The 95,491-nt window shown below is 35.8% G+C and carries 89 protein-coding genes, 1 tRNA gene and 3 other annotated features; of the genes, 18 read left to right on the plus strand and 72 right to left on the minus strand.

Annotation, left to right across the window (positions count from 1 at the left end; translation table 11 throughout):
* Positions 1–112 precede the first annotated feature (112 nt).
* Positions 113–544, minus strand: a complete 432-nt coding sequence (locus ACZ2M0_RS07580; RefSeq protein WP_490059034.1) for a hypothetical protein — start codon at positions 542–544, stop codon at positions 113–115.
* Positions 545–1,093: 549 nt separating this feature from the next.
* Here ACZ2M0_RS07580 and ACZ2M0_RS07585 point away from each other — a divergent pair.
* From ACZ2M0_RS07585 to ACZ2M0_RS07595, 3 genes are all read left to right on the plus strand, one after another.
* Positions 1,094–2,131: a PTS sugar transporter subunit IIC gene (locus ACZ2M0_RS07585; protein ID WP_490059035.1), complete on the plus strand. Its 1,038-nt coding sequence runs from the start codon at positions 1,094–1,096 to the stop codon at positions 2,129–2,131.
* Between the two features lie 66 nt (positions 2,132–2,197).
* Positions 2,198–2,575: an arsenate reductase family protein gene (locus ACZ2M0_RS07590; RefSeq protein ID WP_198178914.1), complete on the plus strand. Its 378-nt coding sequence runs from the start codon at positions 2,198–2,200 to the stop codon at positions 2,573–2,575.
* A 105-nt stretch (positions 2,576–2,680) separates the two neighbouring features.
* Positions 2,681–5,080 carry a Xaa-Pro dipeptidyl-peptidase gene (locus tag ACZ2M0_RS07595; protein WP_490059036.1) on the plus strand — a complete coding sequence of 800 codons (2,400 nt, stop codon included), beginning with the start codon at positions 2,681–2,683 and terminating at the stop codon, positions 5,078–5,080.
* A gap of 89 nt (positions 5,081–5,169) precedes the next feature.
* On the opposite strand, the gene carB is transcribed toward ACZ2M0_RS07595, so the two are convergent.
* From carB to ACZ2M0_RS07625, 6 genes are all read right to left on the minus strand, one after another.
* Positions 5,170–8,352, minus strand: coding sequence for a carbamoyl-phosphate synthase large subunit (gene carB / locus ACZ2M0_RS07600; RefSeq protein WP_490059037.1), 3,183 nt, complete (start codon positions 8,350–8,352; stop codon positions 5,170–5,172).
* A complete protein-coding gene (locus ACZ2M0_RS07605) occupies positions 8,345–9,430 on the minus strand; it encodes a carbamoyl phosphate synthase small subunit (protein WP_490059038.1) in 1,086 nt (361 codons plus the stop codon). Before ACZ2M0_RS07605 ends, carB begins: the two co-directional genes overlap by 8 nt.
* Entirely contained in the window at positions 9,427–10,704 is a 1,278-nt protein-coding gene (gene pyrC / locus ACZ2M0_RS07610) for a dihydroorotase (RefSeq protein ID WP_490059039.1), read from the minus strand. The genes ACZ2M0_RS07605 and pyrC overlap by 4 nt, the downstream gene beginning before the upstream one ends.
* Positions 10,704–11,660, minus strand: coding sequence for an aspartate carbamoyltransferase catalytic subunit (locus ACZ2M0_RS07615; protein WP_490059040.1), 957 nt, complete (start codon positions 11,658–11,660; stop codon positions 10,704–10,706). The genes pyrC and ACZ2M0_RS07615 overlap by 1 nt, the downstream gene beginning before the upstream one ends.
* Positions 11,661–11,804: 144 nt before the next feature.
* Positions 11,805–12,347: a bifunctional pyr operon transcriptional regulator/uracil phosphoribosyltransferase PyrR gene (gene pyrR, locus ACZ2M0_RS07620; protein ID WP_265892468.1), complete on the minus strand. Its 543-nt coding sequence runs from the start codon at positions 12,345–12,347 to the stop codon at positions 11,805–11,807.
* A gap of 195 nt (positions 12,348–12,542) precedes the next feature.
* Entirely contained in the window at positions 12,543–13,466 is a 924-nt protein-coding gene (locus ACZ2M0_RS07625; protein ID WP_490059041.1) for a dihydroorotate dehydrogenase, read from the minus strand.
* A 243-nt stretch (positions 13,467–13,709) separates the two neighbouring features.
* Between ACZ2M0_RS07625 and pyrF the strand changes: the two genes are divergently transcribed.
* Both pyrF and pyrE read left to right on the plus strand, forming a co-directional pair.
* On the plus strand, positions 13,710–14,417 hold the full coding sequence (gene pyrF / locus ACZ2M0_RS07630; protein WP_490059042.1) for an orotidine-5'-phosphate decarboxylase: 708 nt from the start codon (positions 13,710–13,712) through the stop codon (positions 14,415–14,417).
* Between the two features lies 1 nt (position 14,418).
* On the plus strand, positions 14,419–15,054 hold the full coding sequence (gene pyrE, locus ACZ2M0_RS07635) for an orotate phosphoribosyltransferase (protein ID WP_490059043.1): 636 nt from the start codon (positions 14,419–14,421) through the stop codon (positions 15,052–15,054).
* Between the two features lie 91 nt (positions 15,055–15,145).
* Here the strand turns inward: pyrE and ACZ2M0_RS07640 are convergent, their stop codons facing one another.
* The 10 genes from ACZ2M0_RS07640 to ACZ2M0_RS07685 form a co-directional block, all read right to left on the minus strand.
* A complete protein-coding gene (locus tag ACZ2M0_RS07640) occupies positions 15,146–16,330 on the minus strand; it encodes an MFS transporter (protein WP_490059044.1) in 1,185 nt (394 codons plus the stop codon).
* Between the two features lie 1,391 nt (positions 16,331–17,721).
* Entirely contained in the window at positions 17,722–19,059 is a 1,338-nt protein-coding gene (glnA, locus tag ACZ2M0_RS07645) for a type I glutamate--ammonia ligase (RefSeq protein WP_490059045.1), read from the minus strand.
* Between the two features lie 171 nt (positions 19,060–19,230).
* Complete coding sequence (locus ACZ2M0_RS07650) at positions 19,231–20,481, minus strand: methionine gamma-lyase family protein (RefSeq protein ID WP_490059046.1); 1,251 nt, start codon at positions 20,479–20,481, stop codon at positions 19,231–19,233.
* Positions 20,474–21,394, minus strand: a complete 921-nt coding sequence (gene miaA, locus ACZ2M0_RS07655; protein ID WP_490059047.1) for a tRNA (adenosine(37)-N6)-dimethylallyltransferase MiaA — start codon at positions 21,392–21,394, stop codon at positions 20,474–20,476. Before miaA ends, ACZ2M0_RS07650 begins: the two co-directional genes overlap by 8 nt.
* Before the next feature lie 67 nt (positions 21,395–21,461).
* Complete coding sequence (locus ACZ2M0_RS07660; protein ID WP_187154968.1) at positions 21,462–21,866, minus strand: rhodanese-like domain-containing protein; 405 nt, start codon at positions 21,864–21,866, stop codon at positions 21,462–21,464.
* 54 nt (positions 21,867–21,920) lie between these two features.
* A complete protein-coding gene (locus tag ACZ2M0_RS07665; RefSeq protein WP_187154969.1) occupies positions 21,921–22,139 on the minus strand; it encodes a YqgQ family protein in 219 nt (72 codons plus the stop codon).
* Positions 22,139–22,819 (minus strand): rhomboid family intramembrane serine protease, encoded by a 681-nt coding sequence (locus ACZ2M0_RS07670; protein WP_187154970.1) that lies wholly within the window; start codon positions 22,817–22,819, stop codon positions 22,139–22,141. Before ACZ2M0_RS07670 ends, ACZ2M0_RS07665 begins: the two co-directional genes overlap by 1 nt.
* Positions 22,820–22,830: 11 nt before the next feature.
* The gene (locus ACZ2M0_RS07675) at positions 22,831–23,409 is read right to left on the minus strand and encodes a 5-formyltetrahydrofolate cyclo-ligase (RefSeq protein ID WP_490059048.1); all 579 of its coding nucleotides are present in this window, start codon (positions 23,407–23,409) and stop codon (positions 22,831–22,833) included.
* A 53-nt stretch (positions 23,410–23,462) separates the two neighbouring features.
* Positions 23,463–23,612, minus strand: a complete 150-nt coding sequence (rpmG, locus tag ACZ2M0_RS07680; RefSeq protein WP_081945351.1) for a 50S ribosomal protein L33 — start codon at positions 23,610–23,612, stop codon at positions 23,463–23,465.
* A gap of 82 nt (positions 23,613–23,694) precedes the next feature.
* A complete protein-coding gene (locus ACZ2M0_RS07685; protein WP_373868637.1) occupies positions 23,695–25,722 on the minus strand; it encodes a peptidoglycan D,D-transpeptidase FtsI family protein in 2,028 nt (675 codons plus the stop codon).
* 283 nt (positions 25,723–26,005) lie between these two features.
* On the opposite strand from ACZ2M0_RS07685, the gene ACZ2M0_RS07690 reads away from it, so the two are divergent.
* The gene (locus ACZ2M0_RS07690) at positions 26,006–26,920 is read left to right on the plus strand and encodes an N-acetylglucosamine kinase (RefSeq protein ID WP_490059049.1); all 915 of its coding nucleotides are present in this window, start codon (positions 26,006–26,008) and stop codon (positions 26,918–26,920) included.
* A gap of 108 nt (positions 26,921–27,028) precedes the next feature.
* Here the strand turns inward: ACZ2M0_RS07690 and greA are convergent, their stop codons facing one another.
* The 5 genes from greA to ACZ2M0_RS07715 all read right to left on the minus strand — a co-directional run bounded on the left by greA (position 27,029) and on the right by ACZ2M0_RS07715 (position 32,540).
* Complete coding sequence (greA, locus tag ACZ2M0_RS07695; RefSeq protein WP_490059050.1) at positions 27,029–27,505, minus strand: transcription elongation factor GreA; 477 nt, start codon at positions 27,503–27,505, stop codon at positions 27,029–27,031.
* A gap of 75 nt (positions 27,506–27,580) precedes the next feature.
* Positions 27,581–29,998 (minus strand): phenylalanine--tRNA ligase subunit beta, encoded by a 2,418-nt coding sequence (pheT, locus tag ACZ2M0_RS07700; protein ID WP_490059051.1) that lies wholly within the window; start codon positions 29,996–29,998, stop codon positions 27,581–27,583.
* Positions 29,998–31,047 (minus strand): phenylalanine--tRNA ligase subunit alpha, encoded by a 1,050-nt coding sequence (gene pheS, locus ACZ2M0_RS07705; protein WP_046332311.1) that lies wholly within the window; start codon positions 31,045–31,047, stop codon positions 29,998–30,000. The genes pheT and pheS overlap by 1 nt, the downstream gene beginning before the upstream one ends.
* A gap of 40 nt (positions 31,048–31,087) precedes the next feature.
* Positions 31,088–31,290: a binding site (T-box leader), on the minus strand.
* Between the two features lie 48 nt (positions 31,291–31,338).
* Complete coding sequence (locus ACZ2M0_RS07710) at positions 31,339–31,689, minus strand: winged helix-turn-helix transcriptional regulator (RefSeq protein WP_046332312.1); 351 nt, start codon at positions 31,687–31,689, stop codon at positions 31,339–31,341.
* 80 nt (positions 31,690–31,769) lie between these two features.
* The gene (locus ACZ2M0_RS07715) at positions 31,770–32,540 is read right to left on the minus strand and encodes a TrmH family RNA methyltransferase (protein ID WP_490059052.1); all 771 of its coding nucleotides are present in this window, start codon (positions 32,538–32,540) and stop codon (positions 31,770–31,772) included.
* A gap of 93 nt (positions 32,541–32,633) precedes the next feature.
* Here ACZ2M0_RS07715 and ACZ2M0_RS07720 point away from each other — a divergent pair, with 93 nt between their 5' ends.
* Together ACZ2M0_RS07720 and yidC are read left to right on the plus strand one after the other, a co-directional pair.
* On the plus strand, positions 32,634–32,966 hold the full coding sequence (locus ACZ2M0_RS07720; protein WP_490059053.1) for an acylphosphatase: 333 nt from the start codon (positions 32,634–32,636) through the stop codon (positions 32,964–32,966).
* A 33-nt stretch (positions 32,967–32,999) separates the two neighbouring features.
* Positions 33,000–33,965: a membrane protein insertase YidC gene (gene yidC / locus ACZ2M0_RS07725; RefSeq protein ID WP_046332315.1), complete on the plus strand. Its 966-nt coding sequence runs from the start codon at positions 33,000–33,002 to the stop codon at positions 33,963–33,965.
* A 92-nt stretch (positions 33,966–34,057) separates the two neighbouring features.
* Here the strand turns inward: yidC and ACZ2M0_RS07730 are convergent, their stop codons facing one another.
* The 32 genes from ACZ2M0_RS07730 to ACZ2M0_RS07885 form a co-directional block, all read right to left on the minus strand.
* On the minus strand, positions 34,058–35,641 hold the full coding sequence (locus ACZ2M0_RS07730) for a HAMP domain-containing sensor histidine kinase (protein WP_490059054.1): 1,584 nt from the start codon (positions 35,639–35,641) through the stop codon (positions 34,058–34,060).
* On the minus strand, positions 35,619–36,332 hold the full coding sequence (locus ACZ2M0_RS07735; protein WP_045928304.1) for a response regulator transcription factor: 714 nt from the start codon (positions 36,330–36,332) through the stop codon (positions 35,619–35,621). Before ACZ2M0_RS07735 ends, ACZ2M0_RS07730 begins: the two co-directional genes overlap by 23 nt.
* A 152-nt stretch (positions 36,333–36,484) precedes the next feature.
* A complete protein-coding gene (locus ACZ2M0_RS07740; protein ID WP_462984901.1) occupies positions 36,485–37,039 on the minus strand; it encodes a DUF177 domain-containing protein in 555 nt (184 codons plus the stop codon).
* Positions 37,040–38,194, minus strand: coding sequence for a nucleotidyltransferase (locus ACZ2M0_RS07745; RefSeq protein WP_419513404.1), 1,155 nt, complete (start codon positions 38,192–38,194; stop codon positions 37,040–37,042).
* Positions 38,195–38,200: 6 nt separating this feature from the next.
* Entirely contained in the window at positions 38,201–38,548 is a 348-nt protein-coding gene (rsfS, locus tag ACZ2M0_RS07750) for a ribosome silencing factor (protein WP_490059055.1), read from the minus strand.
* A gap of 9 nt (positions 38,549–38,557) precedes the next feature.
* Positions 38,558–39,154, minus strand: a complete 597-nt coding sequence (gene yqeK, locus ACZ2M0_RS07755) for a bis(5'-nucleosyl)-tetraphosphatase (symmetrical) YqeK (RefSeq protein ID WP_490059056.1) — start codon at positions 39,152–39,154, stop codon at positions 38,558–38,560.
* Positions 39,147–39,788 (minus strand): nicotinate-nucleotide adenylyltransferase, encoded by a 642-nt coding sequence (locus tag ACZ2M0_RS07760; protein WP_045928309.1) that lies wholly within the window; start codon positions 39,786–39,788, stop codon positions 39,147–39,149. Before ACZ2M0_RS07760 ends, yqeK begins: the two co-directional genes overlap by 8 nt.
* 8 nt (positions 39,789–39,796) lie before the next feature.
* Complete coding sequence (gene yqeH, locus ACZ2M0_RS07765; protein ID WP_490059057.1) at positions 39,797–40,912, minus strand: ribosome biogenesis GTPase YqeH; 1,116 nt, start codon at positions 40,910–40,912, stop codon at positions 39,797–39,799.
* Positions 40,905–41,429, minus strand: a complete 525-nt coding sequence (locus ACZ2M0_RS07770; RefSeq protein WP_490059058.1) for a YqeG family HAD IIIA-type phosphatase — start codon at positions 41,427–41,429, stop codon at positions 40,905–40,907. Before ACZ2M0_RS07770 ends, yqeH begins: the two co-directional genes overlap by 8 nt.
* Positions 41,430–41,535: 106 nt before the next feature.
* The gene (rplT, locus tag ACZ2M0_RS07775) at positions 41,536–41,892 is read right to left on the minus strand and encodes a 50S ribosomal protein L20 (protein ID WP_187154985.1); all 357 of its coding nucleotides are present in this window, start codon (positions 41,890–41,892) and stop codon (positions 41,536–41,538) included.
* A 36-nt stretch (positions 41,893–41,928) separates the two neighbouring features.
* Complete coding sequence (gene rpmI / locus ACZ2M0_RS07780; protein ID WP_034980158.1) at positions 41,929–42,129, minus strand: 50S ribosomal protein L35; 201 nt, start codon at positions 42,127–42,129, stop codon at positions 41,929–41,931.
* Positions 42,130–42,150: 21 nt separating this feature from the next.
* A complete protein-coding gene (infC, locus tag ACZ2M0_RS07785) occupies positions 42,151–42,663 on the minus strand; it encodes a translation initiation factor IF-3 (protein WP_034980154.1) in 513 nt (170 codons plus the stop codon).
* Between the two features lie 37 nt (positions 42,664–42,700).
* Positions 42,701–42,812 (minus strand) — a sequence feature (ribosomal protein L20 leader region).
* Between the two features lie 51 nt (positions 42,813–42,863).
* Positions 42,864–43,529 (minus strand): amino acid ABC transporter permease, encoded by a 666-nt coding sequence (locus tag ACZ2M0_RS07790; protein ID WP_490059059.1) that lies wholly within the window; start codon positions 43,527–43,529, stop codon positions 42,864–42,866.
* Positions 43,530–43,542: 13 nt separating this feature from the next.
* A complete protein-coding gene (locus tag ACZ2M0_RS07795) occupies positions 43,543–44,181 on the minus strand; it encodes an amino acid ABC transporter permease (protein WP_187154987.1) in 639 nt (212 codons plus the stop codon).
* Positions 44,178–44,996 (minus strand): transporter substrate-binding domain-containing protein, encoded by an 819-nt coding sequence (locus ACZ2M0_RS07800; protein ID WP_490059060.1) that lies wholly within the window; start codon positions 44,994–44,996, stop codon positions 44,178–44,180. Before ACZ2M0_RS07800 ends, ACZ2M0_RS07795 begins: the two co-directional genes overlap by 4 nt.
* A gap of 14 nt (positions 44,997–45,010) precedes the next feature.
* Positions 45,011–45,748, minus strand: a complete 738-nt coding sequence (locus tag ACZ2M0_RS07805) for an amino acid ABC transporter ATP-binding protein (RefSeq protein WP_490059061.1) — start codon at positions 45,746–45,748, stop codon at positions 45,011–45,013.
* 204 nt (positions 45,749–45,952) lie between these two features.
* Positions 45,953–47,887, minus strand: coding sequence for a threonine--tRNA ligase (gene thrS / locus ACZ2M0_RS07810; protein WP_490059062.1), 1,935 nt, complete (start codon positions 47,885–47,887; stop codon positions 45,953–45,955).
* Positions 47,888–48,206: 319 nt separating this feature from the next.
* Positions 48,207–49,106 carry a primosomal protein DnaI gene (gene dnaI / locus ACZ2M0_RS07815; RefSeq protein ID WP_490059063.1) on the minus strand — a complete coding sequence of 300 codons (900 nt, stop codon included), beginning with the start codon at positions 49,104–49,106 and terminating at the stop codon, positions 48,207–48,209.
* Positions 49,107–49,115: 9 nt separating this feature from the next.
* Positions 49,116–50,477: a DnaD domain protein gene (locus ACZ2M0_RS07820; protein ID WP_490059064.1), complete on the minus strand. Its 1,362-nt coding sequence runs from the start codon at positions 50,475–50,477 to the stop codon at positions 49,116–49,118.
* Between the two features lie 2 nt (positions 50,478–50,479).
* Positions 50,480–50,947, minus strand: a complete 468-nt coding sequence (gene nrdR / locus ACZ2M0_RS07825; RefSeq protein WP_187154992.1) for a transcriptional regulator NrdR — start codon at positions 50,945–50,947, stop codon at positions 50,480–50,482.
* Entirely contained in the window at positions 50,934–51,551 is a 618-nt protein-coding gene (gene coaE, locus ACZ2M0_RS07830; RefSeq protein ID WP_490059065.1) for a dephospho-CoA kinase, read from the minus strand. Before coaE ends, nrdR begins: the two co-directional genes overlap by 14 nt.
* Positions 51,548–52,378, minus strand: coding sequence for a DNA-formamidopyrimidine glycosylase (gene mutM, locus ACZ2M0_RS07835; protein WP_490059066.1), 831 nt, complete (start codon positions 52,376–52,378; stop codon positions 51,548–51,550). The genes coaE and mutM overlap by 4 nt, the downstream gene beginning before the upstream one ends.
* Before the next feature lie 12 nt (positions 52,379–52,390).
* Complete coding sequence (gene polA, locus ACZ2M0_RS07840; RefSeq protein WP_490059067.1) at positions 52,391–55,069, minus strand: DNA polymerase I; 2,679 nt, start codon at positions 55,067–55,069, stop codon at positions 52,391–52,393.
* 254 nt (positions 55,070–55,323) lie between these two features.
* The gene (locus ACZ2M0_RS07845) at positions 55,324–56,061 is read right to left on the minus strand and encodes a DeoR/GlpR family DNA-binding transcription regulator (protein WP_490059068.1); all 738 of its coding nucleotides are present in this window, start codon (positions 56,059–56,061) and stop codon (positions 55,324–55,326) included.
* A 66-nt stretch (positions 56,062–56,127) separates the two neighbouring features.
* Positions 56,128–57,501: a PTS transporter subunit EIIC gene (locus tag ACZ2M0_RS07850; protein ID WP_490059069.1), complete on the minus strand. Its 1,374-nt coding sequence runs from the start codon at positions 57,499–57,501 to the stop codon at positions 56,128–56,130.
* A gap of 39 nt (positions 57,502–57,540) precedes the next feature.
* Positions 57,541–58,470, minus strand: a complete 930-nt coding sequence (locus ACZ2M0_RS07855) for a sugar phosphate isomerase/epimerase family protein (RefSeq protein ID WP_046332955.1) — start codon at positions 58,468–58,470, stop codon at positions 57,541–57,543.
* 187 nt (positions 58,471–58,657) lie between these two features.
* A complete protein-coding gene (gene murC, locus ACZ2M0_RS07860) occupies positions 58,658–59,968 on the minus strand; it encodes a UDP-N-acetylmuramate--L-alanine ligase (protein WP_490059070.1) in 1,311 nt (436 codons plus the stop codon).
* A gap of 174 nt (positions 59,969–60,142) precedes the next feature.
* Complete coding sequence (gene ytpR, locus ACZ2M0_RS07865; protein WP_490059071.1) at positions 60,143–60,790, minus strand: YtpR family tRNA-binding protein; 648 nt, start codon at positions 60,788–60,790, stop codon at positions 60,143–60,145.
* A 21-nt stretch (positions 60,791–60,811) separates the two neighbouring features.
* Complete coding sequence (locus tag ACZ2M0_RS07870; RefSeq protein ID WP_490059072.1) at positions 60,812–61,132, minus strand: thioredoxin family protein; 321 nt, start codon at positions 61,130–61,132, stop codon at positions 60,812–60,814.
* A gap of 35 nt (positions 61,133–61,167) precedes the next feature.
* A complete protein-coding gene (gene trmB / locus ACZ2M0_RS07875) occupies positions 61,168–61,827 on the minus strand; it encodes a tRNA (guanosine(46)-N7)-methyltransferase TrmB (protein WP_490059073.1) in 660 nt (219 codons plus the stop codon).
* A gap of 8 nt (positions 61,828–61,835) precedes the next feature.
* Positions 61,836–63,032 (minus strand): ABC transporter permease, encoded by a 1,197-nt coding sequence (locus tag ACZ2M0_RS07880; protein ID WP_490059074.1) that lies wholly within the window; start codon positions 63,030–63,032, stop codon positions 61,836–61,838.
* Complete coding sequence (locus tag ACZ2M0_RS07885) at positions 63,025–63,765, minus strand: ABC transporter ATP-binding protein (protein WP_490059075.1); 741 nt, start codon at positions 63,763–63,765, stop codon at positions 63,025–63,027. The genes ACZ2M0_RS07880 and ACZ2M0_RS07885 overlap by 8 nt, the downstream gene beginning before the upstream one ends.
* A 90-nt stretch (positions 63,766–63,855) precedes the next feature.
* Between ACZ2M0_RS07885 and ACZ2M0_RS07890 the strand changes: the two genes are divergently transcribed.
* The 3 genes from ACZ2M0_RS07890 to ACZ2M0_RS07900 all read left to right on the plus strand — a co-directional run bounded on the left by ACZ2M0_RS07890 (position 63,856) and on the right by ACZ2M0_RS07900 (position 65,652).
* Entirely contained in the window at positions 63,856–64,287 is a 432-nt protein-coding gene (locus ACZ2M0_RS07890) for an HIT family protein (protein WP_046332337.1), read from the plus strand.
* A 6-nt stretch (positions 64,288–64,293) separates the two neighbouring features.
* Entirely contained in the window at positions 64,294–64,638 is a 345-nt protein-coding gene (locus ACZ2M0_RS07895) for a hypothetical protein (protein WP_490059076.1), read from the plus strand.
* A 114-nt stretch (positions 64,639–64,752) separates the two neighbouring features.
* On the plus strand, positions 64,753–65,652 hold the full coding sequence (locus ACZ2M0_RS07900; protein ID WP_490059077.1) for a peptidylprolyl isomerase PrsA: 900 nt from the start codon (positions 64,753–64,755) through the stop codon (positions 65,650–65,652).
* Positions 65,653–65,690: 38 nt separating this feature from the next.
* Here the strand turns inward: ACZ2M0_RS07900 and ACZ2M0_RS07905 are convergent, their stop codons facing one another.
* Genes ACZ2M0_RS07905 through ACZ2M0_RS07925 form a run of 5 tightly spaced genes read right to left on the minus strand, consistent with a single transcriptional unit; the run spans position 65,691 to position 72,785 of the window.
* Entirely contained in the window at positions 65,691–66,668 is a 978-nt protein-coding gene (locus ACZ2M0_RS07905; RefSeq protein ID WP_490059078.1) for a 3'-5' exoribonuclease YhaM family protein, read from the minus strand.
* Positions 66,661–69,159, minus strand: coding sequence for an ATP-binding protein (locus ACZ2M0_RS07910; protein WP_490059079.1), 2,499 nt, complete (start codon positions 69,157–69,159; stop codon positions 66,661–66,663). Before ACZ2M0_RS07910 ends, ACZ2M0_RS07905 begins: the two co-directional genes overlap by 8 nt.
* Complete coding sequence (locus tag ACZ2M0_RS07915; RefSeq protein WP_490059080.1) at positions 69,146–70,357, minus strand: metallophosphoesterase family protein; 1,212 nt, start codon at positions 70,355–70,357, stop codon at positions 69,146–69,148. Before ACZ2M0_RS07915 ends, ACZ2M0_RS07910 begins: the two co-directional genes overlap by 14 nt.
* A gap of 2 nt (positions 70,358–70,359) precedes the next feature.
* Positions 70,360–70,713, minus strand: coding sequence for a YlbF family regulator (locus ACZ2M0_RS07920; protein WP_490059081.1), 354 nt, complete (start codon positions 70,711–70,713; stop codon positions 70,360–70,362).
* A gap of 14 nt (positions 70,714–70,727) precedes the next feature.
* Positions 70,728–72,785: a PBP1A family penicillin-binding protein gene (locus ACZ2M0_RS07925; RefSeq protein ID WP_490059082.1), complete on the minus strand. Its 2,058-nt coding sequence runs from the start codon at positions 72,783–72,785 to the stop codon at positions 70,728–70,730.
* Positions 72,786–72,869: 84 nt separating this feature from the next.
* On the opposite strand from ACZ2M0_RS07925, the gene ACZ2M0_RS07930 reads away from it, so the two are divergent.
* Positions 72,870–73,739: an RluA family pseudouridine synthase gene (locus tag ACZ2M0_RS07930; protein WP_490059083.1), complete on the plus strand. Its 870-nt coding sequence runs from the start codon at positions 72,870–72,872 to the stop codon at positions 73,737–73,739.
* A gap of 181 nt (positions 73,740–73,920) precedes the next feature.
* Here the strand turns inward: ACZ2M0_RS07930 and ACZ2M0_RS07935 are convergent, their stop codons facing one another.
* Entirely contained in the window at positions 73,921–74,835 is a 915-nt protein-coding gene (locus ACZ2M0_RS07935) for a proline-specific peptidase family protein (RefSeq protein ID WP_198212181.1), read from the minus strand.
* Between the two features lie 19 nt (positions 74,836–74,854).
* Positions 74,855–76,621, minus strand: a complete 1,767-nt coding sequence (locus ACZ2M0_RS07940) for an oligopeptide ABC transporter substrate-binding protein (RefSeq protein ID WP_490059084.1) — start codon at positions 76,619–76,621, stop codon at positions 74,855–74,857.
* 182 nt (positions 76,622–76,803) lie between these two features.
* Between ACZ2M0_RS07940 and ACZ2M0_RS07945 the strand changes: the two genes are divergently transcribed.
* A complete protein-coding gene (locus ACZ2M0_RS07945) occupies positions 76,804–78,171 on the plus strand; it encodes a serine hydrolase domain-containing protein (protein WP_490059085.1) in 1,368 nt (455 codons plus the stop codon).
* Between the two features lie 76 nt (positions 78,172–78,247).
* Here ACZ2M0_RS07945 and ACZ2M0_RS07950 read toward each other — a convergent pair whose 3' ends face one another.
* Positions 78,248–78,979 (minus strand): alpha/beta hydrolase family protein, encoded by a 732-nt coding sequence (locus ACZ2M0_RS07950; protein ID WP_490059086.1) that lies wholly within the window; start codon positions 78,977–78,979, stop codon positions 78,248–78,250.
* A gap of 264 nt (positions 78,980–79,243) precedes the next feature.
* On the minus strand, positions 79,244–80,107 hold the full coding sequence (locus tag ACZ2M0_RS07955) for an aldo/keto reductase (RefSeq protein WP_490059087.1): 864 nt from the start codon (positions 80,105–80,107) through the stop codon (positions 79,244–79,246).
* A 121-nt stretch (positions 80,108–80,228) separates the two neighbouring features.
* On the opposite strand from ACZ2M0_RS07955, the gene ACZ2M0_RS07960 reads away from it, so the two are divergent.
* On the plus strand, positions 80,229–80,798 hold the full coding sequence (locus ACZ2M0_RS07960; RefSeq protein ID WP_490059088.1) for a histidine phosphatase family protein: 570 nt from the start codon (positions 80,229–80,231) through the stop codon (positions 80,796–80,798).
* Positions 80,799–80,852: 54 nt separating this feature from the next.
* On the opposite strand, the gene fba is transcribed toward ACZ2M0_RS07960, so the two are convergent.
* From fba to ACZ2M0_RS07985, 5 genes are all read right to left on the minus strand, one after another.
* A complete protein-coding gene (gene fba, locus ACZ2M0_RS07965) occupies positions 80,853–81,767 on the minus strand; it encodes a class II fructose-1,6-bisphosphate aldolase (RefSeq protein ID WP_490059089.1) in 915 nt (304 codons plus the stop codon).
* A 97-nt stretch (positions 81,768–81,864) separates the two neighbouring features.
* A complete protein-coding gene (gene argS / locus ACZ2M0_RS07970; protein ID WP_490059090.1) occupies positions 81,865–83,550 on the minus strand; it encodes an arginine--tRNA ligase in 1,686 nt (561 codons plus the stop codon).
* Positions 83,551–83,805: 255 nt separating this feature from the next.
* Entirely contained in the window at positions 83,806–84,453 is a 648-nt protein-coding gene (locus ACZ2M0_RS07975) for a L,D-transpeptidase (protein WP_490059091.1), read from the minus strand.
* Positions 84,454–84,494: 41 nt separating this feature from the next.
* On the minus strand, positions 84,495–85,337 hold the full coding sequence (locus tag ACZ2M0_RS07980; RefSeq protein WP_490059092.1) for an NAD(P)H-hydrate dehydratase: 843 nt from the start codon (positions 85,335–85,337) through the stop codon (positions 84,495–84,497).
* A 1-nt stretch (position 85,338) separates the two neighbouring features.
* Positions 85,339–86,619, minus strand: coding sequence for a serine hydrolase (locus ACZ2M0_RS07985; RefSeq protein ID WP_490059093.1), 1,281 nt, complete (start codon positions 86,617–86,619; stop codon positions 85,339–85,341).
* Positions 86,620–86,720: 101 nt separating this feature from the next.
* On the opposite strand from ACZ2M0_RS07985, the gene ACZ2M0_RS07990 reads away from it, so the two are divergent.
* From ACZ2M0_RS07990 to ACZ2M0_RS08000, 3 genes are all read left to right on the plus strand, one after another.
* Positions 86,721–86,804 (plus strand) — tRNA-Leu (locus tag ACZ2M0_RS07990).
* Positions 86,805–87,211: 407 nt separating this feature from the next.
* Positions 87,212–87,436, plus strand: a complete 225-nt coding sequence (locus ACZ2M0_RS07995; RefSeq protein WP_045928355.1) for a PspC domain-containing protein — start codon at positions 87,212–87,214, stop codon at positions 87,434–87,436.
* Positions 87,437–87,593: 157 nt separating this feature from the next.
* Positions 87,594–88,697 (plus strand): pyridoxal phosphate-dependent aminotransferase, encoded by a 1,104-nt coding sequence (locus ACZ2M0_RS08000; RefSeq protein ID WP_490059094.1) that lies wholly within the window; start codon positions 87,594–87,596, stop codon positions 88,695–88,697.
* Between the two features lie 232 nt (positions 88,698–88,929).
* On the opposite strand, the gene ACZ2M0_RS08005 is transcribed toward ACZ2M0_RS08000, so the two are convergent.
* Entirely contained in the window at positions 88,930–90,573 is a 1,644-nt protein-coding gene (locus ACZ2M0_RS08005) for a putative polysaccharide biosynthesis protein (RefSeq protein ID WP_490059095.1), read from the minus strand.
* Between the two features lie 95 nt (positions 90,574–90,668).
* Positions 90,669–93,083, minus strand: a complete 2,415-nt coding sequence (gene leuS / locus ACZ2M0_RS08010) for a leucine--tRNA ligase (protein ID WP_490059096.1) — start codon at positions 93,081–93,083, stop codon at positions 90,669–90,671.
* A 39-nt stretch (positions 93,084–93,122) separates the two neighbouring features.
* Positions 93,123–93,313 (minus strand) — a binding site (T-box leader).
* Positions 93,314–93,339: 26 nt separating this feature from the next.
* On the opposite strand from leuS, the gene ACZ2M0_RS08015 reads away from it, so the two are divergent.
* Entirely contained in the window at positions 93,340–94,032 is a 693-nt protein-coding gene (locus tag ACZ2M0_RS08015; protein WP_490059097.1) for a phosphatase PAP2 family protein, read from the plus strand.
* Between the two features lie 59 nt (positions 94,033–94,091).
* Here the strand turns inward: ACZ2M0_RS08015 and ACZ2M0_RS08020 are convergent, their stop codons facing one another.
* On the minus strand, positions 94,092–94,580 hold the full coding sequence (locus ACZ2M0_RS08020) for a cupin domain-containing protein (RefSeq protein ID WP_187155031.1): 489 nt from the start codon (positions 94,578–94,580) through the stop codon (positions 94,092–94,094).
* Positions 94,581–94,809: 229 nt separating this feature from the next.
* Positions 94,810–95,491 (minus strand): tyrosine-protein phosphatase (locus ACZ2M0_RS08025; protein WP_490059098.1); only part of this gene is annotated, 682 nt, incomplete at its 5' end.

The following is a 95,491-nucleotide window of genomic DNA, read 5'->3' on the forward strand; positions in this document are numbered from 1 at the left end:
TCAAGGCAGAAGCTAAAAGTATAGCAAAAGAACGATGAAATCCGTAAGGAAATCATCGTTCTTTTTTCGTGGTCTGGAAACTAGTTTTTTCCAGAAACTTTTTGTAATAATTCTAGTCCTTCTTAATTTTTGAAATCAAATTTTTTTGCCGCTTAGGATTTAACCGATAATAACCAGAAAAAATTCCCAAAAAGGTTAAAACAATAGTGCCAATGACTAAAAGCAAAATGCTGTCTTCATGAAGTTCTCCGATAAATTCATATAGAGAAGATACCATCTTCAACCAACCACCAAGAGAAACAAAATACCAAGCTGTAGCTTTATCAATAAAACTCATAGCTGTACGCAAATCAGATTCATTTTTGATAATACTACCTAGAATTTTGACTGCACGCCGTTTTTCAAGATAAATTTTGACGATAGGTATAATCCAGTACAAAGGAGAAATTTTTGGTTGTGCTTTACTCGATTGGTTAAATTCTTTCAAAAACCATTCATAATCATAAAGTTCCATTAATCCCTGATAAAGAGGAAAGGCAAACAACAACCAATCTCCTAAAAAACTGATGCAATTAATAAACAGTGAGATAATAAACACTTCTTTCTATAATCATTTGTTGTAAAACCTATTCAATATTTTACTCGACATTATTCTAGTAGTTATTAAAAAGTTATTCAAAAATATTATCAACTTTGCGCTAGCTGTTTTAACAAAAGGAATATCCAATTTTTTAATAATTAACTAACCTTATTTCTTTAAACGAGATAATTACTAAGTGTTTAAAGCTTGGTATACCAATGAAAAATTTTCTTTAAAAATAGTCTTGCTTTTTTTATGTTGTTAAGTTATGATATTTCTTAAATATTTATGAGAGGTAAAGATTATGACGGCAATTAAAAAAATTAATCAACCGCAAGTAAAATATTATTTCTGGTACTTCAGCTATTTGATCTGAGTGCCTAGTTTGTCATTGTCTTAGACACACAGTTCAATCTTCATGACAATTGTGTGGTTTAAAGACTTAAGTACTTTCTTCTCTAAAAACTCACACAGTTGTCGTCATCTGTGTGAGTTTTTTATTGGGAGAGTAAAATGAATTCTTTGAAAAAAATTACGTTAGATACACTAAATGGCTTATCAACGGGTATAGTTGTTGCTTTAATTCCTGGAGCCCTAATTAATCAATTGGTAAAAGCATTGCTGCCAAGCATGCCCCAATTAAGCTTTATTTTAGCTTTGACCACCTTTGCTTCGGCATTGTTGCCAGCAATCAGTGCTGTTTGTGTAGGTATGACTGGTAAATTAACACCAATCCAAACCTCATCTATTGCCTTAGCAGCAACAGCTGGAGCTGGTAACTTTGTGATGAACAAAGGTAAAGTTGCAGTAATGGGCAGTGGTGACGTTATTAACACGGCCATCACTATTATGATAGCTTACGGCCTAGTTTTGTTTTTTGGTAAGAAATTAAAAGCATACACAATTCTATTAGTTCCACTGCTTGTTCTGCTAATTGCCGGAGGAATTGGCTGTCTCACGCGCATCCCTGTTGGTCAATTAACCAGTTTGATTGGAGTCGGTGTTGAAAAATTGACGGCATTGCAACCAATTATTATGGGAATGTTGATGGGAATAGTATTTGGGTTGCTTATAGTTTCCCCCATTTCTTCAGTCGGTATTGCCACCGCGATAAGCATTTCTGGCATAGCTTCCGGTTCTGCCAATTTAGGTATCACAGCTGTTGCTTTTTCTTTAGCTGTTTTCGGTTGGAAAGCAAATAGTTTTGGTACCTCAATTGCCCACTTCTTGGGCTCTCCTAAAATGCAAATGGCAAACCTAATGACTAATCCCAAGTTGCTAATCCCGCTTTTAATTAACGCCGGTATAATGGGTGCTCTAGGTGCAATATTTCAAATTCAAGGTACACCAATGAGTGCGGGATTTGGCTTTTCGGGATTAATTGGCCCTATTGCCGCCATGGCAAATCGACCAGCGAATTTGGTTAATATTTTACTGATTGCTGTTCTTTTCTTTGTGTTACCTATTGCATTAGGTATCGCAATGAATTACCTCTTTAATAACAAAGTTCATCTTTTTACCAGCAAAGACTTTGAACTAGATTTCAGTTAGTTTAAAATGCTCTACCCTTCTTGTTTTAATAACTTGTTGCTATAATTAAATAGGGAGGGTATGAAAATGATCAAATTCTATGGTTATAAACGCTGCTCAACTTCAAGAGCTGCTCAAAAATGGCTAACCGATCACAATGTTAAATTTGAATTTCAAGATTTGGTTGAAAAGCCACCAAAAAAAGAAGATCTAGTAAAATGGATGAGTCAGCATCAGGACCGTGGGTTAAAGTACTTTTTTAATACTCACGGGCAAGATTATCGTCAATTACATCTCAAAGATCAGATAGCAGATATGTCTATTGAAGATGCCGCTGACATGATGTCAAAAAATGGTAAGTTAATTAAACGTCCATTAGTGGTTGAAAATGATCAGCTCACTTGTGGTTTTAATGAAAAAAATTACCAAGAGGTGTGGCTTAAATCCGAGAAAAATGATAACTAAGAAAGAAGAAGGTTCTAATTATTTAGTAACCCTCTTTTTTTATTCTCACCACTGACTTTCTAATATTTGGCATAACAGGTAAAATAATACAAAAAGGAGAATTTTATGAAATATAATCAATATGCTTATGTGAAAACTGATTACAAAACACAAGTTAAAGAATTACTGCAAATTAAATTTTTACCAATGGATTATGAAAAACGTTCCTTTTCAAATCTTTTAGGTGAACTTACCGCAAATGCAGTGGCAGTGATTGACCCACGAGACGAAAGTGCACGCAAAGCAAAATTAGCTGAGTTTGCAGTTTCAGAAGTCCAGCCTCTTAATGCTTTTCTAGATACCAATCCAGAAGAAATTACACCTAACCAATTCTATAACGTTGCTTTGCAACTTCTTGGCTACCATGTTAGCTATGATTATCAACTAAATGACCCTTTGGCTTTTATGAAAAAGCAGGCGTTACCTTACATTGAGAAAATTAACGACAAGAAATCTCTTATTCAAGCTTTTTATCGTTTGCTTAACACGCGCGCCAAAAATGGACAACTGCTAATAGATGTCATGGCGGGTCAAGGCTATTTTTACAATAGAAAAACGAAATTTGCGCCGAATAAATTTCTCTTTTTTAATGGTAAAAGTATGCCTGTTTTTGATACCAGCAAGGTGATCCGAGAAGTCGTTTATGTTGAAAGTGATTTGGATATAGACGGTGATGGGAAGAGTGATCTTTTACAAACGACAATTTTTCGTCCAATTGAAAGCGAAACTTTACCGGTTCCTGCTCTTTACACTGCTAGTCCCTATTTTGGCGGTATCATTGATAACGAAAAGCGCAACCACAACGTAGATGAAAATTTGACTGATGCGACTGAGTGGACTAATCCACAATATCGGGCCTCTGCAATTGTTAAAGCAAAAAAGCCGCTGGATAGTGAAAGCTCATCTAGGCCGGTAGAACAAGCCGTCGGCAAATCTTCTTACGGTCTGAATGAATATATGCTGGCTCGTGGATTTGCCAGTGTTTTTGCTGGCGCTATCGGGACTCGAGGCAGCGACGGTCTTAGAATTACTGGTGCTCCGGAAGAAACCGAAAGTGCCAAGGAAATAATTGAATGGTTGCACGGAGACCGCATTGCTTATACTGATAGAACAAGGCAGCACGAAACTAAAGCAACTTGGTGTAACAAAAAAATTGGGATGACTGGTCGTTCCTATTTAGGGACTCTGCAAATAGCCATTGCTACTACAGGTGTAGCTGGCTTAAAAACAGTCATTTCTGAAGCTGCCATCTCTTCCTGGTATGATTATTACCGCGAGCATGGCTTGGTGATTGCACCAGAAGATTGCCAAGGTGAAGATTTGGATATGCTTGCAGAAACTTGTCAGTCTAATTTGTGGGATGCTGGAGATTATTTAAAAATTAAGCCTAAGTTTGACGAAATGCAGAAGATTTTACTAAAAAAGGCTGATCGCAAAACTGGTCAGTATTCAGATTTCTGGGAAAAACGCAACTATCGCCACCATACTGATAATATTAAATGCTCCTGGATTAGCGTCCATGGCTTAAATGACTGGAATGTCAAGCCTAAGAACGTCTATAAAATTTGGCAAAAGGTCAAAAACCTTCCTATTGCACATCACCTTTTCTTGCATCAGGGACCTCATTATAATATGAATAATTTGGTTTCAATTGATTTTACTGATCTAATGAACTTATGGCTGGTTCATGAACTCCTGGGCATTGAAAATAACGCATACAAGCAGTGGCCAACTGTGCTTATTCAAGATAATTTAAAAGCAGATCAGTGGCACAAAGAAAAGGATTGGTGTAACGACATTGGCAGTGAAACTGTTTATATCCCTAATTCAGATAATGAGTTAACAAAAGATGCTAGCAGCAAACAAAAACTTTCCTTTACCGATGTTGGTGGAACTGAATTTAAGAAGGCAAAAATTTCTGAGAATGACTGGCAATACCAATTTATTTGTGGTGAAGAAAAATGGTCAAAAGCTAGTTTGCGTTTTACTACGGATGAATTTATTCATCCAGTAACAATCGTTGGTCGACCAGAAATACGTCTGCGTGTTTCATCAAGTCTTACCAAAGGACAGATTTCCGTTGCCCTGGTAGAAATTGCTGATCGCAAGCGCTTAACTCCTACTCCCAAAATTTTAATGTCGGGTGGTCAAGAACTGGGTTTTCATTTTCAACTTGACTCTTTGCAAGAATTTATGCCTGACAAATTAACTCATGCTAAATTAATTACTAAAGCCCACATGAATCTGCAGAATTACGCAGATATGAAAAAGCCACGTAGTATTAAAGCCGGTGAGTTTTATGACTTGCAGTTTAAATTACAGCCAACTTATTACACAATGCCTGCTGGCAGCAAACTTTGTTTAATTATTTATTCTACTGATCAAGGAATGACCAAAAGACCTCTTGAAAATACAGATTACACAATTGATCTGTCTGAAACTGCCATTAAATTTAGTATTAAATAAATCTAATTTTATTTATGCCAGAACTTTTAAAAGTTAAACATAAAAAGCAGCCGTGTTAAAAACACAGTTGCTTTTTAAATTATCAAATTTTATTTGATGTTTATTGTAGCAAACGATCTGTTTTCTAAAGCAGTCAATAATGCACGTGCAGTATCCAGACTGGTAATAAGCGGAATATTTTGCTGAATAGCAGTCTGACGAATGACAAAGCCATCAGATGTTTTAGCCAGATCATGTCCCATAGTATTAATTACCAAATCAATTTTGCCAGTTTTCAATTCATTTAAGATATTTGTGTCAGTGTCTTCATGAATTTTATCTACCAAAGCAACATGTAAATGATTTTGTTTTAAAAATGTTGCTGTACCACTGGTAGCAAAAATACGGTAACCGATTTGGGCAAATCTTTTGGCAATAGGCAAAATTTCTTGTTTATCACGGTCTTCGATTGTTAATAAAATATTGCCGCTGTCAGGGATCTGCATGTTTGCACCTGAGAAAGCTTTGTAAAGTGCCTTAGGAAAACTAAAATCACTACCCATGACCTCACCAGTTGACTTCATTTCTGGTCCTAAATAACTGTCAACATCAGAAAGTTTGCTAAATGAGAACACTGGGGCTTTAACACTAATCATTTTAGTTTCTGGTGCCAGGCCATCATCATAACCCTGTTCCTGTAAACTTTCACCCATAATTACTCTGGTTGCCACCTGCGCCATTTCAATAGAAGTAATCTTACTTAAAAAAGGTACAGTACGACTAGCACGAGGATTGACCTCAATAATATAAATTTCACCATCGCGCTCAATTAACTGCAAATTCATGATTCCGCGACAATTAAGCTTTAACGCTAACTTCTTAGTAATGTCGGCTATTTTTTGTTTAATTGTGGGAGAAAATGTTTGAGCAGGATAAACAGCCATGGAATCTCCGGAGTGAACTCCAGCATGTTCAATATGTTCCATTATTCCGGGAATAAGTACCCTTTCGCCATCGCAAATTGCATCGACATCACACTCGCGCCCATCAAGATAATCATCAACTAAGATTGGATGACTGCTTGCAATATCCACATGATTTTGCAGGTAATCTTCAAGTTCTGGCTGATTATAAACAATTTCCATTGCTTTTCCACCCAAAACATAACTTGGTCTGACTAAAACGGGATACCCCAACTTGTCTGCTGCTTTGATAACACCATCATGTGTAGTAGTCGTAATTCCTTGCGGTTGCTTCAAGCCCAATTCTTTTACTACTTGATCAAATAATTCGCGATCTTCAGCTCTGTTCAGGTCTTCCACACTGGTACCCAAGATTTTAACACCATGCTTTTCTAGCCCAGCTGCCAAATTAATTGAAGTTTGACCACCAAATTGGATAATTACACCTTCAGGCTGCTCAAGATCACAGACATTTAAGACATCTTCTAAAGTAAGTGGCTCAAAATATAATTTATCAGAAACAGAAAAGTCGGTTGAAACGGTTTCTGGATTTGAATTTATTACAATGGCTTCATAACCCATTTTTTGTAATGCTTTGACACAATGAACGGTGGCATAGTCAAATTCCACACCCTGACCAATACGAATTGGACCTGAACCAACAACTAAAACTGATTTTTTACTATTCTTCCGACTCTCATTTTCGGTATCGTAAGTAGAATAGAAATAAGGAGTTTGTGAGATAAATTCTCCAGCACAAGTATCTACCATTTTATAAACCGGCACTAAATGGTTCTGCTTGCGCAAATCTCGCACTTGGTCTTCATCCTCATGCCACAAATTGGCGATAGTATGGTCACTAAAGCCATATTTTTTAGCATTTTTGAGTACAGCCAGATCATCTGGATTAGTCGCAATAGTCTTTTCTAGTTCAACAATATGCTTAACAATGTCTAAAAAATAGAAGTTTATTTTGGTTAATTCATGTAAGTCTGACATTGCATAGCCTCTGCGAAAAGCTTCCGCTAAATAAAAGAGACGGTCATCCTGAGCTTTAACCAGTTTATTTTCCAGTTCTTCATCACTTGCATCATGTGCTTCAGCTGAATAAAAGTCTTTTTGGTCAATTTCCAAAGAGCGCACAGCTTTTTGAAAGGCTTCTTCAGCTGTTCTGCCTATAGCCATGACTTCTCCAGTTGCTTTCATTTGTGTGCCAAGTTCACGATTTGCTTTGGCAAATTTATCAAAGGGCCAGCGCGGTATTTTGCAAACAACATAATCAAGAGCTGGTTCAAATTCCGCAAATGTAGTCCCAGTTACTGGATTCTTAATTTCATCTAATGTAAGGCCCACTGCAATTTTAGCAGCCATTTTAGCAATGGGATAACCCGTGGCCTTTGAAGCTAAGGCAGAAGAGCGAGAAACACGCGGATTAACTTCAATGACATCGTAATTAAAACTATTTGGATCTAGGGCTAACTGAACGTTGCAGCCACCTTCAATTTTTAACGCCCGAATAAGTTTTAAAGAACAGTCGCGCAACATCTGATATTCTTTATCAGATAATGTCTGAGACGGTGAAAAAACAATTGAATCTCCCGTATGGATACCGACAGGATCAAAGTTCTCCATACAGCAGACAATCATGGCATTATCGTCATGATCTCTCATTACTTCAAACTCAATTTCCTTGTACCCAGCAATTGACCGTTCAATTAAACATTCTGTAACTGGAGATAATTCCAAGCCATTTTTGGCTATTTTAGCCAGTTCATCCCTGTCATTGCAAATACCGCCACCAGTTCCACCCATAGTGAATGCCGGGCGAACAATGATGGGATAACCAATTTTGTCTCCAAAATCTAATGCTTCTTGCACTGTCTTGACACTAGTTGACGGTGGCACTGGCTCTCCTAATTTTTGGCACAATTCTTTAAATTTTTCTCTGTCTTCGGCTTGTTCAATTGAATTGAGTTTTGTTCCCAATAATTCAATGTTTAGTTCATCTAAAATACCACTTTTAGCTAATGATAAAGCCATATTTAAACCAACTTGACCACCTAAAGTCGGTAAAATAGCATCAGGAAACTCCTTGCGGATAATACGCGATACAGATTCCACAGTTAATGGCTCGATATAAACTTTATCGGCTATTGAAGTATCGGTCATGATTGTGGCAGGATTAGAATTAACCAGAACCACTTCATAACCTTCTTCGCGCAAAGCCAGGCATGCTTGTGTGCCCGAATAATCAAACTCTGCAGCCTGACCAATAATAATTGGTCCTGAACCAATTACCATTATTTTTTTAATATCAGTTCTTTTAGGCATGATTTTCAACATCCTTTCTTTGGTCAATCATTTGCATAAAGTAATCAAAGATGCCTTCTTCATCGTGAGGGCCAGGTGTACTATCAGGGTGAAATTGTACGGAAAAAGCAGAATATTTCTTGTGCCGCAAACCTTCGATAGTACCGTCATTAACTTCAACATGAGTAACCATTAAAATATCAGGATCAATCGAATCTCGGCTGACAGCATAGCCATGATTCTGTGAGGTAAAGCCAATATTTCCAGTAGCTATTTCACGTACAGGATGATTAAATCCCCGATGACCAAATTTCATTTTATAAGTTTTTGCACCATTAGCCAGAGCAAAAACCTGGTGACCCATGCAAATTCCCATTAGTGGTACCTGCTTTTCAACTTCTTGAACCATTTTAACGGCACCTTTCATTTCTAAAGGATCTCCGGGCCCATTAGACAGCAAAACGCCGTCTGGATGAAGTGATAATATTTTTGCAGCTGAAGTAGTATAAGGCAAAACTATACAGTTGCAATCTCTTTGGCTTAGCTCCCGCAAGATACTATTTTTTAAACCAAAATCGATTACAACAATATTGCGCTTTGAGCCCGGTACAGGATAAGATTTTGTAGTCGCAACTCTTTTAACTACGCCCTTTGAAAGCTGACTTGCTTTTAATTGCTCTGCAATTGCAGCAGCATTCTCCTTAGAATCACAAATTTGACCTTTCATTGTACCGTAGGCACGTAATTTTTTAACCAATTTTCTGGTATCTATTCCTTGAATACCAGGTACATCTAATCTTTTTAAAAAATCTGGTAAAGTGGTTTGCATGCGCCAGTTATCAGGATGTCGTGCCACTTCATGGCAAATCACTCCTTTTATGCCCGGCTCAAGTGATTCATAATCTGCCAGCGTGATCCCATAATTGCCAATTAATGGATTAGTAAAAACTAAAATTTGATCAGCATACGATTGATCAGTAATTGCTTCTTGATAACCTGTCATTCCGGTGGTAAACACGACTTCACCTTTAGTCTCTTGATTTCCACCAAAGCCTTCGCCTGCATAGACACTGCCATCTTCTAAAATTAAATATCTCATTTACTTTCCTCACTTTGAAAAACAACCTGACCGTCAACCATTGTTAAAACTGTTTGACCGTATACTGCATCATTATTAAAAGGAGTATTCCTTCCCTTAGACATAAAATTAGCTGCATTAATAGCTTCTTTTTTGTGAAGATCGAAAATTGCAATATCTGCCGGTTGACCTAAAGCTATTTTTCCAGCTTTTTTCAAATCAAAAGTTTTAGCGGGAGCCAAAGTGAGCCAATTTAATAACTGCTCAAGAGTAAAAATACCAGTTTTAACAAATTTAGTGTAAAGCTCACTAAAAGCCGTTTCGCTGCCAACAATACCAAATGCTGCCTGGGCAAAACCATTTTGCTTATCACTCATAGTATGAGGAGCATGATCAGTGGCTATCATATCGATAGTACCGTCAAGTAAACCAGCAACTAAAGCTTCTTGATCTTCTTTGGTTCTCAAAGGCGGATTCATTTTAAAATTAGCATTATCATTAATAATATCTTCTTCTCCTAATAGAAGATGATGAGGGGCAACTTCACAAGTAACATTAATACCTTTACTTTTAGCAATCCTGATCAATTCAACGCCTTTTTTAGTAGAAACATGGCAAACATGGTAATGAACGCCAGTCTTTTGCGCCAATAATAAATCTCTGGCAATTTGAGTTGTTTCAGCTAATTCAGTAATCGGGGCTAAATTAAACTCACTTGCTTTTTGGCCTTCATTTATAACACCTTGATTGAATAACGAATCATCTTGAGCATGTTCAGCAATAATTAAATTATTTGCCTGCGCCTTTTGCATTGCCAGATACATCGTGTGCGCATTTTGCACACCTTTGCCATCATTGCTCAGTGCAACACAACCAGCATTTTTTAGAGCTGCATAATCAGGAATTTCATTAGTATCTTCATTAACTGTAATAGGTGCATATTGCAAAATATGGACTTCACCATTTTCATAATTGTTTTGTACCATTTTACTCATCAGTTCTGGTGTATTGGGTACGGGGACCACATTCGGCATTGCACAAACAGTAGTGAAACCACCATGTGCTGCTGCCAGCGAACCGGTCCTGACATTTTCTTTGTCAGTTTGTCCAGGATCTCTGTAATGAACGTGTACATCAACAAGTCCTGGGCTTACTAATTGATTTTTGGCATCAATTATATTTTCTGCTTTCAAACCTATACCAATTGCAGAAATTACACCTTTTTTAATTAAAAGGTCACCATGCACAATTTCTCCACTGATATAGATATAGCCGTTTTTAATTACAGTTGCCATTAGGACAGTCCCCCTAATTTGCGACCACGCATAACTGCTTCAATCATTGCCATTCTCATAAAAACGCCATTTTCCATTTGCCTTACAAACCGACACTTTGGCGCTTCAACTAAATCACCACTAAGTTCAACATCATGGTTAATCGGACCCGGATGCATGATAATAGCATCATCTTTCATTTGCTCATACCTTTTTTGGTTAATTCCATATTTTGCATGGTAGCTTTTGGCATCAAATTTTGCTTCATTAGGATCACCAGCGTGTCGTTCGTGCTGAACTCTTAACAGCATCATTACATCCATTTTATTAATCAATTCATCAATTGGTTTATATTCACCATACTTATCGTATTGTGTGTCATACCAATAATCAGGACCAGAGAAATAAACTTTGGCTCCCAGCCTGGTCAAAAGTTCCATATTACTTTTAGCAACTCGAGAATTGGTAATATCTCCTACGATAGCTACTTTAAGGCTCTTAAAATGGCCAAAATGCTCGTGAATTGTCATCATGTCAAGCATGCATTGTGATGGGTGCTGACCGCTTCCATCTCCGGCATTTATCACCCCTATATCAAGGTGTTGGTTATGTTTGGGATGGATCAGCTGGTTATAATATTCATTTTCTGTATGCCTGATCACTTCAAGATCAATCCCGAGAGCTGCCATAATAAGCGAAGTATCATACAGCGTTTCCCCTTTTTTGGTTGAACTGTGAGCAGGGTCAAATGGTATTACGCTTAATCCTAATTTTCTTTCTGCCATTTCAAAACTCGTGTGAGTTCTGCTGGAATTTTCAAAAAACATGTTGGTAACATAAACCGGTCGGGCTAAATGTGGACGGGCACCACCATTTTTAAAGTACTCTGCTCGTTCAATCAGTGCCATTACTTCTTCAACTGTTAAGTTTTCAACACTTACAAATGATTTTAGGGTAACCAGATTAATATTTTTCATTTTTACTCTTTTCCATAAAAATAAACCTAAAGCTTTTCAGCTCCAGGTTTAGCAAAAGGGTTTTTAGTATAGTTAGAGACTCAATAAAAGAACTCAAACCCTTCTGACCCTCTCTGGAGCCAATTAAACGGTTGAATTAATTTTTTATTGCGGCAATGGTTTTAATTCCACATTGTCTTTATTATCAATTTCTTCTACATGAACAGCTATCTCTTCATGTGATGAAGTTGGAATGTTTTTACCAACGAAATCTGCTCGAATTGGTAGTTCGCGATGACCACGATCTACCAAAGCAGCAACGGCAATTGAACTAGGTCTGCCTTTATCCATTAAAGCATCCATTGCTGCTCTGATTGTCCGACCAGTAAAAATAACATCATCAACTAAAATCACGTGTTTATTGTTAATTTCAACACCGAGTTCACTCGAATTAACAACGGGATCTAGTTTTAATGATGCATCGTGACGATCATCACGATATAAAGTAATATCAAGCTGTCCAAGTGGAACGTCAACCCCTTCAAGCTTCTGAATCCGATCATGAATACGTTGAGCCAGATAAACACCACGAGTTTTTATCCCTACTAGAACCAGGTCCTCGGTGCCCTTGTTGCGTTCAATGATTTCATAAGTAATTCTTGTTAACGCTCTTTTCATTGCTGAGGCATCCCAAATTTCTTTTGTCATTTTTTTCTCCTATAGTACATTGCCCATGAAAAAAGCACTTAATCTATTTGAGACTAAATGCTTTGTAAAAGTCAATACTTAATTGAGCTTTCCTTGCTAGCCTCACGGGACTAATTTTAAAGGACATCTGTTTAAATATACTGTTTCGAATTCAAATTGTCAATAGTAAAGTTGGATATTGCTGATGTTAGCTTTTTAATTATATTCAACTTGACCAACTAAATCTTTAATATCATTGACTCCTAAATTATTCAAAACCTGCGGCAAGTCATGGACAATATGCGAACAAGCTAAAGGATCCTTAAAATGGGCACTACCTACTGCAACAGCATTAGCACCAGCAAGCATAAATTCAACCACATCTTCAGCCGATGCAATTCCCCCCATACCGATAATTGGCAAATTAGTAACCCGTCTTACCTGATTAATCTGATATAAGGCAATGGGCTTCACTGCAGGACCAGAGTAACCACCAAAATTATTTCCAAGCAGAGGTTTGCGAGTCTTTATGTTAATCCTCATACCAGTTACAGTATTTATTAAAGATAAGCCATCAGCACCACCTGTTTCAGCAGCCTGCGCTAATACAACTATATCAGTTACATTAGGCGTCAACTTTACAAAAACGGGCAAATCAACTGTATTTTTTATTGCAGCAGTCAGTTTCTCCACCACTCTTGGATGAACACCAAATGCCATTCCACCTTGAGCAACATTAGGACAAGAAACATTAATTTCCAGAGCATTAACCAGTTTGGAATCTGACAGCTTTTGAGCAACTTCAATATAGCCTTCTTCACTTTCACCGCCTACACTGGCAATAATCGGTAGTGTTGGATATTGCTTTTTTATAGCAGGCAACTTGTCGCTAATAACTTTATCAACCCCGGGATTGGTCAACCCAACTGAATTTAATACTCCGTTATCTAAAACTGCAATTTGTGGTTGCGGATTTCCTAAACGCGAGTTCGGAGTAGCAGTTTTAATAACTAGCGCTCCCAGTTCGTTCAAGTCAAATTTTTTTGCTGCTGGCACATCTCCGAAACCGAAAGTACCACTAGCCGGCATCACTGGGTTTTTCAAATTAAGTCCAGGCAATTTTACACTGATGTTTGTCATTTTACCCTCCAAAAATGTAAGCTCACTGTCAATACAATTATTTTTGGATATATTTTACACAATTTCTTTACTTTTTAAAAACAAAATTTTTATTGTATTTTATAAACAAAAATGGTAATCTCATTAATGATAAACTTTAAACGGTACAGAGAGACCGCAAGTTAAAAACATGACTTAAATTAAACAAAAGGTCTATTTTGATGCACTCTCGTACCAAAATAGGCTTTTTTTGTGGAGGTTTTAATGGAAAAAGCAGTATTCGTAGCTTTGGACTTTGACAACCAAAATGAGGTTCATGAATTACTCACAAAACTGGGTCATCCCCAAGAAACATACTTAAAGATCGGCATGGAACTTTATTACCATTATGGAGCGGAATTTGTACAGGGCTTAGTAAAACAAGGCTATCATATTTTTTTAGATCTCAAATTACACGACATTCCCAATACAGTTTATCAAGCTGCTAGGCAGATTGCTCAGTTAGGTATTTTCTGCACAACAGTACATGCTTTGGGCGGAAGTGAAATGATTTTAGCGGCAAAAAAAGGGTTGATAGATGGAACACCTGCTGGCAGCGAAACTCCCAAATTACTAGCAGTTACAGAATTGACCTCAATTTCAGAAAAAATTTTGGCAAATGAACAAAACTGTTCATTATCAATGGCAGAGCAAGTAGTTAGTCTGGCACAAACTGCAAAAAAAGCAGGTGCAGATGGTGTGATATGCTCACCACTTGAAGTGAAAAATTTGAGAAAACAGGTTGGTTCTGGCTTTTTATATGTCACACCCGGAATTAGGTTAGTAGACAGTATTACTGATGATCAGATACGTATTGCTAGCCCTAAAAAGGCTAAAGAGTTTGGTTCCAGTGCTCTTGTAGTTGGTCGACCAATTACGCAGGCTGAAAATCCCGCTTTAGTTTATCGAGAAATTAAAAAGGAGTTTGAGTAAAATGCATCAAGATCAAATTATTAATAAATTAGTTGAGAAAAAAATTATCACGATATCCCCAGACAAACCATTCACTTATGCAAGTGGCATGTTATCTCCCATTTATACTGATTTAAGATTAACTGTTTCTTATCCAGACTTGCGTGACTGGATTGCTGCAGATTTAGCAGCTCTTATTAAAGAAAAATATCCAGATGTAAGTATAATCGGTGGCGTTGCTACTGCCGGTATTCCCCATGCGGCCTGGGTGGCTGCTAAATTGCACTTACCTATGATTTATGTGCGCCCAAAACCAAAAGATCATGGTAAGGGTAAACAAATTGAAGGACGTTTTAATAGCAACGACCGAATTGTACTAATCGACGATTTAATTACCACTGGTGGATCAGTTATTAATGCAGTGAAAGCAACTGAAAAAGAAGGCGGCAATGTAATTGGTGTGAGTTCAATATTTACTTATTATTTAAAAGATACTAAAGCTAACTTTGTTCAAGCTAAAGTTGACTACAGTCCTCTGTTAACATATCCTGAACTGCTCCAAAAAGAAAAGGAGATGAAATATATAACTTCAACTGAATATGAAGCTTTAAAGACCTGGCACGAAGATCCATGGGAATGGGGTAAAAAGTTCCAATAAAAAGCAAAGCTAATTATTTCATGAGATATTAAAAAGCTGACTAATCTTTTGCTATAGCAAGACTAGTCAGTTTTTCTTTTTTTAAAAAGGTTTAATGGTGCCTTATTGCACCGTTCAAACGAACGCGATATTGTAAATAAATCAATATCATAAACGGTATTAAAATTAGTTGTACTAAATAAAAGTATTTAACTGGTAATATGTCATTTATGAATCCCATGATTATTGGACCGAAAGCCATACCAATGTCAAGTCCTAAATAAAACGTACTACTGGCTAAACCTTGTTCACTTATGGGAGCCAATAGCATTGCAGTCGACTGTAAAACAGAATACATCAGGCCATAACCAATAGCCATAAAAGCAGCTGCAAGAGCCATTATCCAATTATTCTTCATTATTGCCAGCAAAATCAGGTAAATCAGAGTGGCAGCAACGCTAAACCAGAACCAAGTGCCAAATTTAACAGTATCAAAAAGATTTTTTAAAACTATTCGAATAAGCAATAGTACAACAGCATAAATTAAAAAGTAGGAACCGACATTTACGCTCAAATGACGTTCTTCAACGTAAGTAACCAGATCAGCTTGCGTGGCAAAATAAGGAAAAGCAAATAAAGTGGTGAGCATTGCTATAGGCAAGACATTTTTCTGGATAATTTTGAGATGTAAAAATGATTTTTTCTTTTCTGAATGCTTAATTTCTTTGGGTTTTGCCTTATTGCCAACAAATTGAATTATAATGACCATCAAAAAGGCCGAAACAGCAGAAGCAATGATAGCAATTCTATAACCAGTTTTTTGGTAAGTACTAATAGCAAGCGCTGGAGCAACAGCCATCGCAAGTGCATTCATTAGACCATAAAAACCCATCGCTTGACCAACATGAGCCCGTGGTACTAAGAAAGCTAGCCAGGTCGTCATGCAAACCGTACAAAGAACATAACCTGAACCGTTAATTAACCGAAAAAGGAGCAGCCAACCACTTGCCGGTGCAATTACATAACCAATTACGCCAATCACTATCAGAATGCCGCCGATAAAAGACAAACGGTATTTTGAAAATCTATCTGTCAAATTGCCAGCAATCGGTCGCAAAAACATCGCTGCTATACTCATAATTCCCACAATTAAGCCTGCAAAGCCACTACTGGCTCCTAGACTTTTAGCATAGCCGTTAATCAGAGGGTTCACAAACATAGTACTAAACATAAAAAAGAATGAAGCTGCCATAACTAATAATACATCTTTAGTATAAACCGTTTTTCCTTTTGTCATTTTTACCTCACTTACTTTAAACTTGACTTATCTATTCTATCACTTAAAGGTTGGCATATAACAAAATGAACTAAAAAGACGATCTTAAGTTAAAACATGCAATTACATGTGATCAGGAGTTATTTTGCTTAATATTTGACATTCTTTCTAAGGTCATATGATTTGGCCAAAAAAGGTTGTATGAGAGTTCAATACAACCTTTAAGCTAGTGTATATGTGATTTTAAGATGTTTATTCATAGAAGAATTTTATAATTAAATCTACATGTGTGTAATATTTTTACTTGATTAAGGTAAAAATATTACAAATTTAAACTTCTTTCTTTAATATTAGTAATTATAGTAGTGAGTTGAATTTACCTTATTTGACTTCTCTCGCTACTAATTTCTGCGTTAAGGATAAATATAATCTTTAACATGATTAAACACTTTATAAATTTATTCCTAACATTGTATTGTGGAAAGCAACTTCAATTGATTACTCCATTGAGGTTGCTTTTTTTACTACATAACATATCCTTTCTTAAACTATTAATTAAAATTTTAAATTCAAATATCTATCCTAAATTATTTAAAATAACACTACCTCCCTAAAATCATGTCTAATATATGGTTAAATTAATTAGATAATATAATCCTAATAAATGAAGTAATAAATGTCAATAAATTATTTAATTTTAAAAATATGTTTTTATTACAAAATATTATAAATAAATTTACATAATATTTAAATAACAAAAAATATTATATTTTTCAGATATATATAAAATATAATAAATATTTTATAGAGTTTAATTGCATATATTTTTATTATAAATAACGCTAATAATATTATATGTAATAAAAATAAGTTAAATATTTATTATTATTTTGAAAACGCACACAAAAAGTTATATACCTAATTAATCCTTATTTTATTGCTATTATTTTTAATAATAAAATAAAAAAATAATTACATAACAGCAGTTAATTAATATTTATAATTTGTTATTAAATAAAATAAATGCTTGCATCTATAATTTTAAGTATTTTTGAACGATTCCTAAATTTATCTTAATACTTGAGCAATTACATATCGGTTACTTTTTAAATTTAATAACTTCCCCGTTAAAAAAATGAAGAGAAATACCATTTATATGCGGCTAAAGAGAATATTAGTTATTCTAATTATTTTCAACTAGTTGAAAAATTACTTAATGGCTAATTGGTCTAGTTAAAAAACTTTTCTAAAATAAAAAACGTCAAGCTAAATTGTAGCTTGACATTATAATATTGGTCACATGCAAGAAAAATAATTAGCCCGTTCTTTATCAGACTTTACATTATTTCCCTAATTAATAAATTTCCAGTTTTTAAATTTCGCTCTTATCATAAAACTAAAACAAAATTTTTTTAGTAGCCCATATAACGATTTCTTTCCCAGTCAGAAACAGTTTGAGTGTATTGGGACCATTCTAATTCTTTAGAATCAATGAAACTTTGAGTCAAATGTTCACCCAGAGCTGCTTGAATTAATTTATCCTTTTTAAAGGCTTTTAAGGCATTGTGCAATGTTGAAGGAAGTGGCTTGATTCCCATCTCATTAAGTTGTTCCTCACTTAAATCAAATAAGTTGCACGTAACAGGATCCATAGGCATCTTTTCTTCCTTAATTCCGGCCATTCCTGCACTTAAACATGCGGCTAAAAGCAAATATGGGTTAGCTGTAGGATCAGCAGAGCGCATCTCAAGTCTAGTATTTAATTCCCCTGCAGAAGGTACTCTAACCATAGGAGAACGATTCTTTGAAGCCCAAGAAATATATACTGGAGCCTCAAAACCCGGAATTAAACGCTTGTATGAGTTAACAGTCGGGTTGCCCACTGCTGTAATGGCGCGTGCATGCTCCAAAATACCATTTAAAAAGTATAAAGCAGTCTTGGATAAATGATATTTATTGTTTTTATCATAAAATGCATTTTTATTGCCTTTGAATAAAGACATGTTGGTATGCATCCCGTTACCAGCTTGACCTTGCAGAGGCTTAGCCATAAATGTGGCAAACAGCCCATGCTTCTTAGCTATTTCACGCACAATCATTTTAAAAGTTTGCACACGATCAGCAGTTGTCAACGCATCATCAAATCTGAAATCAATTTCCTGCTGACCATCCCCTACTTCGTGGTGTGCAGCTTCCACTTCGAAACCGATGCTTTCCAAAGTTTCAACAATATCTCGGCGACAACTTGCACTTTCATCATTTGAGGTTAAATCAAAATACGAGGCATGGTCTGGAACCTGAGTAGTCCAATTACCATTTTCATCAAGTTTAAGTAAATGAAATTCGGCTTCAAAACCAATATCAAAAGCAGTAAAGCCCAATTCTTTCATTTGGCCAATGATTCTTTCAAGATTATTACGAGGATCGCCTGCAAAAGGTTCACCATCAGTAGTATGAACAGAACAAGTTAAGCAACCAATTTTACCACCTGTACTGTCACCCCAAGGCAAAACGGACCAGGTGGAAAAATCTGGATATAATATCATATCACTTTCTTCCAAACGAACAAATCCGTCAATTGAAGAACCATCAAAGCGCACGTCATTTTCTAAAACCTTGTCTAACTGACTATTTGGAACTTCAACTGCTTTTAATGTTCCATTAATATCTGTGAAAGCCAGTCTAATAAATCTGACATCATCTTCTTTGACACTTTTCCTTATGTCATCTGCTGAAATTTTCTTTGTCATGTTTCTCCACCTAAAAAATCACACAATAATTGGTACAGTCTAAACTAGAAATTTTATTCTTGTTTAAAACTAGACTTAAGATTAGCAAATGATTAAAACCTTGTAAAGTGGTCTAGCAAAAAATAGCAAAACTTTACCAAACTTTTACTTTACATTTATAAATATCTTTGATTAATTCTCGAAAAATAATTCATTAACTGCATTGGTAATTGCAATTTTTACATGAGCATAAGTTAATCCGCCCTGCATATATAAGGCATAAGGTGGTCTAATTGGACCATCCCCAGAAAATTCAATACTTGCACCTTCAATAAATGAACCATCAGCCATAATTACTTGATCTTCATATCCAGTATCATTACTTGGAATAGGGTCAACGAATGAATTAATCGGCGAGTTTTTCTGTAAAGTTTTGGCAAATCTGATCATTTTGTCCTTGTCATGAAAAATTACTGTTTGAATTAAGTCAGTTCTGTTTTCATTCCACTTAGGAGAAACTTCTAAGCCCATCTTTTCTAATAAAGCTGACGCATAAATTGCACCTTTAATTGCATTACCAGTCACACTTGGTGATACAAAAAGGCCCTCAAAATAATCAAGATTATTGTTTAAACTGGCACCTTCTTCGCGACCAATCCCACCTGCTGTGAGCCTTGCCGCAGTATTCTCAATTAGTTCATGCTTACCAACAACATAGCCACCTATTTTGGCCAATCCGCCGCCAGCATTTTTAATTAAAGAACCAGCCATTAAATCGGCACCATATTCAGTAGGTTCATGTTGTTCAGAGAATTCTCCATAACAATTATCTACAAAAATGATGCTCTTAGGTGAGACTTCCCTGATCATTTTAATCATTGGCTTGATTTTTCCGACTGTAAAACTCGGTCTGGTATTATAGCCTCGTGAACGCTGAATAACAACCATTTTAGGTTGGTGTTTTGTCAACAAATTTCGTGCAGAAGCAAAATCAACACTGCCGTCAGGTAATAAATCAACATGAGAGAACTTAACGCCATATTGCTTCAAACTGCCACGACCGTTGCCGGCAATTCCAATAACTTGTTGCAATGTATCATAAGGCATCCCAGTTAAATAGGTTAATTCATCACCTGGGAGCAGATTGCCTGCCATTGCAGTGGCTAAAGTATGGGTACCAGAAACAAATTGCGAACGGACTAAAGCATCTTCAGTGTTAAAAATTTGTGCGTAAATACGATCTAGCTTATCTCGACCGCTGTCATCAGACCCATAACCAGTGCTGCCAATTAAATCAGATTCAGCAACAGCCTTATCTTTAAAAGCTTCTAAAACTTTATTTTGATTAAATAAGATATTTTGATCAATTTTTGCTAATTGGGGTGCTATCTGCTTGTCCGTCTCAGCTACTATTTTATTTAATTTTTCTGGCCAGTTATTCATTTAACCATTCCTCAACTTTCTGTTTAATTTCATTTAAACAATTCGGATCTTTAAGTGGATCAAACCAAGTGACAGGTAATTGATGACGAAAATACGTGAGCTGTCTCTTAGCATATCTTCTTGAAGCCTTTTTTAAATTTACAATACAATCTTCAAGACTTTCTTGTTTTTTAAAATAAGGAAAAAATTCTTTATAACCGATAGCCTGCAGGATCGTATATTCATGAGCCCTATTTTGATAAATAAATCTTGCTTCTTCAAGCAAGCCTTGTTTCATCATTTGATCAACACGCTCATTGATCCTACGGTAAATTACAGGGCGGTCGGAATTGAGACCAATGATAAGGTAATCATATCTTGGCTTTATGGTTTTTTGTTGCTGAGAAAACTTTTTCCCCGTACGCTCTATTACTGTTAGTGCCCGTAAAACGCGTCGGGTATTATTTAAAGGAATTTTTTGAGCGGCATCTGGATCTCGCTTATCTAATTCCGCCCATAATTCATTTTTTCCCTGTTCCAGCAAAAATTTTTCCCATTTATCTGTAATCACTGCTTCTTGGCGAGATGGTTCTCCTAATTGCATTTTGTTTAAAAGTGCATTGACATAAAAACCGGTACCACCTACTAAAAGTGGCAGCTTATTTTGGGCACTGATTTGCTCAACAGCCTTTTCCGCCTGCTCAATGAAATCTACCACAGAATACGGCTCAAAAACTGATCGAGTATCAACAAGATAATGTCGAATCGTCTTTTGTTCTGTTGGAGTTGCCTTAGCTGTTCCAATAGCCACCTCTTTATAAACCTGCATTGAATCACCCGAAATTATTTCAGCATTTATTTTTTGAGCAAGCTGAATTGCCAAAGAGGTCTTTCCAATTGCGGTTGGGCCAACGATTGCCAGAACTTTCTGCATCTTTTCCCTCATTCAATTAATAATATAGAAAAAACACGTTTGAAAAATCAACAAACATGTTTTCTAATCAATATTTGGATTTTTTAGTACGTCCGTTCCATTCATCAAAGCCATTTTTTAACCATTTGATAGAAGAAAAGTTCTTTTTCTGTAAAAATCTGGCAGCACGTAAAGTAACTGATAAAGAATCGGAGTATAAATAAACCGGAAGATCAGACCTTAATTCAGTATATTGATACTTAAGCATTGTATAAGGTAAGTTTCTGGCGCCATCAATATGTTTTCTTTTGAAAGGTTCTTTTTCACGTAAATCTACTACCTGTGCTTTACGCATTCCCTTATTAAATTCATCGTTGGACAAGTCTCCACCGCCCAAGCGCTTAGTCTGTATTTTATTCCATAACCAGACTGCCACAAAGGCTAAAATTATTATAATTAAAACTGCATCTAGAATAAATAAAAAAGTTGACATAAATTGTATTTCTCCTACTAAAAGTTTCTAAAAACAATATACTCTTAATATAGCTTAAGAGCCAGGCTTATTGCCATTTCTGCGTTCTTCATATTCGTATTCTCGCCGCAGTATTATTTTTGCAACTAAATAATCATGTTTATCGATTAAATGTGAACGGTTGATGTTATCTAGTTCAAGAGCCATCAGTTCAATGTCCCAAATTCTCTTGCCGACATGGACAAAAATGCCGTATTTTTCCAAAAGTTGTTGCACATCATACAAAGTTTTCATTATAAACTGATTACCATACCCATTCTGACAGCTGCCACACAATAAATTATTAGAGCACATACTGCAACAACACGCATTTTCATTGAATACTTTCTTAAGTTTCTTTCACCCAAAATCACAGCAATTAAAAATCCGGTTATAAAACCGCCAATATGTCCTGGGATATCGATATTAGGAGCAAAAAGGTCAAGGCCTATATTAATCAATGCCAGCCAAAATGATTGTCTGCCGAGATAAACAAGAATTGGGTTCGCACGATTTTGCAATGCAATAGCTGTCATTGCTCCAAAAAGACCAAATAAAGCAGTTGAAGCACCAGCACTAATAGCGTTATCGTTTCCCCAAGCCAGGCTTAAGAGGTTTCCGCCAATGCCTGAAAGCAAATAGATAGCTAAAAAGCGCCAATGACCTATTATTGTTTCCATATAAACTCCCAGATAATAGATCATCACTGCATTTGATATTAAGTGCATAATTCCAATATGCAAAAATTGTGCAGTAAACAGGCGCCACCACTGATTACCTATAACGATAGCATCATTTTTCATAGCTCCTAATTTCATTAGAACATAGATGTTTTCGGAGCCACCTATTGCAGTTTCAATTAAAAAGACCAAAAAAAGAACAACCAATATACTGACAGTTATATAACAATTTTTCAGGTTTTGTCGCTGGTTCATAATAGCCTCAGTTATTTCGATAAAATTGATTCAGGAGTGATAATTGTTTGAATTGGAACATCAGTAGATTCTATTTTCCAAGCTGCAGTTTTAAAAATCATCTTTGAATTGACCAAAGCTACCGTCTTTGAACTAGGATGTTTTGCCAAAAAACGATCATAATAACCTCCGCCAAAGCCCAAACGTTGATGTGAGTCCAAAGCAAAAGCCAGTCCGGGCACAATAATTAAGTCCAGATCATTATTGATCTGAGCGTCAGGTTCACTTACTTCTTCAACACCAAATTTAGACTTAGTTAACTTGGTCATATAACTATAATAAATAAAATCTTGTGAACGTTCACTGTTATCATTAGCCCGTGCTAAAAAAACATCTTTTCCTTGATCCCATAGCTGAGCAATTAGGCCTGAGGTATCTACCTCATAAGTAAGAGAAGAAGTTATCCCAATGCTTTGGCATTTGTCAAGGAGTTCAGAATTCATAATATTTTTGAGCAGAATTTGATCTTCAGTACTTTTTTGAGATGTTTCCGCAAAACTACTTAGTTTTTCTACTTGTTGTTTTCTAATTTCTTTTTTTGCTTTTGTCATGATTCTTCCATATAAAAAATAGCAGGAGCATAGGCTCCTGCCATATTGGTTAATTACTTAGTTTCACGATGAAGAGTAGTATGTCTTTCAACTGGGCAATACTTCTTCAAACTTAAACGTTCCGGATGCTTACGCTTGTTTTTCTTAGATAAGTAACTTCTATCGCCACATTCGGTGCATTCCAAAATGATGTTATCTGCCATTTCTTTCACCACCTACGCTTTTATTCTGACTGTATTATCTTAGCATTTTTCCATTATTATTACCAGTGATATTCACAAAATTCTATTTTTTATGTAATTTGAAGTAGTCCTGTACCATCGCTTTAGTCATTTGTAGAGTGTAGGAACCTTCGAGTTCGGGATCAAGTCCTGGGAATATTACCGCTGTCGCTATTTGAGGATTATTTGAGGGTGCATAGCCAACGAAAGTAGCATTGACCAACTCAGGCGGATTTTTTTGCTTAGGATTATCTGGATCGTAATAAAATGTCTGGGCTGTTCCTGATTTGCCGGAAATAGAAGGCTTTACGTTTTTTAATTTATGCGCTGTTCCCCAAGAATTTGTACCATGAACAACACGCCAAAATCCTTGTCTAACAATATTCAGTTCATCTGAGGTCCAGGGTATGCGTAACTGAACTTCTGGTTTCTTATTGTAATCCACATAAATTTTTTTGCCGTTATTTGAAGTTCGGCCAATTGATTGCACGACATAAGGCTGCATTCTATAACCGCCATTTGCAATAGTAGAAACATACTGAGCCATTTGAATCAGGGTATAAGCATCATAGTTGCCGTAAGACAAGTCTAACACAGAACCCGAAAGAACCAATCCTTGATCATTAAATGATTTGCCTTGAATTCCTGAAATTTCGCCCGGCAAGTCAATACCAGTCTTTTGTCCCAAACCAAACATATTAAAATTATGTCGTAAAGGTTCGAACGCTGTTTGTGGCATGTAGATTTTTGTTTTAGGAACATATGAAGCTTTAACCCATTTCATTGCTAGGTGCATCATGTAAATATTACTGGAAACTTCAAGTGCAGTTTCTGCATCAAGAGCCCCAAAAGTACCTATTGGATAAACGGACTTTTTAACTGGAGTACTTGGCAAGTAAACTGGTGTATCAGGCATTACATTATTTGTTGGTGTAATTACCTTATTAATTAGACCTCCACCTACCATTGCGCCTTTAACAGCTGAACCCATTACAAAAGACTGATTAATTACGCCTAATGCATTATTAGTGGTTTTATTCTTTTTGGGATCACGACTAATACCAGCCATAGCTAAAATGGCACCGGTTTTGGGGTTCATGGCAACAGCATAGGCACCATTTGAATAGTGAGCAGCACCGGAGCCAACAGCCGCAGCATAAATTTTTTCTAATGAACTTTGAACTTCTTTTTGATACTTAGCATCAAGAGTCAAGACCAAGCTTGCACCGGCTTGACCAGAATATACCGCTTTCGATTGTTCGATATCACCTGAATTTTTAGTCCAAACTTTACTTGTGGCTTTCGTTCCTTTTAGCAATGGTTCATATTTTTCTTCCAAATATGATGTACCTACTCTGTCATTTCTAGAATAGCCGTTAGTTAAATAATATTGTAAATTATCACTAGGTAAACCAGCCTTCTCCGTTGATACTGATCCAATAATACTGCGAATAGAAGAACCGTTGGGATATGAACGTTGCCAGTCGGTACCAATGCCTACGCCGGGCAAATCTGAAAGATGCTCACCCACTTCTGCGATTTCTTTGTCTGTCAGATGATTATTTTTTATATAAATTGTAGAAAGAGTATAGGCTCCAGAAATCTTGTTGTAAATTAAAGCCGCTGTTTTCTCACGTGCACTTAATTTAACATGTTCAGAACCAACCTGCTCTTGGATTCTTTTATTAATTAAATTATCATCCTGAGTTTCTCTGACAGATTTAGGAACTTTAGCAGCTTCTTTAGCACTATTTTTTTTATTAGCCAAATAGTAATCAATTACTTGCTGCTGTGTCGGTTTTTCGTCTTTAATTGAAATATATTGACTAAGAGAATTTGAAATTGCATAAATATCTTCACTCGTAGTAGAAACACTTTTGGTATAAGTAATAGCATTCTTAGCTCTATTTCCTACCAATACGCGTCCCTTGCTGTCATACATCACTCCGCGAGGAACTTGACTGGAAACTACAGCAGAATTAGATTTTTGCACTTCAGCCTTGAAGCGTGAACCATAGCCTATTTGCAAATATGCCAGTTGTCCAATTAACGTAGCAAAAAGGACAAAAATAATTCCCAAAATTATCTTCATCCTAATTGGAGTAGAAGCCTGTTTTTTGGAATTATTATTTTTCGTCTTCAGTTTTTTCTTAAAAAAATTCAATTAGACTCATCCTCACTAAACTAGTGTAATTTTAGCAAAAACTAGATGACAAATCTATCGAGATGTTAACGTTTTGAAAAAACTTTAATAGATAACGTGTAAATGACAAGCAATAAACTAGTTATAAACACTTTATGAAAAAATCTTCTGTTAGTTATTCATTTGTAATAAAATATTGTTGGGAGAAAAATTATAGAAAGAAGACAAAACTATGACACTTAAATTTCAAATTGGGGTTGACGCTGGCGGAACCCATACTATAGCAATTGCTTATGACATAAAAGGTCAGGAACTGGCACGTGCTAAAGCTGGACCAGGTCAGGTAAATACAAATTATGACAATGCAATAACCAATATTACCAATGCTATAAACAAGTTAATTGATGAAATCGATGGTGATTGCCAACGTATTTTATGCGGAATAGCTGGCTTATCTGTGGTTGGTCATGCTCCGGAGATAGCAGCTGAAATTTCGGCAAAAGCTAATAACTTACCGACTAGAGCAATTACTGATTCCCTTTTAGCTCTTTATAATGGTCTTGAAGGTGAAGATGGTGGTTTAGTAATTGCAGGGACTGGTTCTGTTTTTAATGGTTTGCAAAATGGCAGAATTATCACAACGGGTGGATATGGCTCCATTTTAGGTGATGAAGGATCCGGATATGCCATTGCTCTGTCTGCCTTGAAATCAGCTCTGCTTAGTTGGGACAAACGAGAAGAAAATGAACTAATTCCTATGTTCAATAAATTGTTCAATGTTGACAACCTCAACGACGCTACTGCTAAATTTTATAAAACAGCAAACGCTGACTTTGCTTCTATGGCAGTGAGCGTAGCTCAATTAGCCAATAGCGGCAATCCTTTTGCATTAAAGGTAATTAAGGAGCAAGCAGAACTTCTTGCGCGTGATATTATTATTGGCATGAATCGTTATGAAAACCCTAAACCAATGAAAATTGCATTAACCGGGTCTGTACTAGCTAACAATCACATGCTGCGAGATTTTCTTGAAGATAAAGTTCGGGAAAAATATCCAGACGCACAGTTTTCAATTTCTAACGGTGAGAATGCACGCGGAGTAATCTTTGATAGAAGCAAAGATTACCGCTATTTCACCAGTCACTAAATCTGCCACAAAAAAGACCAGAACTTTACGTTTTTCATTTTAAGAAAACGTATATGCTCTGGTCTTTTTTTATCGAAAATAGTAAAACATTTTTGTAAAGACTGCTAACTATTCCTCTACTTTATTGATCACTACATCAAATTTACCACCAGGTGTTGATATAGTTACTGTTTCGCCTTTTTTCTTGCCTAAAATTGCTTGGGCTATTGGCGAATCATTAGAAATCTTACCATTCATCGGATCGGATTCATCACTACCAACGATAGTATAAGTTTCTGGTTCATTTTCACCAACTTCCGTATAAGTTACTGTTTTACCCACTGCAACTTCATCTGGATCGCTAGAGTTAGCGTCAACTACATGAGCATATTTAAGCATTTCTTCAACAACACTAATACGATCTTCTAAATGACTTTGTTCATCTTTAGCAGCGTCATATTCAGAGTTTTCAGACAAGTCACCATAAGAACGAGCAACTTTAATTCTTTCAATTACTTCAGGGCGCTTCACAACTTTTAGATTTTTTAATTCTGCTTCCAGTTTTTCTTTTCCTTCAGCAGTCATCGGATAAGATTTTTCAGGCATTAAATTTCCACTCCTTAAAGTTAAATTTCTTTTTGCAAAGATCTATGATATTACTTTAACGATTAATGTCAACCATTAGCGTATTTCTGCTTTAAGCTGCTTTTCGAGACTCGAATCAATAGAAGTTATTGCTTCGTTAACAATTGTATCGGTTAAAGTATCATTTTCATTTAGGAAAGTTAAACGATATGCAAAACTCTTTTTATCCTCGGCGATATGAGACCCGCGATATACATCGATAATACGCAAATCATGGAGATACTTGCCACCATTTTCTTTGATGACATCCTCAACAGCTTGGTTAGTAACTTCCTGGTCTACTAAGATTGAAAGGTCACGTTCAACGGCAGGGAATTTTGGCGCTGTTTGTGCTGTAGTGTGTGGATTAAGAATTAATGGAATAATGACATCAAGATTTAGCTCGTAACCATAAATTTCGCTATCTTTCATAGCTTTATTAGATTGAGTCACAGGGCGATCTAACATACCAATCATCCCGACATATTTGTTCTTAATATATATACCGGCAGTCCTGGTGGGATGCATATACATAATTACTTCAGCCTTGTATTCAACATCATCCGTGTTAATTCCCAAAGCTAAAAATAAGTTGGTAAGCTGTCCTTTAACATAAAAGAAATCAATTTTTTCATTATTGTTTTGCCAGTTTTCAAAATATACATTACCGCTATATAGTGCAGCTAAATGTTCATGTTCATTATAAGTATTATTTTCGAAATCATAGACACGTCCTTGCTCAAAAATTGCCAGTTGATTTTGCTTGCGAGCCATATTATAGCTTGCTGCGTCTACTAGCCCTGTCATTAAGTTTTGTCTCAAAGTTGAACGATTTGAATTCAATGGCATCTGAACCTCAACTGGTTTTTTAGGTTCTTGGGAAAAGCCAATCGCTTTTTCAAGTGAAGTTAATGAGTAAGAAATAGCTTCTATTAAACCTTGACCTTGAACAATATTCTTAATGCGCCTAATGGCTTCTTCTTTTTTAGAATAGCCACCGTGCGTTTCTGCTAAAACTGGCTGTGTAGATTTGATATTATCATAGCCATATAAACGTCCCACTTCCTCAACGAGGTCAGCAGGAATAGCTACATCCCAGCGCCTTGCTGGCACATCAACAATTAGTTCATCATTATTAATTTCTGCCTTGAAATTCAAACGGGAAAAAATGGCAGCAATTTCTGTTGAAGAAATATCGGTACCCAAAACTTTATTTATGTAAGAAATCGTTGTTTTTATTTGAACAGGTTGCCTTTTTTCAGAACTTCCCGTAATCACACCCTCATTTATTTTTCCAGAAGCATCATTACGTAAAAGCATAGCAGCCATATCTAATGCGCGAGTTGTTGCATCCCAGTTAACGCCTTTTTCATAGCGACTAGAAGCTTCTGTCCTGTTAGCGTGACGCAAAGCTGCTTTTCTAATTAAGGTTGAATCAAAAATAGCCGACTCTAGCAAAACGTCAGTAGTATCAGCTTCAATTTCAGAATTAAGACCGCCCATAACTCCCGCCATCATCACAACTTCTTCACCATTTGTGATAACAATGTCATTAGGATCAAGATCAACTTCTTTATTGTTTAAAAGCGTCAATTTTTCGTTCTTTTCAGCTTTTCTGACCACTAACTTATTTGTTTTAAAAGCACGAGCATCATAACTGTGCATTGGCTGGCCGGTTAAGAGCATAATATAATTTGTCACGTCAACAACATTATTAATGGGTCTAATGCCAGCATTCCAAAGTCGCCTTTGGAGCCAAAGAGGGCTGTCCCCTATTTTCACATTACTGATTTTGCGTAAATAAAACTTAGGTGCAAGGTCTGGATCAACATCTACAGAGAAGTCTTTAGTCCAATCTGGACCATCTTCCTTGAGAGTTATATCTTCAACTTTGACAGGTGTGTCAGTAATAGCACCGACTTCATAAGCTGAGCCTTCCATTGATAAGGTATCAGCGCGATTCGGGGTAATGTCAAAGTCAAAAATATAATCATCCATTCCTAAAGGAGCAAATGCGGATTGACCTGGTTTGACATCAGCATCTTCTGGAAAAACATAAATACCTTTAGCATATTTTTCAGGTACCAGGTTATCCGGGAATCCTATTTCTTGTAAGCCACAAATCATACCATTTGATTCGTTTCCACGTAATTTGCTTTTTTTGATTTTTACATTACCAGCAATCCGAGCACCAGGTAAAGCCACCACCACATCTTCACCAGCGGCAACATTTGGTGCACCGCAGACTATTTGATGAGGCTCATCTTCTCCCACATCAACATGAGTAAGATTCAGGTGTGTGCCAGCAATTGGTTCACAGTCAATAATATGACCAACAACTAGCTGTTTCATGCCCTCTTCAGGATGCTTGACACCGGCTACTTCAATACCGGTACGTGTTATTTTTTCAGCTAAATCCTTAGGATCTTGGTCTAAATCAATAAAATCCTTCAACCAACTATATGAAACCAGCATTATCTTTCCTCCTTACTGAATTGCTCTAAGAAGCGAACATCGTTAGTGTAGAAATCACGAATATCATCAATACCATATTTAAGAATAGCAAAACGATCTAACCCCACGCCAAAGGCAAAGCCACCATAAACATTGGCATCAACTCCAGCATTTTCGAGAACATTAGGGTGAACCATTCCAGCACCTAAAACTTCGATCCAGCCAGTATATTTACAAATTGAACAGCCCTTGCCATTGCAGTTAAAGCAGGAAACATCCATTTCAACAGAAGGTTCAGTAAAAGGAAAGTAACTAGGACGCAGACGGGTTTCGCGGTCTTGGCCAAAAATATGCTTTGCCATTAATTCTAAAGTTCCCTTTAAATCACCCATCGTAATATTTTTATCAACTACCAGACCCTCCATTTGCATAAACTGATGTGAGTGAGTAGCATCATCGTCATCACGGCGATACACTTTACCTGGTCCTACCATCTTTAAAGGACCCTTGGCAAAATCATGTTTTTCTAATACGCGAGCTTGATCACCGGAAGTCTGAGAACGTAATAAATCTTCAGAATCTATATAAAAGGTTTCTTGCATGTCTCTTGCCGGGTGGTCTTTTGGCAAATTCATCATTTCAAAACAATAATGATCAGTTTCAATCTCTGGCCCTTGCACTACTTTATAACCCATGCCAATAAAATATTTTTCGAGATCATCCAAAATAATATTGATGGGATGTTTGGTACCAAGATGCATTTCGCGCCCAGGTAAAGTAACATCGATTTTTTCTTTAGCCAGTTGTTCCTCAACTAAAGCTGCTACTATTTCATTTTTAGCATCATCCAGCTTAGCGTTAAACAGATCCCGCAATTTATTAACTCGTTGTCCAACTTCACGTCTATCACTGGGATCAATATCTTTCATGGAATGAAGAATGGTTGTCAATTCACTTTTACGACCAGTTAATTTAACGCGAACGTCATTTAACTTTTCTTCATTTTTAGCCTTATCGATCTCATCAAGACCTTTTTCACGCAGTTCTTTTAACCTGTCAAATAAGTCCATAAAACTTTTCCTTTCAAATCAAACAAAAAAGCTTCATCCCAAAAGGGACGAAGCTTCGCGGTACCACCCTAGTTTGGACAGAAAATGCCCACACTCATGTTTCGATAACGGTGAATACCGGAATGGATTAGATTCTACTAGTAAGGTGAAATTCACAGTTCCGTTTAAACCTTTCTTTCAGCTCAATAAAAAGGTCTCTCTGACTAAATGATTGCTGCTACTAGTCTTACTCTTTGTAATTAGTTAATAGAATATATCTTTTTTAAAAAACATGCAAGAGGATTAGACAAATTAGACCCATTTATCGGCCCAACCATGAATTTGATCAAAAACGGGCTTTAATTCTTCACCCTTTTGTGTCAGACTGTAAGAAATAATCTTTGTTTTACCATCAACTGAACGGTTAACAATATCTTCTTTTTCTAATTCTTTTAATCTTTCAACTAAAACACGGTCAGAGCAAGGCAAAACGCATTGTGCTAAGTCTTTAAAGCGCATATAATCTCCGGCACAGAGTGAACTAATAATTAAACCGTTCCACTTTTTACCAATAATTTTAAACGCGTTAATAAAATGTTTACAGTACTCATAATTAGGAGCACCACAACCAGCACAATTTTTGTCCTTAATACCTTGAGGCATGATACTGTCCCTCCCACAAGAAAGTGTCTGTTTCGCCTTTTATTATATTAAATATACTTACTAAAAACAAGCATTAAGAGTTAAGAGAAATAGTAAATAATAATGCCCGCAGCCACAGCAGCGTTTAAAGATTCGGCTTGACCTTTGATAGGAATATATAGTTTCTGATCACAGATTTCTGCTACCTCTGAAGTAACGCCATGTGCTTCGTTACCAATAACAATACCAACTTGCGGTACTTTTTTAAATTCTGGTAATTCCTTGGCGTTTTTATCTAACATACTTGAATAAATTGGTATGGTATTATCTTGCATTTCTTTTATAACTGTTAATAAGTTTTCCGTAATTACATTGATATGGAATTGACTGCCCTGCATTGCGCGTTGAGTCTTGGGATTATAGATGTCAACACTTTCAGGGGATAAAACGACACCATTAAATCCCGCTGCATCTGCAGTTCTGATAATTGTTCCCACATTGCCAGGATCTGCCAGATGATCTAGCAATACCCACTTACCAAAATTTAAATGATAGTTTTGAGGTTGACCAATCTTTAAAACCATAAAAATATTTTGAGAATTTTTTGTACTTGCAAGATGGTGAGCAACGGATAAATTGATTATGACAGTTTTTTGGCTTATCACTAGTTGGGGAAAAATATCTTTGATCTCCGCTAAAGCTTCCTCAGTCCCTAAAAGATACTCGTAGCTTTTTTTGGCTTTGAAAGCCTCTGTAACCAAGTGAAAGCCTTCAATCATATATAAGCCATTTTCTTGTCGATATTTTTTTTGTTTTAATTTAGTTAAATTTTTTATTAGCTTATTATTTACGGAAGTTATTTGTTCTGACATCTAAATCTCTTCTTTCATCTTCATCAATATATTATTTTAATTTCAAGCTGATAAAATGTTAAAATCAAGAAAGCAGGACTAGGAAGGATTATTATGGGATTTTTTAACAAGCACAAGAACAAAAGAAAAAGTAACCCGACCAATGATTCAAAAGAAACTTGGCAATTAACTGTTTCAGGTATCGTTCAAGGTGTAGGTTTTCGCTGGAGCGTATTAAATCTTGCGCAAAAAATGGGGATGACTGGCAATGTTCGCAATAACAGTGATGAAACTGTCACAATTACTTTACAAGCTGAATTAAGCCGAGTCAATCAATTTTGTGCTGAATTGCCTAAGAATATTTCTCAATTTGCACGCATTTCAAATATCAAAAAAGAAAAACTAACAAAAATAAGCAAAATGAGTGGTTTTCATGTATTATATTAGTTATTGGCAAAAAATAATAATTGGGTGAATTGAATGAAAAAATTTCGCAAATATATCGGACTAATTAGTGTTTGCCTAGCAGTCATGCTGTTTGTGACTGCTTGTGCACAAAATGGTGGAGTTAATAAGCCCCCAACGGGCTTTATATACGGGTCAATCTATAAATTTATCGGCAAACCCATGCAAAACATCATGCTCTACTTCTCTAATATCATCGGTGGAGCTAATGGGGCTGGCTGGGCCATTATCCTAATGACCTTTGTAGTAAGAATGATTCTCTTGCCTTTAATGCTTAATCAGCAAAAGAAATCAACTACCCAACAAGAAAAAATGGCACGCCTGCAACCTCAGATGAAGCTAATCCAGGATACTATGAAGCGCAAAGATCTCAACCAGGACCAACAAATGACATTGGCTGGGTGGCAGCGTGAACTTTATTCCCGTAACCACTTATCATTAACAGGTGGAATGGGGTGTTTGCCATTAATTATCCAGTTTCCAATTATGATTGGAATTTACGATGCAGTGATGTACTCACAAAGCTTGGCCAGTTCTTCATTCTTTGGCATTTCATTAAGTAGCAGATCGATCGCGGTAACTGTTATCGCAACTATTTTTGCATTCTTACAAGGTTACCTTTCACTTGTGGGCATACCGCAGGAGCAAAAAAAGCAAATGCAGTCAATGATGCTTATGAATCCTATTATGACGCTCTTCATCTGCCTCTCGGTTTCTGGATCTGTTGCTTTATATTGGGCAGCTGGTAACATCTTCTCTGTTATCCAGCAATTGATCGTATCCTTCATCATTATGCCTAAAGTTAAAAAAGAAGTTGATGAAGAATTAAAACGTGAACCTATCACTGAAGTAGTAACAAAAGAAAAAGTAGACGAGCTTCTTAATGTTAAAAAGGCTTCTCCGGTTCAGTCTGAGCAAACAAAAGAATTGCACGAAAAGTTACGTAATCGTAACAAAGGAAAGCAACAAAAACGACACTAGTTGTTAGTTTATAAATTCAGAAGTAAAAAGACCTTTTAAGTCTAAATTTGATTACATTGAACAAATAATCAACAGACTTAAAAAGGTCTTTTTTAATTAGTTTCTTTTTTATCTTTTTTTGCTTTTTCAGCTTGTTCACGTTTATGTAGTTTTTCGGATTGAGCCTTTGAAAGTGCCGGAAATTGCATTATAAACTGACTACCTTGTCCTTCAACGGATTCAACACTAATTTTTCCATGATAACTGGTAACTAATTTTTGAGCAATTGATAAACCTAAACCATTACCACCCTTTTCTCGTGTTCTGGCTTTATCAACCCGGTAAAATCTATTGAAGATTTTGCTTTGCTCCTTTTCAGAAATACCTTCACCAAAATCTTGGACTATAATATGTACATCATCTTGTGATAATCCAGCCGAAACGTTCATTTCCTTGCGGTCTGTGGAATATTTAACACCATTATCAATTAAAATAACAAGTAATTGCTCCAGGTGTCCTTGATAAATCTGGATTTCCGTGTCGAGAGGTAAATCGTCCATGTCCAGTCTGATAATAAAATCCTTGTGAACAAGTGACATATCACCGACAACCCGCTTAAGAACATCAGAAACCTTGGTAACAGCATTAGGATACTGCACATTGATTTGTTCTGCACGCGTTAAATCCAGCATTTCTTGAATTAAATGTTGCATTCTTTTAGCTTCTTGTAAAGAGGCATCTATTGATTCCTCCAAAATCTCCGGATCATCCTTACCCCAACGTTTGAGCATGTTTAAATGACCTTCAATGACCGCGACAGGAGTGCGGAGCTCATGGGAAACATCACCCACGAATTCTTTTTGCTGATCAATATAACGTTGCATCCGATCTAGCATTTGGTTAAAAGAAACTGCTAATTCTTGCAATTCATCATGACGGTGAAAATCCCTGATTCTCACTGTACTATTTGGATCATCATTAACTTCCATAGCAACTCGTGACATTTCTTTTACAGGCTTAACAATGTCGCGAACAATTATATAAGCTACCAATGTAAAAAATACGATGGCGATTAAAGAAATCCTTACCATCCACTTTAAAAGGTCTTTCATTAACCCATTATAGTAGGTCATTTTATTGGCAACAACAATATATCCTGTAACTTTTCCTGAATGAGCAGCTCTAACCTTTTGATAAGTAATTAACTCTTGTTTATGATTCTTATTAACGCGAGTCATCTCATAGTCACTTTTTATTTTTTTAAAAGGTAAAATTTTGCCACCATTATCAAAGACATCCTCTTGTCTAAGATTATAGACGACTACGCTCAAATCGGGGTTTGTTAGTGATGACAACAAATCGTCATTAAAAGCACTGCTTTTGCGTTCGTCAGACCCAATCGGAGGATTGCCTTTTAATACTTCTCTGGTCGATGGTGTTAATGCAGGAACAACATTTGCAATTTCTAATTGATTTGGAATTCTGTTCAAACTACTATTGAGTTTGCTTACCATCTCATTTGAGGTTTCCTTTTGCTGGACCATCGATTGTTGACCAACAAATGAATATATTATTACGGAAAAAACAATAAAAGAGACCATAATCGTCAAAGCGACGATGCTTACCCACCGTAAGATAAGCGATGAGTGATTGGTCTCCTTTTGTGATCTCTTTTTACTTCTTTTCATCATCCTCATCTCTTACCATGTAGCCAGTTCCACGAACCGTCTTGATATATGATTGTCTGCCAGGAACGTCTATTTTATTGCGTAAATAACGTACATAAACTTCGACAACGTTAGTTTCGATATTTGAACCGGGTCCCCAAATTTTTGCGAGCAACTGATCACGGCTAACAACGTTGTTCTTATTCTTAATCAAGGTCATGAGCAAGTTATATTCACGCTTAGTTAAATCAACAGCTTTACCATCACCACGGCGAACAATTCTATTTGCAGTTTCAATAGTAAGATCCTTAAATTTAACTACTTTCTTCTCAACGGAATCGTCTGAAGCATCTTTTTCAATTTTTACTCTGCGTAAAACTGCGCGTAAGCGCGCCAAAAGTTCTTCAATAGCAAATGGCTTAACAATATAATCGTCAGCTCCATGATCAAGACCAGAGACACGGTCAATGACAGAATCGCGTGCAGTCATCATAATTATTGGTGTGCTCTTAACTTGACGAACTCGACGGGCAATTTCTAAACCGTTAAGATCAGGAAGCATGAGATCTAGCAGAATAGCATCGAAATCTTCTTTCAAAGCCAAATCTAAGGCTTTGCGACCATTACTTTCAACTACGGTATCATATTTTTCATGTTTTAATTCCAATTCCACAAAACGCGCCAAATTTTTTTCATCTTCAACAATTAATATTCTTGCCATTTTTCGTCATCCTTTTAAAACTTAATTTTGATTAATTTAATTTTATTCTTGTCAACAAGTAAAGCATACTTTAAAAATGCTTTTAAAACAAGATTAAAAACCAGCATTTCAACAATACTGATTTCTAATTATATTCAATTATTCTTATTTAACTAATTGTGGTTCTCATTATTTTCTTTAAATAAATCTTTTAATTTAGCAAAGGCAGGATTTATTTGTTCCTTTTCTTTCTTAGCAAATTCGTCCTCTGAAATCACAGCCCAACCTTTTCCTTCAGGATAAATATTTTGTTCTCTTTCTTCTGCAGTCAAAATTGTAGTTGGGATATGCAGTAAAATATTGTCTTCAACTGCTTTTTGCAAGTTAATAACTTCATTTTTTACTTTTACGATCGGGATGTCACTTTCATCAATTTCTTCTTTAGCCACATCCATATCAGTATAATTTTCACTAAAGCGAAAATTTTCAGTAAATTCAACAGGATTCAAACTGCGGCTAGATGGAACAATCAAACTGGCTTGGACTTGAAAGTCTCCAGTAACATATGGTTGATTGTAAAAAGCATCACCTGAGACTATCACATTATCAACCTGATAAACTAAACCGTGACTTCGCTTGATAAATTCCTCTGTTAATTCAAGCTTGCATTCAATATGGGTCAGAGGTTCATTACTATTTTTAATTTGAATAAAATTTAAAGTTAACATTTAGACCTCCAGCGGACGTTGTCCGAAGTTTTGATCAACTGCCATAAGTTGTTCAAAAAAGCGATCAACACGTAATTGTAATTTCATTGAACCATTTTTAGTATTTTTTTGATCAACCTTCGAAATAATATTCGCAGATGTTTTTTTTCTGATATCTTTAAGATATTTTCTCCCAAGTTTGCTGTAGCCTAGAAGTAGAAGCGATTCATAGTTAAAGCTGTCAATCATGTCTTCCTGAGTTACATTTAAAAGCGTATACAGGCTCAGACGGCGCAAGCGGGAATATGTATAACGCTTTGACTTAACTCTTCGCAAAAATTCCGTAAAGGTTTGGGCTGCATGAATTTCATGTTTCATTTTATACTCAAGACCTTCACTCATTTGGTATATTCTTCTCAGTTCTGAAACTGAAGAAGATTCCAACCTATACTTCAAAAACGGAAACATCAGATTCCAATTTGGATAATTCTTTTGTTGAAATAAAAGCTGTACCTCTTTTTTGGGCAGCCATTGCTCTAAAATATAATTAGTTTCATTATGGAGAATCATATTTCGAATTGCACTGGCACTTTGAACAACTTTATTGCTCTGCAAGACATCATCATGACCGGCACCAATCCGATTAACTGGATGCAAAACCAAGGGCGTGCCCAAATTATGATTAGCAACAGCATAAGCCAAAGCAAGAATCGCATTGGGCTCACTAACTTCATGACCAACTTCTCTTGCGACCATTTGATTATATTGAGTTGAATAGGTTTGACTGTAATCATTAAAGTCCATATGACTTTGTGGGATTTCAGCAATCTTGCTACCTAAATAAGCATAATTTTGTGTAGCGTCTTCAACACCAAAAATTAAGTCAGTGACGCCGACTTTGACCAATTGGTCAATACTGCCAAGTGCAAACAAATCAGCTGGTTCAACCGAAGTGGAAAATGGCAGTTCAAATACTAAATCAGCACCACTTTCAAGCGCTGCTTGCGTGCGAGACCACTTATCCATAATTGCCATTTCCCCACGTTGAACATAATTGCCTGACATGACAACAATGATCGGGTCTTTACTGCCAGCAATATAGCGAGCCTGATTCATTAAAAATTCATGCCCACTATGGAAGGGATTGTATTCCGCAATGATCCCTACTACACTCATTGTTTGCTAATCTTCCTTTAATTCTAATTTTTTACCGTTAACCCACAGTTTTTCAACATTGTAAAAATCACGTGCATCTTCAGTAAAAACATTTACCACAACATCGCCTAAATCGAGCAGAAGCCAATTTGATTCACTCGTGCCTTCAACGCGATAATCATAATAGTTAATCTTGTGAGCTTCATCAATGATAGCATTAGCTATAGCATGTAATTGTCTGTTGGAACCAGCACTGGTCACAACATAATAATCAGCTAAAATACTATGTCCTTGCATGTCGTAAGCTGCAGTATCTTCTCCATGACGATCACTAATTGCCTTTAGAGTAAAAGCCAATATTTCTTTACTAGTCAATTTTTCTCCTTATTCTTCAATACCCCAAACATTATAAGCGTCTAAAGTACGTGGATAGATTTTATTTCTTTTTTCAATTAAAAATTCAAGAGTATGTGCTAATTGGTAGCCGACTCCCTTATCAAGATTAGCATAAGTTATTTTACGCGCTTCTTCAACTCCTGGAAACGACCTGCCAGGCTCAATGTAATCAGCCATAAATACAATTTTATCTAAGGTCGTCATTTCAACATCGGCCGTTGTATGCCTGCGTACTGCCGTTAAAATTTCTGAATCAGTAATTTTCAGATCTCTCTGGATAAAATATGTACCCACAATACCATGCCAAATGCTTCGATTCCAATTTAACAGATCTTGATCAAAGCCCTTAGTTTTAATTACTTCACGATAATCCTCAACTGAAACTTGTTTTGCATAATCATGTATGAATCCGGCTAATGCGGCTTTATCTTCATCATAGTGGTTTAACTCTGCTAATCTTTGAGCAGTTTTGCTAACCCCAATACAATGCTCAAAACGGTCTTCAGTCATATTACTTTTTTCTTTAGCCACAATTTCAGCACTAGATAAAGTTGAATAAGTTTTTTTGAAAAATAAATCATTCATGATATAAGCCTTTTTTCTGAATATAATTCCTCACTGTATCTGGTACCAGGTATCTAATTGAGCCCCCAATCGCAATAGTTTGCCTCACAAGGCTAGAACTAATTGCAATGGCAGGAACATCAACCCAAATCATTGGTAATTTAGCTTTTTGGGGATAGCCAGCTCTTTGAACTCCGACAAGAGTTGCCAGTTGAGCCAATTTAGTAGGCTCTTTCCACTCACCTAAATTATTAACTTGATCGCTGCCCATAATCAAGTAATAATGATTTTCAGGTTGAGATTCACGTAAATATCTTAAAGTATCAACCGTATATGAAACTCCTCCACGATATAATTCAAATAATTTTACTTGAAACCGAGGATTATCCTGAGTACCTAGCTCAAGCATATTTGCACGATCTTGGGCAGAAACTACTGGCCGATCCTTTAATGGAGGAACATTGGTGGGAATAAACCAAACTTCATCAAGATGAAGTTTAGTCAATACTTGCTCCGCTACTATTAAATGACCTAAATGAATTGGATTAAAAGTTCCACCAAAAATACCGATTTGACGCCCCTTTTTAGGCTCTATTTTTTCTTCAGCTACTTCAACAGTTGGCGTTTTTTGATAATTCTTAGCAATAGCAATCATTATATCCTCTAAATTAATGCACGTCTAATACCTAAACCAATTTGATCTGGTGTATATATTCTAACCAAACAATTTGCAGGGATAGTAACAAAACCTATCCCACCAAAAAGCAAATCACTTTTTTCTTTAGTATGATATTCCTTTCCTTTTAAAGGTGGCAACTCAGCACTTTGTGCTGGCGGATTAAGCAATTCGCCCAGGTGTTTGGCATAGAAACTATCAGCATTTTCCGTTTTAGTCCTGTGAATATATAATCCCCGTGCTGCATAAACCGTAAAACTTGCTTTCCCACCTTTTAAAAAGTCTACTCTGCCCAATCCAGCTAAAAATAAAGTGTTACCTGGATTAAGCTGAAAAGTTACAGGCTTAAGCTGCTTTTGCGGTGAAATCAAGCTCAATTCCTGAGCATTCAAACGCGTAGCCAGTTGATTTTCCGTTATTATACCCGGTGTGTCAACTAAAAAATGACCATTTGCCAGAGGAATTTCAATCTTATCAAGTGTTGTACCCGGAAAGCGGGAAGTGGTGATTAAATTTTGGATATCACCCATCTGGTCAATAACTGCATTAAGAAGGGTGGATTTGCCTACATTAGTCGTTCCTACAAAATAAACATCTTGATCATGTGAATTTTGATCTAAATACGCTATCAGTTCTGGCAAATTAGTCTTGCTTTTTGCACTTACCAGAAATATTTTCTTAGGATATAACCCAATTCGATTGGCTTCTTGCCGCATCCAATCCTTTATTTTGCTTTGACGCGAATTTTGCGGGAAAAGATCAAATTTATTGCCAACAAGAATAAAATCATTTTTTCCAATAAAGCGTTTAATTGCTGAAAGCAAGGAGTTGGTGAAATCAAATAGGTCTACAACATTTACAATTAAGGCTTTCTTCTCTGACAAGGAATTTAATAATTTTAAAAAATCATCATTGTCAGATTCGACTGGCATAATTTCATTATAATGGCGCAGCCGAAAACAACGCTGACAATAAATATCATTGCCGTCAGCTTCACTTTCTTGCGCCTGTTTTAAACGCGAGGCAGGCAAATAGCCTGCTTCTTCTGCATTATCAGCCTGAAGAACTGCTCCGCAACCAATACAAATAATTTGGTCATCCATTTTTTAATGTCTCCTTAAATGTAACCGGGTGTGAAAGATTTAAAAAGAAAAAAATAATTTTCTCAAAAAAGCGATTAATACGTGTATTCCACTTATCAGTTTGAATAAGCGGTTTTACTAATACGGATTCTACACCAGCCAAGTTTCCTGCTTGTATATCTGTGATTAACTGATCACCAACCATCATAACCTGGTCTTTTTTTAACCCCATACTCTTTCTTTTTTTAGTTATGGCAAAGGGCAACGGCTTTTTAGACTTGGCTACAAAGTCAATGTGATAAGGATTTAAAACTTTGCCTACTCTTTCAGCATTATTATTAGAAATCACAACTAACTTAATACTAGCTTGAGCTAATTCCTTATTGAGATTATTCATTTTGGCAGCAGTCTCAAATTCATTCCAAGCTAAAAGAGTATTGTCCAAATCTGAAAATACAGCTTTGATACCTATTTGCTTTAGCACTTTAATATCTAAATGATAAATCGTGTCAATTGTATAGTGTGGTCTGAATAACATTCAATTTCCTTCTTATCTATCATTGCACTAGTTTAATATACCAAATTATCTACTGCAAGTGCTAAATTTCGACATAAAAAAACGGCGCCATAAGCGCCATTTTTGGTTAATTTAAAGCCTTTTTAGCAGTTTCTGCTAATTTTGCAAAAGTCTTTGAATCGTTATAAGCAATATCAGCTAACATCTTACGGTTAATATCAACACCAGCTAATTTCAAGCCGTGCATTAACTTAGAATATGAAATATCATTTTGTCTTGCTGCAGCATTGATTCTGGCAATCCATAACTTTCTGAAGTCACTCTTGCGTTTTCTTCTGTCACGAAACGCATATCTGTAAGATACAAATAATTGTGTACTTGCAGCTTTAAATTGCATATGCTTTGCGCCACGGTAACCCTTGGCAAGCTTCATAATCTTTTTACGACGTTTACGTGTAACTGTTCCACCCTTAACTCTTGGCATCTAAAATTCCTCCTAAATATCGTTTTATATATTTGATTAACGCATTTGAGAGAGCATCTGTTTGATGCGCTTCAAGTCACTGCGTGAAACCATTGCAGCCTTTCTCAAATGACGACGTTGTTTCTTAGTCTTGCCGTGGAAACGGTGGCCGGTAAAAGCGTGATGACGCTTTAATTGACCAGAAGCAGTTCTCTTAAAACGCTTAGCAGAAGCGCGGTGGGTTTTCATTTTTGGCATTTTCTAATTCCTCCAAATTAACTAATTATTTTTGTCACTCTTCGGAGCGAGCATTAAGAACATTGAACGGCCTTCCATCTTGGGTTTGCTAATTACAGTAGCAATATCGGATGTGGCTTCAGCCATTTTTTCCAACACTTCACGACCTAGTTCCTTATGAGTGATTGCTCGACCTCTGAACCTGATCGAAACGCGGACTTTAGCACCCTCCTTGGTGATAAACTTACGCGCATGTTTTAACTTGGTGTTAAAATCGTTACCCTCAATCGTTGGACTTAAACGGATTTCTTTTACACTAACCGTTTTAGACTTTTTCCGGGATTCTTTAACCTTCTTTTGTTGCTGGAAACGGTATTTACCATAGTCCATGATACGAGCAACAGGTGGCTTGGCATTAGGCGAAATTAGAACTAAATCTAAATTTGCAACACTTGCTTGGCGTAAAGCCTCAGTTTTAGTAACAACACCAACTTGTTCACCATCTTCATTAATTAAACGAACTTCGCGAGCGCGAATTTGATCGTTCAATATCAAATTCCTTGGAATAATTCTTCACCTCCGTGTTAATCTGAGGACAAGAAAAAGACGGGTAAACTTTACCCGCCCTTAATCAACAGAAAATATCGATCAGCCTAGAGGTCAACTTAACTTAGGCGAGAAGCGGGAAGCTTCTTCTTGTTCTCAACTTTCGTAATTATACTCGTCTTTTGCGAATGTGTCAATAAGATAAGTTTTCATACTTTGCTTTGTGCTAAACGTTTATTGAGTCTATTACCGATAACGGATAGGGAAAAGCAAACAATAAAGTACAAAAGTGTTAAAGCAGCAAACATTGGTACGATATAATTGGCGTTTTGACCATAAATAACCTGTGCGTGTTGCATTAATTCAGGTACGACAATGATAGTTGCTAATGACGTATCCTTAACCAAAGATACAAACTGACCAATAATAGTAGGTATCATGTGCCGATATGCCTGGGGCAAAACAACGTGCCACAGAGCTTGCACAAATGTCATTCCTGTAGACCTTGCCCCTTCAATTTGACCTACGGCAACTGACTGAATACCAGAGCGCACAATTTCGGCAATCATGCTGGATTCAAAGATTGTCATTGCAATAATCGCTGACAAAATTGCTCCAGGTCTCAGACCAATATTGGGCAACCCAAAATAGGTAAAGAAGATAATTAATAATAAGGGTAAGTTTCTAACAATATCTATAAGGAAACCAACAATTGCAGAAATAAATTTAATTTTGGCATAGCGAATTATTCCCAGCACTGATCCGAAAATAAAACTTAATACAATGGCGAAAACTGAAATAAATAATGTGACTGCTAGCCCCTTTAACAGAAAACCGAAGTTTAACCATGATAGGGCATTAATCCATGTTTGCATTTTAATCGCCTCCCTACGCCATTTTCTTTTCTAAGTATTGCATATAATAACTTAACGGCATAGTAATTATTAAATACAGCACACCGATTACGAAATAACTGTTAATAGTATCAAAAGTCACAGAAGCAATTGCATTAGCTTGATACATTAGATCAAAACCCGCAACAAAAGCTAAAATTGACGAATCTTTGATTAAATTGACAAATTGATTACCTAATGGTGGAATAACAATTTTAAAAGCCTGGGGAAGAACTACGTAGCGCATAGCTTGCTTATAAGTCATCCCCGTAGATCTGGCACCTTCCATTTGGCCTTGGGAAACAGACTGAATACCAGAGCGAATTATTTCTGCAATAAATGCTGAGGTATACAAGAATAAGCCAATTGTACCTGCAGTAAAGCCGTCTATTTTGACAAAATATTTTGGAACTATTAAGTAAAAGAACATTACAATAATCAATAATGGAATATTACGAAAAATTTCAACGTAAATTCTACCGATTTTATTTGCCGCTTTATTAGGAATAACCTCTAAAAGGGCTATTAAAACTCCAAAAATCAGGCTAAATATTAATGTTAAGAGGCTTGATAAAATAGTCCAGCCAAAACCTGAAACTAGTTGACTACTAAAATTATTAAAGATACGAATCATTTAATATACATCTCCTTATAGTTAAAACCAGGAACTTGACCGAACCATTTTTTAATTAAGCGATTGTATTCTCCGCTTTTTTGAATCTTATCAATCGCCTTATTAATAGCTCTGTGAAATGGTTCTTGATTTTTATTTACTGCAATACCATAAGGTTCTTTAGTATAAGTTCCTCCAGTTACTTCAAGGCTCCCGGGACTCTGTGCGGCTAAACCATATAAAATACCATTATCACTAGTCAAAGCATCACCTTGATGCGATTTCAAAGCTGATACAGCCTGACCATAGTCCTGCATTGCGACAACTTTGGCTCTGGGCGCAACTTTCTTTACTGCCTCAACAGAATTATCGCCAACAATCCCAATTACAGTTTTGCCATTAAGATCACTTGGCTTTTTAATTTTTGATCCTTTAGGGACAAGAAATGATTTACCAGCCTGAAAATACGATTTGGAAAAACTAATTACTTGTGCTCTTTCAGGAGTAATTGTCAGAGTGGCAATTACCGCATCAACGTTACCATTTTTCAATAAAGGTATTCTCGACTGTGAAGTGGCAAGCGTAAAGCGAGCCTGCCCTTTAGGACCTAAAATTTCTCTGGTAATGGCTTTGGCCATATCAATATCAAAGCCCTTTTCTTTATCATCTCTAATATCGATTAGACTAAAAAGTTTTTTGTCACCTTCAACTGCCCAAGTAATGGTATTGGACGAGCGCACATTTTTCAAAGCTGACTGGTCAGTGACACTATTGCCACAACCAGATAAAAGGAACATTCCCAAAAATAGCGAGATTGAGCAAATTAATTTTTTCATGATATTGCCCCCTCTTAATGCGCTATTATTTTGCTTAAAAATTGCTGCGCCCGTTCTGTTTGCGGCTGTTTAAAGAAGGAAGAACTGTCATCATCTTCAACAATTTGACCCTGATCCATAAAGATGACCCGGTTAGCAACTTCTTTGGCAAAACCCATTTCGTGGGTCACGATCAAAGAGGTCATATCGCTAGACGAAGTAATCTTTTTAATTACTTGTAAAACTTCATCAATCATCTCCGGATCAAGCGCTGAAGTTGGTTCATCAAAAAGCAGTAATTTGGGATGCATCGCTAAAGATCGAGCAATTGCTACACGTTGCTTTTGTCCACCAGATATCTGTGCTGGCATATTTTGGGCTTTATCAGCCACACCAACCATATCCAGCAAATGCATTGCCTGCTTTTTATTTTCATCCTCAGGCATATGACTGACAATTCGTGGTGCCAGCATCACATTTTCCAAAACATTTTTGTTTTTATAGAGATTAAAGTGTTGGAAAACCATACCGACATCCTGGCGCAACCTATTTGAGTCAGTCTTGGGATTGGATAAATCCTGATTATTAACTATCAGCTTTCCACCCTGGATTGACTCTAAGCGGTTTATTGTTCTAATAAGCGTACTCTTGCCGGAACCAGAAGGTCCGATTAAAACAACAGTTTCGCCTTTATCGATTTGTAAATTAATACTATGCAACGCGTGAAATTTGCCATAAAATTTCTGCACGTCATGAAATTCTACCATTGACATAATATTGCTCCTTTTTAGCAGTCGTAATTTAACTATCCAACTCAATTTTTAGCAATTGATTAATTAATCAAAAGTGCATCCCGTCAACACTACATTTTGTTACTCGACGTGCAAATTTTAGCGGTTTTTATATTTAAGGTCTAAGTTATCAAATTATTCCTGCAATCTATTAAATTAAACTTATCTTTACTATTTTTTACTCGATTATTTTTCACGTGAATATGATTTAACATCCTGCTTAATTTCACTGATAAATTCATCAAAGCTCTTGGCTACTTCTTCTTCAGTGCCATAGCGGCGGACATTGACACCGTTCTCTTTTAATTCCTTGTCACCTAAAACAAGAGTATATGGTACTTTTTGTGTTTGCGACTCACGAATCTTGTAACCTAATTTTTCATTACGCAGATCTGCCTCAGCTCTAAAACCACGTTTATTAAGTTCATCGCGAACTTTTTTGGCGTAATCTGAATGGGCATCCAAATTTATTGGAATTATTTCTACCTGAACTGGAGCCAGCCAAGTTGGAAAGGCACCCTTGTAAATCTCAATCAGATAAGCAATAAAACGCTCCATAGTACCAACAATTCCGCGGTGAATCATAACTGGTCGGTGTTCTTCGCCATCTTGACCAACATAGGTTAAGTTAAATCTTTCAGGCAGCATGAAGTCTAGTTGAATTGTGGACATTGTTTCATCTGCACCTAAAGCAGTCTTAGTTTGAATATCAAGTTTAGGGCCGTAAAAAGCAGCTTCACCTTCAGCTTCAACATAGTCAAGTCCCATGTCGTCCATTGCCTTTTTCAGCATTGACTGACTTCTTTCCCACATTTCATCATTTGCAAAATACTTTTTGGTATTCTTTGGATCACGATAGGAAAGTCTGAAGTAGTAATCAGTGATGTCAAAGTCTTTGTAAACATCTAAAATTAGAGTCAAGATTTTTGAGAATTCACTTTGAACTTGATCTAAAGTCACAAATGTATGACCGTCATTTAAAGTCATTTCTCGTACACGTTGCAGTCCTGACAGAGCACCAGATTTTTCATATCTGTGCATCATGCCCAATTCGGCAATTCGAATTGGGAGCTCGCGGTATGAGCGAATATGATGCTTGTAAATTTGAATGTGGGACGGACAATTCATTGGCCGCAATTCAAGCATTTCCCCGTCACCCATATCCATTGGTGGGAACATGTCATCACGATAGTGTGCCCAATGTCCAGAAGTCTTATAAGCATCAACGTTCATTAAAACTGGGGTATAAACGTGTTGGTATCCGTCAGCGACTTCCTTGTCGATAATGTATCGTTCAACAACGCGGCGAATTGTGGCACCTTTTGGCATCCAGTAAGGTAAACCTGCACCAACTTTGGGATCAACAAAGAATAAATCAAGATCACGACCAATTGTTCTGTGATCACGTTCTTTAATTTCTTCACGCCGTTTAATGTCTGCGTCTAAATCTGCTTTTTTAAAGAAGGCCGTACCGGAAATTCTTTGGAGCATCGGGTTAGAAGACTGACCTTTCCAGTAGGCACCGGCAACCGACAATAATTTAAATTGCTTAATTTTACCTGTGTTAGGCAGTAATGCGTTAAAGCCAAAGTCGATAAAGTCTCCCAGTTTGTATACTTGAACTTGGTCACCTTTTTCAGCTTTAAGCATTTCACTCTTATAAGGATCATCCTTAAAAAGATCAGAAAGCTCGTCTTTAGACATTAAGTTGGATTCAATCTTTTCTCCTGCTTTAATTGCTTTTTTGATTGCTTTTTCCAAGTCTGGTAATTCATTGACTTTTATTTGATTTTCTTTATCAGTATCAACGTAAAAACCTTCGTCGTCAGTTCCATGTTCACCAAAATGAATCTCAGGATAGGCTTTCTTAGCAACAGCTTCAAGAACAAATGCAACTGTATCACGCAGAATTGCTAAACCCTCTTCATCTCTGTCAGTAATAATTGCAACTTCTGCATTTTTATTCAACTTGTGATCTAAAGCAACAATTTGACCATTTACTTTTGCACCAAGAGCTGCTTTTCCTAAAGATGTACCAATACCATGTGCTAAATCAGATATTGAAACAGCTTCAGTAAAATCTTTTTTTGAGCCATCAGGCAAAGTAATCGAAAAACTCATTTTTTCCTCCAAAAATTAAATAAAATAAAAAATCCCAGTGCAATTAAGCACCGGGACGTTAATTAACGTGGTTCCACCCAAAATTTAGTTCAAAATATTGAACTATCTCGTTATAGATTGTTAACGGAATCTAACCCATTATCAAAATTTAGGTATGAATGAGTGGATTGCAAATACTAATGAAAGCTTTCAGAATAACGCTTTTCTCTCTGAACCGTCTTGCAACATGTTCATTCATTGGAGTTAATTATAACCCAATAAATTTTTAATGCAAGTATATTTTCATTAAAAAATTAAATTATTCTGCATCTTTTATAGCTTAGTGACGCCGATTAGGTCCAGAAATTACTATTTCCGTTGCTAAAGAATGTATTCTTTCCATTATTCTAGCAGCTTTTACTGGTTCAATTGAACTTTTAGTTTCCTTGAAATGGTCTTCCAAATCATTCATAGCAAAGTTAGATGAGAAAAAGGTTGGCAAAATATTGTCCATTCGTGCCTGCAAAATTACTGCTAAGACCTCGTCTCGCGACCATTGACTTAAATTTTCTGCACCTATATCATCCAGTATTAACAAGTCAGAACTAGCAATTTTTTGTACTTCAGTTTGTAAACTATTGTCATTAAAATGACTGGACAAACTGGCAATGAATGTTGGAACGTGCAGAAAAACAACATATTTTTCCATCGCAGCTACTTGATTTGCCAGTCCTGCTAAAATATGAGTTTTACCAATGCCAAAATTACCGGATAAATAAAGACCCTTTTGGTGGATATCTTGAGAATATTGATATAAAAAACGCTGAATAGCAGTCATTACCTCGGCTCTTTCTGGTGTCATTTCAATTTGACTTAAGCGCACATCATGCAAACCTTCGGGTAAGTTAATTAAACGCAAGTGCTTTTTAATATTAATTTCCTGGTCATGAATCAGTTTACTGTCTTCAGGAACAAATTTAAGACTAATGGCATTTTTATTCATTATCAAATCTGGATAATATCCTTTGGTTACAGGATCTTTTTTATGTTGACTCAGATAAAATTCATAGAGACTAGCTAAACTTTTATCAATTATACTGTCATTAAGTTGTGCTCGGTGCTGACTGATAAATTGTTGCACTTTCGGCTCAGCCAAAACTTTTTGCTTAATTTTAGCGGTACTCTCGTCTTCTGCTTTAGCTGTTTGTCCTTTAACCATAAATTTTTTAATGGGTTGCATTTATTTCACCTACTTCATGCCATTTTTGTCTTCAAAATTCTTGAAAAATTCTTTTAACTCCACACTTGAGACATCAGATTTTACTTTTGGCTTTTGTTTGTTCCAATCAGTGCCCTTTTCAACTGTTTTTCTGGGAGCGAACCGGTTATACCGCTTGCTTTGCCTTTGTTCTTGTGCCTTTTTTCTTTTGTCCATGTAATCCAAGGCCTCACTACCAGATTTAACACCGTGCTGCAACCAATCATGCAAAATTTTATTTGCTAAACGAAATGAAATATTGGGGCCACTTTTTAAACAAGCATATGTCAGAATATTAAGTAATTCCGCTGATATTCCCTTATCGTTATATAGGCTATCCAACACGTGATATTCACTAGCATCAACATAATCGTTTTTCTCAGTTTTTAAATGATATAAAAACTGTGCTGGAGTATCAGTCTGAGCTTTTTGCAATAATTTTTGTTCTTCCTGATTTAATTGGCCATTATTATCAAATTTGTCAGGTATTTTAGCCTTGTTTTGCAAATGCCTGCGAGTATCGCTACCATGAATGCTGTTAGCAATAGTTTGCTTGATTTCCCTCATATTTAAATGATAGTCACCATGCAAGCAAGGTATTGCCTCGTCAACAAATTCTTGTTCTGAAAGCCCATATATGCGCATAACTGCCCGAATAGCCTCTTTGTTCTGATCAATTTCGCTACCAGCTATTTGATAAATTTCAAATTGCTGTTTCATAAAATCCCAGTCAATCTTATCTTGATCATTGACAGTAGCATAATCGCTTGCAGAATAATTATTCTCTCGAGCTGCTTCCTTAACCTCAATTGAAGGATCTATTGCTTCTTGATCGGATAAATGGAAAACATCCATAAAGGAAGCAGAAATATTGGGTGCTTCCTTGATGCCACTTAATTCACTCCGATTTTGTTTAGTCTCTCTGGCAAACTCGTGACTTAATTTATTAAAAGCTGTTATACCAACTTTTTCTTTTAACAAACTTGCTAAAAGAGAAGTTGAAAAAAATTCACTGCTTGACGGAACATTTTTAAGGTCGAAACACAAAACATGACCCATAATTTGGTTGTCAAGCAGTTTCGTTTGAATCAAACCAACAGCTTCAAGCTTATGCAACGCACCAAATAATTTTTTTATATCACAATCTGTCTGTTCTTGAAGAGTATAGATTCCCTTAGCATCAGAAAGCATTGCCTGTGCATTATAATCTTCATTCAAACTTAAATAGACTGCCAAAGCAAGGGAGCTAATTAGCGGTTGATACAGTTTAATTAATATGCGCAAATCTTTAGGAAAAATATCCACCCGATTGGTAATGAAAAACGGCTGTTTGGGATCATTTGTCTCAAACATAATTAATTACCCTTTTCCCTTTTTGCAATCATATCTTCCATTGTTTTCATAAAGCTGGACATGTCTTTAAATTCACGATAGATGGAAGCAAAACGAATATAGGCAACATCATCAATTTTTGCCAGCTCATCCATTACCAGTTGACCAATCTTTTTCGAAGAAATCTCGCTAATCCCCTGTTGTCTAATTTTGTTTTCTACATGGTCAACTAGTTCTTCAAATTGTGTACTTGATATTGGCCGCTTTTGACCAGCTGCCATCACGCCATGCAAAATTTTTTTACGATTAAAAGGTTCACGAGTACCGTCATTCTTAATCACTAGTAAAGGAGTAGTTTCAACTCGTTCAAACGTGGTAAAACGAAAGCCGCAGTTTTCGCATTCACGCCGACGTCTAATTGCGCGATTTTCATCACTTGGACGTGAATCAATGACTTTTGATGCATTTTTATGACAATTAGGACATTCCATATAAGTCCTCCCCTTTTATTTCAAGAAGCAACTGTTCTAATTTGGATTTCAGATCTTGCTTTGTACCAGTATTATTAATCACAAAATCAGCTAATTTCTCTTTCTGGGACAAGGGCATCTGACTACGAATGCGCTTCAAAGCAGCACCTTTACTTAAATTATCCCTTAACATTAACCGCTTCATTTGCAGAGATTCAGGTATTGCAATTAATAAGGTAAAGTCGCAATATTTTTGACCATTTGCTTCAAACAAAACTGGTGCATCCACAACAACCAAAGAATTTTTGCTCGGGTTGTTTAGCGCAATTTTAGCCTGTATTTCTTGAAAAATCAACGGATGGGTAATTCTATTTAAGGTCTTAAGCTGTTTTTCATCATCAAAAACTATCTGTCCTAACGCTGAACGATTAATAGTTTGGTCCGACTTAAGTATGCTCTTTCCAAACTGCTTTAATACTAGTTCATAACCTTTTTCGCCATTATTTAAGATATCGTGAGCAATTTGATCGCAGTCTATAACCGGTATTTGTTTTTCTCTAAAAAAAACATCCGCAGTGCTTTTACCACTGGCTATTCCACCGGTTAAGCCTAAAATTTTTGTCATTTATAAATCACCTGACACTTAGGACAAAATGTCGTACCTCGTCCATTTACTTTAATTTTCTCAAGAGGCGTACCACACCGTACACATGGCTCACCTTTATGACCATAAACCTGCAACATTTTTTGAAAACCACCTGTCTTACCGTTTGCATCCAGGTAAGTATGAACCGTAGTACCTCTTTCAGCAATTGCCAATTCTATTAACGAATTAATATTATCGTGCAATTGTGCCACTTTTTTTGTCGGAATGGTATTGGCTTGACTTAACGGGTGAATTTTTGTTTCCCACAAAACCTCATCAACATAGATATTGCCCAGGCCTGCAACAATAGATTGGTCAAGAAGTGTGTTTTTAATATTTTTCTTTTTGCGGGCTAAACCAGTTTGTAAATAAGAAACAGTAAAAGCTGCTGAGTTGGGTTCAGCACCTAATTTGCCAATACCAGTTTTTTCTTTTTCGGTTCCCGTTTTAATCAGCTGCATGCGCCCGAACTTACGCACATCATTGTAGCGCAAAGCAGAATTATCGCTAAAAATGATCTGCACGTGGTCGTGTTTATCCTTTTTTGTATTTATTTTGACTAAACGATATTTACCTTCCATGCGTAAATGCGACACAATGGTTAAATTGTCACTGAGACGAATAAGCAAATATTTAGCATAACGATCAATTGTTACTATTTTCTTACCTGCCAATTGTCTGGCAAATTCTTTTGCATCGCCAGTTATTATTTTAGGATACCATACAGTTACTTCTTTGATTGTTTTCCCTTTGATAAGAGGAAGAAGAGTCCGCCTGACTGTTTCAACTTCCGGCATTTCGGGCATTAAAATTACTCCTTACTTAGCATCGAACCAGTTATGACCATATCCAGAGTCAGCTACAAGAGGTATATCAAGTCTCACAGCGGATTGCATAACTTCCGGTACAATTTTTTTAATTGTTTCTAATTCATCCTTTGGTACATCAAAAATCAATTCATCATGCACCTGAACCACCATTTTAGTCTTTAAATGCAATTCATCCAACTTTTTCTGCATGTTGATCATCGCAATCTTGATAATATCTGCAGCAGAACCTTGAATTGGCGAATTAATGGCTGTTCTTTCGGCAAATGAACGGACGTTATAATTTTTGGCATGAATATCAGGCAAATAACGTCTTCTATGCATAATTGTTTCGGCATAACCTTTTTCACGGGCTACTTGTACTGCTTTATCCATATAATCTTTAATTTGCGGATATTGCTCAAAGTAATTATCAATAAATTCCTTAGCTTTTTTACGGCTAATATTAAGGTTTTTAGATAGGCCATAATCAGAAATGCCATAAACTATACCGAAATTAACAGCTTTAGCTCTGCGCCGCATTAACGGAGTCACTTCATCGGTTGATTTGAGATGAAAAATGCGCATTGCAGTATGAGCGTGGATGTCATAACCTGTTCTGAAAGCTTCCTGCATCTGTTCATCACCGGAAACTTGTGCCAAGACTCGCAATTCAATTTGAGAATAATCACATGAGAAAATATAACCGTCTGGTTCACTAGGCACAAAAGCTTTTCTAATTTGCTTTCCTTCTTCCGTTCTGGTAGGGATATTTTGTAAGTTAGGGTCAACTGAGGACAAGCGACCAGTAGCGGTCAAGGTTTGTAAATACCTGGTGTGAACCCGACCATCTTTTTGGATAACATCTAGCAAGCCATTGACATAGGTAGATTGGATTTTAGCAATCTGTCGGTAAGTCAAGATTTGTTCAATAATAGGATTCTCATCCTTTAACTGGTTTAAAACATCAACAGAAGTTGAATAGCCAGTCTTGGTCTTTTTAATTGGCTTCAAGCCCATCTTTTCAAACAAAATATGACCTAATTGTTTAGGTGAATTAATATTAAATTCTTCACCGGCCTCATCATAAATTTGTTGTTCCATTTTTTTAAGGTCAACAGCAAACTCATCTTGCAGCTGCGTTAAAGTATCAGCTTGGACTTTGATACCATTAATTTCCATGACAGATAAAACTCTTGCAACCGGTATTTCAATGTTAGCATAAAGATCATCCTGCTCGTGCTCTTTTAGTTTAGCTAGCAGAGTATCTTTTAAGTTCTCGATTGCAGCTATTTTGCCGGCCAAATGGTTAAACAACACCTGATCGTCCTCTGGAATATGGACGCTTTTACCTTTGCCGTATACATCATAATCGCTTTTAACTGAATTATCACCGTACATCCGGCATATCTCGCCCATATCATCCGAATTATTTTCGTTATTGATTAAATATGAAGCAAGTAGCATATCATAATCAATGCTGCGGGCCTGAATGCCCAATCGATTCAAACCTACAGTTGTCCGTTTTAGGTCAAACACATTTTTAGAAATTTTATCACTCTCAAGTAAGTTCTTAAGTTTATTTTCCTTCAAGAGCTCAACGTTGCGGCTAACATATATTTTCTGATCAATTTTTAAAGCAAAGCCAACAAACTCGGCTAAATGATAGTTAGCACCAAGCATCCCTAAATAAAAAGTAATAGTTTGTCCACCAGTAACAGCAAAATTATTGATATCATTTTCTTTAAGCTCAGTAAAGTCAACAACTTTAGCATTTGCCTTTTCAGACTGATCTTGTGGTTGACTTTCTCCATCCGAATTTAGTTCACTCAAAAATTTACGGAAATTCATCTTTTCATAAAATCTACGCAATTTCTGATAGTCAATAGGATTCCTTTTAACATCATCAATTCCAATGGTTAAAGGAGCATGACGATCAATTGTGGCCAATTTTTTGCCTAAAAGAGCCTTATCTTTATCATTAATCAAATTTTCCTTCATTTTAGAAGGTTTCATTTCACCTATATGATCATAAAGATTTTCTACAGAACCATACTCTTGGATAAGTTGTGAAGCCTTTTTGGGTCCTATTTTAGTTACACCAGGGTAATTATCAGAATTATCACCCATTAATGCTTTCATATCAATAAATTCAGTTGGAGTAACACCGTTAACTTCTTTCATGTGCTGTGGTGTATATGACTCTAAATTAAGAACGCCAGATTTAGTAACCATAACTGTTGTTTGAGGTGAAGCTAGTTGGGTTAAATCTTTGTCTCCTGTGACCACAGTAATTTTAAAGCCCGCGTTTTCTCCTTCAGTGACAAAAGTGCCAATGATATCATCTGCTTCATAGTTATCAAGTTCGTATGTGGACAAGCCTAAGTCATGCAAAAGCTCCTGGATGTATGGCAGTTGTTCAGATAATTCTGACGGGGTCTTTTGTCTGCCGCCTTTATAGTCAGCATACATCTTATTTCTAAAGGTAGTTTTTCCTGCATCAAAAGCAACCAAAGCATAGTCAGGCTCGACATCGTTTAAGACGACATCAAGCATATTTTTAAATGTGTAAATGGCGTTAGTATGCAATCCTTCAGGATTTCTGAAATTTTCAAGTTGGCGATATAGTGCATAAAAAGCACGAAAGGCAACTGAATTACCATCAATTAAAAGTAATTTTTTATCAGCCATTAGATCTCCTTACAATTAAACCAAGTTTCTTTATTCAACTACCATTTTAACAGTTTTTGCACGGATCTTGCACAATACTGTTTTTATAACAAACAGGTTAAATACCATTTGTCTTCTTTAGATTAATTACTTAGTTTTAGCTTATTATGCTTTTTGTATAGGATTACTCGAACTTTCTTTAAACAAAAACATCAAACTTCTGTTAGGTTTGATGTTTCTACTAAATATAATCTTAATTAACTTTTATGTTTTAGTTACGGACAAATAATCTTTGTTTCTTTAGCAATTTGAGAGTCATTATCATTAGAAATTAGGATCGCATCTTTTAACTCTAGTGCCTGAACATTTGAAGATACGCCAAATTTGCTAGAATCAGCTAATATAAAAGATTGTGAAGTTCTTTTTGCGATCAGTTGCTTCTTTATTGCTTCATCAAATTGTGGTGTTGTGTATCCATTATTAATGTCAACACCATTCATTCCAAAAAATGCTTTATCAAAACGGAGTCTGGATAGTAAATCGTTAGTTAACGCGCCAGTAAGTGAAGAAGTGACTCCGTTATAATTGCCACCTATTAAAACTATTTCAGCCTTAAAATTACCAACAATATGGCATACTTGTGTATTCGTAGTATAAATTGTGATCCGTTTATTTTTTATTTTATCAAGCAGCAGAGTACATGTTGTACCTGAATCCACATATATTGCATTGCTATCATGAATCTCTTGGGCAGCTAAAGCAGCAATTTGTTTTTTCTCTTTTTGATACTTATGTTCCTTTTTAGTGAATTCAACTTCTCCGGAACCGTCACTTAGCCTGACAGCCCCGCCAAATAAATATTCAATTTTACCTTCATCTTCTAACGTTTTGATATCTCTTCTTAATGTTGAAATAGATACATTGGGTATTTGTTTATGAAGTTCATCCAGTTTGCTCAAATTTTTGTTTTCTAAAATTTTTAAGATTTGATTTTGTCTTTCGATCGGAAGCAATTTGTTCTTTTCTCCTTATATGCATAAGTGTTTTGCTTCCTTAATTATACCCCATCTAACTCTATTTTAAGCAAGACGCTCATCTTTTTTGGTAACAATAAAACCAAGAATGATTCCGACAATTACAGAAATCCCCAATCCTATCATTGCATTTAAGAAGTTATTGCTGTTTTTAGCTACAAAAGCCGGAAAAGTGGTTACTGAGCCAAAAACGAATGCGTTTGTAAATACCTTTGTTAGTCCTAGATAAGCACCGCCAACGGCACCAGCAATCATTTGTGCTGCCCATATTTTTCTGTTCTTTACCAGTAAACCAAATAATGTTGGTTCTATTATTGCAGAAAGGCAAATTGTTATTACTCCAGTTAAAGAAAAGCTCTTTAGCTCTTTATTTCGCGTTTTAAACCAAACTCCTATAGCAGCTCCAATAACACCAAAATTGCAGGCAAAGGTTAATGGACAAATAAAATCAAAGCCTTGTGTAGCAATGTTATTAATCATTATTGGATTTACAGCCCAGTGAATTCCAAAAGATACCAGGAAACTCCATCCACCACCAACGACTACTCCAGCAAGCAGTGGTACGTTTTTAATTAACCAATTAACTACATCTGCAACAAATTGACCACCATATACACCGAGTGGACCAATAACAATTACAGTCAGAGGCACCATAACTAAAAGACAAACAAGTGGCACAACCACAAGCTCCAAATCTTTGCTGACGTGTTTATCTAACCACTTATACAAATATGAATAAGCCCAGATAGAAATTAAAATTGGAACTACTGTTGAATTGTAATTCATTAAAACAACTGGAATACCCAAGAATGAAGTCATTGCACCATTTCCATGGGTACCCATTAATTGAATGAAATCTGGATATAAAAGTGCGCCAGCAATTAGTGCAGCAATGTAAGGGCTAACTTTAAATCTTCGCGCAGCCGAAAAAGCTAACAGAATTGGCAAAAAATAAAATACGGCTTTTGAAGCAGCAGTCAAGATGACAAAAGTACCACTTTTCTGACTGATCCATCCTATTTGGCTGCAAAACAAAAGTAAGCCATATAAAATTCCCGATCCTGCAAGGGCTGGAAGCAGTGGTGAAAAAATACCTGCAATTGCCGCAAATAAGGCATTGACATATCCTTTAAACCCATGAGCTTTGATTTGCGTACTAACTTCATTATCAGTACTTCCATTGACAAGCTTTTCAAATTCATCAAAAACTTTCGGTACTTCAAGACCAATTAATACCTGATATTGTCCACCACCCTTTGAAACATTAATTACACCATCTACTGCCTTCACTTTGGCATCATCAATATTTTCATTTTTTAAATTTAATCGTAACCTGGTTGCACAATGTGTCATATTAGAAATATTACTTGGTCCCCCAATGGCAGCCAAAATACCTCGTGCAGTTTCTCTGTAATCCATTTTTTTGCCTCCAAAAAAACAATTTTTAAATTAAAATAGTTATTTTTTTATAAAATCTAACAATAGATCTCTTGCTTTAATTGCATCATTTTCATTAATCACTTTGTCTATTTTTTCCATGCCCACGCGGTCAAGCAGATTTAAAAAGTATTTCAACATTTCGATATTTTTACTAGTTTCTTGACTAGGATCTTCGATTACTGGAGCTGTGTCAAAATAGTACATGCCATCAAAATGATATTTTTTCATATAATAGAGAAATTCTAAGGTTTTAAATGGAGTAACGGTACCGACCATTAAACCGTCATCATGGACACCATAGCCGTCATTAATATGAACCCCAAATAGCTCGCCACGACTGGCAAAAATTTCAGATCCCATAGCTGGGTTTTCATGTTTCATTAGCATGTGACAATAATCCAAAAGAACGCCAAAGTTTTTACGGTTGATATCTTTTAGAATCATTCCCAAAGTTCCCATGCTGTCCACAAAAGCATAGGCACGGGGCTCATAAGGTTTATATTCAATACTAAATTTAATATCAGGCGCATAATCTGCGATTTCTTGACAGGCTTTGACAATTCTATGCCAAACTTTTAAATAATCAATTTGAAAGCTGTAGTCAAAACCATCATGAGCACTCCAGATATTAATCATTGAACCGCCAATCTCTCGGCAATAATCCACTGCCTGCTTACACATTTCAATTGCATCCTGATAGATCTTATCGTTTAAATTCCCGAGATCACCGTTAAGATAATGACCTTCAAATCTCATTTCCATTCCGTTAGGACGCAAACCGTTTTCGTCTAACATTTTCTTCATGTCTCGTGCCGGAATCCCAATAGTCTGTTGAGGGAAATTAATATCTACATAATTAATTCCAACTTTTTTCAGTTCACCAAAAACCTTATCAATCTTATTGTCATAATGTGGCAAGTAAGCATTTAACCTTGTTGCAGTTTTTATTTCTTTCATCAATTCGTCCTCTTTTCACTTGTTATCGTTTACATTTTTATTATATTTCATTTTATTTCATTTATCAATCATTATTTTTCATTTTATTTAATTATATTTCATTATTTTTCACAAAAAATCATAAATTTTGCGCAAAAAAATAGCCTTACTAGGGTTCTAGTAAAGCTATAAAGTTAAATTACAGTAACTTTTCTAAAGCATCTTCATATTTCTGAATGTCGCCAGCTCCCATAAAGACGATCACACTATTGCGATTTTGAGCAAGATCTGCAATGTTATCAAGATCTATCACTTTAGAACCAGGGATTTTAGCAACTAAATCACTACTTGAAATATCTCCATTGGCCTCTCTTGCTGAAGCATAAATCGGGGTAACATAGGCCTTGTCTACATCACGCAATATTTTTTCAAAATCTTGCGCATATTTCTTCGTTCTGGAAAAAGTATGTGGCTGGAAGACGACAACTAATTTCTTTTGTGGGAACTTTTGTCGTGCAGCCTGAATTGTTGCTTTCATTTCAGTTGGATGATGAGCATAATCATCAATAATGTTAATATCACCGAAATCTTTTTCAGAAAAACGACGTTTTGCACCTTGATATGTAAGCAGTCCTTTTTTAATATCTGCCACAGGAATTTTTTCGGTATAGGCAACAGCAATCACAGCTGTGGTATTTAAAATATTGTGATCACCAAAAAGATGTATTTGAAATTCACCAATATTTTTACCATGATTTACGACCGTGAAGCTTGAACCTTTAGTTGTTCTTTTAATATTGACTGCTTGAAAATCATCATTATCTTCAAAACCATAAGTATATTTAGGAATATCAGAATGCAAGTCTCTCAATCTTTCATTACCACCCCACACAAATAGTCCTTTTTTAGTCCGATCTGCTGCAGTTTGAAAAGCTGAAGTATAATCAGCCTGATCCTTAAAATAATCCGGATGATCAAAATCAATGTTGGTCATAATTTGATAATCTGGATGATAGGCTAAGAAATGACGCCGATATTCATCTGCTTCATAGACAAAGAAACGAGAATCCTTAACACCCTTGCCCTCACCGTCACCTATTAAATAGGAAGTGGGTGCAGCTTCACCCAATACATGGGCTAAAAGGCCTGTAGTAGAAGTTTTACCATGAGTTCCCGAAACACCAATGCTTGTATGCATTTTGATAATTTCTTCGACTGTATCAGGGTAACTTTGCCAGGTAATGTTCTTATTTTCACAAGTTTTTACTTCTACGTTGTCATCTTTAAACGCATTTCCTTTAACGATAATTTGTCCTGAGTCTTTAATATTATTCGCACTAAATTCTCTAACTTCAATACCAGCTTTTTTTAGCGGTTCTTGGGTAAAAGTATATTTTTTAATATCGCTGCCAGCTACATTAAAGCCTAAATCATTTAATACTAAAGCTAAAGAAGCCATGCCAGTTCCTTTAATTCCGATAAACCAAATTTGCTTATTTTTATCTAACATTTACTGAACTCCAAAATTTTATTATTGCATTTTATTTTACCATTACTGTGTCAAAAAAGCAGATCATCAAAGAGCTGCAATCAAATTTTAGCAGTATGATGAGAAAACTACTACTGCAATTGACATTTTTGGTAACAAAAAAGACCTTACCAAAGCTTGATAAAGTCCTTGCTTTTATAAAGTAATCTGACCGCTTGCTAAAAGTTCATCGCACTTTTCGGGATCAAAAGCCTCCCCAACAGTAAATTCATTAGGAACTACCATAATTCCGCGCTTTTGCGGTGCATGGGCTAAACCCAATTCACGTGCTGAACAAATCATGCCATAGGAATCCACGTGACGCAGTTGACCTGGCCAAATTACTTGACCATTAGGCATCAAAGTTCCTGGTAAAGCAACAACCACTTTTTGTCCCTGTGCAATGTTAGGTGCACCACAGACAATTTGATGTTCTTCGCCATTACCCACATCAACTTGGGTAACATGCAAATGATCAGAATCGGGATGCTTCTCACAGCTTTTGACATAGCCATATACAAGTGTTGGCTTGCCATAAGCAAGTTTATCAGTAAAACCAACTTCAGCCAGTTTTTCATTTAAAGCAGTTAAATCATCATTTGACAGCTTGACTTGTCCATCTGGCAATTTATCGTAGTCAATTAATTGATCAACGTTAAAAAAGTTATAACCGGTAACATTACCCTTTTCATCAGTAATGCGTGTAACATCACCTTTTTCATCATATGCACTTTTACCCATGTCTTGACCTAAAATTACAATCAAGGTATTAGGATAACTTCTTTTATTAATACTAGTAATCATGAATCAATAATCCTCTTTCACTTAGTCAAGTGACCGTAAAAAGCTTTCAACTTCATCTTTAGTTTTACGATCCTTATTAACTAGTCTACCAATTTCTTGACCATCTTGGTAGACCACAAAGGAAGGAATACCCATAATATTCATTTCCTTAGCTAAGTCAATAGAACCATCACGATCAATCTGATAAAACTTGCTATCGGCAAAATCTTTTTCGATTTCTGGCATGAAGGGGTCTAAAAAGCGACAGTCTGGGCACCAGCCTGCTGAAAATTCTAAAACTACTCGTCCATTTTGGGTAATCGAGTCAAATTTATCTTTATTCAATTCTTTTATTTGTTCCATTTTGAAAAAACCTCTCAATCCTTACTCCTATTTAATTATTTTACCCCAAAATCAGCATGCAGAGCATAAATTGGATTTCCCTGAGCTGCAAATTTGTGTTCATATTCCGTTTCAATATTGGCAGCTACAATTTCATCTTTTTCATTATGAAGATCGACCGAGACAAAATCAAAATGCATCCCAAAATTATTCATACTTTGCACTGAATAAGCAAAAAGGCCTGCATTATCAGTTTTAAATTCTATTTGACCATTTTCCTGCAAGACGGTCTGATATTTTTGTAAAAAGGTCTTGTAGGTTAACCGCCTTTTTTCATGTCTAGTTTTAGGCCAAGGATCACTAAAGTTCAAATAAATTTTACTTGCTCTGTGACTATCAAAAAAAGAAGCAATATTAGCTGCATCAGCACATAAAATTTGTAAATTAGACAATTTTTTAGCAAGTTTCGTCCGCAAAATCATGCCAGCTGCTGTCATTTGCAATTCCAAAGCAACAAAATTTTTTTCAGGATGCTCTTCTGCCATTGTGGTAATAAACTTTCCTTTGCCAGGACCTACTTCAATTTCTAGTGGTCTTGAAGTATCTGCAAACCGTTTTGACCAATCAATTTTTTGACTCGGATCCGGTCGATCAATCACACTTTCCGGATGATCTTGTACCAGCTTTACAGCCCACGGCTTGTTACGTAATCTCATCTATTCTACTACTTCCTTTTCTTTACTTTTGCAGGTAAGTATAACCTTAATACGCCCCAGCTGAAAACAACTAAACATCCCATTGCTACAAATAAGTGTAAATTAATTGGTAAAGTAATCAGCCAAGAAACACTGATTAAAGCCCATTGAGCTAATAATATTCCTGCTAAAGCCGCTACTAAATCTAACCCCCGATTGGTGCGCTCAATTGGATAAACCCGATACATGATATTGCTATCGAATTCATCAACCATTGGTATCAACTGGTAAATAGTTAAAAAAACTACTAAGCATGATAAACATAATGCCCAAACCCAATTCTGGACCAGCCAAGAAATTAAAACTGCAAAAGCGGTCATTCGTAAAACTAAATTAATATTTTCAGGATTTCTAAGCACTGAACGACGATACAAAAATTTATGGGGATTTTCTGACGCTAAATTTTTAGGCAATAAAAAGTCCAAATATTTCCGTCTTTTAATATTAGTCTGTCTTTCTTTAACATCTGTGAACATACTAAAAGCGTTATAAACAACATTTTTGCGCTTTTCCTCTTGCTCCACAGCATATTGCCAGTCAAAAAGAGCTGCATGCCGTGGCTTCAAAACTATAAAAAAGACAGCAGCTGCTAGCAAGATTGCGATTATGATCATGCTCTGGGGTTTATACATTCCCCAACCAAACAAAAGTAGGAAAATGATATTTAAAACTAAGATGGAAATTTTACGGTTAAAATATAAATTATATTCCCTAACTTTAAGTTGCACTATTTTGGCCAAAAACACAGCAAAAACAGCGAAAATATAATCTAACGGTTCAATCTTTGCCTTTATCGTTGCAAAAGGAAATATAATTCCCGCCATTAAAGCCAAGCAAATTGTAGGTACAATCAAGCTGTAAATTAACATTGGCTTCAGATATAATGCTAAATTTTCATCTTCGGGCAGTAAAAATTGTAAATCAGCTGGTTTTAGCAATGTTACCAGTTTCCCTATTAAAAGTGGCAGCCATAACAAAATACCAACTAGCGGACGATAATACCACAGACTTTCAGGCATGCTTTTCATTGCCTGTGCGTACCAGAACATGAGCGCTCCAAAAAGAAAAATCAGAGCCAAAATAAAGAAATCATTAAAAACCAAAACTAGATATTTTAAAGATTGGCTTAAATTTACCTGCAGCCTTCTTTTAGCCAAATCACGCATTTTGTTGCTCCTGACTTAAAATCTGGTAAATTTGGTCAAATGAATCTGTTTCCTTTAAAGCATAGTGCATGCGAATTTCAGCCAAAGTGCCGGCAGCCGCAATTTTGCCATTGTTTAAGACCGCGTAGCGTGAAACTGCTTGGACACTGTTAGCTAAAATATGTGTTGACATTAATACCATTTTACCCTGACCAGCAGCATTTTTGATCAATTGCACTAAATTGGCTACTGCTAAAGGATCTAGTCCAGTGAACGGTTCGTCTATTACAAGGAGTTCTGTATTTGCCAAAAAGGCACACACAATCATGACTTTTTGTTTCATACCCTTTGAAAAATGAATCGGCAACCAATCCAGCTTATCATCCAGCCTAAACATCTGCAGCAACTCATGAGCTTTTGCCCAAGCCTGCTTTTCATCTAACTGATAGCTGAGAATAGTTAATTGCAGATGTTCCTTCAAAGTCAGTTCTGAATACAAAACCGGTGTTTCGGGAATATATGCGACTTGTCTTTTAAATTTAGTAGGTTGAGCCGCTAAATCAATGCCATTGAGAGTAATTTTCCCTTTTTGTGGTCGTAATAACCCCAAGATATGTTTAATTGTTGTCGATTTGCCAGCACCATTTAGCCCAATAACTCCTAAAACTTCCCCTGGTTTAATTTCCAAGTTAATATTTTTAATGACTGGCACACCAATGTATCCACCAGTCAAATGTTCAATTTTTAAAGTCATAATTCCTATCTTTCTTTTAATGAATTTACTCATTTAATATGATAGCATGATATTAAAAGAAACTAAATTTTGAAATGAAGAGGTTTTAAAATGGAAGAATTAGATAAAGATTGCTTATTTTGTAAAATTATCACAGGTGAAGCCAACAGTTACACAGTTTTCGAGAATGATGACGTCAAAGCCTTCTTAGACTTATCTCAAGTTAATCCCGGCCATACTCTGATGGTTCCTAAAAAACACATCACTAACTTTTTTGATTATACACCTGAAGACGCTCAGAGATATCTACAATATATTCCAACAATTGCCAATGCAATTAAAAAGTTTGACCCAAGAATTACTGGTATGAACATTAGTAGCAATAATGGCGCTAGTGCTAGCCAAGTAGTAATGCATTCACACATTCACTTTATACCACGCTTTGAAGGAGACGGTTTAAAGATTGCAACGCGCAATAACGCTGAAAAATATACTGAGGAAGATTACCAAAAAGTTGCAGCTGCAATTAGAGCCGAGTTCTAAGGTGACATGATGAAACATTTTAGTTTAGGTTTAGCAGTGGGAGCTGGTTTTGGCGTTGTTCTTTCACTATTTAAAGATAAAAACGGTAATCGTTTATTTCCATCAGTGCAAAAACCAATTAATTCAGTTAAAGAAGACATTAGTGATCTTGGCGTATCTAGCAAAAAATTAAAGACTGCCAAGCAAAAATTAAAAGAGTCTTTGCCAGAAGCAAAAAGAGCAATTTCTGAATTACAAAATGAAGTGGAATATTATCAAATAAGCATTAATCGAATTATAGCCAAACTAAAAGGCAAAGCTTCAGCGATTAATCGTAATATTGAAAATGAAACTGATAATTCTAAAAATTAGTAAAGAAACTGGCAATTTTTGGCAAAAAACTTAAAAATAAAAACTAGATTTGTCAGTTTATGTTATATTAGTTGTCGGTGACTTAATTTATTAAGGATGTGGAGAATTTATTTTATGAAAAAATATATCAGAAAAGCAGCAGCTGTCATTGCCGTAGCAAGTATGGCCTTATCAACAGCGGCTTGTTCCAATGGTGGTAAAACCGTTGCTTCTTATAAAGGCGGTAAGATTACTCAGCAAGAATACTATGACGAAATGAAAAAGTCTCAGTCTGGTAAAACCGCCCTGGCAAACATGATTATCAATCGTGTTTTAGAGCAACAATATGGCAACAAGGTTTCAAAAAAGCAAGTTGATAAACAATACAATAACTACAAGAAGCAATATGGTAGTCAATTTGATGCCGTTTTGCAACAAAATGGTATGACTGCTTCAAGTTTCAAGCAAAACTTGAAAACAAACTTGCTTACTGAAGCTGCTTTAAAGGACATCAAGAAGATTTCAAAGAGTCAAGAAGATAAAGTTTGGAAAGATTATCAGCCAAAGGTTAAAGTGCAACATATTTTAGTTTCTAAAAAATCTAAAGCTGAAGAAATTACTAATGAATTAAAGAATGGTAAAAGCTTTAAGAGTTTAGTGAAAAAGTATTCTTTAGATCCAGGAACTAAGAAAAATGAGGGAAAACTGCCAGCTTTTGATTCTACCGATTCTAGTTTGGACCCTGCGTTTAAGAAGGCTGCTTTTAAATTAAAGACGGGCGAAACAACAAAGAGCCCAGTTAAATCTCAATCCGGTTATCATGTAATCAGAATGATTAAGCACCCTGCTAAAGGATCTTTTGCTTCACACAAAAAAGAGATTGATGACCAGATCTATCAGTCAATGTCACAAGACCAACAAACTATGCATGATGTTCTAGCCAAAGTTATTAAAAAGGCTGGAGTTGACATAAAAGATAAAGATCTAAAAGATGTCTTAGCTTCTTATGTCTCTACGTCTACTGATAAAAAATAATTATATTAAAAGAGTTCAAGCATGCTTGAACTCTTTTTTTACTCTAATTTATGAGACTTTCCTAATGATTCATCTGTTTTGGGTCTATAAAATTTACGGCCACCTTGACTCATTATATTATCCGTAAAGTTACCAGGACGAGTGTGCTGTAAAGCATTGGTGATAGCATAAACAGATGCATCCAAATCATCAATGCGGTGCAATAACTCGGCTTCAAGCAAAGCAGGTAGCTTAGGTGAGCCATACTCAAATTTACCATGATGAGATAAAACCATATGCCGTAGCAGCAACAAGTCTTCAGATTCCAAATCAATTTTAAGTTGTTGAGCCGCGAGCATGATTTGTTCATCAATTAAAACTAAATGTCCAATCAGATTACCTTCAGTTGTATATTGAGTCGCAGCCGGACCGGTTAATTCGAGTACCTTACCCATATCATGGAGAATACAGCCAGCATATAACAAAGAACGGTTAATTTGTGAATAATTATCAGCCAAACCTTTTGCATCACGCAGCATGGATACAGTATGGTAGGCCAGTCCACCACGCACTGCATGGTGGTTACTTTTTCCAGCAGGAAATTCAAAAAAACGCTTATCCCATTTTTTTAATAAGAATCGTACGATCCTGTTCCAAGTAGGATTCAGTATTTCAAAAACATACTGGTTTATTTCTTCTTTCATATCAGCTATTTTTTCGGGAGCTGACTTGATAAATTGCCTAAGATCATACCCTTCTTCTGGGCCCACAACACGTAAGCTATAAATCTTTATTTGTGGCTGGCCCTGATATTCTTCTCGCTTGCCGTCAAGCTCTACAATTGTTCCTGCATTAAAAGTTGCAGCATCTTGATCATTAGCATCCCAGAAGTTGCCACGAATCTCACCAGAAGAGTCACTAAATGACATTGCTAGATAAAGTTTGCCTTTTTTTGTATGTCGCAATTGAGAATTCTTAATTAGCACAACCAACTCTAGTTCTTCGCCATCATTATAATCCAGCAAACGTTTATACATTTTTAGTTCCTCTCTTAAAAGTTAGCGGTTGTATTCGCAATTTATCAACAAGACTTGTTTGCGCAGTAAAAATTAATACCTGATTGTTTCTAGCAATTGCTTGAAGCAGCTTTTCAATTTCATCAACTCTGTGATCATCAAAATTAACAAAAGAGTCGTCTATTAAAATAGGTAAATTTATTTCATCTCGTATTTGTTGAACAAAAGCCAGTTTTAACGCAAAGTATAATTGTTCAGAAGTTCCTCGTGAAAGGTACTGCACTTCTATTTTCTTACCATCAAAACGAGTAACCGTTATTTTTTTACCAATTTCAATATTATTATACCGGTTATCCGTTAATAGTCGCAAATATTCTTTAGCAGTAACCAGCATTTTGGGAAATCGTTCATTCGAAGCTAGATCAAGAGCACGACTGAGCCATTTTGCGGTAAAAAGATCAGCCAAATATTCAACACTCAAGTTTTTCAATTTTGCCTTTAAGTTGGCCAGTTTTTGCTTTTCCTCGAAAACAGCCGTTGAGTTTGCCAAGTTTTCCATCTTGACTTTTATTTCAGCTGCTTTTCCCTGTAGGTGATTAATATTTTCATGAACTGCAGATATTTTTGACCTTAAATTTGCAAGTTCAGTTTGATTTTCCGTTTTATTTTTGACATAACTTTTTAACTCACTCAAATCATTTTGCAAATTTGTCTTAAGAGCATCGATCTGATTTTGTATTTCATCTTGTTTTAGCTTTTGTTTTTGTATTTGTTCATACTCACTTAAACTAGTAACTTGAGCCTTTGCCAGAATCATTTTAAGCTTAGTTTCATTTTCAGTTAGTTCATCTTTATTTTCAGCCAAACTGTTTTCTAAGCTAGTATGCTTTTCCCGGCGTAATTTCTCTAAATTTATTTTCTCAGTTAGTTGGTCTAGTGCATTCAATACATCTTCAAAAGTACTTACAGTTTGCTTCAGTTCATCACCTAATTGGACTGCTATCGGTGTGACTAATCCTATTAACTCATTTTTTCGTTGATTATTCCTTTTTAAGTTTTGAATTAATACTTGATATTGTCTCCATTCATTAATTAAATTATTTATATCTAAATTGATTGGATTAATACCATACCGTTTTTCAAAAGACTGTCTTTGTTGCCTTATCTTTTCATTTTGCTCTGTTGCAGTTTCTACTGCATTTTGCGTTTGCTTTTGCTGGTAAGAACCAAATACTACTAGAGCCAATCCCATACCAACAGCTAAAAAACCAAAAGCTCGTGCAATAAACAATAAAATTAAACCGACTACAAAAATAACGCCACCAAATAAAAGATACTGCTTAGAATTACTATTCTTACTCTGCCCAATCTTCAATTCCTTTTGGGGTAGTTTTTGATAGTCTTCCTGCAGTTTAATAATTTCTTCTTGCTCCATTCCCACAATCTTATTCAGATTGGGATCGAGTGCAATAAGTTGATTTTGCTCATCTTTAATTTGTTCATCTTTTTGCAAGCAGTTACTATATTCTGATTGCCATTGCAATACTTCCGGCTTTTTTTGAATAAGCTTTGAAACTGCTGTATTTTCTTCCGGATCATCAGAATATTCATTTAACTTTGCTGTGATTTTTTGTTGTTTTTTATGCAAAGATTCAGCCTGCATTGTTAAAGTTTGTGCAGACTGAAACTGCTCTGAATCAAAGTTGATTGTTTTAACTTGATTTTGTAAATCTTGTAATTTTTCGTAGCTGGGAACAAGTTTTTGAATCTTTTCTAACTTGTCATACTCTTTTTGTAATTCAAGTTCTTTTTGCTCTTCTTGATGTTGCAAAACTTTTTGTTTTTTAAAATTGTCATTAAGTTCTTGGTAAACAGAAAATTCATTTTCAGAGTTACTAACTTTACTTTCTTCAGCTTTAACTTCCAGCAGCAATTGGTTAATAAGCGGCTTTCTACCAGTCTTTTTGAACAAGGCGTCAGCACTTTTAGCAAAATCATCACGTAAAGTTATCAGACTGTCGCTATTAGCCGCACCCAAATAATAGATACGTTCCATTAAGTCTTTCTGCTTAATCTGATCAACTTTTGCCAGCATATCCTGATTAAAAATAAAACTATCAGTATAAAATTTACCATCAATATTTTTAATTTGATCAAAAAAAACACTTTCCGGTACTACTTGATTATCACATTTAACAGTCAAAGTACCAGCTTTTGACCCTTTACCCTTTGCATAAAGTCTTTCCAGTTGATAATGCTGACCATTTTCATTTTCAAAAAATAAAGACCCGCCCATTGGACTTACTTGTGCCAAAGGAGTGTAGTCCTCAAAAAACTCTGAACTTTGGTTAGCAAGGTGAAAGCCAAATAAAATCTGTTTAATAAAGGCAACGATGGTACTCTTTCCTGCTTCATTAGCTCCGTAAAAAACATCAATGTTTGAATTTGATAAATCAAAAGTAAAGTTTGAAAATTGACCAAAATTAACTATTTGAAGTTTAATTAATTTCACCATTAACTCCTTTCAATTTACTATTCAACTTGACTTCCGCGAGTTGCTTTACTTCCTGAGCAAATTCAGGGTCTTGGGCCAAACTATCAGTATAATCAGTTTTTAAAGCCCAGCTTTTACTGATTTGAGCAAATTGATCAGGACTAAAAACTTCTTTTTCAGCCTGTTTAAAGTATTTTTGATCATTAAAGGCGATCTCTAAATTGCTCCCATTAATAAAACGGATATCTACTAATTGTGAGTCGTGAGTCAGTTTTCTGGAAATCATTTGCCAAAAATCACTGTCTTGAACCAACTCTTTTTCTTTTTCATTCAAAAAATCAGCACCCTTAATTTGCAGACAAAAATAAGTAGTTGATATTGCGGACAAACAATTAATAACCATATTTTCCAGTTCTGTTTTTGTCATTGGCTTTGTTAGTTCAATTTCTTTTTTACTCCATGTAATAGAACTAGTCTGCACAAAATGAATCTTGGTTTGTTTTGTTTGCTCATCAATAGTTCCTAAATAACAACCTTTGGGACCGGTTTCATTAATGTGGCGTCCTTGGATATTTCCCGGGTATACGATTAATGGGGTCTCAGACAAGACCTGTCTTAAATGAATATGACCCAATGCAAAATAATTGTAATTGAGATTTTGTAATTCACTCAAACTAAAAGGCGCATAAACATTTTGTGCACTTGCACCTGCTCTTTCCTGTGCGTGCATAATGCCAAAGGTATAACGATTGCTTTTAGCAGGAAACTGCGCTGCAATGTCTTCATTAATATGATTTGCCAAATATGAAAAGCCTGTCACGTCATACTCAAAACCGTTTTTTGTTTTATAAGAGACAGTTTCTACTTTTTCACCATTACCCAATAATTTGAAATAAGGACTTTCAGCGACCAATAAGTCTTCCTTTGACATATGATCATGATTACCAAAAATCATAATTACCTGAATCTGCGCATTGACTAGACGCTCAATTTCATGGGCGAAAAAAATTTGTGCACTGGGAGTTGGCTTGAAACTATCAAAAGTATCCCCAGCAATTAATACTAAATCTACCTTTTCTTTCAGAGCCAGATCTACAATTTTAGTTAAAGAATGCATTGGAGCTTTTTGAATCTGCTTAAAACTCTCAGATGGTAAAAAAGATAGCCCCAAAAATGGACTATCTAAATGTGCGTCAGCAAAATGGATAAATTTCATTATTATTTATTCCTAAGACCATCATAAAGGTCATTAATTGGTTTAGTAATTGCTTTTTGAACGTCGTCAATTGTTTTATACATACTTTGTTCAGCCTGCAAGAGCTTTAATATTTGTGCATCTTTTTGCACTTTTTCATTTAATTTTTTATAATCCTCTTCTAGATCCTTAGGAAAATCTCTTCCTTCAGACTGTGAATTAATAATTTTTGTTTGCATCTCATCCATCTGTTTGAACAAAGCTGCACTTTCTTCATTATTTTTAACTGCAGCAACAGCATCACTTAAAGCCTTAAATTCGTCAAGTTTTTGCAGATCAGTTGCTACTTGATTTGCTGAGTCATAAATATTTATCATCTTTTTCCTCCTAATTAATGACCGAAAAGTCCTTTAATGTCATTATACCATTCATTTATTTTTTCTCCTGCTGAACCTATGCCTTTTTCGATTTTATCTCCGAAACCTTTTGTCCAATCCGAACCTGCACCGTTATTTTGAATAATTTGCTTTGGCGCTTGTTCTTTAAATTGATTTTGAGCTGTATATGGCAAAATACTTTCCATTTCAGCTTTATATAACCTGGTAATACCAGTTTCCGAAACGCCATGCATGAAGTGCTGCTGATTAGTACGGTCAAAGCCAACCCAAGTTGCTACCACAACGTCAGGTGTATAACCAACGATCCACTGATCTTTAGTACCAAAGCCATAAGAGTTTGGTACTTCAGTTGACCCAGTTTTTCCTGCAACCCGATAACCGGCTGGTTGAGCCGATGTTCCAGTTCCGCCTGCAAAAACTCCCAATAGCATAGTAGTCATTTCTTTAGCGGTATTTTCCGAGACAATCCGATGCGTGCCTGTATCATGATTTTCAGCAATCACATTCCCGCTAGCATCAGTAATCTTAGTGATGAAATAAGAATTATTAGGTAAATTTCCCTTATTGGCAAAAGCTGAATATGCTCGAGCCATTTGGATTGGTGAAACACCTGTTGATAGTCCACCTAGAGCTAAAGCAAGATTTTGATCTTCTTTTGGCACCTTGATACCAAAATTATTGGCTGATTGAACGCCCTTAGATACCCCAATTCGATCTAATAGCCAAACCGCGGGAACATTCTTACTCTGTGCTAAGGCAGAGTACATAGGGATTTTATCAGAATAACCATTGTCAACGTTATGCGGTTGATAACCATTTTTACCAAAACGCTGCAGTTTGTTAGAAAGCTGAGAATCATAGTGATAGCCCTGTTGAAGCGCTGGAGCATAAGAAACTATTGGTTTTATTGAAGAGCCTGGTTGTCTCTTCATTTGTGTCGCACGGTTATAACCACGAAATACATGTTTGCCGCGACCACCTACTACAGCTCGAACTGCACCCGTTGCAGGATCCATTACCACTGTTGCACCTTGAGGCTTCGTGCCATCAGTCGCATTTTGCGGGAACAGATACCCTTGATCAAATTTTTGTTGCAACTGACTTTGATAATTTTGATTAAGAGTTGTGTATATTTTCAAGCCCTTATTCATTACATCTTCTTCTTTTAACCCATAGCGATTAATTGCCTCGTCAACCACTGCGTCAAAGAAATAAGGGTAACGATAGCCATCTTGATTATGATAGGTATCTCGTAGCGTTAACCCAATTTTTTGTTCACTTTTTGCTTTTGAAATTGAGAGTTTATGATTATCAACCATAAGGTTGAGAATTAAATTACGCCGAGATAAAGCATAGGACATATGGTCAATTGGGTTATATTTACTAGGATTGCGTAATATGCCAGCTAAAGTTGCTCCCTCTCCAATCGTCAACTGACTGGCATTTTTACCAAAATATTTTTGACTGGCATCTTCAACACCCCATACACCATTGCCAAAATAAGCTTTATTAAGGTACATAGTCAATATGTCTTTTTTAGAATAGACATGATTTATCTCGACAGCAAAGAAAAGTTCCTCAACTTTACGAGAGAAGGTTTGCTTTTGCGTCAATAAAGCATTTTTAGCCAATTGTTGCGTGATAGTTGAACCACCACCAGATATTTGACCACGATTAAGAACCAAACCTAAAGCAGCTCTGCCCATGCCTTTGATACTAAAGCCCGGGTTCTTCCAGAAAGTACGATCTTCTGTTGATATAACTGCATTTTTTACATTAGGGGAAATTTTATTATAGCCAACATACGTGCCCTTTTGTGAGTATAGTGAACCAGATTTTTGGCTTCTATAATCGTAAATACCGGTTGTAGCTGATAATGATGCTTTTAAATTTGATATATTTGAAGTCTTAACTTTAACGGTATAATAAGTACAAACCAATAACATCACGGTAAGCAAAATCAAAATGATCCAGCGACCGATGAAAAAACGGTTATCAAAACGGTGCCATAGGCCACCTATCCCGTTTTTCTTTGGTTCATTGTTTTCCATTTTATCTGCTCCTTTAGAAACAACTAAAATTGTATCATATTAAAGGAAATTACCTTTATTTTCAAAAAGATTTAACAAATATTTATGAGCTATTATTTTACCTTTAACTTCCCTGAAAATCTCAATCCGTGTACTGTCAATGATTTATTACGTCAATTACTCATTCCGAGAAAATGGCGTCATTTTTTGCGAGTTGAACAAAAAGTACTGATTAATGGTAGTTATTATCATTTTAATCAAAAAGTAAGCCCGAATGATAAAGTTGAACTCTGGCTCGATCACGTTGAAACTAAGCAACATATTTATCCAGCAAGTGGTAAAATTCCGGAGGTTATTTACGAAGATGAGAATCTCTTAATTATAAATAAACCTGCGGGACAAAAGACGCACCCAAATTTAAAGGAAGCTAATACAGCCCTGAATGATTGTGCCACCTATTTAGGATTTTCCCCTTTTATTGTACATCGGCTAGACATGTTAACTAGTGGTCTGCTACTGGTAGCCAAAAACCCGGCAGTTGTTCCTATTTTGAATCGGGAATTAACAGCCAAGATTTTTCACCGTGAGTATTTAGCTGTGATTAATGTTAATGAACCGATAGCTAACAGAGCAACAATCGATTTGCCAATTGGCCATGACCCACTTGATCAGCGCAAACGCAAGATAATAAGTAACGGTCAAAAGTCAATCACACATTATCAGATTTTAAAGCATTTAGACAATAATACTGCTTTAGTTAAATTAGAACTGGAAACAGGAAGAACGCACCAAATTCGGGTTCATTTGGCTGCGATTGACTGCCCAATTGTAGGAGATCCACTGTATAACCCCGACTTTAAAAATGAACAATTTTTGCACCTAACTGCTTACCAAATATCACTACAAAAGCCTTTTTCATTAGACAAACTAAAAGTAAAATTATCGCATAAAGATATTCCTCTACTGCAAAATTAAAAAGACCGTTTGTCAAATGACCAACGATCTTCTTTATTTAATTAAAAATTCTATAATGGAGTACTTGAAGATTCAAATCAAGTAATTTTGCTAACAAATAATAAAACTGTTAACCTATTTATCCGACAATTTTTAATAAATTCTAATTAAACAAAACCTATTTACTAAGTTTTCTGATAATTTAATCACCTACGAAAGTACCAGCTTCTACTTCACGAATAAAATCTGCTACATGCTTATAATAAACATCAGGATTATCGACCATGTGATGATGTCCTGCATTCGGTGTAGTAACTAAGCGTGAATTAGGAATTTCTCGTTGCATAATCTTTGCAGTCTCTAAAGGCATAGTATCTTCTTCACCAAAAGTCAAAAGAGTCGGCATTTTTATTTGCTTTAAGTACTTTCTAAAATGCCAATCTTTTAATTTACCTGTTACTACAAATTCATTATCACCTTGAAAGGCATGGTAAACAGGCAAACCACCAATACGCTTAATATGATATAGCTTGCATGGCTGTCGCCGATCAAGAAAGTTAATATTTAATATTTGAATATCCTCTTGGTAGCGTTTATTGTCATAGTCATTGTTTTCTTCACATTCACGCATAAAGTCAATTTCTGATTGCGGGAAAATTTCTTGTCTACGACGGTTAATTGACTCAATATAGTCATCAGTATCATCAACCATGGAAGAAATAATAGTCCCTTTTAGGTGTTGACCATATTTCACTGCATATTCTTGTGCAAGCAGGCCACCCCAACTTTGTCCAATCAAGTAGCAATTATCAAGACCAAGTTTGGCACGAACTTCATCCACTTCATCAAGGAAGTATTCATAAGTTAAGTATTTGGCTGCAATTTCAGGATCATCATAATCCGGTTGATCTGAATAAAGCGAGCCTAATTGATCATACATAGTAACTTGAACATGTAGTCCCTGCTTTGCTAATTGGTCAGCAGCATCTTCCCAATATTCATGATTTCCTCCTGGACCTCCATGAAGTGCCAATAAATGAATATCGCCTTCACCTTGGGTACTTGTCCACAAATGATAGCCATTATCTAAAGTTATAATTTTTGTTCCAGTTCTCATTAAAATTTACAGCTTCTTTCTATTTAGTAAAACCTACTTCATTCCACAAAGGATGATTATTGTTTTGTTTTGACGGCTTAAGCGAATAGCCGGAAATCTTGTCATTAACTGCAAAGATCTGATAGGAATTATCAACTGGAATAATATAAGCTTCGTCATTCATATATCTTTGCCATTCATGAAATTTTTTAACCCGATAGTCATGATTAAAAGCCTTTTGAGAATTTATTTCATCTAAAAGCTTATTATTTTTTTCAGTTACAAATCTTGTCATGTTAAAAGGTGCTGATTCACTATAATATGGATGTGGAGAAGGTTCAGTAGGTGTTGACCAACCAGCCAGATACATGTCGACGCCTTTATTATCATGTTGTAATTTATCATAGAAAGAATTGTGTTCAATTAAACGGCCCGTGGACAATTGTACATTAAGTCCAACTTTATGCCATTGTTGCAAGTAGTTTTGAACTATTGGCTCCTGAGTAGTATCTCCACTCATAGCTGCAAAATGAATTACCAAAGGTTTGCCATTCGGCTGAACGCGCCACTTTCCTTTTTTCTTGTAACCCGCTTTATCCAGAATTTGATTTGCCTTTTTTAAGTCGTAATTATATCCTTTCTCAGTTTTATCAAAGTAGTCACCAAACTTTTCGGGAACCAAAGTTTTTACCCTAAATGTTAAACCATATGTATAACGCTTATTAACCGCATCAACATTCATGGCATAACCTATTGCCTGCCTTAAAGCCTTATTATTCATCTTGGCTTTAGGATTCATGACATTCTTGCTCTTTTCAGCATCCCATTTTCCTACTTTAAAGCCTAAATAATGATAAGCAATTGGGATTTGGGCAATGAAGTTCACGTTTTTGGTATTTTTAACTTGTGGCCACTGGGTATTAATTACAGGAATAATATCAAATTTATGACTTTTAATTGCTTGAGAAGCAGAATTAGGAGATACCACTGAAATAACAACTTTATCTAATTTTGGTTTCCCTCTCCAGTAATATTTGTTCGGTACCCAGGTTGCAGATTGCCCTCTAACTAGTTTTTCAATCTTAAACGGTCCGAAAAATAAGGGATTCTTCCTGATCCTATCTGAAGACTTTAATTTAGCAAAAGGAATATCTTTTAAATAATGATAAGGTTCAACTGCTTCCCAAAGCGAACGACTTCCTGCATTTGACATACTTGGATTTAAAGCTGAGCAGTGTAAAACAATTTTACGGCCATTTTCCCCGTCAGGCATTTCAATACCAGAAATAGTTTTTGCTTTACCTTCGTGATATTCTTTTAAGCCCTTTAAGACTTCAAACTGGCTGCTATATCGCGGACAAGCTGTATCTTTGTTAGCTAAAATCTCATACGCATATTCAAAATCTTTAGCTACTACCTGTTTACCATCAGACCATTTGACGCCCTTTTTAATATTGATTGTGATTGTCTTTTTCTTAGGGTCTAATTTACGTGTAGCCGGGCCTTTGTCAGTGACACCATATTGATCATCACTATCGAATAAAGTCTCTTGACCGGGAGCTGCAACCATTGAGTCTACATCTTCAGAGGAAAGTTCTTGTGAAAAAATACCTGAAAAAGGTGTATCTGTAACAACTGCAACTTTCACAGTTCCACCATCTTTAACATTCTTTTTAGGAGCTTCAACAGGAAATTTTTTCACTGTCTTAGTGTCATCACTATTGTTAGCACTTTTATTACAAGCTGCCAGTGTAAGAGCGACTAGAGTCAAAATACCAGCAGAAGCAAGCTTACTTCTTTTTTTCATAAAAATCACTCATTTCATTATGTTTTACTCATATTATTAATAAATTTGTCATTTATGTCAAATTGTATCATCATATATTTTAAAGGAGCATTTAAAAAGATTTTTATTTAGTGTAAAATAGCAAATGCTTCTGTATAATTTTAGTATGGAAAAATAATTATAGAAAGAGTTAGAAAGTGAATATGAACAAGCAAAAAATTGCCGATTTAGCTCAAAAAGCTATTGATACTTTTAATTTACCTAGTTTAGGAATTGGTGTTTATCACAAAGCAGAAAGCTTTAGTCATGTATATGGTCAAGCTGAACAAAATAATCTTTATCCTTTAGCATCAATTTCCAAAACGTTTTTTGCTACGGCTGTTTGTCAATTAGCTGATGCAGGTAAAATAGATTTAGATGATCCTTTGAAAAAGTACTGGCCTGAGCTTAAGCTTGAAGATAAGTATGCCGAAGACCATTTAACATGGAGGGATGCACTTAGTCATCAAAGTGGCTTACCTGCTCATGATCTGATGCGCTTCACAAATATGAATAAGCATGACCTTTCTTTAAAAGAAAAAGCTGAACACGTGGGTTATTTAAAGCCTAACCATGAACTGCGTTATAAAATGCAATACAGCAACCTAGTTTTTGCATTAGCCACTTATGCTTTTGAACAAGCAATTGGTGCAGATTATGGTGCTTATGAACGGCAGCACTTGCTAGAACCACTTGATTTAAAAAATACTTATATTAACCACCATGAAGCACCAAGAGAAAATATAGTCAAACCATATATTAGAGATAATGGAATTACGAAAGAGGTTCCTTTTATTGCACCAGGTAAGGTTGGGGGGGCCAGCAGTATGCTCGCAAGTATTTCGGATTTGCTAACTTGGGCCGAATATCAACTAAAATTGCAAAAAGAAAATAACGGTAATGCCATGGCTGAACACTTTTTGCCTCAATCTATCATGCCTCCAAGTCGCGCCTACGGTGGCGCTAATTTTGGTGCTTATGGTTTAGGCATGATGATGGAAGATTACCGCGGACACAAATACTTCTACCATAGTGGTTCATACATTGGCTACTGCTCTTTCATGGGCTTTGTACCAGATCTTGATCTAGCTTTTGTTTCAACCACAAACATGGATTCAACAGATGCAATTTTTGCTTTAGCCTACCAGACCATTGATGAAGCTATGGGCATTTCAGAAACTGATTGGACAAGCAAAATAAAACAGATTGTTGATCAAAAAGCAGCAACACGAGAAGCTAATATTGCTGAACTAAAAGGAAATTCACCCCAAAATGTTGTGGCTAAGGATAACCTTTTAGGTGACTACCAAAACCCCGGTTATGGCCTAATTACATTAAATGAGAAAGATGGTAATTTAACAGTTACAATTGGCAAGTGGGATTATCCTGTTATTGTTAATGAAAAAGGTAAAATGTATGTGGAAGAAAGACTGTATCAGCATGAGCTTTTACCAATTGAAATTCATCAAAATCAAGTTTTGCTTTGGACAGAGCGCGCACTTAAAGAACCAACTACTTTCACAAAGTTATAATTAAAAAACTTAGCTTTTATGATTAAAGCTAAGCTCAAAATAGTACTTATAAACCAGCTTTAATTAAGCTGGTTTTTTATTTGATATGTGAATTAATCCATGGGACGACTTTACTAATAACTTCATTAAGTTTGGTAAAATCACCAGTTTCAACATTGTAAGTATGATTTGCATTTTCAACAGTGAATGAATCCACATTATCCATGTGACAGTTTTTAATAAAATTGAGACTGATATTCGGATCCAAAGTAGGATCGCTGGTACAAACTTCAACTAAAATAGGATTTTTAAAGTTTTTAATGTTATCATTCAAAGTTGTCTTCAACTCATCAAAGAATCTGCGGTAAACCAGTTCAACACCGCCGCTACCGGTATGAACAATGCAGTAACCTAAATTATCCATTTGAAATTTATCATATGCCATTTCAAGAGGCTCTGATGTATTGATAGCACCATTTAGAGAAACTATGATTTTTGCAGGTAATGTCGAACAAGTAAATGCTAAACGACCACCAAGGCTATGACCTAAAAGTCCAACGCTATTTTCTTCAACATAAGGTAAAGACTGCAAATATTTAAAACTTGCTTTAACCTCATCAGTCATCACTTTCATGCCATAATTTTCTCTTGAATAAAGGTTCTCTCCCATGCTGCACAAGTCAATTCTTGCTGCAACAATTCCGGCTTCAACAATTCTTTTGCTAATTCTGGCCAGCATATGATTATCATTATTTCTGGAAGACATGAAACCATGAATCATCAATACAGCGGGAAATTTACTATTTTCATCCGGAATATCAATTTGCATTGGCACCTCATGATCGATGCAATTCAAAAACCTTAACTCTTCACGCACTGCAATTATCTCCTTAAATATAACTTTTTAATTTAATAATATAAGATATATTATACTGCTATTTTCCAGGTAAATATCAAAATAATATATGGCTTTGCGACTACACATAAAAAAGGTCTACAAACTTTTGAAACAAAATTCCAATGTTGTAGTCCCTCTATAATGATTAATACTTAGATTTTATCTGCTCGCCAAGGATCTATACCCTCATATAATTTATCTTTTTCCACCAAATACTGGAAAATGACTCGAAGTGCCATAATCAAAATTATGAATATTCTCCAAAGTTTTCATGTCTACATCACTTATTTCAAAATTCAATTCTGAATTTTGTTTCATATGTTCTGGATTGACAGACTTAGGTAAAACTACGGTATTAAGTTGCCAATCGTAACGAATACAAAGTTGTGCAACTGAAACTTGATATTTTTCTGCCATACTCTTAATAGTATTATTCGTCAGAGCCTCACCGTGAGCAACTGGCGAAAATGACTCCACAACGATGTCATGTTCTTGACAAAAACTAATCAACTTTTTTGGTGTTGCTCCAATATGACACAAAATTTGATTTACCATTGGTTTAACATCACTGTTGTCAAATAAATTCTGCAAATCCTTCGGCTGAAAACTGGAAACACCAATTGCGCGTAATTTTCCTTCTTTCATAGCATCTGTTAATGCTCGCCAAGTCTCTATATTTCCTTCAAAATGACGATCATCTGACTGGTTAACTTCCTTCCAAGGTTGAGGATTGTGAATAATCATCATATCTAAATAGTCAAGATCCATACGAGTGAGGGTTTCATCAATTGACTTTTTAGCTTCTTGATAATTTTTGATTTCAGCCTCTACTTTAGAATTAATAAAGATTCGGTCACGGCTAATACCTGAATCTTTGATACCCTGGCCAACTCCTTTTTCGTTATGATATGCCTGAGCAGTATCAATATGCCTGTAACCCATTTTTAAGGCAGTTTGCACGGGCGAAGCTACCTCGTTATCTGGGATTTTCCAGGTTCCTAATGCTAGTTTAGGGATTTTTACCCCATTATTAAGTGTAAATGTTTCTTCAAAAATCATGTTTATCCCTCCATACTTCTTTTCTTGAGTATAACGCTTAAATTGGACTTTAAGTCAATATATTTCATTTAGATTTTTATAATCTTTTGTTTACAATTATATATATCCAAAAAGGTAAAAAATGAAATATGTTTATCTAATGCGTCACGGACAAACTTTGTTTAATGTCCAACATAAGATCCAGGGATTTTGTGATTCACCTCTAGCTTCTTTAGGAATTAAACGAGCAAAAGAAACGAAAAAAGAATATTTTGAACATGAGAAAGTCAAATTAGAAGAGGCACATTGTTCAACTTCTGAAAGGGCAATAGATACTTTAAAAATAGTGACCGATCTACCTTTTAAAACACACAAAGATTTACGCGAGTGGAATTTCGGTACATACGAAGGAGAAGGTGAACACTTAAATCCGCCACTACCTTATAACGACTTTTTTGTTCAATTTGGTGGTGAATCCCAAAAACAGGTAGTCGCAAGGATCAATAAAACGATTATCAGTATTGCAGAATCATCCCCTTATCAACATATTCTGATTGTATCGCACGCCGGTGCTATTGCAAATTTTTACAGAAAGTGGGAAAAATATAATACTTTTGAACGCAAATATCACTTTAAAAACTGTTCAGTCTTAAAATACGACTATGAAAATGGTGTTTTCCGTTTGCAGTCGATTTTTAACCCCAGCTGTTAAAGCAAAGAGAGATCAATCATTCAGATTGATCTCTCTTATATTATAATTATTAAATTATTCCAAGTTCAATGAACTCTTGTCAAAACCAGCTGACTTAATCTTGTCATCAATTGATGGAGTACCAAGCCAAGTGATCATTTCCTTCATTGAAGCTGTAATTGCTTCTGTACCTGGAAGAAGAAGCTTACGAGGGTCATAACCCTTGTTGTCCTTATCTTCGTCTTTGTGAGCTTCAAAGTACTTACGAGTAGCAGCTTGGAAAGCTAATTGGAATTCAGTGTTAATGTTAACTTTAGAAATTCCAAGATAAATAGCCTTCTTAACTTGGTCTTCAGGAATACCTGAACCACCATGCAATACTAATGGAACAGAAACTGCATCTGCGATTTCCTTCAAACGATCAAAGTTTAAGCCTTTCCAGCCTTCTGGGTAAACACCATGGATATTACCAATACCACAAGCAAGTTTGTCAACACCTGCGGCTACGAATGTCTTTGCGTCTTCGACAGATGCAAGCTCACCGCCGTCAGCACCTTGATTTTCACCAATTTTACCAATTTCAGCCTCAACTGAAATGCCACGTTCATGCGCCAACTTAACGATTTCCTTGGTTTGAGCTAAGTTCTCTTCAGTTGGTAAAGCATGACCATCAAACATAACTGATGAATAACCAAGAGCAATACATTCTTTAGCAGCCTCAAAGCTACCATGATCTAAGTTCAATACAACTGGAACAGAGATGTCCATTGCATCAATTTCGTCTTCAACTAAGTCTTTAGCAACTTTATAGCCACCCATGTACTTAGCAGCACCCATTGACACCTGAATTAAAACTGGGGTTCTTGTTTCCTCAGCCGCTTGCAAAATTGCACGTGTCCATTCCAAGTTGTTAGTGTTATAAGCACCTACTGCATAATGGTTTTTACGAGCATCCTTAAAGATTTGATTACCATTATCTAAATATGCCATTAAATATACCTCCTATTAAACTTACAGTCATATTGTATCGTATTAATTAAACATTGAACAATCTTTTATTTGATGTAAACGTTATTATTTAAAATTTTTACATTTCTTTAGGGGCATTTACGCCCAATAGGCGCAAAGCCTCGGTTAAAACAATTGAGGTTGCTTGAACTAAAGCTAATCGAGCATTAATTTGATCATCATCTACTAAGATTTTGACGTTAGCATAATATTTGTTAAATTTTTTAGCTAAATCAAGGGCATACTTAGCGATTACTGACGGTTCAAAATTTTCACTGCTGCGAGCAATAATGCGCGGAAAATCAGCCAGAGATTTGGCAACATTAAAAGCCCAATCATCATCAATATTTATATCTGAGAGTTGTGGTTCATAGCCTTGAGCAGCTGCCTTGCGTATAACGCTTTGGGCACGAGCATTTGTATACTGCACATATGGACCAGTATCGCCTTCAAACCGAACAACTTCATCAAGGTCAAAGTCAAAGTTTTCGGTTCTTTCATTTTTTAAATCATGAAAAATAACTGCACCAACACCAACGTCATGAGCAACTTGGTCTTTATTGGCCAAATCAGGATTCTTTTGCTCAATTTGCTTTTGTGCCAAGTTAACAGCATCCTGTAAAACCTGATCAAGGAAAACCACGTTCCCTTTTCTAGTAGAAAGCTTTTTACCATTTTGAGTAATCAAGCCAAAAGGAACATGATAAATTTCGTCAGCCCAATCATAACCCATTTTTTTCAAAACAGTTTTTAATTCCACAAAGTGCTGAGCCTGCTCATTACCGACTACGTAAAGCATTTTGACAAAATGATAAGTTTTCATACGATAAATTGCAGCTGCCAAATCACGTGTTAAGTAGATACTCGTACCATCAGATTTAACAATCAAAGCTGGATTTTTATCTTCACCCATGTCAACCACTTGTGCACCGCGAGATTCATGTAAAAGTCCCTTCTCTTTTAGTTCATCAATTACGGGTTGCATTTTATCGTTAAAGAAAGCTTCACCTTTATAAGAATCAAAAGTAACTCCTAATTCTTTGTAAATACGGTTGAAATCAGCTAAAGATACATCACGGAACCATTGCCATAATTTAACTGCTTCCGGATCACCGTCTTCTAGTTTTTTAAACCATGCACGTCCCTCATCATCAAGTTCTGGATGCTTTTCAGCTTCTTTGTGAAACTTGACGTAATATTTAAATAAATTCATGATGGGGTCTTTTTTAACGTCTTCTTCAACGCCCCAGTGCTTGTAGGCCGCTATTAATTTACCAAATTGCGTGCCATAATCACCCAAATAGTTGATTTTAATTGGTGTGTAACCAACTTTTTGCAGTGTCTTGGCAATTGAATTGCCAATTACAGTTGACCTTAAATGACCCATTGACATTGGTTTTGCAATGTTGGGACTGGACATATCAATCGGCACATTTCCCTCTCCCAATTTTTGGTCACCATAATGCTCTTTTTGTTGCAAAATTTCTGCAAGAGTTTGAGAAATTAGCTTGCCGTGATTGATAGAAAAATTAACATAGGGGCCAACAGCTTTAATTGCAGCAAAATCACCGCTTTTTAGTTCGTCTGCAATATTTTGCGCAATAACTACCGGATTTTGATGCAGCACTTTTGCCAATGCAAAGGCTGGAAAAGCATAGTCACCCATTGTTTCATTTTTTGGTCTTTCAATTAATGAATTGATTTGATCTTTGGGAAGGTCAACCTGACTAGCGATTAAGTCAACTACCTTATCTTTAAAATCCATTTTTCCTCCTAAATGCCAAAAAAAGTCTCTTCCTCATTATTTGAAGAAGAGACGAGTTATAACCCGCGGTACCACTCTATTTGATACAAAGTATCCGCTTATTAAATTTGCTAAATTATTAGTTAGACACGCCTTCAGTCATTTTTCCAGCTTGACTTTCACCAACTCAAGCTCGCTTTTCTAGAAAAATGCATACTACTCCTAACCACTATCACTAAAAGATTATAACAGGAAATGAAAGCTTAGCCAAATTTTTTAGTTATTTTTGATAATTACTTTGGTACCTACTGGAATATTTTCAGCCAACCAGCGTGAATCAGGTACGCTTAATCTGATACAGCCATGAGAGGCAGGCTTAACACCTAACTTTTCAGCCTCTTTAATGTTGTATTTGCCATTACTTTTTGTAGGAACCGAATGAAAAAGATAAACATTTTCTTTGTCCCAACTAGTCCAGTTATTAGCACCCTCGTTTAATTCAGGATTATAAAAAGAGTCTCCACGGCTATTTTTAATTTTATAATTTCCTGTTGGTGTTAGTGACTTGCCTTTTTTAAACAAACCAGCACTTGCCAGCATAGTATACACTCGTTTGTTACCCCGCAAGATGTAAATTCGGTTACCCTTGAGGGAAACTCTAATTGTTAAGTCATTTTCAAGATGCTTAATTTTAGGATAGGGCTTTGTCTCACTGGGCTTTTGCCAATTAAAGGGAGAACGTAAATCTTTAGGATCTCGGTACGGTCGATAAGATGCTGCAGTTTTAATAACGACTGTTTTCTTTTCTTCCTTAGTTGAGTTTTTAGTTTCTGGCTGAGACGGCATTGAAATTCGTGCCAGACTAATAGCACATATTAATAGAACACAAAAAGCAGTAAGAACTTTTAAAAGACTTTTCTTCATGTTATAACCTTTCTCCCAACCAAATTTTTAACGTAAAATATCTAATTAGCATATTGCCTCATTAGCTGAGGCAACATTGCACTTATTTCAGTCGGTCGCACTACATAATTATTTTCAGCAATTTTATCGCCTGCCAAAGAATGAATAAAAACTGCAGCCAGAACAGAATCTAAACTATCACCAAATTGAGCTGTAAAGCCTCCTATTATACCAGCCAATGTATCTCCCATTCCACCTGTAGCCATACCGGGATTGCCTATTGGATTTACAAAAATCTGATTAGATTTGGTATAAACATGAGTGTGATTTGATTTTAAAACCAAAATAGCATTTTGGGTAGGAAAAATCTTTTTTAAAGCATCTAAATTCGCACTGTCAGTCTGATATGAAATTCTAATTTGACTCAACCTTTGCCATTCCATCTGATGTGGTGTTATGACCACTAAACCGACCTGAGTTGGAATTAATTTTGCATCCTGACTAATCATGTCCAAAGCACTTGCGTCCAAAATTAATATTTGATTTTGAGAAATATTTTGACATATCGTTGACATTAATTGCAGGGCAAAAGTGCCGGAGCCCAAACCTGGTCCACAAACAATAACATCCATTTTTTTCATTAAATTTACCAAATTCCGGTCACGCCAGTCAATAAACATGACCTCAGGATTACGCGCATGCAGTGCATCCAGGTTTACTGCATGGGTAGCCACAGAAATTAGTCCAGCACCACTATTAAGTGCAGCCTCGGCTGCCATGATAATTGCACCACCATAGTTTTCACTGCCACCTATTAATAAGATCCTGCCGTAATTGCCTTTGTGAGAATTACTTGGCCTTTTTTTAATTACTTTGGTCAAAATATCTTCTGTAATTTCTGCCATATTAGCCTCCAAATAACCAGCGCCAAAACCTTACAAAAATGTTTACTCGATTGGTTGATTCTAAAGCCTGGGCGGACAACATTAGACCATCAGGACTTTGCAATGAAATAATTTTGTTTTTGCCAATCTTGAAGTAATAAGAGTTAATTTTTTGCCCTTTTTCTACCGGAGCTTCAACGATTTTGGATGTTAAACCTACCCGAAATTTAGAACCATTTCGTGGTTTCCAGATTAGTGTTTTATTTTTAATACCAATATTTATCTGCCTGGCTTGTCCATTGTGAACTGCCATATTAGTGTGACCAATAATTATTTCATTACGCTGAAAAACTAGGGGCTCGTATTTTTGATAAACATAGTTGAGCAGTTTAGCTGTTTGAATAAAACGGGCTGGATCAGTGTTAGTAACATGTTTTGCGCCCATGATTACAGTAATGATTCGCCCACCACGATGAGGTGCAGTCGCAATAAAACAAGCACCTGCGGCGTCAGTTGTTCCTGTTTTCAAACCATCGATTTTTAGATTTTTATGGTATTGCGGCATCCCTTTTAGCATCCAGTTAAAATTGCTCATTGGCGTTGCCATATTTTGGTCAATAAAGTCCATCTTAGCAATTCTAGTCGTCTTAAGTACTTCGGGATAATCCTGTATTAATTTCTGCCCTACAATAGCCATATCCTTGGCAGACAACATATTTTCATCATTTTTACCTGCCCCAGGATAAGCATCATTACCAACGCTTTTATTGGGCAAGCCGCAAGTCGTATAAATACGAGCATCTTTGATACCCCATTTTTGCAATTGCTGTCTCATTTGCTTAACAAAGGCAACCTGAGAACCACTAATTGCTTCTGCTAACATCATTGCGGCTCCGTTAGCGGATTCAATTAAGGTTGCTTGATACAATTGTCTAATCGTATACGTGTGTTTCATACGCAAGGGAACGTTTGAATACTCTCTGTTACTGGCAACGGCAAATATTTGCCGAGTAGGTGTAACCTTGGTATTCCAATTGATTTTTTCCTGATCAATCGCCTTTAGGGTTAAATATGCGGTTACCAGTTTTGTCATTGAAGCTATGGGCAATGGCTGATTAATATTTTTGCCGTACAATAATTGCCCAGTCTTACTATCAACTGCTATGGCTGCCTTGGCATCGATAGCTACATTACCTTGATTATAATTATCAGGCAATTTTGCAGCAGCATTTACGTCAACTGGCAGTACCAGTAATAAAAGGCTGATAAAAAATAGAATGGCGGTTTTTGCTTTCTTTTTCAAGTATGAGTCTCCCTTCCCCGATATTTTTTGGATTATTTTACGTTTTATGCTTACATTTTACCAAATTTTTGGTATGATTATTACTGTGCTAAAAATAATAAGCCCCGATGGCGGAATTGGCAGACGCGCAGCGTTCAGGTCGCTGTTTAGGTAACTAAGTGAAAGTTCGAATCTTTTTCGGGGCATCACGTTAAGAATAAGTAAGAGCTGATCCATTATGGATCTAGCTCTTTTTCTTTTCTCTAAAATAATAGATGTTTTTCTAAATATTTATTTAATTCCGCTTATTCAATTATTTTGCTATTTTTCCTTACTTCTAGTGTATTATTCAAGCTTACTAATTGACAGTGACAATGGTTTCCTAACAGCCACAGCCAATTTAACTAAAACTGAGCAAAAGTTGATAGCTTATATTAGTGTTAAAAATTACTATACTTATTAACAGGATCAATAGTATCTCGCAGAAATTTTGTTACGCCTCTTAATTTTGCTAAAGAATTATATTTAATTGCATATTATTTTTAAAAACATGTTTTCAATTGTACTTAAATGATTTTTTTGTATTAAAATTATAGTAAAAGGAGGTATTATCATGCAAAAACGTTTAACAAAATCTGAGGATAAGATTGTCTCCGGTGTCTTTGGCGGAGTCGCAGAATACTTTGGCTGGGATAAAGCGTGGACCAGAATTGGAGGCGGAGCCTTAATATTGTTTTCATTCTTTACAGGATTGCTTTTATATATTATTGCTGCAATTGTTATGCCTGAAAAGGATCACGGTAATGACACTCCTGACGGGGAATTTCATAAGTACTAAATTTTTAAATTTATTTGTCTTACTCAAAAATTCAAGTTTAATTCTAGTGCGATTACATGAAAAATTAGACCTGAATTTATTTTTATGCAATTTGACCTTTTTTGAATTAAATAATATGATTTATACAACAATTTACTTAAAGAAAGGTTAATATATTATGAGCTTAGACGTTAATATACTCCCATCAGATTACATTGACTTATCTATTGGGGATTTTCGTTCTGGAATAAACAAAAAAATAATTGACAAACTTGTAAAACGAGTTGAAAAAGAAGGCAACGGATACACTCCAGGTATGGGTCTGCCAAAACTCAGAAAAGAAATTGTGACATATTACAAAGAAAAATATGGCATAAAAGATATTGATGTAGATAACATCCAAATCACAGTGTCATGCTTACATGGTGCATTTTTATCCTTAAAGTCAATCATCAAATCTCAAAGTGATGAAATTATAGTTATTGCTCCCTTCTTCCCTTCGTATTTAAATTTAATTGCAGGAGTAGGAGCAAAGCCAGTGATTGTCGAATCAGAGGCTCCAGATTTTGCATTACCGAAAGACCAGATCAAAAACGCAGTAACTCAAAATACCAAAGCTATTATCATTAACTATCCTAATAATCCTACTGGTGCCACTATATCAAAAACAGACCGTAACTTCTTGAACAAACTTTGTGAGGAAAACAATATTTTTGTAGTTGATGATCATGTTTATAGCGACTATCCGAGCACCTACAAGTATCAACCAATCTCAACTGACATTTCTCATCAAATATTAGTCAGCAGTTTTTCTAAGACTTTTGCTATCCCCGGAATACGTCTAGGCTATGTGATTGCACCAGCCGATATTATTGAGCGGGATGGTTATTATAATGAAGGAATCACTTTCAGTGCCCCAACTATTAGTCAATTCATTGGTGAAATAATTTTAAAAGAACCAGAGAAATATACCCATCATATTGAAGAGATTGGACAAAGAGGTAAAAAACTAACTAATTTTCTTTCTACAAGTAAATATTTTGCTTCCTCAAAGTATCTGGGAGGCTTATATATATTTATTAAAATTCCTGATGAAATCAAAGATGTTGATTTGTACTATAAACTCTTAGAAGACCACTTTCATGTAATTGTTGCCAAGGGTAGTGATTTGGAGTATTCCGATAGATACTTTAGAATTTCCTTATCTACCGAAAAAAATGCTTTATTTGAAGGTATGCATAAGATTATTGACTGTGTAGACTATACTTTGAATTATAAATAATTGCATTCTTAAAAAGATTAAGTCAATAAATTAAATATTATATTTCAGTTTAAATTAATAAACTCTTTGCTTATAGCGTTTTAGTTCAATTAGCGAAGAGTTTTTTATTTAACTTTTAAAAGCTAAAAGCTATTATAAGTTCATTAATAAAATTGTTCCAAATATATTTAGCCCAAAGAAAAAACTTGATACCGTTTTTACTACGGTACCAAGTTTTAAATTACCTTTTCACTTATGCATGAATATGCAATTTTTCTAAGATAGGAATAATTTTATCTCCCAAAATTTTCTGTGCCAGATCAGACTTAATTGCCGCAAATCCGTAAAATACGCAGCCCACTAAAATGGATATAACTACAATGATTAATGACTGCAAACTACTTGCAGGGTTCAGGAAAAGCTCAAGTCCTTTTTCTACTGCCAAAACGATTAAAAACATGATTACAGAAAATGCGGTAATTCCGATAAAACGCCTTCTTGTTCGATCTTGGTTAAAATTATAGCCGACTTTAAGGTGTTTTAAAGCCATAAAGATAATGACAAGCATCCCTAAATTAGTTGCAATCAATGGTCCAAAAATCTTAAACAAATAAATCATTGGATATTGCATCAAAATTTTTATAATCAAGCCTAATATTAAATACTTTATCGCAAGACCATTTTCTGATAATCCCTGCAAAATCGCCATCAATACAGTGAATAAACCCAAGCTAATTGCTGTAAATGATGATAGATATAATACATTTGCACCCAGCTTATCATAACCATAGAAAATTGTATAAACTGGTGTAGAAATTGCTGCCATACCAAAAGAAGCAGGAATCATGACGAATAGAAATAAATCTAAAGTGTTGCCTATTTGATTTGAAATCGCGTGAAAGTCATGCTTCGTGTGTGCTGCAGACAACAAAGGAATTGTTGTCACTGCCATTGCACTGGCAAGAGACACGATAATCATTATCAACTTATTGGCATTAAGGGCAAATAACGCATACCAAGTCTCAATTGTATTATTAGATGCATTGATTAAGCTAGCAATCATGGGATGAAAAGAATATTGATCCACCAGATAAAAAAGCTGGATACCAGCATCAATAATAATAAACGGAATTGCCTGAGCAATAATTTCTGCAAAAAGAGCAGAGGTTGAAACTTGGATTTCATTATTAGAGTTTTCAACTAATTCATTAAGCTTCTCACGTCGCGAAAGCAAAAACCAGGCTAGAACGGCAATTCCGAAAATTGCTCCGATTGCAGCAGCTAAATTTGACTGCACAACAGCATCAACAAAGTTGCCATGTTGCACCTGCATAATTACATAAGCAGTTAATAACATCCAAATAACCCGCGCCAGCTGTTCCACAAACTGAGACATGGCCGATGGCATCATATCTTCATAGCCCTGGAAATATCCCCGCATGATGCTTAACACAGGAATAATCAAGATAGCGTATGACAGACTACGCATGACTTTTACCTGTCTGGGATCAATCTGCGAACCATTAGATGCCAGAAAAGGCGAAGCAAAGTACATTATTGCAGCTGATATGATACCCAAAATTACCATCAAAATCAGACCACGATAAAAAAGCTTACGTCCTACACCATATTCATTAAGTGCATTGTATTTGGCTACCTGCTTAGCAACAGCACCCGGAATTCCTGCCGTAGATATTAAAATAAAAATACTATAGATATTATAACTTCTAGCAGTTAATGCATTGGCAATATTACCGTAAGGTGACATCCAATAAAACCATGGAATAATATAGAGTGCCCCTAAAATACGTGACGTAATAGAGCCAAAGGTCATCCACGCACTGCCCTTAATGAAGGTATTTTGTGTATTTTGTTCAGTTAAATTATTTTCTCTCATTAATATTCCCTAAATCTAGTTTTCTAACTATATTATTGTGAATGAAAAAAGGCAATTAACAACAAATATACTTTGCACTTTAGGAAAAATTAACTTTATTTGGCTACAATATTAACAATCTTATTTGGCACGACGATGACCTTCTTAATATCTTTGCCTTTTAAAAATTTTTGTACGTGAAGTAAAGCCAGGGCTTGCTTTTGAATTTCAGCTTTATCTAAATCAACAGCTGCTGTGAAATTTCCGCGTAGTTTGCCATTAACCTGTACCATAATTTCAACTGTTGACTCAACTAATTTAGCCGGATCATAGGTTGGCCATTTGGCAAAGGTCACAGATTCATTATGACCAAATATCTGCCAGATTTCTTCCATCATGTGTGGAGCAATCGGCGCTAAAAGCGTGATAAAACCTTCCGCATATTTCCTTGGAATAGTTTTAGCTTTCTGTGCGGCATTAACAAAGACCATTAATTGAGAAATCGCGGTATTAAAGTGTAAATCATCAAAATCTTCCGTTACCTTTTTAACAGTTTCATTATAAACTTTTTCTAAAGTACCATCGTTGTCCTCCACGATATTTTCTTGAGGAATAGCTTTAAGATCTAAATCGTTGACAAATAAGCGCCAAACCCTATCCAAGAACTTCTTGGTTGAAGCGGGACCATTATCATCCCAGTCAATAGAAGCATCAAGAGGTCCCATGAACATTTCGTACATTCTCAGACTGTCTGCACCATACTCATCGATCACGTCATCCGGGTTAACTACATTGCCTTTTGACTTAGACATTTTATCATGGTCTTTCAGAATTAATCCCTGATTGAATAATCTTTGGAATGGCTCTTCATTTGGAACAACTCCCAAATCATATAAAACCATATTCCAAAATCTAGCATAAAGCAGGTGTCGTACAGCATGCTCTGCACCACCGATATAAAGATCAACCGGCATCCACTTCTTGAGCAATTCGTAATCGGCTAATTTATTATCATTGCGCGGATCAACAAAGCGCAGGAAGTACCATGAAGAACCCGCCCAGTTAGGCATAGTATTAGTTTCACGTTTACCCTTACGGCCATTTTTATCAACTACATTAACCCAGTCTTTTAAGTTTACTAAGGGGCTTTCTGGTGTGCCTGACGGCTTAATATCGGTTGCGTGTGGTAAAACCAGTGGCAATTCATCTTCAGGAACTAAAGTAGTTTCCCCATCTTCCCAATGAATTACTGGAATTGGCTCGCCCCAATAGCGCTGACGACTAAATTCCCAGTCGCGTAATTTGTAATTGACCTTTTTTTCTCCAGCATGGTGTTCAGTAAGCCAGGCAACAATTTTCTCTTTAGCATCTGCAATATTAAGGCCGTTTAGAAACTCTGATTCAATGTGTGGACCATCACCGGTAAATGCTTCCTGAGCAATATCTCCACCTTTAATAACAGCCTTAATAGGCAAATTGAATTTCCGAGCGAACTCATAATCACGTGTATCGTGGGCAGGAACTGCCATGACCGCACCAGTACCATAACTGCCAAGTACATAGTCAGCAATCCAGATAGGAATTTCTTTATTATTCACAGGATTAATTGCATATGCACCAGTAAAAACGCCAGTCTTAGTTTTATTTAAATCTGTTCTTTCAAGGTCGGACTTAGATTCAATTTGTTTAATATAGGCATTGACTTCATCTTTATGACCATCAGTCATAATTTTTTTGACTAATTTGTTTTCAGGAGCTAACACAGCATAAGTTGCGCCAAATAATGTGTCCGGACGTGTACTAAAGACATCAAATGTTTCATTAGAATTTTTGACCTTAAAAGTAATTTGGGCACCTACTGAACGACCAATCCAGTTACGTTGCATTTCCTTAATGTTTTCTGGCCAGTCAAGATTATCTAGGCCTGCAAGAAGACGGTCAGCATATTTGGTAATTCTTAACATCCATTGCTTCATGTTACGACGATATATTGGGTAACCACCACGTTCAGTCTTACCATCAACAATATCTTCGTTAGCAACAACTGTACCTAAATCGGGTGACCAGTTAACCGGTGCTTCTGCTTCATAAGCCAAGCCATTTTTATACATTTGCTCAAAAGTCCATTGCGTCCACTTGTAATATTTTGGATCACAAGTTGCCAATTCTCTGTTCCAGTCGTATGAGAATCCTAGAGTATTGAGCTGTCTTTTAAAATTAGCAATATTTTCAGTAGTAACAACAGCCGGATCTTGTCCCGTTTGAAGAGCATATTGTTCAGTAGGAAGACCAAAAGCATCCCAACCCATTGGGTGAAGGACGTTATAGCCTTGACTGCGCTTCATTCGTGCGACAATATCGGTTGCTGTGTAACCTTCTGGGTGTCCTACATGCAGTCCTTTACCGGATGGAAAAGGAAACATATCTAAAACATAATAATTTTTCTTTTTCGGGTCATTACCGGTTTTAAATGTTTGATTTTTTTCCCAGTAATCCTGCCATTTTTTTTCGACAACTTTGTGATTGTACATATTTTTTACCTCATAAAAAAAGTCCTATGAAATATTTTTTCATAGGACGAATAATCGCGGTACCACCTAAGTTCCGCACCAAAAGTGCGACACTCATGCCCCTTAACGCGGATAGCAAACGTTAGATTTGTTCCAGGCTCAGTTCACAACCTATTTTTCAAGTCTTGCACCTTCCGACTCTTCTCTATAGAAAAACAAAATTGCTACTAGTTCCTGATCTTTATTTTTTGACCAATAATGATTATAATTTACCACAATGAATAAAAAAAACAAGGGGAGAAAGTTTTTGAACAAAACAATTCAGACAAAAAGAGACACAATAGTACCTGCTACAATCTTTTTGATTGCTTATGCAGCGTGGGCAATTTTAGTTGCTTCCGAAAACCAGTTTATCCAAAAATTTGATCAAACTGTCATAAATATTATTTGCAATAACAATCCTGCCACAATCAAGTTTGCAACTACATTTACTAATTTAGGTAATACTAACGTAATTATGCTCGAAACGATCATCTTGGTAATTGTTTTGGCGTTTTGCAGAAAATTTGCTTATGCATTTTTTACTGCTGGAACAATGATTGCGGCTAACGGATACAACTGGATCATCAAACACGCAATAGCTCGTCACAGACCGCTTACCCAACACCTTGTGGCAGCTCACGGTTATAGTTTTCCATCAGGACATTCAGTTGGCAGTGCCACATTATTTGGGATTTTGATTGTTTTAACAATTTTATTAATTAAAAATAAAGCTATAAAAACTGTATTATGCATCATTTGGGCCTGTTTTCCAATACTAATTGGTTATACAAGGATTTTCAACCACGTTCACTACCCTTCTGATGTGGTTGGTGGTTTTTTAGAAGGAATTGCATTTCTTTTGATTGGTTATTCTTTCTTATACCACTATTATTTAGAAAATCAAAGAGCACAAAAAAATATTTATTAAGTAAAAAAGATTCATTGCTTTGAAAATAAGCTTGAATCCTTTTTTATGTCAAAATTACTCTAATCTAGTGCTAGTCGTTCAATGATGCTTTTATATGCAGGGTACTGTTTTAATAAATCTGCCTTTTTAAGCATCTCAAAGTCATGGTAATCAAATCCTGGTGAAACAACACAACTTACTAAACAAAAACTATTTGGTTTAGTAACTTCTGATGCAAAAATGGTGTGTTTGGGAACTTTGAATTGCATACATTCTCCAGCCGAAACATTTTTGCCTAACTTAACAGCAGTATATTTACCATCTGGAAAAATACAATGAATAGTAATTGTTTCTCCATCGTGGTAATACCACATTTCATCATGGTTCAGTCGGTGAAAGTGAGAACAGCTGGTATCATCAAGCAAAAAGTAAATGGAAGTGTAATAAAAACGATTTCCTTTGCTATCCTTATCATAAAATTCTTCGTCACTAGTATAAACTTGTCTAAACCAGCCGCCTTCTTGGTGAGGTTCAAGATTTAAACTTTTGATATAGTCGTTTCTTTGCATTTTTTCTCCTTAATAAATTTTGAATAATTAAATTCCTTTAATATAAATTTAGCTCACTTTGTCTCTATTGTCAGCTGAATTTTTTGTAGGCAAACAACATCTACCAAAACTAATATTGCACATACCTTATATTGGTATGACACTATTATTCAAAATCAGTTGTGAAGGAAGTCAAAAACTAAAAATGATATGATTCCAGAATTCAAGAAACATATCATTTTTTATTTAGTTAATTTTGAACTAAATAAATTTGCCTCATTTTGCTCTTAAAATCACTCGGCAAATCCAGTCCTTTAATCAAATAATTATCAAAATCGCCAAAATTTTGTTTAATGGCAGAAAAATACCGTTCCAAATATGACTTTTGAACTGTTAAAGCAACAGCAACATCTTTCAATTGTGAACTTGTTAATTGGTCTCTTAGGTAGTCCAAAATTTCCTGATTTTCCTGCTTGCGCGCTTCAATAGTTTTTAGATAATCGGCAAAGATTTGATCGTCACTTACTCCCAGGCTTTTCAAAATTAAAGCTGCTGCCACTCCTGTGTGATCTTTACCCGCAAAGCAATGAAATGCTGTCGGAACAGGATCATCTATGAGCGCCATTAAAAATTGGTGATAGCCATTTTGAGCAGATTTTTGTAAAGCCAGTTCTTCATAGGTGGTAAGCATATCTTCTTCAGCCTGATTATTACCGGAAACAATTTCATCAACACTGGCTTGATTAACTTGCGCATCTTTTAACACATCAATTACAACGTAATCTAATCCGGACCACAAATAATCTGGAAATTGTTTTCTTTCTTCCTCACCCCTAAAATCAAAAACCCTCTTAATTTGAAGTGCTCCATAATAGTTAGACATTAATCTGACTATTAGGAGCACTTTTTTCATGACTAAATATTCAACTACT

The organism is Lactobacillus sp. VURO6/B1 (VP7), from assembly GCF_058139575.1.

Excerpts from the sequence above, each read along its gene's own strand:
- ACZ2M0_RS07585 (WP_490059035.1), top strand. The coding sequence starts at position 1,094 with ATGAATTCTTTGAAAAAAATTACGTTAGATACACTAAATGGCTTATCA.
- ACZ2M0_RS07590 (WP_198178914.1), top strand. The coding sequence starts at position 2,198 with ATGATCAAATTCTATGGTTATAAACGCTGCTCAACTTCAAGAGCTGCT.
- ACZ2M0_RS07595 (WP_490059036.1), top strand. The coding sequence starts at position 2,681 with ATGAAATATAATCAATATGCTTATGTGAAAACTGATTACAAAACACAA.
- carB (WP_490059037.1), bottom strand. The coding sequence starts at position 8,352 with ATGCCTAAAAGAACTGATATTAAAAAAATAATGGTAATTGGTTCAGGA.
- ACZ2M0_RS07605 (WP_490059038.1), bottom strand. The coding sequence starts at position 9,430 with ATGAGATATTTAATTTTAGAAGATGGCAGTGTCTATGCAGGCGAAGGC.
- pyrC (WP_490059039.1), bottom strand. The coding sequence starts at position 10,704 with ATGGCAACTGTAATTAAAAACGGCTATATCTATATCAGTGGAGAAATT.
- ACZ2M0_RS07615 (WP_490059040.1), bottom strand. The coding sequence starts at position 11,660 with ATGAAAAATATTAATCTGGTTACCCTAAAATCATTTGTAAGTGTTGAA.
- pyrR (WP_265892468.1), bottom strand. The coding sequence starts at position 12,347 with ATGACAAAAGAAATTTGGGATGCCTCAGCAATGAAAAGAGCGTTAACA.
- ACZ2M0_RS07625 (WP_490059041.1), bottom strand. The coding sequence starts at position 13,466 with ATGACAAACATCAGTGTAAAATTGCCTGGACTTAATTTGAAAAACCCA.
- pyrF (WP_490059042.1), top strand. The coding sequence starts at position 13,710 with ATGGAAAAAGCAGTATTCGTAGCTTTGGACTTTGACAACCAAAATGAG.
- pyrE (WP_490059043.1), top strand. The coding sequence starts at position 14,419 with ATGCATCAAGATCAAATTATTAATAAATTAGTTGAGAAAAAAATTATC.
- ACZ2M0_RS07640 (WP_490059044.1), bottom strand. The coding sequence starts at position 16,330 with ATGACAAAAGGAAAAACGGTTTATACTAAAGATGTATTATTAGTTATG.
- glnA (WP_490059045.1), bottom strand. The coding sequence starts at position 19,059 with ATGACAAAGAAAATTTCAGCAGATGACATAAGGAAAAGTGTCAAAGAA.
- ACZ2M0_RS07650 (WP_490059046.1), bottom strand. The coding sequence starts at position 20,481 with ATGAATAACTGGCCAGAAAAATTAAATAAAATAGTAGCTGAGACGGAC.
- miaA (WP_490059047.1), bottom strand. The coding sequence starts at position 21,394 with ATGCAGAAAGTTCTGGCAATCGTTGGCCCAACCGCAATTGGAAAGACC.
- ACZ2M0_RS07660 (WP_187154968.1), bottom strand. The coding sequence starts at position 21,866 with ATGTCAACTTTTTTATTTATTCTAGATGCAGTTTTAATTATAATAATT.
- ACZ2M0_RS07665 (WP_187154969.1), bottom strand. The coding sequence starts at position 22,139 with ATGAAAACTTTGTATGATGTGCAACAACTTTTGGAAAAATACGGCATT.
- ACZ2M0_RS07670 (WP_187154970.1), bottom strand. The coding sequence starts at position 22,819 with ATGAACCAGCGACAAAACCTGAAAAATTGTTATATAACTGTCAGTATA.
- ACZ2M0_RS07675 (WP_490059048.1), bottom strand. The coding sequence starts at position 23,409 with ATGACAAAAGCAAAAAAAGAAATTAGAAAACAACAAGTAGAAAAACTA.
- rpmG (WP_081945351.1), bottom strand. The coding sequence starts at position 23,612 with ATGGCAGATAACATCATTTTGGAATGCACCGAATGTGGCGATAGAAGT.
- ACZ2M0_RS07685 (WP_373868637.1), bottom strand. The coding sequence starts at position 25,722 with ATGAAGATAATTTTGGGAATTATTTTTGTCCTTTTTGCTACGTTAATT.
- ACZ2M0_RS07690 (WP_490059049.1), top strand. The coding sequence starts at position 26,006 with ATGACACTTAAATTTCAAATTGGGGTTGACGCTGGCGGAACCCATACT.
- greA (WP_490059050.1), bottom strand. The coding sequence starts at position 27,505 with ATGCCTGAAAAATCTTATCCGATGACTGCTGAAGGAAAAGAAAAACTG.
- pheT (WP_490059051.1), bottom strand. The coding sequence starts at position 29,998 with ATGCTGGTTTCATATAGTTGGTTGAAGGATTTTATTGATTTAGACCAA.
- pheS (WP_046332311.1), bottom strand. The coding sequence starts at position 31,047 with ATGGACTTATTTGACAGGTTAAAAGAACTGCGTGAAAAAGGTCTTGAT.
- ACZ2M0_RS07710 (WP_046332312.1), bottom strand. The coding sequence starts at position 31,689 with ATGCCTCAAGGTATTAAGGACAAAAATTGTGCTGGTTGTGGTGCTCCT.
- ACZ2M0_RS07715 (WP_490059052.1), bottom strand. The coding sequence starts at position 32,540 with ATGTCAGAACAAATAACTTCCGTAAATAATAAGCTAATAAAAAATTTA.
- ACZ2M0_RS07720 (WP_490059053.1), top strand. The coding sequence starts at position 32,634 with ATGGGATTTTTTAACAAGCACAAGAACAAAAGAAAAAGTAACCCGACC.
- yidC (WP_046332315.1), top strand. The coding sequence starts at position 33,000 with ATGAAAAAATTTCGCAAATATATCGGACTAATTAGTGTTTGCCTAGCA.
- ACZ2M0_RS07730 (WP_490059054.1), bottom strand. The coding sequence starts at position 35,641 with ATGAGGATGATGAAAAGAAGTAAAAAGAGATCACAAAAGGAGACCAAT.
- ACZ2M0_RS07735 (WP_045928304.1), bottom strand. The coding sequence starts at position 36,332 with ATGGCAAGAATATTAATTGTTGAAGATGAAAAAAATTTGGCGCGTTTT.
- ACZ2M0_RS07740 (WP_462984901.1), bottom strand. The coding sequence starts at position 37,039 with ATGTTAACTTTAAATTTTATTCAAATTAAAAATAGTAATGAACCTCTG.
- ACZ2M0_RS07745 (WP_419513404.1), bottom strand. The coding sequence starts at position 38,194 with ATGAGTGTAGTAGGGATCATTGCGGAATACAATCCCTTCCATAGTGGG.
- yqeK (WP_490059056.1), bottom strand. The coding sequence starts at position 39,154 with ATGAATGATTTATTTTTCAAAAAAACTTATTCAACTTTATCTAGTGCT.
- ACZ2M0_RS07760 (WP_045928309.1), bottom strand. The coding sequence starts at position 39,788 with ATGATTGCTATTGCTAAGAATTATCAAAAAACGCCAACTGTTGAAGTA.
- yqeH (WP_490059057.1), bottom strand. The coding sequence starts at position 40,912 with ATGGATGACCAAATTATTTGTATTGGTTGCGGAGCAGTTCTTCAGGCT.
- ACZ2M0_RS07770 (WP_490059058.1), bottom strand. The coding sequence starts at position 41,429 with ATGTTATTCAGACCACACTATACAATTGACACGATTTATCATTTAGAT.
- rplT (WP_187154985.1), bottom strand. The coding sequence starts at position 41,892 with ATGCCAAGAGTTAAGGGTGGAACAGTTACACGTAAACGTCGTAAAAAG.
- rpmI (WP_034980158.1), bottom strand. The coding sequence starts at position 42,129 with ATGCCAAAAATGAAAACCCACCGCGCTTCTGCTAAGCGTTTTAAGAGA.
- ACZ2M0_RS07790 (WP_490059059.1), bottom strand. The coding sequence starts at position 43,529 with ATGCAAACATGGATTAATGCCCTATCATGGTTAAACTTCGGTTTTCTG.
- ACZ2M0_RS07795 (WP_187154987.1), bottom strand. The coding sequence starts at position 44,181 with ATGATTCGTATCTTTAATAATTTTAGTAGTCAACTAGTTTCAGGTTTT.
- ACZ2M0_RS07800 (WP_490059060.1), bottom strand. The coding sequence starts at position 44,996 with ATGAAAAAATTAATTTGCTCAATCTCGCTATTTTTGGGAATGTTCCTT.
- ACZ2M0_RS07805 (WP_490059061.1), bottom strand. The coding sequence starts at position 45,748 with ATGTCAATGGTAGAATTTCATGACGTGCAGAAATTTTATGGCAAATTT.
- thrS (WP_490059062.1), bottom strand. The coding sequence starts at position 47,887 with ATGAGTTTTTCGATTACTTTGCCTGATGGCTCAAAAAAAGATTTTACT.
- dnaI (WP_490059063.1), bottom strand. The coding sequence starts at position 49,106 with ATGCAACCCATTAAAAAATTTATGGTTAAAGGACAAACAGCTAAAGCA.
- ACZ2M0_RS07820 (WP_490059064.1), bottom strand. The coding sequence starts at position 50,477 with ATGTTTGAGACAAATGATCCCAAACAGCCGTTTTTCATTACCAATCGG.
- nrdR (WP_187154992.1), bottom strand. The coding sequence starts at position 50,947 with ATGGAATGTCCTAATTGTCATAAAAATGCATCAAAAGTCATTGATTCA.
- coaE (WP_490059065.1), bottom strand. The coding sequence starts at position 51,551 with ATGACAAAAATTTTAGGCTTAACCGGTGGAATAGCCAGTGGTAAAAGC.
- mutM (WP_490059066.1), bottom strand. The coding sequence starts at position 52,378 with ATGCCCGAAATGCCGGAAGTTGAAACAGTCAGGCGGACTCTTCTTCCT.
- polA (WP_490059067.1), bottom strand. The coding sequence starts at position 55,069 with ATGGCTGATAAAAAATTACTTTTAATTGATGGTAATTCAGTTGCCTTT.
- ACZ2M0_RS07850 (WP_490059069.1), bottom strand. The coding sequence starts at position 57,501 with ATGGATTACAGAGAAACTGCACGAGGTATTTTGGCTGCCATTGGGGGA.
- murC (WP_490059070.1), bottom strand. The coding sequence starts at position 59,968 with ATGTTAGATAAAAATAAGCAAATTTGGTTTATCGGAATTAAAGGAACT.
- ytpR (WP_490059071.1), bottom strand. The coding sequence starts at position 60,790 with ATGATTACTAGTATTAATAAAAGAAGTTATCCTAATACCTTGATTGTA.
- ACZ2M0_RS07870 (WP_490059072.1), bottom strand. The coding sequence starts at position 61,132 with ATGGAACAAATAAAAGAATTGAATAAAGATAAATTTGACTCGATTACC.
- trmB (WP_490059073.1), bottom strand. The coding sequence starts at position 61,827 with ATGAGATTACGTAACAAGCCGTGGGCTGTAAAGCTGGTACAAGATCAT.
- ACZ2M0_RS07880 (WP_490059074.1), bottom strand. The coding sequence starts at position 63,032 with ATGCGTGATTTGGCTAAAAGAAGGCTGCAGGTAAATTTAAGCCAATCT.
- ACZ2M0_RS07885 (WP_490059075.1), bottom strand. The coding sequence starts at position 63,765 with ATGACTTTAAAAATTGAACATTTGACTGGTGGATACATTGGTGTGCCA.
- ACZ2M0_RS07890 (WP_046332337.1), top strand. The coding sequence starts at position 63,856 with ATGGAAGAATTAGATAAAGATTGCTTATTTTGTAAAATTATCACAGGT.
- ACZ2M0_RS07895 (WP_490059076.1), top strand. The coding sequence starts at position 64,294 with ATGATGAAACATTTTAGTTTAGGTTTAGCAGTGGGAGCTGGTTTTGGC.
- ACZ2M0_RS07900 (WP_490059077.1), top strand. The coding sequence starts at position 64,753 with ATGAAAAAATATATCAGAAAAGCAGCAGCTGTCATTGCCGTAGCAAGT.
- ACZ2M0_RS07905 (WP_490059078.1), bottom strand. The coding sequence starts at position 66,668 with ATGTATAAACGTTTGCTGGATTATAATGATGGCGAAGAACTAGAGTTG.
- ACZ2M0_RS07915 (WP_490059080.1), bottom strand. The coding sequence starts at position 70,357 with ATGAAATTTATCCATTTTGCTGACGCACATTTAGATAGTCCATTTTTG.
- ACZ2M0_RS07920 (WP_490059081.1), bottom strand. The coding sequence starts at position 70,713 with ATGATAAATATTTATGACTCAGCAAATCAAGTAGCAACTGATCTGCAA.
- ACZ2M0_RS07925 (WP_490059082.1), bottom strand. The coding sequence starts at position 72,785 with ATGGAAAACAATGAACCAAAGAAAAACGGGATAGGTGGCCTATGGCAC.
- ACZ2M0_RS07930 (WP_490059083.1), top strand. The coding sequence starts at position 72,870 with ATGAGCTATTATTTTACCTTTAACTTCCCTGAAAATCTCAATCCGTGT.
- ACZ2M0_RS07935 (WP_198212181.1), bottom strand. The coding sequence starts at position 74,835 with ATGAGAACTGGAACAAAAATTATAACTTTAGATAATGGCTATCATTTG.
- ACZ2M0_RS07940 (WP_490059084.1), bottom strand. The coding sequence starts at position 76,621 with ATGAAAAAAAGAAGTAAGCTTGCTTCTGCTGGTATTTTGACTCTAGTC.
- ACZ2M0_RS07945 (WP_490059085.1), top strand. The coding sequence starts at position 76,804 with ATGAACAAGCAAAAAATTGCCGATTTAGCTCAAAAAGCTATTGATACT.
- ACZ2M0_RS07950 (WP_490059086.1), bottom strand. The coding sequence starts at position 78,979 with ATGCAAATTGATATTCCGGATGAAAATAGTAAATTTCCCGCTGTATTG.
- ACZ2M0_RS07955 (WP_490059087.1), bottom strand. The coding sequence starts at position 80,107 with ATGATTTTTGAAGAAACATTTACACTTAATAATGGGGTAAAAATCCCT.
- ACZ2M0_RS07960 (WP_490059088.1), top strand. The coding sequence starts at position 80,229 with ATGAAATATGTTTATCTAATGCGTCACGGACAAACTTTGTTTAATGTC.
- fba (WP_490059089.1), bottom strand. The coding sequence starts at position 81,767 with ATGGCATATTTAGATAATGGTAATCAAATCTTTAAGGATGCTCGTAAA.
- argS (WP_490059090.1), bottom strand. The coding sequence starts at position 83,550 with ATGGATTTTAAAGATAAGGTAGTTGACTTAATCGCTAGTCAGGTTGAC.
- ACZ2M0_RS07975 (WP_490059091.1), bottom strand. The coding sequence starts at position 84,453 with ATGAAGAAAAGTCTTTTAAAAGTTCTTACTGCTTTTTGTGTTCTATTA.
- ACZ2M0_RS07980 (WP_490059092.1), bottom strand. The coding sequence starts at position 85,337 with ATGGCAGAAATTACAGAAGATATTTTGACCAAAGTAATTAAAAAAAGG.
- ACZ2M0_RS07995 (WP_045928355.1), top strand. The coding sequence starts at position 87,212 with ATGCAAAAACGTTTAACAAAATCTGAGGATAAGATTGTCTCCGGTGTC.
- ACZ2M0_RS08000 (WP_490059094.1), top strand. The coding sequence starts at position 87,594 with ATGAGCTTAGACGTTAATATACTCCCATCAGATTACATTGACTTATCT.
- ACZ2M0_RS08005 (WP_490059095.1), bottom strand. The coding sequence starts at position 90,573 with ATGAGAGAAAATAATTTAACTGAACAAAATACACAAAATACCTTCATT.
- leuS (WP_490059096.1), bottom strand. The coding sequence starts at position 93,083 with ATGTACAATCACAAAGTTGTCGAAAAAAAATGGCAGGATTACTGGGAA.
- ACZ2M0_RS08015 (WP_490059097.1), top strand. The coding sequence starts at position 93,340 with ATGAATAAAAAAAACAAGGGGAGAAAGTTTTTGAACAAAACAATTCAG.
- ACZ2M0_RS08020 (WP_187155031.1), bottom strand. The coding sequence starts at position 94,580 with ATGCAAAGAAACGACTATATCAAAAGTTTAAATCTTGAACCTCACCAA.